Below are 110696 nucleotides of genomic sequence, written 5' to 3'. Positions count from 1 at the left end.
CGCGGCGGACCCGTGAACGTGAACGTCGCCGCGGCAGCCGAGCGCGGGATCGCCGTCGCGTCCACACCAGGACGCAACGCGGTCGCCGCCGCCGAGCACACGGTCGCGTTGATGATGGGTGCCCTGCGCAACCTTCCGCGGCTGCAGCGCACGCTCGAGCAGGGCGAGTGGCGCTCCGACCTCTACGCGTACGACGAATGCGGTGGCGAGCTGGACGGCTCGACCGTCGGCCTGGTCGGGTACGGGGCGATCGGCCAACGGGTCGCCCGCGTACTGCTCGCCTTCGGTGCGCAGGTTCTGGTCGCGGACCCGTACGTCGACCAGGCGCCGGACGGCATCGAGTTGGTCGATCTACACGAGTTGCTGCGGCGCTCGGACGTCGTCAGCCTGCACGCACGGCTGACCGACCAGACGCGCGGCATGATCGGCGCCGACCAGATCGCGTCGATGCCACGCGGCGCCGTACTGGTGAACACAGCCCGCGGCGGTCTGCTCGACTACGACGCGACCGTGGACGCGCTGGAGTCCGGGCAGCTGGGCGCCGCGGCGTTCGACGTGTTCCCGTCGGAGCCGCTGCCCGAGGGCTCCCGGTTGCTGACCGCACCGAACATCGTGATGACGCCGCACCTGGCCGGCGCCACCCGGCAGACCGCGCACCGCGCCGGCTCGATCGCCGCCGAGGCCGTCGCCGCGTTCCTGGCCGGAAAGGACCCGGTGGGACTGGTCCGCCGTTGATTGATCACGATGTGATTTCACTGCGAAAATCACAGACTTTCCCTATACGTAACCATTGAACGGTGATAATTTCACCGGCATGCCCACCGCCCCGTATCTCGTTGACCTCCGCGACCTGGCCGTCCGGCTGGCGATCGCGGCGGGCGCGGAACTGCTCGTCCGCCAGCAGGAGTTGTCGATCGACGCGGCCGGTGTCGAGACCAAGAGTTCGGCCAGCGACCCGGTCAGCGCGGCCGACCGCGCCGCCGAGAAGCTGATCGTCGACGGGTTCACCGCGGTCCGCCCGGGCGACGGAGTGCTCGGTGAGGAAGGCGCTTCACGGCCGTCGACGACCGGCCTGACCTGGGTGATCGACCCGCTCGACGGCACGGTCAACTACCTGTACGGCCGCGCCGACTGGTGCGTCTCGATCGCCGTCGAGGACACCGACGGCGCGATCGTTGGTGTGGTCCATCAACCCCGCACCGGCACGACCTGGTTCGCAACCCGCGCCGGCGGCGCTCACCGTACCGACCCGAGCCCGACCGTGCCGGCCGACTCGCCGGCCGGCTGGTTCGCCGACCCGGTGCCTGGCTGGGGGCCGGCGCAGCGGGCGCGGCGCCTGGGCCCGCCGCGGGAGCGGCGGTTGGAGACCGCCTTGGTGAGTACGGGATTCTCGTATCTCCCCGAACGTCGCGCCGAGCAGGCCGCGACACTCCAGGACCTGCTGCCCGCCGTCCGCGACATCCGTCGCGGCGGATCGGCCGCCCTCGATCTGTGCTCGGTCGCGGACGGTACGGCGGACGCGTATTACGAGCACGTCATCCAGCCGTGGGACGTAGCCGCCGGGGCGTTGATTGCCCGCGAGGCCGGCGCGACCGTCGTACGGCCTTTCCCGCAAGGCATCCTGGCCGCCGCCCCCTCGGTGGCCGAACCGCTGATCGAGCTACTCACCAGGAGGTCGGTGTGACGGTAACGGACCTACCGGCCCGGACGCATCCGGACGAGCGAACGATTGCTAACGGCAACGACCAGCAGAAACGACGAAGACGCCGGGAGTACGGCCTTTTCGCGTTGCTGGTCGCGCCGAACCTGCTGGTCATCGCGGTCTTCGCGTACTGGCCGATTATCTACAACGCGTTCCTCAGCCTGACCGACTGGAACATGATCGCCGCCCGCCCGAAGTTCGTCGGGCTGGTGAACTACGGCCGTACGCTCACCGATCCGGCGTTCCACAAAACGCTGTGGGTCACGGTCGTGTTCACCGGGCTGATCGTGGCCGGCAGTCTGGTGATCGGGCTCGCGCTGGCGTTCCTGTTCAACCTGCCGCTGAAGGGCCGCGGCGCGGTCCGGACGATCGCGTTCGCGCCGCACATCCTGTCCGGTGCGGCGGTCGCGACCATCTGGGCGTTCATCTTCGACCCCGGGTACGGCCTGATGCGCGCGCTGATCGAACCGTTCGGCGCCGAACCACCTGACTGGATGAACAACTCGGACTGGGCGCTGCCCGGCCTGGTCATCGTCTACCTGTGGAAGAACGTCGGCTTCGCCGCCCTGATCTACCTGGCCGGCCTGCAAGGTCTGCCGAAGGACCTGGACGAGGCGGCCGCGATCGACGGCGCGTCCACCTGGACCCGGTTCCGCGCGATCAAGCTGCCGTTGCTTGCCCCGATCACCTTCTTCCTGCTGATCACCACCGTGATCGGCACGTTCCAGGCGTTCGACGTGATCGCAGTCATGACCGGTGGTGGTCCTGGTGATGCCACCACCACGCTGAGCTGGTCGATCTACAACGAGGGCTTCCAGGCGTTCAACGCAGGCCGCGCGGCGACCCTGTCGATCATCATGTTCGTCATCTTGCTGCTCGTCACGACCGTGCAGGCCCGGGTGATGGAGAGGCGGGTGCACTACCGATGAAGACACGCGCGATCCACTACGTCGTACTGGTCGGTGTGGCGGCCGTGTTCCTCGGACCGCTGTATTGGTTGGTGTCCACGGCGTTCAAGGACCCGGCCCAGATCTACCAGTGGCCGCCGGCCTGGTGGCCGCACCTGACCTGGGAGAACTTCAGCCTGGCGTGGGCGGCCGCGCCGTTCGACCGGTTCTTCTTGAACTCCACGATCATCACCGTCGCCGGTACGGCGCTGAAGGTGGTGAACGCTGTACTGACGGCGTACGCCTTCGCCTACCTGCGCTTCCCGGGCAAGAAGATCCTGTTCCTCGCGGTCCTCGGGGCAATGATGGTGCCCGGTCACGTGACCTTGCTGCCGAACTACCTGACGGTCGCGTCGCTCGGCTGGATCAACACGTACGCCGGGCTGATCATCCCCGGCATCGGGTCCGCGTTCGCGACATTCCTGATGCGCCAGCACTTCCTCACGCTGCCGACCGAAGTGACGGACGCGGCGGCAGTCGACGGCGCGGGACACCTACGGACGTTGTGGCGCGTCGTACTGCCGATGTCGCAGCCGATGCTGATCACTGTCGTGGTGATCACCGCTGTCGAGGAGTGGAACAACTTCGTCTGGCCGCTGATCGTCACCAACACCGCCTCGATGCGGACGTTGCCGGTCGGGCTGCTGATCCTCAAGGACGAGGAGGGTCTCGCGGCCTGGGGCACGATCATGGCCGGCACGCTGCTGGTACTCGCGCCGATGCTGTTGATCTTCCTGATCGCCCAGCGGTACATCGTCGGCGGGATCACGGCCGGAGCGCTGAAAGGATGAGCATGAGACGTCGTACCTTCCTCGGCGCCGGCGCGGCGCTCGGGCTGGCGGGTTGTGGTTATCGTTCGGTCGACGCGGTGTACTCGCAACCGGCCGGAACGGTGCCGTCGAAGTACGCCAACCGCACGCGGGTCGTGTTCTGGACGCCGTACGGCGGCGTGAACGGCAAGGCGGTCGACAAGCTCGTTGCCAAGTTCAACGATTCGCAGGACGGCGTGTACGTCGAAGTGCAGTTCCAGGGCAGCTACGACGACGTGGCGCAGAAGGTCGCCGCCGCGCTGGTCGCGAAACAGGCGCCGGACCTCGCCGTACTCTCGGATGTCACCTGGGAACGGTTCTTCCTGAACGATGCACTTGAACCGCTGAACGGGTACTTCACCGACGGCTTCGGTCCGGGTGTGTATCAGGAGAAGCTGTTCGGCGAGTACGTGGTGAAGGGGCAGAGCTGGGCGGTGCCGTTCGCCCGCAGTACGCCGATCATGTACTACAACCGCGACGCCTTCGAGAAGGCCGGGCTGCCGGACCGGGCGCCGCGGACGTGGAGCGAGCTGCGGTCGTGGGTTCCGCAGTTGGCGAAGGTGCAGTCCGGTGGGCGGTCGATGCGGACGATCGCGTTCGCGAAGATCGACGGCGACTGGCAGTTCCAGGGGAATGTGTGGCAGTTCGGTGGCGCGTACTCGCACGGTCTGGACGTGACGATCGACCAGGCCGGTGCGGTCGCGGCCGGTGAGTGGCAGCGTTCGATGGTGCACGACCTCGGCGCGGCGTACATGGCGAGCAGCCCGAGTACGGACTTCGCAAACGGGTTGGTCGGCGTGATCCAGGAGTCGACCGGTGCGATGAAGACCATCGGCAGCAAGGCGAAGTTCAAGGTCGGCGCCGGGTTCATCCCGTCCGAGGTGGCGTCCGGGCTCGCGACAGGTGGTGGCGGGATCGGGATGCTGCGCAACATCTCCCCGGAGCGCAAGCAAGCGGCGGCGACGTTCCTGCAGTTCCTCGCGCTGCCGGAGAACTCGGCGTGGTGGACCACGCAGACCGGGTACCTTCCGGTGGTGAACAAGGCGCGCGACAACGCCGACCTGAAGAAGCTGATCGCCGAGCAGCCGAACTACGGTGTCGCGATCGCGCAGCTGCAGAACGCGCGGCAGCAGGACGCGATCCGGCTGTACGGGCGGAACGCGAACGTACAGATCTACACCGGACTGCAGCAGATCTACGCGGACAACGCGAAGCCGCAGAAGGTGTTCGGCTCGGTCGCGAAGCGGCTCGGGTCGATCGGCGAAGAGGTCAGACGGCAGTACGAGGAGAAGGTGCTGTGATCGTCACCGGCCACCGGGGCGCGCTCGGGACCGAACCGGAGAACACGCTGCGCTCGTTCCGCCGGGGGGTCGCGGACGGCTGCGACGAGATCGAACTCGACCTGCGGGTGAGCGCCGACGGCGAGCTCGTGATCATGCACGACGCCGCCGTGGACCGGACCACCTCCGGGTCGGGCGAGGTCGCGTCGCTGATGCTCGCGGAGCTCCGGGCGCTGGACGCCGGCCTCGGCGAGCAGATCCCGACCTGGTCGGAGACGGTCGCTGCCGTCGGCCTCCGGATCCAGGCCGAGATCAAGGCCGAGGCCGCCGTACCGCTGCTCGCCCAGTCGCTGAAGTCCTCGCCGGCGCTCGCGGCCCGCACCCTGGTCACGTCGTTCCATCCGGAGATCCTGCTGGCGATCCGCGAACTCTTCCCGGACGTGACCACGGGCCACATCTTCGGGAGCACCCCTGAGATCCCCGAGGTCATCGCCCGCACCCGGGCCGCCGGCGCAACCTGGTCTCTGTGCGGCATCGCCGGCCTCACCCCGTCCGGCGTCACCGAAATCCACACCGCCGGCCTCTCCGTCACCGCCTGGCCCGTCCCCGACCGCGACACCCTCGCGCAAGCCGTCGCCCTGGGCGTCGACGGCATCACCACCGACAACCCACACCTGCTGAACGTGTCCTGAGTCACACAATTCAACGTGCGAATTTGTTCTTCCGTGGAACATAAATGTGTGATTGCCTTGGCTGTATGGGAATCAGCATCGGTGTGGTCGGAGCAGGCCAGTTCGCCCCCTCGTTCCTGCGGTTGTGGTCGGCGCACCCGGACGTGTCCGAGGTGCGGCTGACCGACGTCATCCCGGAACGGGCCGCGGAGATGGCAGCCAAGCAGGGCATCGCGGTGACGCACGCGTCGTTCGAGGAGATGCTCGAGTCGGACCTGGACGCGGTCGCGATCTTCACGCAGCGCTGGCTGCACGGGGAGATGGCGATCAAGGCGCTCGAGGCCGGGAAGCACGTGTACTCGACGGTCCCGATGGCGATCGAGGCCGACCAGATCGCCCGCATCATCGAGCTGGTCAAGGAGACCGGGCTCACCTACATGATGGGCGAGACCAGCTTCTACTACCCGTCGTCGGTGTACTGCCGGCAGAAGCTCGCCGAGGGTGCGTTCGGCCGGGTGTTCTACTCCGAGGGTGACTACGTCCACGACATGGACCTCGGGTTCTACGCCGCGTACCAGTACTCCGGCGGCGACGACTGGAAGAAGACCGCGTCGTTCCCGCCGCTGCTGTACCCGACGCATGCCGTCGGCAACGTTCTGTCGGTGACCGGCCAGCACGCCACCCACGTGTCGGCGATCGGCGTCAAGGACGACCGCGGCGACGGCGTCTTCGACAAGGACGTCAGCCAGTTCGACAACGACTTCTCGAACGCGACCGCGTTGTTCAAGCTCGCCGACGGCGGCATCATGCGGACCAACGAGATGCGCCGGGTGGGGTACCCGTCGCACATCCGCGAGTCCCGGCTGCGCGTGTTCGGTACCGAGGGCAGCTTCGAGCAGCTCGCCACCACGACGCTCTGGCAGAACAAGCAAGGCGTCGAGGACGTCAGCCACCTGATGGAGACCAGGCCGACCGGTGACGACGCCGACCTGGCGAACGTCGACCCGGCGCTGCGCGACGCGTTCCGGTCCGGACTGTCCCCGGTCCACGACCGCTCCCGCCTGCCGAAGGAGTTCGACGGCCTGCACAACGGCCACGAAGGCTCCCACCACTTCCTCGCCGACGACTTCGTCCGCGCGGTCGCCGACAAGACCCTCCCCCCGATCAACGCCTGGGTCTCCGCGCGCTACACCCTCCCCGGCATCTTCGCCCACCAGTCCGCCCTCCAAGGCGGCGTCCAGCTGGAGATCCCGGACCACGGCGACGCCCCTGCGTGACCTAAGGACAGGAGGTGGTCCCCTCGGCCACGATCCGCCACGCGTGATCGCTCGGCGAGTTCGCCGCCGAGGCGGACCACCTCCTGTCGTTCGGTACCGTTCAGCTACGAGACGCCTGGTCCGGGTTGCGATGTACTCGGGGTGAACGTAGGAACGTCCTATGACCCTGCGACGCCTGGGCCTGTCCGCCCTCTGCTTGTCCCTGACCATCGGTGGTACGACCGCGGTCGCCACCCCGCCGGCCGAGCATCTCCCGCTCGGCCCGGCGAACCTCGCCGAAACCCGTGACACCCGCACATTGCAGCCGGGCGTCACCCTCACGACCATCGTCCGCGGCCAGACCGACCCGTCCGCAGGCTGGACTGTCGAGATCGCGATCCCGTCCTCGTCGCCCGACCCGGACGCGCCCGCCGCCGCGCTCTCCGACCAGACCGGCGCCGACAAGGCCGCCGCCAAGCTTCGCGACGCAGGTCTCGACCCGCGCGTCGAAGACGTACCGACGCCGAAGCTCGCCGACGCCGGCGGAAACAGCCTCGGGTACCGCGTCCGCGTCGGCCTCTTCGGTACGAAGGCCGAGGCCGATGCCCTGCGTACGAAGGTGATCGCGGCCGGCCTGAACGGGTCCAGCCTCTACACCGGTTGGGACGGCGAACCGGACGACCTCGCCGGCTCGACCGGACCGTGGCACGTCCAGGTGCTGACGATCGACCCGAAGAGGTTCCGCGGCAAGCTCGACGCGACGTACGGCCCGGACCTCGAACGGCGCGAAACCACCAGCGCGCTCGCGACCCTCACCGGCGCCACCGCCGCGGTGAACGCGGGCTTCTTCGTCCTCGACCCGAAGTCCGGCGCACCGGGCGATCCCGCGGGCATCGGCGTGTACGACGGACGCCTGGTCAGCGAACCGACCAACGGCCGCCCGGCACTCGTCCTCGGCCCTCGCGGTACGTCGGTCTCCCGCTTCACCTGGCGTGGTTTCGCCGGCAAGCTTCCGCTGGACGGGCTGAACCGGTACCCGGGACTGATCCGCAACTGCGGCGGTACGGCGGACGACCTGCCGACGTCGAAGCCGATGCACGACACGACGTGTACCGACCCGGACGAGCTGATCGCCTTCGACCCGTCGTACGGTCCGTCGACCCCGACCGGGCCCGGCGCGGAGGTCGTACTGGACCGTCGCGGCATCGTCACCGAGATCCGGTCGGCTCGCGGAGGTGCGATTCCGGCCCGCGGCCGTACGGTGCAGGCGACCGGCAACCTGGTCGGCCCGCTGCTCGCCGCCGCTCAGGTCGGGAGGCCGTTGCCGATCCGCTCGACGCTGCTGGACGAGCGCGGCCGGCCGGTTCCGCTGACCCGCCGTACGACGATCGTCAACGGCGGACCGGAACTGGTCCGCGACGGCCGGATCCACGTCACAGCCGCCGCCGACGGCATGGTCCAGGCAACCCCGAGCTTCTACTACGGCTGGGTTCACAAACGAAACCCGCGCACGATTGCAGGCGTAGACGACCAAGGCCGCACAGTCCTCATCACCGCCGACGGCCGCAACGTCAACAGCCTCGGCCTGTCCATCGCCGAAGCCGCCGCAGTAGCCAAGTCCTTCCACCTACGCGAAGCCATCAACCTCGACGGCGGCGGCTCCACCACCATGATCGCCGACAACACCATCCTCAACACCCCCTCCGACACAACTGGCGAACGCCCCATCGGCGACGCCCTGATCATCACCAAGTAGCTGGCTACTCGTGTGCGTCCAGGGGCTGGCGGAGGTCGGCGGCCAGGGTGCGGTTGTACTGGGCGTGGTAGGTGGTCGGGTTGGCCGCGACTTCGTGCGGGGTGACCTGGAAGGGGCGTCCGTCGTACGCCCAGAACGGGAGGTCCAGGTGATGGGCCAGGTCTGCGACGGGCAGGTGTACGACGGGAAGATCGAGCGCGTGCAGGCGATCCAGGTCCCACTGGAAGTCGAGGATGTACGCCGTCAGCTCCGGCGGAATCGGCAACGGGAACGGGCGCCGGGTCACTCGTAGATTCTGCGCAGCCGCAGTGTCATCGAGTTTTCGATGTGTTGGGTCATCGCTGCCTCGGCCGCGGCGGGGTCGCCGGCGGTGATGGCTTCGACCAGCATCCGGTGTTCGGTGAGGACCTCCGGGCCGATGTCGCGGTCGTAGTGGAGGCGGAAGATGTGCAGGTGGCAGTGGGTCCGTTCGAAGGCCAACCGGACCTGGTCGCTCCCGGACAGCGACGCGATCAGCGAGTGGAACCGGTTGTCGTGGACAGTCAGCGACTTGTAGCCGGCGTAGTCGATCGACGTCGGCTCGACCGCATTCGCCAGCTCGGTGCGCAGCTGCGCGATCCCGTCGGGCGAGATCAGCTCGGCCGCCCGCCGCGCCGCCCAGGGCTCGAGCAGGAGGCGGAACCGGTACAGGTCGTCGAACTCCTCGAGCGAGAGCAGCGGAGTCGCGCGGTACCCCTTCAGCGGCTCCTTCACCGCCAGCCCCTCCGACTCCAGCCGCGCCAGCGCCTCGCGGACCGGCGTCGACGACACCTGGAACTCGCGGGCCAGTCCGTCGATCGAGATCCGCGCTCCGGGCCGGATGACGTGGTCCATCAGCATCGTCTTGATGGCCTCGTACACGTCGTCGGCGAGCATCTGCCGCCGGAGCAGCCGCCGGTCCACCGGCGCCACTGACTCGCTCATCAACTGTCTCCGCATCCGGTCGCGGCCTTGACCCCACCGGTCAGGTTTCGGCAGGGTAACACTGGTAATCATGCATCATGCACGATTTCGGCCGGAGCTAGCTATGGGGAGTCGCGAACGATGGTGAGGTTCGAAGAGATCGGCGTGCTGCCCGAGCCCGGCGACAACGTCGCGATCGCCTCGCAACAGCTGGCGGCCGGCACCGAGGTCGAGCTCGACGGTACGCCGGTTACGCTGCCACACACCGTGCTCGAAGGGCACCGTTTCGTGGTCAAGCCGGTCGCGACCGGTGCTGCACTGACCTCCTGGAACACAGCTTTCGCCCGCGCGTCCCGCGATCTCGAACCGGGCGACTACGTCTGTACGCCGACCAGCCTCGCCGCGGTCGCCGCTCGCGGCGTGGAGGGACTGCCGAGCGAGCCGTCCGCGACGAACGAGCCGCTCGACCCGTTCGAGCTGGACGAGTCCGCGCTGAACTTCGGCGCCCAGGTGACCAGTGTCGAGCAGCCCGGTACGTTCCTCGGCTACCCGCGCGAGCAAGGCCCGGCCGGTACGCGGAACCACGTCGTACTGCTGGCGACAAGCTCCCGCAGCAGCGGGTTCGTCACCGAGCTCGCGCGGCGCTTCGACGGGGCCGCCGCGGGCGACGGTGTCGTACCGGTCGCGCACACCGAAGGCGGCGAGGACGACGTACCGAACAACCTGCACTTCCTGCTCGCCACCCTCGGCGGCTTCACGCTGAACCCGAACGTCGGCGCCGTGCTGATCGTCGACACCGAAGGCGACGTCGTCTCGGGCGAGGCAATCAAGAACTTCCTTGCCGAGAACAACTACCCGTCGATCAAGGTGCCGCACGCGTACTTCACCCGCAGCGCCGGCTTCGAGCACGACCTGACCGCGGCGGGCGCACTGATCGAACCGTGGCTGCCGATCGTGGACGCCCAGCCGCGGGTCGAGGTCCCGCTGGCCGACCTGAAGATCGCCTTGCAGTGCGGTGGAAGTGACGCGTTCTCCGGAATTTCCGCCAACCCGCTCGCCGGTCAGGTCAGCGCGGAAGTCATTCGCCACGGCGGTACGGCGGTCCTCGCGGAAACCGACGAGCTGATCGGCGCCGAGCCGTACGTACTGAAGAACGTCCGCGATCTCGCCACCGCACAACGTTTCCTGGCCACGATCAAGTCGTTCAAGGAACGCGTCGGCTGGCACGGTCATACCGCCGAGGGCAACCCGTCCGGCGGCAACGTGTACCGCGGGCTGTACAACATCGTGCTCAAGTCGATCGGGGCCGCGCGGAAACTTCCGCGCGAGGTCCGGCTCGACCACGTGATCGACTACGGCGAACCACTGCCCGGCAACGGCTACATCTTCATGGACAGCCCTGGCAACGACCTCGAGTCGGTGGCGGGCCAGATCGGCAGCGGCTGCAACCTGATCTTCTTCACCACCGGCAACGGGTCGATCACCAACTTCCCGTTCGTCCCGACGCTCAAGTTCGTCACCACCAGCGCCCGGTACGAACGGTTGCACGCCGAAATGGACGTCGACGCAGGCAAGTACCTGACCGGTACGCCGATGGCCGACCTGACCGCGGAAACGTTCGACCTGGTCGTCCGCGTCGCGTCGGGGGAGAAGAGCGCAGGCGAACGCGCCGGGCACAGCCAGGTGTCGATCTGGCGGAACTGGAAACAGACCGGTCCGCGCGAAGGCATCTCGATCACCACCGACGGCCGGATGGCTCGCAAGCTCGCCGACCTGCCGGCCGAGGACCGCGACGCCCCGCTCGACGGCCTGCCGCACCCTGGCCTGACCTCCGACGGCCGCACGATCGCCGGTCTGTTGACCGTCGACGATCGCCTGGTTCCGGAGGCGGTCGGTCTGATCCTGCCGACCAGTTTGTGCTCCGGGCAGATCGCGCTGCGCCTCGCGGCCCAGGCCGAGCTGGAGAAATGGGCCGGCGACGCGGTCACCCGGATGGTCGCGCTCCCGCATACCGAAGGCTGCGGCAGCAGCGGCGGCGCCTCGGAGGAGACGTTCGCGCGGATCATGCTCGGGTACCTCCTGCACCCGAACACCCGGATGGCGCTGCTCCTGGAACACGGCTGCGAGAAGACGCACAACGACTACTTCCGCTCGCGGCTGGTCGAGGCCGGCGCGGACCCGTCCCGGTTCGGCTGGGCGAGCATCCAGGCCGACGGCGGTCTCGAAGCGGTCGGCGGCAAGGTCAAGGACTGGTTCAGCAGCTTCGACCTCCCGGCTCCCGTCGAGCAGCCGGGTGACCTCGGCGCGCTCACGATCGGCCTGGAGGCGCGCGGTCCGCTCTCCGACCAGACCGCCGAGGCGCTGGCGCTGATCGGGCAGGAAATCGTCGGCGCCGGCGGTTCCGTCGTACTGTCGTCGCGTGGAGCGCTGCTTGCGAACGATGGCTTCCGTACGGCCGCGTTCGGGACCGCGGACGCGGTCGGGCCGACCGTCGCGCATGGGCAGCGGATCGCGGCGCCGGGGTGGCACGTGATGCGCATGCCGGGGACGGACTGGATGGAAACCGCTACCGGGTTCGGGGCGACCGGCGTGCAGCAGGTCCTCGCGCATGTTGCCGGTGGCACCTTGTCCGCGCAGCGGTTCGTACCCGTCGTCGAGTTCAGCAACGACCCGGAGACGGTGGCGTCGTACGGCGACGACCTCGACGCGGTGGCCACCGGTGCCGCGGCCGAGCAGGCGCGGATCGGGCTCGACACCATCGCGGCGGTCGCGAGCCGGCGGCTCGTCCCGAAGGCGGTTGCCTCCGGCAACATAGGTTTCCAGATCACTCGTGGACTGCTCGGGACGTCGATGTGAAAGGCGCGTCAATGCACTTGGTCCGTTATCTCTCCCCGGTCGACGGTCGCCCGGTCCCCGGTGTGCGCACCGGTGCGGCGGTCGCTCCGCTGGAGGGTGTGAACAGCTTCGCGGAGTTGCTTCGGCTGCCGCTCGACGACCTGCAGGCCGCGGTCGCCAAGGTCGGCGCGGAGTTGCCAGCCGACGGGCTGAAGTTCCTGCCGCCGCTCGACGGCCGCGGTGAGGTGTGGTGCGCGGGAGTGACGTACGAACGGTCGCGTGGTGCGCGGATGGAGGAGAGCAGCGAGCAGTCGGTCTACGACAAGGTCTACACCGCCGACCGGCCTGAGCTGTTCCAGAAAGCGCCGGCCTGGCGGGTCGTCGTCGACGGCGAACCGGTCGGGATCCGCTCCGACTCCGGCCACGACGTGCCCGAGCCGGAGCTCGCGGTCGTTGCCAACAGCCGCGGTGAGATCGTTGGCTTCACCATCTGTAACGACATGAGCTCGCGGTCGATCGAGGGCGTGAACCCGCTGTACGTACCGCAGGCGAAGTTGTTCGCGGGCGGCTGCGCGCTGGCGTCCGGGATCCGCCCGGTGTGGGAGGTCGCCGACCCGAAGGCGCTCGGTATCACGTTGTCGATCCGGCGTGGTGACGCGGAGGTGTTCAGCGGTACGACGTCGACCGAGAAGCTGGTCCGCGACCTCCAGGACCTGATCGACGTACTGTTCCTGCCGAACGACTTCCCCGACGGCGTGATCCTTGCCACCGGCACCGGAATCGTCCCCGAACTCGACTTCACCCTGGCCGAGGGCGACGTCATCACGATCACGATCGACGACCTCGGCACCCTCACCAACCCGGTGGCCACCGGCCGCGAGCCGTTCGCATTCCTCGCCACCGACAACCTGGAAGGACTCCGATGACGCAGCACCCGGGCACGCCCACCGACACCCCAGCCGCCAGCGCCGGAACGGGCGCTGCGCCCGCTGTCGGCGGCGCTTCGGCGGCCGGTGCGAGCACCGGTGGCGGAGGAGCCGCGGGCGACACGTCCCCCGCTCAGCTGGAGGCGGCGCTTGCGGCTGCGGCAGCGGCCGCACCTGCCTTCGGCTCGTCGGAGCCTGCCGTGCGAGCCGGCTGGATCCGCGCGGTCGCGGACGCGCTCGACGCCGCCGCCGGGGAGTTGGTGCCGATCGCCATGCGGGAGTCGTCTCTCCCGGAGGCTCGGCTGACCGGTGAGGTTGCCCGCAGCACCGGGCAGCTGCGGATGTTTGCGGACGCGCTCGAAGAGGGCTCGCTGCTCGAAGTCACGATCGACACGAAGGACCCGCAGGCAAAGCCCGTTCCGCGCCCCGACCTGCGCCGCGTCCTCGTACCGCTCGGTCCCGTCCTGGTGTTTGCTGCCAGCAACTTCCCGTTCGCGTTCAGCGTCTGCGGCGGCGACACCGCGTCCGCGCTCGCGGCCGGCTGCCCTGTGATCGTCAAGGCCCACCCGGGCCACCCGGAGCTCTCCGCCCGCACCGCCGAGGTGATGATCGAGGCGCTCAACAAGGCCGGTGCACCGGAGGGTACGTTCGGCCTGATCGCGGGCTTCGACGTCGGCGTCACCGCGCTCAAGGACCCCCGCATCACCGCGGCCGGCTTCACCGGTTCGGTGTCGGCCGGGAAAGCGCTGCACGAGATCGCCGTCACCCGCCCCGAGCCGATCCCGTTCTACGGCGAGCTCGGCAGCCTCAACCCGGTGTTCGTCACCCAGGCCGCGGTCGATGCCCGCGGCAAGGACATCGCCACCGGGTACGTCGGCTCGTTCACGCTCGGCGTCGGCCAGTTCTGCACCAAGCCCGGCCTGCTCTTCCTCCCGGCCGGCCACGGCCTGCAGGAGGACCTGACGGCTGCGGCCGGCGGAGTCGCCGAGGCGCCGATGCTGAACGACCGGATCAAGGACGGATTCACCTCCGGCCTCGATCGCCTGGAGAAGGTCGACGGCGTACGTGTCTGGGCGTCCGGCGGCGCAACGTTGCTCCAGACAACGGTTGCCGAGCTGCTCGCCCGCCGCGACGAGATCCTCGAAGAATGCTTCGGCCCGGTCTCGATCGTCGTCGAGTACGACGGAACCGAACAGTTGACGCAAGCTCTGGAGGCATTCGAAGGAAACCTCACCGCGACCCTGCACGCGGAGGACTCGGACGCCGACCTGGCCCGCGAACTCCTGCCGAAGCTGACCGCCAGAGCAGGACGAGTTCTGTGGAACGGCTGGCCGACCGGGGTCGCGGTCTCCTGGGCCCAGCACCACGGCGGTCCGTTCCCGTCCACGGTCGGGTCGATCCACACCAGTGTCGGCGTCACCGCGGCACGCCGGTTCCAGCGCCCGGTCGCGTACCAGGACGCGCCGGACACGGTGCTGCCGGACGTACTCAAGGACTCCAACCCGGCCGGGATCACCCGGCGGGTGAACGGAACCGTGACCACAGACGAGGTGACGCGATGACGGACGAACCGACCGTTGACGAACCGGACGAGCCGATCGGCCTGCGCAGCTTCGACCACTGGTTCGGCGAGAAGGGCCGGAACGGGTTCATCCACCGGTCCTGGATGAAGTCGCAAGGCTTCACCGAGGAGGTGTTCGACGGCCGGCCGGTGATCGGGATCTGCAACACCTGGTCCGAACTGACACCGTGCAACGCGCACCTGCGCCGGCTCGCCGAGTCCGTGAAGCGCGGCGTCTGGCAGGCCGGAGGTTTCCCGCTGGAGTTCCCGGTGATGTCGCTCGGGGAGACCCTGCTGCGGCCGACCGCGATGCTGTTCCGGAACCTGCTCAGCATGGACGTCGAGGAGTCGCTGCGCGGCAACCCGCTGGACGGCGTCGTACTGCTGACCGGCTGCGACAAGACCACGCCCGGTTCGATCATGGGCGCGGCGAGCGTCGACCTGCCGACTGTCGTGGTCACCGGCGGACCGATGCTGAACGGCAAGTTCCGGGGCTGCGACATCGGTTCCGGAACGGCGGTGTGGCGGTTCACGCAGGACCTGAACGCCGGCCGGATGTCGGCCGAGGACTTCGCCGCGGCCGAGGCCGGGCAGTCCCGCAGCAACGGGCACTGCATGACGATGGGTACGGCCTCCACGATGGCGTGCATGGCCGAGGCGCTCGGCCTGCAGTTGACCGGGTCCGCGGCGATCCCCGCGGTCGACTCGCGCCGGTACGTCGTCGCGCAGAAGTCGGGGCAGCGGATCGTCGAGATGGTTCGCGAGGACCTCAAGATCAGTGACGTCCTGACCCGGGACGCGTTCGCGAACGCGGTCCGCGCGAACGCCGCGATCGGTGGTTCGACCAACTTCGTCATCCACCTGCTCGCGATCGCCGGCCGGGTCGGCGTCGACGTGACGCTGGACGACATCGACGAGTGGGCGCGCGGCGTGCCGTGGCTGGTCGACCTGCAGCCGTCGGGCAAGTACCTGATGGAGGACTTCTACTATGCCGGCGGCCTGCCCGCGGTGATGAAGGAGATCCTGCCGCTGCTGAAGACCGACGCGATCACGGTGACCGGTAGGACCATCGGGGAGAACGTCGCGAACGCGGAGCGGATCGAGGCGACGTACCCGGGCGCGCCCGCGGGGAGCGAGACGTACGCGGTGATTCGTCCGGTCGGTGATCCGCTGGGCAGCGGCGCGGGAACCGCCGTCCTGAAGGGGAATCTCGCGCCGGACGGTGCCGTCATCAAGCAGTCCGCGGCGTCCGAGCGGCTGTCGCGGCACCGGGGGAAGGCGCTGGTGTTCAGCAGCATCGAGGAGTACGACAAGGCGGTCGAGGACCCGGACCTCGATGTCGACGAGGACACCGTGCTGGTACTGCAGAACGCCGGCCCGCGCGGGTACCCGGGGATGCCGGAGGTCGGCAACATGACGATCCCGCGGAAACTCGCGGAGATCGGTGTCGACGACATGGTGCGGATCTCGGACGCGCGGATGAGTGGTACGGCGTACGGCACTGTCGTACTGCACGTCACTCCCGAGGCGGCCGTCGGTGGGCCGCTCGCGCTGGTACGCACCGGCGACTGGATCGAACTGGACGTACCGGCCCGCCGCCTGCACCTGGACGTGTCCGACGAAGAACTGGAGAAGCGCCGCGCCGACTGGCAACCACCGACTCCACCTACCGACCGAGGCTGGGCGCGCCTCTATGTCGACCACGTGACCCAGGCGAACAAGGGCTGCGACCTCGACTTCCTGGTAGGCCGCACCGGCTCAGCCGTAGCCCGCCAGAGCCACTGATGAACTGGGGCCCGTTCGAGGCGATCCGGGGGCTGCGGCCCACCGGAACGCTTCCTCAGGTGACGCCGATCCGGCGGATCCTCACCGATCTGCCGGTGTCGGCCGACCCGTACGCCGACGCACTCGCAGCGCTTGCGCCGTTGCGGGAACGGATCCGCCCGGGCGCGCGGATCGCCGTGACCGCAGGAAGCCGGGGGATCCGCGACCTGGTACCCGTCGTCAAGGCAGCCGTTGACTGGTTGCGGGACGCGGGCGCCGAGCCGTTCGTGACGCCCGCGATGGGATCGCACGGGGGTGCGACAGCCGACGGCCAGCGGGAAATGCTCGAAGGCCTCGGCATCACCCCGGAAACCGTTGGCTGTCCCATCGAGGCGACGATGGAAACCGTCGTGGTCGGGACCTTGGCCGACGGTACCGAGGTGCACCACGACGCGATCGCCGCGAAGGCCGACGGTGTCCTGCTCGTCAACCGGATCAAACCGCACACCGATTTCCGCGGCCCGATCGAGAGCGGGATCGCGAAGATCCTCGCAATCGGCCTCGGCAACCACCGCGGCGCCGCCTCCCTGCATGCCGGCGGCATCCCGTCGCTCGGCGGCAACATCGAGGCCGCGGCCCGCATGATCGTTGCGCAGGGCAAGATCCTTGGCGGCCTGGCGATCCTGGAGAACGCCGAGGACCGCACCGCAGCGGTCGAGCTTCTCGAAGCATCCGGCATCGCGGAAGCGCCGGAAACCTCCTTACTACAAAGAGCGTCCAGTCTCTTAGGGCGTCTCCCGTTCGACAGCCTAGACGTCCTAGTGGTCGACGAACTCGGCAAGGACAAGTCCGGCGCCGGCATGGACACCAACGTGATCGGCCGTTGCTGGGTGCACGGCATCCCGGAGTTCGAATCGCCGGACATCGCTGCGATCAGCGTCCACTCGCTGTCGCCGGCCTCGCACGGAAACGCGTCCGGTCTCGGTCTGGCCGACGTGATCCCGGCGCGTCTACTCGAGCAGATCGACCTGCAGGCGAGCTACGTGAACGCGCTCACCTCCGGCGCCGGCGGTGCGCGCCGCTCGCGGCTGCCGATGGTGATGGAGGACGACGAGGCCGCCGTACTCGCGGCCGTGACCATGTGCGGGCGGCGGCACTGGTCGGAGCTCCGGCTGGCCCGGATCAAGGACACGCTGTCGCCGAACGAGTTGATGGTGACGCCGGCCCTGCTGACCGAGGCGGCCGAACGGTTCGACCTGGAGATCACCGGTACGGCGCGCGATCTGGCGCCCGGCGGGCGTCTCGGACCTTGGAGCGACAGATGAACCTCCGCGAAGCACGTGCGCTGCTGGCCGACCGCGGCTTCCGGCCCGGGGAAACGTCGGCGAGGACGTTTTCCGACGGGTCGCCGTACAGGATCGAGATCCCCTCCTGCGAAGGGCCGCGGGTGATGACCGCGGTACTCGAGGAGGCCAAGGAACGCGGGATCACGATCGACCGGGTCTCGCAGGGCAGCGGCGTGATGATGCTGACCGACGGCGAGGTCGAGGAGATGCTGTCGCTCGGCGCCGCGGCGGGCGTCGAGGTGTGCCTGTTCCTCGGGCCGCGCGGCGCCTGGGACATCGGTGGTCAGGCCAAGGTTTCGGCCGCGGTCGGCGGTGTTGCGCGCGGCAACGACCAGGTCGCGGCGTCGTTGTGTGACGCCTTCCGCGCGGTCGAGCTCGGCGTACGGAGCCTGCTGGTCGGCGACATCGGCGTACTGGAGATCCTCGGCCAGCTGAAGCTCGAGGGCGAGCTGCCCGCCGACCTGGTGCTGAAGACGTCCGTACTGATGCCGTTGCCCAACGCACCGACCGCGCGGCTGTACGAGCGGCTCGGCGCGACCAGCCTGAACGTGTCGACCGACCTGCCGGTGCCGGTACTCGCGGAGATCCGGTCGGTGACAACCGTACCGATCGACATGTACATCGAGGTCCCCGACGACCAGGGCGGCCACGTGCGCTTCTACGACGTACCCGAGGTCGTCCGGGTCGCCGCACCGGTGTACCTGAAGATGGGGCTGCGGAACGCGCCGAACATCTACCCGGTCGGTGCTCATCTTTCCGGTACAGCTGAAGCTCTCGGACGTGAGCGCGTCCGCCGGGCCGAGCTGATCCTGCGACTGCTCGCGGAACAAGATGAGGGATGAGTTCGTCGACCGGCTGCGGTCGGTCCTCGGTGACGTCGTCGACGATCCGGACATCCTGGACAGTCATCGCAACGATCACGCCACGTTCTGCACGGCCGGTATGCCGCGGGCGTTGGTGCGGCCAACGAGTACGGCCGAGGTACAGGAGGTGATGCGGCTCGCGTCCGAGTTCCGCGTACCGGTGGTCACGCAAGGCGCCCGCACCGGGCTGTCCGGTGCGGCGAACGCGGTTGACGGTTGCCTGTTGCTGTCGACCGCACGGCTGAACCAGATCCTCGAGATCTCGGTCGAGGACCAGGTCGCCGTCGTACAACCAGGCGTGGTCAATGCCTCCTTGTCCCGGGCCGTCCTGGAGCAGGGCCTGTTCTATCCGCCGGATCCGTCGTCGTGGGAGATGTCCACGATCGGCGGCAACATCGCCACGAACGCGGGCGGGCTGTGTTGCGTGAAGTACGGCGTGACGTCGGACTTCATCCGCGGTCTCGAAGTCGTACTGGCGTCGGGCGAGGTCGTCCGCACCGGCCGGCGGCCCGCGAAGGGCGTCGCCGGGTACGACCTGACCCGCCTGATCGTCGGCTCCGAAGGCACCCTGGGCATCGTCACCGAGGCAACCCTCGCGCTCCGCCCCGCCCCCGAAGCCGCCCTCACCGCCGCCGCCACTTTCCGCACCATCGAAGACGGCATCGCCGCGGCCGCCGCCGTGATGGCCGCCGGCCTGAGCCCCTCGCTGCTGGAGTTCCTCGATCAACCAACCCTGCGGGCAATCCAGGGCTATCGGGACATGGGCCTACCTGGAGATGTCGGTTCGATGCTCCTGGCGCAATCCGACCGCGGAGCGCGGGCAGCTGACGACGTGTCGCGGATCGCCCAGATCTGCACGTCTTATGGTGCCATCGACGTAGCCGAAGCCTCCGACGCCGAGGAATCGGCCATGCTCCTCGAGGCCCGAAGGCTGGTCAACCCCGCGCTGGAGCGGCTCGGTATCACGCTGATCGACGACGTCTCCGTACCGCGCTCGCAACTCGTCACCCTGCTGCGCGGCATCGCCGACATCGGTGCGCAGTACGACGTACTGATCTTCTGCCCCGGCCACGTCGGCGACGGGAACATGCACCCGACCGTGGTGTTCGACCGGAACGACGCCGCCGCCGAGGCGCGGGCGCTGGAGGCGTTCGGCGCGGTGATGGAGCTGGGACTGCGGCTCGGCGGGACGATCACCGGCGAACACGGGATCGGCACGTTGAAGGCGCAGTGGCTGGAGACCGAACTCGGTCCGGTCGGGCTCGAACTGCATCGGCGGATCAAGGCCGCCTTCGATCCGTCGAACCTGTTGAACCCCGGGAAGGTGCTGCTGTGATGGATGCTTCGGCCGTACGTCCGTCGGCGCGGCAGGTCGCGTGGCAGCGGCAGGAGCTGACGGCCTTCGTGCACTTCGGCCCGAACACCTTCACCGATCTCGAGTGGGGGACCGGCCTTGACGATCCCGCGGCGTTCGCTCCGACGGCGTTGGACTGCTCGCAGTGGACGCGGACGTTGGCCGGCGCCGGGTTCAAGAGCGTGATCCTGACGGCGAAGCACCACGACGGCTTTTGCTTGTGGCCGAGCAAGTTCCTCGATCACTCAGTTGCTACTGGGGGAGACGTGGTGGGGGCGCTGTCGGTTGCGTGCCAGGTCGCGGGGCTCGGTTTCGGCGTCTACCTCTCGCCGGCGGACCTCTACCAGGAGAAGGCGCCCGGCGGGTACTACGGGAACGGCAGCCCGGCGGTACCGTCGCGGATCGGCGAGCTCGAGTACGTCGTCGACGACTACAACCGGTTCTACCTGAACCAGCTACACGAGTTGCTGACGTCGTACGGGCCGATCGCCGAGGTGTGGCTGGACGGGGCGAACCCGACCAGCAGTGCGCAGACGTACGCGTTCGACGCCTGGTTCGACCTGATCCGGCGGCTGGCGCCGGATGCGACGATCGCGGTCGGCGGGCCGGACGTACGGTGGGTCGGCAACGAGGACGGCTTCGCCCGGGAGACGGAGTGGAGCGTCGTACCGTTCGCCGACGGTGCGATGGTTGCCGAGCAGACGGCGCGTTCTGTGGCCGGGCCCGACGAGTTGGCGCAGGCCGATGAGCTGCGCTGGTACCCGGCGGAGGTCGACGTGTCGATCCGGCCCGGCTGGTTCTACCACGCGGCCGAGGACACGGCGGTGAAACAGGTGCCGGAACTCCTGGACATCTATCGCAAGTCGGTCGGGCGGAACGCCGTACTACTCCTCAACATCCCACCGGACCGCCGCGGCCTGTTCGCCGACCCCGACGTCGAGGCCCTGACCGCCTTCGGCGCCGCGATCCGCGAGTACTACGACACTGCGGTGAAGCTTCCCGGCCGAGTGAACGTACTCGACCTCCGGGAAGACATCGAGCAGGGGCAACAGATCGAGTCCTTCGCGGTAGACGCATTCACCGAAGGCTCGTGGCAGGAGATCGCCACCGGCACCACGATCGGCCACCGTCGTCTACTACCGCTGGACAAGCCTCTGCAGCTGGACGACGTACGCCTGCGAATCCTCTCCACCCGAGCCGAAACCGAAGTACACCTCTCGACCCACTACGACCCGACGATCAGCTAGTCCCCCTGCCCGGAGTCGAACCAGGAACCGAGCCTTCGGAGGGCCCGGCGAGATTCCGTCACCAGAGGGTCTGCGTACCGAAGAACGGGTAGTGCACCGGCGAGACGCTGTACAGGCACCCCGTGCACCCTCAACAGCCCGACCACTACCCGTCCTTACGCACGCGTTACTCCTGCACGGACACGACTCGCGTCCAGTCGGAGCATTCGGCCTCGCACCACACGTGATCCCCACGGTGCGCGATCCGATCACGCTGCACATGCCCGCACGCGAGCAGCACCCGCCGCATCGAGTGCCCTTGCTTGACCGGAGCACCGGTCCTGCCACCAGGCACCCGCTTCCTGTTCCTGAGGTCGGCCACGGCCGGTCCTCCTCTCTTGTCCTATCTGGAATGGCAGGGTGGCTGGTCCTTCCCAGCCACCCAGCGGTGAGAGCGAGATTCGAACTCGCGAGCCGGCACGTCAACCGACAACGGTTCAGCAAACCGCAGCCCCTACCAACAGGCGGACCTCACCCAGCAGGTTCCTGCCATGTCCCCTGCGCACGGCAGGAACCTGTTTCAGCCCTTGACGCAGATGACCTGCTTGAGGTGGGCTACTACCTCGACCAGGTCCGACTGGGCGGCGATCACCGAGTCGATGTCCTTGTAGGCGGCGGGGATCTCGTCGATGACGCCGGCGTCCTTGCGGGACTCGACGCCTTCGGTCTGCGACACCAGGTCCGCGACGGTGAAGCGGCGCTTGGCCTCGTTGCGGCTCATCCGGCGACCTGCCCCGTGCGAGGCCGAGTAGAACGAGCGCTCCGAGCCGAGCCCGCGAACGACGTACGACCCAGTGCCCATCGACCCGGGGATCAGCCCGAGATCGCCCCGCCCGGCCCGGATCGCCCCCTTCCGGGTGACGAGCAGGTCGAGCCCGTCGAGCTGCTCCTCGGCCACGTAGTTGTGGTGGCACGAGATCGGCTGCTCGAACCGTACGCCGACCTCGAACGACTCCCGCACCGCCTGCATCACGAGCGCCAGCATCACCGCCCGGTTCCGCGCGGCGTACTCCTGCGCCCAGGTGAGGTCCCGGCGGTACGCGTCCATCTCCGGCGTACCGGACAGGAACACCGCGAGGTCACGGTCCGGGAGGTCCGCGTTGTGCGGCAGGTCCCGCGCGATCCGCATGTGCCGCTCCGCGAGCTCCTTGCCGATGTTGCGGCTACCCGAGTGCAGCATCAGCCACACGCGGTCCTCGTCGTCGAGGCACACCTCGATGAAGTGGTTGCCGCCACCCAGCGACCCCATCTGCTGCTTCGCCTTCCGCTCCCGGTCCTGCACCCCGTCGTGCAGACTCGAGAACGCGCCCCACAGCTTGTCCCACGGACGCGGGTCGAGACCGAGCCGGCGTACCCCGACCGCATCCTCGTGCGCCCGGAAGCCCACGGGTACGGCGGCCTCGATCCGGGACCGGATCGCCGACAGGTCATCCGGCAGGTCCGCGGCCGTCAGCGACGTCAGTACACCCTCCATGCCGCACCCGATGTCGACCCCGACCGCGGCCGGCGACACGGCCTGGTACATCGCGATCACGGACCCGACCGTCGCACCCTTGCCGAGGTGTACGTCGGGCATCACCCGGACGCCGTGCACCCACGGCAGCGCGGCGATGTTCCGCAGCTGCTGCAGCGCCTTCGCGTCCACGTCGTACTCCTGCGCCCACATGAGCGTGGAGCTCTTGGCCCCACTCAGCTCAACCGGAAGCTCCACGATTCCCTCCTTGTTCGTCTGCATGCGGCGGAAGCAGGTCTCGAACCTGCACGCCCACTGAAGGGCCGACCGTTTTCGAAACGGTTGCCGATAGGCCGAAACTCGGCTTATTCCGCCATCGCTGCCAGGGCAGGGCTCGAACCTGCGGGGCCTCGGGTCAGAACCGAGGGTGGGTCACCGTCGCCCACCTGGCATCGCGCTCCGCCGCGACACCTGGTGGGTCGGGGTCAGAGCGCTAACTCGGCACGGGAAGGGATCCACGGCTGCCACAACAGCGGCATGCCGGCCTCTTCCGGGGTGCGCGAGCCTTTCTTCTCGTTGCATGTCGCGTGCGCGGCGACGGCATTCAGCCACTCGCCACGCCCACCTCTCGAGCGTGGGATCACGTGGTCCATGGTGGTGGCGCCAAGCTTGCCGCAGTACGCACAGGTGTACTTGTCACGCTTGAGTACGCCGGCCCGCGTGTACTGCAGCCGGCCACCGGCGTACCGCCACTTCATCACGACGTACCGGACCAGCCGGAGCACGCGGGGGAGGGGGAACGGGCCGATGCTGGCGCCGTCGTGCGCTTCCTCGACGACGGCGACCTCCCGGACGAGCATCCGGATGGCGTGCGGGATCGACACGACGTGCAGCTGCTCGTACGAGGCGTTCAGGACGATCACACCGCTCATGTGGTTCCTCCTCCTCTCCAGTGTGCCCGACCGGCGGTCAGCAGGTCGGGGAATCTCGGTGTCGGTCGGTTCGTGCGGCCCCAGGGATTCGAACCCTGAACCTCCTGGTCCTAAGCCAGGCGCCTCTTCCAGTTGGGCCAGAGCCGCGGGGGTACTCCACGTGAGTGGCTGGTACCGCAGGGTGTCCGGCGGGGCTCGAACCCGCTTCCTCCGGGGCCACGTCCCGGCGCATCGCCCACTTCCGCTTCGGACACAGCACGCCCGGCAGGACTCGAACCTGCACCCTCCTGCTTCGTAGGCAGGCGCTCTCTCCAGTTGAGCCACGGGCGTTCGGTGCCCTGTGCCGGATGTGGTGCGGATTTCCGGCACAGGGCAGCTCGTGGCGCCCGCTCGGCCGGTAGCAAGCATTCCGCGGGCGCCTGGTCCAGCTGGGAGGACTCGAACCTCCGTTCTCCTCAACCCAAATGAGGCGGCCTGGCCACTGGCCTACAGCTGGTAATTGCGACAAATGTCCAGTTGTCATTGTTCATGCCGATATCCGTGAATACCGGAGAATGATAAATCCCGCGAATGCGGGCAAAAGAAAAGAGCCGCCTGCTGCCGGTGCCCGGCTCAGACGGCTCCTGGAGATCTCCCCAGTTCAGGGATCATCCAGACGAACCGCCCACGCTCAGGCTGAGCCGGTGGGTCTGGTAGGCCTCGCCGCCCACGGATCGCAGGCACGCCGACAAAGCCATGCGGCCCAACCGCCAGGCTTCGTTCAGAATGTCCGACCCGTACACGATCTCTCCTCAGGTTTTCTCAGCTTGCGGGAAATAGTCTCACCCAACACCCACACCCAAGTCAACGCATTTCCCACCCCAATTGTTCAGCCCCCCTTTTCCCGCCCCTACGACGCACAAATCCCCACCCCAGGTTCCCCCACCGACCCCACGACTCCCCCACCGCCTCCGACCGCCCGTCAAGCCACACACGCCCACCGCCCGGCCGCCCGGCCGCCCGACCGCCCGACCGCCCGACAGGACGTATACACCTACCGCCCGGCACCCCCATCACCCACCCAGCGCGAGGCCGGCTGCAGTACACGACACACATCCTGTCGAACCGCCCCAGCCCGTCGGACGACCAAGCACCAACGTCGAAGACCCACACGCCAACTCGAGCGCCACACGCCGAACCCCGAGCACCCTGCTCGCTGACCCTGGAGAACCGCGCGCCGCCGGAGGACCCTCGCCCCAGGAGAGTGATCCCAAACACACCGACCCACCCGGCCGTACCACCCAGGAGGAACCGATTCGGAATCCTCCCCCTCCTCCCGCTACACTCTTGCCGCAGCACCCGCCGCCTTAGCTCAGTCGGCAGAGCGTCTCACTCGTAATGAGAAGGTCGTCGGTTCGATTCCGACAGGCGGCTCCACCCAAACCCCCAGGTCAGAGACCACTCTCCGACGCTGGGGGTTCTTCGTTCCCGCCCTCGATCGCCTTCGGTGCCCCGTGGTGCCCCGTGGTGCCCCCGAGCCGCTTGGCCGCGCCCCCCAGGTTCTGGTCGATCAGACGCCCACAGAGGTCCATCGTCATGGCCGCCGACTGCCCCGGGATGCGCTGAACCACCTTCGGGTCAGCGCCGGATCCGAGCCAGACCGACGCAGCCGTGTGGCGAAGGTCGTGAACCCGAAGCTAGGGAGCACCGATCGCCGTGATCGCGGTAGACCACCGCAGATCTTCCGCCGCGTCCAGGACGCCGTCCTCGCCGGAGCCCAGAAGCAGACGCTTCCCCACCCACGCAATCCAACTGGCACGAGCCGACGTACTAGCGTCTGGCGGTGGCGGTTACCCCGTCCCCCCGGCCGCTCGATCGTACGGCCACCACGACACGCATCAAGAGCGCCTACGGCGTCCCTACGGGATCGGCAAGCCGACTCTTGACATGCGCCGCGCTGACCTTGGGTGGCAGCTATCAGGGGACGGGGCAGGTGTGGTCGCCCGTGCGCTGCGACAATTCCGCGCATGAGTCCGTGCGAAGAGCCCGACGAGCGGACTTGGAGAGTCAGTCTCGCCGGGCGCATCGGATCGGGTGTTGTGCTGCTTGGTCTTCCGGTAGTTGCGACCGTCGACACAATCGTCGAGCATCTCCCCCCTGCAGATCTGGTGCCGCTCACCATCGTCCTCACGGCTATCTGGTGGCTCGGGGCGATGCATCCCGACGTCAGGCTCAGAGGCGAGCAACTCGTCATACGGAATCCGTTCTGGACTCGACGGCTCAACAGGTCGGACGTGCTGTCCGCGCGGCCCGGCTACTTCGGGCTCGTGATTCGGAGGCGATCAGGACGTCCATGCATTGCGTGGGCAGTGCAGAAGTCGAACGCGGCCGAGTGGGCTGGATCGAAGACCCGGGCTGATGATGCGGCAGGTTGCATCACTGCCTGGGCGACCGTGCGCGATTAACGAGCGAGTACGAGGGGTCGGCCAGGCCGATTGAGGTCACTGGGCGGACATCGGTTCAGGTTCAGGACCAGTCACTGAGCGTGGCGTCGGCCGATCTTCCACTGGCTACCTGCGCGGGAGCGGTGCGCCCGACGTGCCCCGGATTGCCCTCAACAGCCGTCAGCGACCCGTGATCGACGAGCATGTTCGACGCTCTGGATCACGGGTCGCCCGGCATTACTTGTGGGTGATGACGGACTCGTAATTCCGACAGGCGGCTCCACCCGTATACCGAGGAACCTCAGGTCATGGGCTGAGTGACCTGAGGTTCTGTTTGTCTGGAGGTGGCGGGGTCAGCCGGCGAAGGTGATTGTGTTGCCGTCTGGGTCGCGGAGGGTGAAGTCGGTGCCGCCCCAGGGTTGTTTGGTTAGTTTTTGGATGATCTTGGCGTCAGTGGTCAGGTATTCCGCGTAGAGCTCGTGTACGTTCGGTGTGTCGATGAAGGCCATGATGAGGCCTTCTCGTTCCGCGGCGGCGGGTGCGAATACCGGCTCGTCTACGTGTTTCAGGTGCAAGGTGGCGCCGTTGCGTGACACCGAGCCGTAGAACGGCGGGTTGCCGTGTAGGAAGTCGATGCGGAAGCCGAGTTGGTCGCGGTAGAACGTGGCCGAGGCGTTGACGTTGGCGACGTACAGCACTGGTTTGGCGCTCGCGGCTGCCGTGTGATGAGTCTGTTCGTTGGTGGGCGGGGCTGCTTCCGTGTTCGCCTTGAGTTCGGCCCAGTTGGCGTAGCCGGCTTCGAGGGCGATGATCTCTTGGGCCTCGCTGAGCGGAAACTTCAGCGCGAGGGCTTCACGGTCGGACAACGTGCGATAGCGCGCGAGTTGTCGGATGCGGCCGCCGATCGAGAAGTTTCCTTCGCGGTGCCAGCGGACGAGTAGTTTCGCCTGCTTCTTGTACGTTTCGAGCTTGGGCATGGCGCTCCCTCTTCGGTCTTGAAGTAGGTGGGCCTCGCCCTTTCGGCTTGGAATGCCGTTGCGCCCTACGACCGGGTTCGAACCCGCGCCTGCGACGCCGAGATTACCACAGCGTTTACAGGCCGAGAGCTTTCTCGACGGCCGGCCAGGTGATTGCGGCTTCCTGGGTTTGGCCGGTGATGTTGTGGTGCATCCAGTCCGGCGCGAAGTTCTCCAGTTTGTCCTTGTAAGCCTCGCGCGCCCCGCCGTCGGTGTGGCACTGCGGGTACTTCGCGCACACGCGCGCCTGCTCGGCCTCGTACGCCTCGGTGATCGCGGTGAGGGTCTTGAAATGCGATGGCACCAGCGCGCCGGTGACGTCGTAGAAGGAACAGATGCCGGAACCGGTGACGGTGTACTTCGCGTTCGGGTCGTGGGCAACGATCGCCCGCGCGAGCGCGGGGTCGGGGCGTCCCATCTGACCTACGACCAGGATCCGCGAGTCCGGGGACTTCTTCGTGATGGTGTCCAAAGCGGCACTGACGTCCTGACCGAACTCGGGGATGTGCTGGTCGTCGGTACCGTCGCACCGGATGTCGTTGCCGATGATCGAGATGATGACCAAGGCGGGTGCAGACACCTGCTGCAGCGCCAGCTCCGCCTCGCCGTCCAGTGACGATGCGGTCGCGCCGTCGACGGCTGTGTTCGCGACGTGACCCTTGTCCTGCGGCCGCAACTTCACCAGGCGCAGGTAGATGCTGTTCACGTTGGGACTCGTCCCGGTTGCCCACGAGTACTGGAGCGCATCCTCCTCGGGATGAGCCGTCCCCCGGCCGGTCAGTCCCGAATGGCCGATGGCTATCAATCCGACCGGCTTGGTCACAGGGCCCGAGGGCGCCGGTGTGCCGCAGTCCGCGAGCGCCGTCAGTACGGCGACCACGACGACCACGACGGCAGCGCGGCGCATCCTGCTACGTCGAGGCACCCAAGACATCGTTCCCCCTCGGCCACCGCGTCAGCGGCGACCCCCCAAGCCAGACTCCGCCTTCAAGGGGAGCCAGACAAGCCCTAGTCGCGGTGGCCTTTGCGGCGGCGGTTGAGGGCTCGTTCGGTTTCTCGGGTGGCTTCTCGTTCGGCCAGGGCTTGGCGTTTGTCCCAGGACTTCTTGCCGCGGGCCAGGGCTATCTCTACCTTGGCGCGGCCTTCCTTGAAGTAGAGGGTGATCGGGACGATCGTCAGCCCGGCCTCGTTGACCTTGCGTTCGATCTTGTCGATCTGGGCGCGGTGCAGGAGGAGTTTGCGCTTGCGCCGGGAGCCGCCCTCGAACCAGCGGGACTGGGAGTACTGCGGGATGTGGACGCCGTGCAGCCAGATCTCGCGGTCCTCGACCATCGCGAACCCGCCGATCAAGGACGCCCGCCCGGCCCGGAGCGCCTTCACCTCCGGGCCTTGCAGCACGATCCCCGCCTCCCAGGACTCGCCGAGCTGGTAGTCGTGGGCGGCCTTGCGGTTCCGGGCCACCACGGGGTCGGTCTGCGGCTTCTTCACACGCCGATTCTCCCAGGTCAGGACGCCTGTGCCCTGGGGTTTTTCCTCCTGAAGGCGTGCCACCCGGTCTCGGGCAGCTCCGGCGCGTCGGGGAGCAGTCGCCGTACGACGGTCGCGTCCGGAGCCCACGCGGCGTCGGGCAGCTCGCCCATCACCTCGTCGTACACCGACCGGATGACCTCGGCTTGCGCGGCCCACGAGAACCGGTGCAGCAGGTCCGGGTCGGACGCGATCCGCTTGGCGATCCGGTCGCGGTCGGCCAGTACCGTACGGACCGCTCGTACGAGTCCGTCCACGTCGCCGGCCGGGTAGACCGCGCCGAGGTCGAGCTCGTTCACCAGGTCGGCCTGCGCCGGGGTGTCGCTGGTGACGATCGGCAGGCCCGCGGCGATGTACTCGCAGAACTTGTTCGTCACGGCGATGTCGTGGTTCGGGGCGTGCAGGAGCGGGCTGAGTCCGATGCTGGCGGAGCGCAGGTACAGCGGTACGACCTCGGCGTTCACGAACGGCGCCAGGTGTACGCGGTCGCCCACGCCCAGCTCGGCCGCCCGCGCGAGCAGCTCCGTGGTGACAGGGTTCTCCCGCGCGACGATCGCGAGGTGTACGTCGGGCAGCTGCGGCAACGCCTCGACGACCGTACCGACGCCGCGCGCCCGGTTCACCCCGCCGCCGTACACAAGCAGCGGTACGTCCTGGTGCAACCGCAAGAGCGAGCGCAGATCCTTGACCTCGGCATCCTTCGGCGGTTCCACGGGCGCGTTGAGGACCACGTCGGGAAGTTCGGCCAGCTTGTGGTCGCGCTGCAGCCACTGCGCCAGGGGCTCGGACACCGTGATGACACGGTCGGCGTCGCCGATGAACTCTCGTTCCAGATCCGTGTACGCCGCGACGCGCCGCGGAGCCACGACCGGTACGCCGGGGATGTACTCGTGGGCGTCGTAGATGATCTTGATCGTCCGCCCGTCGAGGGCTGCCCGGTGCGCGGCGCGGGCGGCGATGCCGAGCATGAACACGTCGTGGACGTGGATCACCTCGATCAGCAGACGGTCGAGCAGCGGGCCGAGCGTCAGCTCCTGGTCGACCAGCTCCGGCATCACCCGCCGCCAGCGGCCAGCCGGCAGGTGCCGGTACAGGGCAAGTATCCGTTCGCGGCGTTTCCCGATCCCCAGGTCGGCGTTCTCCGTCCGCTTGGCGCGGCGCGCGAAGTACGCGCGGGAGTTGAGGACCGCGCGGTGCAGTCGTAGGGAGCGCCAACGTATTGCGCGTTGCGTCCGCTCACGGAGCGAACGTTTCGTGGTGCCGGTGCGCTCCCGGTCGCGGCGGTCGCGGCCGCGTTCGGCGCGGAGTTCGCGGCTCGCGTACTGCCAGCGGCCGTAGGCGAGCATGTACTCGGCCTCGGTCCGGAACAACGGATTCAGGTTGTTCTTCACGTTCGCCAGCCGCTTGCGCCACCCCGTGACCAGCACCTTCGACGGGATCGTCGGGCACAGAACTTGTACCTTGCCGAACTGGCGGACGCCCCGCATCCGGCGGCCGGGGATACCGATGCAGGTGACGTCGAGGTCCCAGTTCGCCACCGTCTGCGCGTACTTGAGGACCCGGGCGTCGCTGACGATGTCGTTGCCGGCCATCATCACGACCTTCGGGCGGATCCACGCCGGCTTCCAGTTCGCGCGTACCGGCCTCGGCTGCTCGACGAACGTGGCCAGCGCGTCGGCCGACCAGCGGCCGTCGTGGACCTTCTCGACGTACGCCGGTCCGCGCGCGGCGAGCTCGCGGCCGCGTTCCCGGTTCGCGATCAGGTCTCGTACGACCTGCTCGACGGTGTCCGGGGTCGCGTCGACGATCGGCAGTTCGAGGCCCGTGTCGGCGGCGACGCGGTCGCGGACGTGCTGCGCGATGTGGCCGACCACGATCCGGCCTGCCGCCATCGCCTCGCAGGCGGCGACGCCGTAGCTGCCGATCCGGAACTGGTCGAGCACGATGTCGGCGTCGCGGTACACGGCCGGCATGTCCGCGGGATCGACGCCCTCGACCCGGCGGTACGTGATCAGGCCCTGCTCGGCCAGGCGCCGCATGATCGGGTCGATCAGCTCCGAGCCCTTCATCGCGGACTTGCTCGGCGCGTGCGCGACGACGGGCTTGTCGTGTTCGAGAACCGGAGCATCGCTGCGCCAGGTGCCGACGTCGACGATCACCGGGCACCAGGTCGCGTTCGGTACGTAGTCGAGCAGGTCCGGAGTGGATACGTATACATTGCCCGGGTACGACGTGAACAGCTCGACGGCGCGGGTCGCGTTCCGCTCGAGTAGCTCGACGGTCTCGTCCTCGAGGTCCGGGAACGGCGACCACGGCTCGCTCTCCGCGTGCCGGCTTGGGACGCGTACGTCGGATCCGTGCGCGATCAGGCCGACCTGCAATCCCTTGGTGAGCAGATGCGGGATCTCGAAGGACCCGTCCGGGCCGTGCAGCGGCCCGAAGATCGGGCGCGCCGCCTCGAGCAGGACGTGCGTGTAGTTCCGTACGACGTGGTTGTAGAAGTTCAGGCGCCACCGGTGGTTCCGCCGGTACGTCCGCGCCGGTACGCCGTAGTCGACCGGGTAGTCGAGAACGCCCCGGAAGAACGCGAACGAGGTCGCCTTCGCGGTCGGTACGCGCTGCTCGAACGCCCGCGCCCACCGCGTCCCCTGCCCGGCGAAGTTGGCCGGACCGACCAGCAGCCGCACCTCCGCGTCCAGTCGCGCAGGCATCCCGTCCCGATTGGCGCTGTTCCCATCCACAGTGCTCGTTCCCCCACAAAATTCAGGCTTGACACATAAGGACTAGACCGGTATTGGGACAGACCTCCCCCAAGGTCCGTTCCCTACCCCTGTTGTGTCCGGCAGTCCCGCGAAGGTTCCACCGGTCTCAACGTATAGACGCCGCGAGACTCTCAGTTTGTTGTCAGAATTGTCCATTCGTTACCAAGAATCTCCTTAAGATAAAGAGAGTCCTCAGTCCGGATCTGGTTGAGTAGCGCCCCGTGAGCCAGGCACCCGAGCGATTCAGGATCGTCCCGGACGACTACCACGTGCCGTACGCCGGCACCGCGGAGGACGGTCGCAGGTTCTTCCTCAGTGATGAACTGTTCACCTTCGAGGCGGGGTACGTCGGGTTGTACCTGTGGAAGCCGGACGGCACGTTCGACGAGGTGCGGGTCGACGAGGTCCGGCGAGTGACGGGAGTTCCGCCTGGGCAGGCGGTGGCGGCTGGTGCGGATGAGTTGGTTGCGGCGCAGCTGGCCGTCGCTCATGACGCCTGGGGCGGTGTCCAGAGGCCGAGCCATTGGGTCGCGCCCCAAGCTGCGTACTGTGCGGCTTCGGTGAAGCCCAGGTTTTGGGCGAGGGTGAGCGAGCGGGTGTTGGCGGTTTGGGTCACGAGGACCACTGGCTCGCCGGGGCGCGCGCTGGCGAACCACCCGAGGGCGGCGGTGCAGGCTTCGGTGGCGTAGCCGTGGCCCCAGGAGGACGGGAGAAAGAGATAGCCGAGTTCGACCTGCGCCAGGCCGGGTCGCACCTCGGCCTCCGGGTCCCGTTGGTCGAGGGTGATGGTGCCGATCAGCTCTCCGTCGAGTTCGACGACGAACACGCCGGTACGCCGCCCCGGTACTTCCGGCAGGTTCCGCTCGAGTGCGTCCCGCGATTGCGCACCGCCGATGTACGTCCCGACCTCCGGCGACGCGAGCAGCTCGATCAGCGCCGTACGGTCCCGCGCCTCGGACTCACGCAGTACGAGCCGTTCGGTCTTGATCGGGTCCGGCGGCCAGGCGACGTCCGCGAGCTCGCTCTTCATGGTCGGCAACAGTAGCCCGCGCCGCGGCTACCATCCGGCGGATGGACTGGAATGCCGAGGTAGTCGAACAGATCGAGACCCACTGGCGTACCCGGCTCCGGCCGCGGCTCGACGGGCTGACCGACGACGAGTACTTCTGGGAGCCGGTCGAGGGCTGCTGGACGGTCAGCCGCCGCGGGCAGAGTTCGGCGCAGCGGTCGTTCGGGCAGGGCGAGTTCACCTGGGACTACGGCGACAACCACGATCCGGAGCCGGTCACGACCATCGCCTGGCGGCTCGGCCACCTGGCCTCCGGTCTCGCCCAGAGCGTGTCACGCCGGTTCGGCGGTCCGGAGGTCGACCTGGACACCTTCGAGTACGCCGGCACCGCCGACCAGGCGCTCCGGCAACTCGACGACAACTTCGCCGCCTGGATCGACGCCGTACGCCGCGAGGGCGAGGCCGGCCTGCTCCGCCCGCAAGGCTGGCCGCCCGCCTTCGCCGACGCCCCGATGGCCCGCCTCGTCCTCTACTCGAACGTGGAGCTGGTCCACCACGGCGCCGAGAGATCTGCCTCCTCCGGGACCTCTACCTACGCCTGGGCCGCGGCTGATCTACTCGTGTAGATCATTCGATCAGGTCGGGGTCGTGCAGGAACTTGCGGACGTCCTGCGGGCAGCGGCAGGCGGCGGCGATCTTGCCGGCCCAGAAGAACGCGTCCTCGCGGGTCGGTACGTCGACGACCAGGACGCCGCCGATGAGCTCCTTGCTCTCCGGGTACGGCCCGTCGATCACCATCCCGTCGGTGCCGACGACAGCGTGCTCGACGTCGCCGTCGTCGTACCGGAAACCGCCGGCGAAGCGGAACACCCCGGCGTCCTTCGCCTCCTGGCAGACCGCGTGCGCGGCCTTGCCGACCTCGGGGAAGTCCTCCTCGGGGATGTGGTCCATCGCGGCGTTGCCGAACGAGATCAGGTACCGCGGCATCTCATCACTCCCTTGTCCCGGCGGCGCTCGTCAGGCCGCCATTCACCCCTGCAACGAACGCCGTACCCCGGATCCGACAGCTCACCCGGAGAAATCTTCAGCCCGATTGTGTCCTGGTCGCGTGCTTGAATGCGCGAATGGCGCTGGTTACACGTGTAGCTGATCACGCTCGGTGGGACGACCTGCTCGAACTGTTCGGCGCGAGCGGCGGTACCCGCGGCTGCTGGTGCATGGCGCGGCGCCTGCCCGCGGCGACCGTCGCCGCGAACGGAAACGCGGAGAACCGTGCGGCGTTGGGGGAATTCCTCCGGGCGGGTGAACCGGTCGGCGTGATCGGGTACGTCGGGGACCGCCCGGCGGCGTGGTGCGCCGTCGCGCCGAGGCCGTCGTACTACGCGATCGTCCACTCGCGAACACTCCCGATCGACGAGCCGGACGACCCGTCGGTCTGGGCTATCAACTGCCTGTTCGTGAAGCGGGGGTATCGCGGGCAGGGCCTGACGCTCCCGATGATCGAGGCCGCCGTCGAGTACGCCCGAACCGCCGGCGCGCGCCTCGTCGAGGCGTACCCGGTGAAGACGCTGCCCGGCGATCCCGGGCGCGGCGTACTCAGCACGTTCCTGACAGCAGGCTTCACGCCATACGCCGAGCACTGCACCTCCGCCAAGCGCAACATCGTCGTCCGGCGCCCCCTGTGAACAGACGCGAGGAGGCACACGAGATCCTCCGCGACCTGAACCTACTGGACCGCTGGAGCCCCCACGGCGAAGTAACGCTCGTCGGCTCCGTCGCCACCGACCTGGTCGTTGCCCCCGACATCGATCTAGAAATCCACTCCCCGGCACCACGTTCAACAGACGGCTTCGCCGCCCTGGCACCCCTCGCCGAGCACCCCAAGGTACGCCGAATCACATACCTCGACGCCCGCGACCGCCACGAGCAGGGTCAGTACTGGAAACTCGAATACGAAACCCCGGCCGTCACCTGGACCGTGGACATGTGGCTCTTCGGACCCGGCGTGCCAGGCGCCGCCCCACTAACCGCAGCCCTGCAAGCCGCCCTGACCCCAGAAACCCGCGGCACGATCCTGGCCATCAAGGAGCAGGCCGCCGCTCGAGGTGAACGTGCCCCCGGCTACTGGCTGTACCCAGGCTGTGCTGGATCACGGCGTCTGCAGCTACTCCGATTCCAGGCCTGGTTGGGGTCTCGCGATATTTACGCTCGGACCGGGTGGTTGCCTACCAGGTCCAGTGTCCTGCGGTCTGAGTGAAGGTCCAGTCGCGACCGGCGTCGCCTGTTGTCAGGTAGTGCACCGCGGGAACGGAGATCGGCGGGTACGGCACCTGCGCGAGAGCCCGTACCGCGTCCTCCGGGCCGAACCACCGCACCTCCATCACCGACCCATCCGGATCGTCGACGGCGAAGGCCGGATCCTCGACGTCCACAAGGTAGTTCCACGATCGCGAGGTCGCCCGTCCGTCGACAACGGTCCGGGTTGTCCACACAAGCCCGAGTTCTGCCGCACGAGCCAGTAGCCCCATCTCCTCGCGCAGTTCACGGACCGCACCGTCAGCCGGTGTCTCACCGTCTTCTACGGCGCCGCTCGGGAGATTCCAGTACGGACCGTTCCAGGCCTCGTACTGCTCCCACACCAACGCGATCTTCCCGCCGTACTGCGCAACCACACCTGCATACCCCTGCATCCCCGGACCCTACTCAGGCAGGTGGGGCAGTACGTCCTCGTGGGGCCAGGGTTTGGTGAGTACGTCGGACAGTTGGGGATCGGGTGATGCAGTGATGTACGGGGTTTGGTCCGGGTCGCGGACCGTCGCGATTGCACGCGTGGGGAAGAGGCCCCAGGGTTCGATTCGGTTGGCGAGTACGCCGTCCAGGCGGAGGTCGGCGTACTCGGGCTCCCACCAGACCGCGAACGTCTGGGGCAACTGGTCGGGGTGGATGCCTAGCCATACGCCGAACGTGACCTGGTAGCCGCCGTCGAGGTGGACCGGGAGGAGCACGCGGACGAAGGCGCCGGCGCCGGGGACCTGCAGCATGACGGACTCACGGGGAGTCTGGTGGCTCATCCAGGTGCCTGGGGTTTGGTCGCGTTCCGGGAGGTCCAAGACCGGCGTCGGGAGGGTGAAGCGGATGTGACGGTTGTGGGCGTCGAGCGTTCGGCCGCAGGTCGGGCAATCGGGCATGCGGTGAGTATGACGTTCCGGAAGGGGAGTGTCCGGAATGGGGTTTACGGTGCGGGGTATGAGTGATGATGAGTGGGTTTCTCCGTGGTGGGAGCCGCCGGTGGCGGGGGATGAGGTCGGGCATCTGGTGGGGGCGCTCGACCGGTTGCGGACCACGTTCCGGTACAAGGTGGACGGGCTGGATGCGGACGGGTTGAACACCCGGATCGGGGCCTCGTCGATCACGCTCGGTGGGTTGCTGAAGCATCTGGCGGCGAACGAGGACTACCTGTTCGACGTGAAGTTCCGCGGGAAGCCGATGGGTGGGCCGTGGGTACAGAACGGCTGGCGGGACGACAACGACTGGGAGTTCAACTCGGCGGTCGACAACACGCCGGAGGAGTTGTACGCGCTGTGGGACGGCGCGGTCGCCCGGTCCCGCGAGACTCTCGCCGCGGCGATCGCGGACGGTGGACTGGATCAGCCGGCCGATATCGCGTGGCCCGACGGGCGGCATGCGAGTCTGCGCCGGCTGGTGTGCGACCTGATCGAGGAATACGGCCGCCACACCGGCCACGCCGACCTGATCCGCGAGGCGGTCGACGGCCGAGTAGGCGAAGACCCACCCCGCGACTGGAAACCCACCACCCCGAAATCCACCTGACCACCCGCCCCCGAGCCGTACCCAGGCGAGCGCGACGCAGGGGGAGGTGGGACGCGAGCGGGGCGCGCACCGGAGGGGCAGTACCCCGGGTAGGTGTCGTCTGAGAAGCTGCCGATCGGGCGGCACGGAGCGCCGGCACGGAGCGGCGGCACGGAGCACGGCCTGGAGCGGCGGCACGGAGCACGGCCCGAGGCGGCGGTGTGGCGGCGGTGTGCGCGCGTGCCGTGCGCGTAGCGGTCGTGCGGGTGGTCGCCTGTGGGCGGTGCGAGGTGGGTGCCCATCGGGCGGGCCGGGACGGGCACCGAGGCCCGTGCGAGGCGGTGCGGGTGCGTGCGGGCTGTGGGGTGTCGTGCGGACGGGTGTTGTGCGGCGTATTTGGGTGGGGCCCGGCCGTTCGAGCATGTGCGGCGGCGGCGGGGGCGGGCGAGTTGGGAGGGTGGGGCGGATCGCCAGCACTGTGTATTGGGCGTTTTGTGGGGTGGTTTGCGCTCAGGGTGGGCGGTTGGTGGGTGGTTGTGTAGTGCTGGCGGTCCGCTTCGGGGTTACTTGGTTCGTTGGAGGGTTCCGTCGGGGGCGATGGTGATTGCGGTTGTTACGCCGTCGACCTTCAGGGTGAGGAGCATCTGGGAGCCCTGCCAGGACGTGGTGTACGAGACGGCGGCGTTGGTTCGCGTCGGGGCGATCACCGAGAGGATCTTCGCCTCCTGGCCCGAGCGGTTGAACTTGACCACCGGTGCGGCCTTCTTGTCGTTGATCGTGCGGTAGTGCCACCCCTGGATCGGGTTCTGCTGCCCGCTCGTCACCTCGATCGGCGTCGGCTGCTGCCCGAAAGGTATCTGCAGCAGCGTCGTCTTCACTGTGTCGCCAGGCTTCGCAGCCACCGCCCGGTCGTTGCCGCTGACAACCACCTGCTGGTCCGCCGGCAGATGCCACAGCGCCGAGTAGTCCTGGTCGGCAACGGAGGTACCGCGATCCAGCACCACCATCAGGTCCGGATCCTTCAGCACCAGCACGTCCCGCGTCCGGTCGATCCCCGGCCCCGGCTCGTCGTGCAGCTCGTAGAACTCCGACGTCGGCTTGATCGCCGACCGCACCAGCTTCGTCTCCGGGTGCCCGGTCGCCGACTGGACGACCATCTCGTTGTGCGCGAACTGGCTCCTCGCCCAGAACCGCCAGTCGTCGACCTTGTACCCGGCGTGCCCGCCGTCGATCAGGATGTCCCGCCCGCGCGAGGTGTACGTGACGGACGTGTGGTCGTTGTGCCCGTGCAGCTTCTGTGACGGCCCGAACCGGATGCTGTACGTCGACTCCTGGGTGAACGGCCGCGTCTCGCCCCACCCGGTCCGCCCGAAGATGTACCCGGCGTCGAAGATCCCGATCCGCTGCGTCGGCCGGATCCCGCGCGCGCCGAGCGTACCGGCGTACTCGAGCACCGTCCCGGGCACGGACACCGTCTTGATCACCTCGGAGTCGCCGAGCTGCGGGAGATTCCCGAGCGAGTTGGTAGCCAGCGCGAGCCACTTCGCGAGTTCCCGCCGGCGCGCGGTGATCGTCGTACCGGGATCGGCTCCGCACTTGCGCAGTACGTCGATCGCCCGGCCCCAGAGCGCGTAGTTGAACTGCGCGTACCCGGTCGACTGCTCGTTGGTCGACCCCTGGGTGTCGATGGAGGTCTTGATCGCGCTGGTCAGCCGGTCGCTGGCGATCTTCTTCAGGTCGGGCCGCATCAGTGTGCAGCCGATGCCGAACAGCGCGAGGCTCTCGTCGGTACCGTGGTTCCAGTCGCCGCTGTAGTTCTTCTGCAGGAACCACGCGTGGTCGAGCAGCGCCTTGTCGAGCCAGGCGTACGTGAGCGGCAACTGCCCGACGTGCAGCCCGGACAGGACGGCCTGCCGCAGGCAGATCAGTACGTTGGTGCGGTGCATCGTCGACTCGTAGGCGCCGACGTCGGACTTCCACGAGTACGGGTTGTCGTTGACCCAGTCGCGCGCGATCGTGCTGACCCGTTGTAGCGCGGCCTTGTCGCCCCGGCCGCCGGCGGCGATTCCTTGCCCGAGCCAACGAAGCGAGTGCAGCCACATGTACCAGCTGGGGTTGTTGTCCGGATTCACCCGCCAGTTGATGTCACCCTTGCCGTCCCCGACCTTGGTCGGCGGCGTCGTACCCCAGGTGTAGGTGTCCTTGTAGAGGTTGCTGAGCGGGTTGTCCCGGTCGATCCCGCTGTACGCCGGACACGTGTAGATGTCGCGCCGCGCGGGTGTCGGCGCGGGGGTGGGTGGCTCGGGTGTCTGGCTCACGGTCGGGTCGGGCGCGGCCTCCGGCTCGGATCCGCCCCAGGGGACGACCAGGACCACGGCCAGTACGGCGGCACTCGCGAGCATGGCGATCGTGAGTCGTACGGTCGTCCTGGTACTGCGCAGATGTCTCGCGGGCATCGTCTTCCCCTACCATTCTGGCCTATACCTGAATTAGCTCAGCATGGTTCCCGGGCAGCATCAGGTGGTTGGCGGTGTTACTCGGACCGCGTGGCGCTGAATGTTGCTCTCGGCATCGAGTTCGCCGAGGCGCCTGCGGTTCCCCCCGAGATCGGATTGGTGCTTCTGCCTAATAGATGTCGCGAACGGCCGAAAAGGTTGCTTCGGATCCCGGACTCCGGTTCCGGCTGCCCGTTCGGGCAGACCTCAGCCGCGCCGGATCGCCTGCAGAATCAGGGCGTTCCGCGCATCCTGGCCGGCCGGGACGGTGGTGTGCCGGCCGTCGCGGAGATCGGTGGACAGCCGCTCCGGATGCGCCGCGAGGAACTCGGCCCAGTGCACGACACGCAGATTCGGGTGCTGCAGTTGCGCCTGTTCGAGTTGCAGGTTGATCCACTCGCTGTTGCGCTGATCCGCGACCTGGACCGCCGGCGGTTGGTCGGTCCGGGACACCTGGACGTCGACCCAGAAAACGGTTCGATCCGGTCCGGCGATCCGGAGCGCCCGCTCGACCTGGGCGGCGAACGCGGGCGGATCGAAAATGTCGTTCGAGCCGACCGCCATCACGATCCGCCGTGGCAGGCCGTACGTCGCGGCCCAGGCGGCGAGCTCGTCCACCGCGGCCGACGTCGGCTGGCCGGCCCAGCTGTACTGCGCGAACGACCTACCCAACTCCCGGCCGAGCGCGGCGCCGTCCTGGACGGCGATGCTGTCGCCGAACAGCAGCACGCCGTCGGACGCGACCACGTGGCGTACCTCCGTACTGCTGGAGATCACGTGGTTGTCGCCCTGCCACGAACCGAGCGTGCCGGAGCCGTAGCTGCCCGTACTGACGACCGCCTTCGCGTGCGCGGGCGGGGTCTCGAAGTGCACGAGCGTGAGGAGCGACCCGGTCAGTACGGCGATGATCGCGGCCGAGATCGACCAGTGCCTGATTGCCATTTCTCACTCCCGCGCGTCGTACCGGCGTCTGTTACACGCGTAGATCGGCGCGGCGGTTGGCAGGTTAGCGACCCTGGAGGGCGTCGGCGATCAGTTCGTTGCGGGCGGAGCTGCCGAGCGGCTCGGAGGTGTGTACGCCGTCGCGCAGGTACTGTGCCGGGCCGTCCGGCTGCCCGGTGAGGAACTCCGACCACCCGATGATCTTCAGGTTCGGGTGCTGGAGCGCGGCCTCGTAGAGCTGCTGATTGATCCAGGAGCTGTTCGCGAGGTCGGCGTCGCGGACGGCGGCCGGCTGCTTGGTGCGACTCGCGTAGACGTCCACCCAGTACACGGTCCGGTTCGGGCCGGCGATCCGCATCGCCCGTTCCACCTGCGCCGCGAACGCGGGCGGGTCGAAGATGTCGTTCGTACCGACGGCCATCACGATCCGCTGCGGCAGACCGTAGCTGCGCGACCACTCCGCGAGCGCGTCGACGGCCGCCGACGCCGGTTGCCCGGACCAGTCGTGCACCGCGATCGAGTCGCCGGTCCGGTCCGCGATCAGCCGTTCGAGTCCGGGGTTGTCCTGGACGGCGATGCTGTCGCCGAACATGAACACGCCGTCGAACGTGAGTACGTCGCGGATCTGGTCCTCGGAGGAGATCCGGTGCATCAGGTTCTGCCAGGGGCCGAGCGTGCCGGATCCGTACAGGCCCGCGCCGGTGGTCGGCACGCTGTAGGCGCTGCCGCCGACGAGGGCGTCGGCGCTCGTCGTCCGCGGCTCGAGTACGACGAAGACGCCGCCGAGACCGCCGAGGATCAGCAGCGTGACGACGATGGCGAGCAGCGACCCGAAGAACGCGCGCACGGGCGACACCTGCGTCGTCCCGCCCTGCCGCACCACTGCAGCGCTCCCCACCCTCCGTCGATTTCGTCCACCGGCATGCAGCGATGCCCCCGCGTTCCGCATGTCCACCCCCATGAACCGGACGTCAACCACTGCGGCACCGTTGCCGTCCGGCGCTCAGTGTTTCAGCGTGTACCCCTGACTGATCAGCTGGGCCCGGAGATCCTTGACCTCGTCCCGCCGCGGACCCCGCCGCCGAGGTTCCCCCTCCTCAGCAGCGCGCTTCTTCCTCCACCACCACCATTTCACCCCTCCAGGATCCACGAGGAATCAAGCGATGGGTAGGTTTTCGGCCATGCCGCAATCAACCCTCCAAAACCTCGAGGTGCGGTGGTCGCAGGCGACGGAGGTTCAGTGAGGTCGGCCTGTTGAGTGCCGGCGACGGTGTGTGGGGGTTTGGCCACGGCGGGTGGGTGGTTGGAGCGGGAGGGGTCAGCTGTCGATTTCGGTTTGGCTGCGTTCTACGCAGAACTCGTTGCCTTCGGGGTCCTTCAGGGTGACCCAGCCGCGGCCGTCGGGGCGGCGGTGGTCCTCGTGGATCGTGGCGCCGAGTGACAGGATCCGCTCGACCTCCGCGTCCCGCGTACGTTCGGTCGGGCCCCAGTCGAGGTGTACCCGGTTCTTGACCGCCTTGCCCTCCGGTACGGCGATGAACAGCAGCCCGGGCACCGGCGCCGGGGCCTGCACGAGTACCTCGTCGTCGCCCGGCTCGTCGCCCTCCCCGAGCGGCCAGCCGGTCACGGTACTCCAGAACTGGCCCAACTCGTACGGGTTCGCGGCATCGATCGTGATGTGTCGCAGGATCATGCGCAGACCTTAACCAGTTGGTCGCCAGCGGGATCTCGCGGACTGTCGGCGGCCGGGTCTACTGTGCGGAACATGGGCGCCGGACCACAGGGCTCGGCCAGTTTGGGGGAAGGACAAATTCGATGGCATCCCGGCTCAATCCGTACATCCAGTTCCAGAAGGAAGCCCGTGCGGCGATGGAGTTCTACCAGGGGGTCTTCGGCGGCGAGCTCTCGTCCAACACGTTCAAGGAGTTCGGCTCGGGCCACGGCCCGGAGGACGACGAGCTGCTGATGCACAGCCAGCTCGAGACGCCGAGCGGGTTCACGCTGATGGCCGCCGACACGCCGCAGGGCATGCCGTACAACCCGGGTGAGAACATCGCGATCAGCCTCAGCGGCGACGGCGAGGAACTCCGGGGGTACTACGAGAAGCTGTCCGACGGCGGCAAGGTCACGGTCCCGCTGGAGAAGCAGATGTGGGGCGACGAGTTCGGCATGGTGACGGACAAGTTCGGCATCAACTGGATGGTCAACATCGCGGGCTGACGGCGTACCTCCCCGGGGAAATCCGGTGTCCCCGGGGAGCCGCTCGCGGCAAGCTTGACCGGTATGGGCCTCAACGACCTGCTCTTCGACCCCATCCGGCACAACAACTGGGCGACCGGCAGCCTGATCGAGTTCTGCCGCGCCCAGAACCTGACCGCCGAGCAACTCGACGTCACCGGCGTCGGTACGTACGGCGGCATCCTGGCGACCCTCGACCACATCGTCCGCTGCGACGGCAGCTACCTGCGCCGGATCGCCGACCGGCCGCTGCCGTACGTCGACAGCGAGCCGGCGACCGACCTGGAGACCCTGGCCGGCTGGAACGCCGAGGCCGGCACCCTCTGGGAGTACTTCCTGACCCAGCCGATCGACACCGAACGCGTGATCGTCGTCGACAACGACACCCGCGGCACCCGCGTCGGCATCTTCGTCGCGCAGGCGATCAACCACGCCAACCACCACCGAGAACAGGTCTGCGCGATCCTCACCGGCCTCGGCATCGAGCCCCCGGACATCCAGGCCTGGGAGTACGCCTGGACGTCCGAACGCATCTGGGACCTCTAGCTGCTGACGACGGCCGCCATCAGGCCCGGCTCGTACGAGCCGCCGAGCTGGTTGAGCGTCACCGCCATCCGGTTGGTGGCGTTGATCATCGCGATCAGCGTCACCAGCGCGATCAGTTGGTCCTCGTCGTAGTACTTCGCGGCGCGCGCCCAGGTCTCGTCGGAGACGCCCTCGGACGCGTCGGCGAGCCGGGTCGCCTCCTCGGTGAGCGCCAGGGCGGCCTGTTCCTCCTCGGTGAAGACCGTCGAGTGCCGCCAGCCCGCGACCAGGTTCAGCCGCGTGGCCGTCTCGCCCTCGGCGGCCGCCTCCTTCGAATGGATGTCGATACAGTTCCCGCAGCCGTTGATCTGGCTGGCGCGCAGCATCACCAGGTTCTGGGTCGAGTGCGGCAGCGCAGGCTGGACCAGCGCGTGTACGGCGAACAGCCGCTTCGCCAGCTTGGTGCCGAACTCGTTCCGCATCAGGTCGATCCGGGGTTCCATCGTCGTCGTCCTCACTCGTGGGATCTACTGGACGAACACGAGATGCCTGTCGGTCGCCGCGTGTGACGTGATGAGCGCAATACCCTGCTGGTTGTCACAGGATTGGCGCGGCCGGCATCTGGTGGGTGACACACGCGTACTGAGGAGCAGCCGCATGACCGATCGAGCCACCGAGGCCTTTGTTGCCCATCGCAACCTCCTGTTCACGGTCGCGTACGAGCTGCTCGGCTCGGCCGCGGACGCCGAGGACGTATTGCAGGAGACGTGGCTGCGCTGGGTCGGCGTCGACCTCGACACGGTGCTGGACCAGCGCGCGTACCTGGTCCGGATCGCCAGCCGGCAAGCCCTCCAACGCCTCCGCACCCTCGGCCGCCGCAAGGAGTCGTACGTCGGCCCGTGGCTGCCCGAACCGCTCCTCACCGCACCCGACGTGGCCGAGGACGTGGAGCTGGCCGACAGTGTCTCGATGGCGATGCTGCTCGTGCTGGAAACGCTCAAGCCGACCGAACGGGCGGTGTTCGTACTGCGCGAGGTCTTCGGGTTCGACTACGACGAGATCGCCGAAGCTGTCGGCAAGAAGCCGGACGCCGTTCGCCAGATCGCCCACCGAGCCCGCTCCCACGTCGCCGCGCGCCGTCCGCGCGGTCCCGTCTCCCAGGACGAGACCCGGGACGCGATCGAGGCGTTCAAACGAGCGGTCAACACCGGTGACGTTCAAGGTCTCGTCGACATCCTCGCTCCTGATGTCGTCTTCCTGGGTGACGGTGGTGGCGTGGTCCAGGCACTCCCGCACCCGGTCGTCGGCGCCGAAAAGGTCGCCCGCATCCTCGCCCTGGCCGTGGACCGGCTGGCCGAAGGCACGCTCCAGGAAACCCAGATCAACGGCCAACCGGCCCTTGTCCTCCGCTTCACCGACGAGGTCGACACCGTCACTGTCCTGCACGTCGAAGCCGGCAAGATCACCGCCCTCTACGCCATCCGCAACCCCGCAAAACTCTCCCACCTGACCGAGGAAAACCCCCTGACCCTCAGAGGATGACGAGCTCCAGCGGTTCCGAGAGGTAGAAGCCGGCTTCGGTCTGCAAGCTGACCTGCAACCCCCACCGCCCCGGCGGCACCGCATACCCGAGCTCCGGAACCACCGAGGCCGTGCCGATGAGAACTGGAACTTGACGCGACTGGTGCGGATCGATCGGGAACTCGACCCGCGGGAGGTTGTGCGGCCCGACATACCGGCCGACTGTCTGGCCGCTCTCGTCGACGACTTCTGACCTGAGGTCGCCGGCGGTGAGGAGAACCTGCTCGCGCCTTGCGTGGTTTGTCACCAGGACGTCCTGCATGGCGTGGTAGCCAGAACGAATCGTCAACGGTGCAAGCGGGGTCACGGTCAGGCCCACGGATTGCGCAGGCTCACCGGGTAGCTGCAGACGGCGCACGTCCCAGGCCGGTTGCTTCGCTGGAAAGGTCAACGCCCCGACCTGCAGCTCCACGAGCTCGCCGTACTTCCTCTGCAGGTCGCCCGCGATGTCGACGGCCCACGCGGCGAGCTTGATCTGGAACCGCGTTTCGTACCGCCGCTCGGTGTGCGGACTCGGGCCGACGACGAGAGCGCCCGGTGCCTCCTTGCCGTACCGCAGCAGATCGACCCGCAAGTGTTCCCAATCGGTCATCGCACCCCCTCGACCATCTGAGGTAATCGCGTGGCGGGTTGATGTGCAACGGGTGAGGATGGTCGGATGCCTGAACAACACTCACGCCCCGTGCCGGGCGGGCGCGCCTTCTACCTGACCGAGAGGCTGTGGAAGCTCGCGGAAGGACTTCCGACCGAGGTGGTGCGGATCGACGACATCCGTGAGTTCGACGAGGACTGCTGGTTCGGCGGTCGCCCGGTCACCTGCCGGATGGTCGCCGAGCACGCCGACCGTATCCAGAAGGCCGACCTCAGCTACCCGGTCATCCTCTCCGCAGACGGCGGCTTGATGGACGGCGGCCACCGAATCTCCAAGGCCTGGCTGTCCGGCGCGACCACCATCAACGCAGTCCGCTTCACGATCGACCCCGAACCTGACTACATCCGACCCGATGGGCTACTCGAGTAGGTGGGTGGATTCGGGGACCGGGGTCAGCGGAGTGCCTTTCGTCAGGTAGTGGGTGAGGTTCGCTACTACGAGGCTGGCCATGGCGGTTCGGGTGGGTTGGGTGGCGCTGCCTACGTGGGGGAGGAGGACGGTGTTGGGGAGGGTCAGCAGGTCGGGGTGGACCTTGGGTTCGTGTTCGAAGACGTCCAGGCCGGCGGCCTGGATCGTGTGGCTGCGGAGCGCGTCCACCAGAGCCTGTTCGTCGACGACTGTGCCGCGGGCCACGTTGACGAGGATCCCGTCTGGGCCGAGCGCCTTGAGGACTTCGGCGTCGACCAGGTGGCGCGTGCTGGAACCGCCGGGGATGACGACCATCAGGGTGTCGACGTCGGCGGCCATTTCCAGCAGGGTCGGGTAGTACCGGTACGGGACGTCCTTCTGCGTACGGTTGTGGTAGGCAACGGTAATGCCGAACGGCTCGACCCGGTCGGCGATCGCCTGGCCGATGCGGCCGAGGCCGAGAATGCCCAGGCGGCGACCGTGCATGGTTGCGCGGGTCAACGGGTACGGCGTACCGCCGGCCCACTTGCCGTCGCGCAGATACCGTTCGGCCTGACCCAGTTCGCGGACCGTCATCAGCAGCAGACCGAGCGCGGTGTCGGCGACCTCGTCGTCGAGCACACCCGGCGTATTCGTCACGATGACACCACGTTCGGCAGCGGCCGTCGCATCGATGCGGTCGTACCCGACGCCGAAGCTCGCGACGAGACGTACGTTCGGGAACTGGTCGAGCCAGGGCCCGTCGATCGTCGAACCGCCCGCGGCGACGGCAACGATCTCGTCCCGGCGGGCCGTGAGCACCGCGTCGGGGTCTGGTTCCTCCCACAACCGGATCAGCTCGCAGTGACCGTCCAACCCGGCGGCGACGGCTGCGTTCATCGGTCTCGGCATCAGCACGACTGGTAGTTCCATACCTTCATCCTTGTCGACTCGTCCGAACCAGACCAGGAATCTCACCGGCACTTCTCAGGAACTGGACCGGAATCGAAGTTCACCCTGGCTTTCCCGGCCGGACCCTGTTGCCGTACCGGCCGGAAAGACGACGATCAGGAGAGGAGGTCACCATGATCATCGACTGCGCTTACTACCGGGACGGACGCCGCCAGCACGTCGAGGCGATGTCGGTCGGCGACGCCGCCGCGAGCTGCAAGGCCGGCGGGTTCGTCTGGCTGGGCATGTACGAGCCCACGGCCGAGGAACTCACCGAGGTCAGAGAGAGCTTCGGGCTGCACGAACTGGCCGTCGAGGACGCGCAGACGTTCCATCTCCGCCCCAAGGTCGAGCCGTACGAGGGCGACATCCGCCTGGTCATCCTGCGCACCTCCCGGTACGACGACGAGCGCGAGGAGGTCGACTTCGGCGAGGTCAGCGTGTTCGTCGGGCCGTCGTTCGTGATCACCGTCCGGCAGGGAGTCGCGAGCGACCTGCACGGCGCCCGAATCCGGCTCGAGCAGCGTCCCGAGCTGCTCGAATGCGGTACCAGTTCCGTCCTCTGGGCGATCCTCGACCAGGTCGTGGACGGGTACGGTCCGGTCGTCGCGGAGCTCGAGCGGGACATCGAGGAGGTCGAGCGGACCGTGTTCGCCGGCTCGGTCGCCCCGACGGAGCGGATCTACTTCCTGCGCCGCGAGGTCACCGACTTCTACCGTGCCGTACACCCGCTGCTCGCCGTACTCGCCACCCTGGAGCGCGACGCCCGCAACACCGCGCTGCTGCCGTACTTCCGCGACGTCCACGACCACCTGGTCCTGGTGAACGAGGAGGTCGCGGCGCAACGCGACCTGCTCGCCACGGTGCTCGAGGCGAACATGGCGGTGATCGGTGTCGAGCAGACCAAGGTCAGCGTTCGGCAGAACGCGACGATCGAGCAGCTGACGATCCTCGCGACGGTGTTCCTCCCACTGACCTTCGTGACCGGGTTCTTCGGGCAGAACTTCACCTGGCTGACCGAACGAATCGGGCAGGAGTGGGACTTCTTCGTACTCGGCATCGGCGGCCTCGTCGTACCGTGCATCGCCCTCCTGATCTGGTTCCGCCGCCAACGCTCAGCCCGAGACGCCGGCTGAACCGACCGATCCGTTGTGTACAGTCCCGTCACGTGACGCCGCAGCTGATAGTTGTCCGGGGCAACTCTGGGTCCGGCAAGAGTTCTGTGGTGGAAGCGATCCGGGCGCACTACGGGCGTGGGATCGCCTACATCGAGCAGGACTACGTGCGGCGAATCGTGTTCCAGGAGCTCGACGAGCTCGACGGCGCGAACATCGAGCTGATCGGGCAGATGGCCAGGCATGCTTTGAGCCGTGGATTTCACGCTGTAGTAGAAGGGATTCTGCCGACCGTCCGGTACGGCGGGATGCTCGCGCAACTGCATCGCGAGTACGGCGGTTACTTCTACTACCTGGACGTTCCGTTCGAGGAGACCGTGCGGCGGCACGCGAGCCGGGACAAGGCGAGTGCGTTCTCGGCGGACGACATGGCGGCCTGGTACCGCTCGAAGGATCTGCTGGACGAGCCGCGTGAGACGGTCATCGACGAGACGAGCGCGCTGGATTCGACCGTCCAGCAGATCCTCAGCGAGACAGGGCTAAACGGTGGTCCAACCGCCCAGCTCGAGGTCAGCGACGACGACAGGCTGACCGGTAGCTAGCGACTGGTTCGCGGCGATTCCGACCGCGACCGCACGCACCCCGTCGTGGACGTCGGCGGCCCTGCCCAGCGGATCGTTGCCCGCGCCAACGAACAGGTCGTCGTACAGCAGCTTGTCGCCACCGCCGTGGCCGCCGTCGCCGCGCGGGATCTCGACCTCGACAGCGGTGGCCCAGTGCTTCTGCAGTACGAGCCGCTCACCGTCGGTACGGACGTCGCCGGCGATCACCCGGTCCGACGGGTAGCTCGGGTCGATCCGGTCGTCGACGACCGCAGCCCGCTCCACCACCTCGAGCTCGGCGCGACCGAGCGTCCCGTTGACCGATACGCGATACCCCTCCCACGGCGAGTGCGCGTTCAGCGAGTAGCTCAGCCGGGCGCCGTTCGCGTACTCCGCGATCACCGACATGTTGTCCTCGATCGTGATGCCCGGCGCGAACACGTCCTGGTCGCGCAGGTACCCGTCGTACTTCTCGGCCTCGTAGTACAGCCGGCGGTTGGTCTCGTCGGTGCGCAGGTCGAGCAACCACGGGTCGTTGGCCGACCCATCGATCGTGCCGCGCGCCGGGCGCTCGCCCATGCCCCGGGCGGCCGCGTTCTCGGAGCCGTAGAACGACAGGCCGCCGGAGGCGAAGACCCGCGTCGGCTGCGAGGCGATCCACCAGTTCACCAGGTCGAAGTGGTGGGACGCCTTGTGGATCAGCAGGCCGCCGGAGTTCTTCTTCTCGCGGTGCCAGCGGCGGAAGTAGTCCGCGCCGTGCCGGGTGTCGAGCACCCACTGGAACTCGACGCTGGTGACCTGGCCGATCTCGCCGTCCTGGATCACCTGGCGGAGCGCGCTGTTCCGCGGCGAGTACCGGTAGTTGAACGTGACGACGACGGACTTGCCGGACTCGTTCATCGCGTCGACGATCTGCCGGGTGCCGGCGGCGTCGATGGTCAACGGCTTCTCGACGATCACGTCCGCGCCGGCCCGCAGCAGCCGGGAGACGACCGCGGCGTGGGTGTAGTCGGGGCTGGTCACGACGACGCGGTCGACGGACTGCTCCTTGACCATCCGCTCGAGGTCGTCGGCGCCGTACCGCGGGAGCTCCGGGCCGCCGAGCTCGGTCAGCTTGGCCTGGTGGAACGCGAGGCGTCCCGGGTTCGAGTCGAGCAGGGCGACGAGTTCTGCCTCTTCGGGGTGCTTGGTGACGATGGCTCGGATGTACGACTGCGCGCGCGATCCGGTTCCGGCGACTGCGTAGCGTCTGGGCACGGCGGACTCCTTCTACTCGTGTAGATCGATACGCTAGCAATCGCTTTCCAACCCGGTCAACCGTCGTACCATGCCTGCATGCCGAAGGAACCGGTCACCCGGAACGACGTCGCCGAGTACGCCGGCGTGAGTACCGCCGTGGTCAGCTACGTCGTGAACGAGGGCCCGCGGAAGGTCGCGCCGGAGACCCGGGAGAAGGTGCTGGAGGCGATCCGCGCGCTCGGCTACCGGCCGAACGCGACCGCCCGCGCGCTCCGGACCGGGACCACCCGGACGTTCGGGCTGATCACCCCGGACGGCGGCAACCCGCTGTTCGCGGAGCTCGCGAAGGCGATCGATCGGGAGGCCGCGGCCCGCGGGTACGTCGTACTCCAGACCAGCGCGGGCGGCGACCCGGAGACCGAGAACGCGAAGATCACCGAACTGCTGCGCCGCCAGGTCAGCGGCCTGATCCTGGTTGCGCCGACCGACGACCCTGCGCTCGACGACGTCGAGGTGCCGGTGATCGCGGTCAACCGCCTGCTGCCGGAGGTCAGCTCGGTCCGTCCGGCATACCGCGAAGGTGCTCGGCTCGGCGTGGAGCACCTCATCTCGCACGGCCACCGGCGGATCGGCCTGGTCATCGGCGGCGCCGGCGCGCCAGAACGCGAGCGCGGCTGGCGGGAGGCCCTGGCGCTGGCCGCGCTGCCGGAAGGGCCGGTCGTCCGCGTGGAGTTCTCCCGAGAAGGCGGGTACCGAGCCGGGCAGGCGATGCTCCACCACGAGCCGACCGCGATCTTCGTCAGCTCCGACCTGCAGGCCATCGGCGTACTGCGCGCCTTGCACGAGGCCGACGTCGACGTTCCCGGCGAGATCGCGGTCGTGGCCTTCGACGGTACGCCCGAGACGGAGTACACCTGGCCGCCGTTGACTGTCGTACGGCAGCCGGTCGAGGGCCTGGCCGAGGAGGCTGTGCGCCGGTTGATCGAAGGTGAGGACGCGGTGGAGGCGCTGACGATCCCGACGGAGCTGATCCGCCGTCGATCCTGCGGCTGCTAGGACCCGCCTCCCGACCCCACGCCTACTGCGCGGCACTCGGCGGGCACCTCGCCGCACCGGCGCGAAGGGCACGATGAAACCACATCGAACCCTCCGCGCCGGCGCGCCGAGGCACTCCGCCGAGCACCTGCTCGCGACGGCGTGGGGCCGGGAGGCGCGCCCTAGAGCGTCCCGACGTCCTCGAAGATCAGTGCGGTGCGGGTCGCGAGGACCTCTGGGATCGCCTGGAGTTTCTCCAGCACCAGGCGGCGCAGCCCCTCGTTGTCGGCCGCGCGGACCAGCAGGATCGCGTCGAAGTCGCCGCCGACCAGCGCCATGTGCTTGATCTCCGGGATCGCCTGGAGCTGCTTGCGGAGCGTCCGCCACGAGCTCTGCCGCAGACTCAGGGTGACGTACGCCGACGTGCCGAGGCCGAGCTTGAGCGGGTCGACGGTGACGGTGAAACCGGTGATCACGCCGGTGTTCGTGAGCCGCTCGACCCGGGCGTAGGCGTTCGCGCGGGAGATGTGCACGGTGTCGGCGAGGGCCCGGATCGACAGCCGTCCGTCGCGGCCGAGCGCCTCGATGATCAGCCGATCGATCTCGTCGAGCGCCGGGGCCACGACAATCTGTCCAGGACCGGCCCGGTGGACGATCACCTCGTCAGACATTCGTAGAACCTCCAAGGCGCGCGATCTGGCCAAACGTCTCTCAATAATTCCAGGTCTAGAACAACTTGGCCAGGAGGGACGACGATGTGGCTACCGTCCGTCTCCTGCGCTGGAGGGTCCATGACTGCCGTCGAGGAGCGTTTGCTCCCCTCCGCGGAACCCGTCTGTCTGATCGATCAGTACGGCGTACCGCACGAAAACCCGTCGTACGAGCTGCCTGCCCGCGAAACCCTGCTCGACGGCTACACACAGTTGATCAAGGGCCGCCGCTTCAACGAGCAGGCGAGCGCCCTGGTCCGGCAGGGCCGGCTCGCGGTCTACCCGTCGTCGTTCGGGCAGGAGGCATGCCAGCTCGCCGCGACGATGGTGCTGCGCGAAGACGACTGGCTGTTCCCGACGTACCGCGACTCGGTCTCGATCATGAGCCGCGGTGTCGACCCGATCGAGACGCTGACGCTGCTCCGTGGCGACTGGCATTCCGGGTACGACCCGTACGAGCACAAGGTCGCGCCGCAGGCCACCCCGCTCGCGACCCAGCTCCCGCACGCGGTCGGCGTCGCGCACGCGGCCAGGCTGAAGGGCGAGGACACGGTCGTGATGGCGCTGGTCGGCGACGGCGGCACCAGCGAAGGCGACTTCCACGAGGCGCTCAACTTCGCGGCGGTCTTCCAGGCGCCGGTGGTGTTCTTCATCCAGAACAACGAGTACGCGATTTCGGTTCCGCTGGCCAGGCAGAGCGCCGCGCCTTCCCTTGCCCACAAGGGCATCGGGTACGGCGTACCAGGTGAACGGGCCGACGGCAACGATCTGGCCGGCCTGCTCGCCGTACTCGGACGGGCCGTCGAGAAGGCCCGCAACGGCGAAGGCCCGCAGCTGATCGAGGCGCACACGTACCGCGTGCAGGCGCATACGAACGCCGACGACGCGACCCGGTACCGCGAGGACGCTGAGGTGGCGCCGTGGCTCGACCGCGATCCGATCGACAGGCTGGTGAAGTACCTGACGGTGAACGGTGGCCTGGACGACGCGGTACGGCAGCGTGCGGAAGAAGGATCTACACGAGTAGCCGAGCAGTTGCGGGCCGGACTGATGCCCGAGCCCGAGGTGGAGCCGGCCGAGATGTTCGCGTACCTCTACGCCGAGCAGACGCAGCAGCTCCGTGAGCAGGCCGCGTTCCTGCGCGACGAGCTGTCCCGAGAGGAGGCCTGACGATGGCGCACACGAAGATCTCGATGGCGCAGGCGCTCAACCAGGCGCTCCGCGACGCGATGACGGCCGACGAGTCGGTGGTGATGTTCGGCGAGGACGTCGGTGCGCTGGGTGGCGTGTTCCGGATCACCGACGGGCTGACCGCGGAGTTCGGCGAGAAGCGTTGCTTCGACACGCCGCTGGCCGAGGCGGGCATCGTCGGCATGGCGGTCGGGATGGCGATGAACGGGATGCGTCCCGTGGTGGAGATGCAGTTCGACGCGTTCGGGTACCCGGCGTTCGAGCAGGTCGTCTCGCATGTCGCGAAGATGCGGAACCGGACCCGGGGGCGGGTCCAGCTGCCGATGGTGATCAGGATTCCGTACGGTGGCGGTATCGGCGGGGTCGAACACCACAGCGACTCGTCGGAGAGCTACTTCGCGCATACCCCGGGTCTGACCGTGGTGACGCCGGCGACCGTCGAGGACGCCTACGGGTTGTTGCGTAAGGCAATCGAGTTTCCGGATCCGGTCGTGTTCATGGAGCCGAAGAAGCTCTACTGGGCGAAGGAAGAGGTCGACCTCGGCGAGTCGGTGCCGGAGATCGGGCGGGCCGTCGTACGGCGCGAAGGCGCGGACGCGACGTTGATCGCGTACGGTCCTGCGGTGCCGGTCGCGCTGGAGGCGGCCGAGGTTGCCGCGGCCGAGGGGCGGCAGCTGACCGTGGTGGATCTGCGGTCGGTGGTGCCGTTCGACGACGAAACGGTTTGTGCGGCGGTACGGCGTACCGGGCGGGCTGTGGTGGTCGCGGAGGCCAGCGGGTTCGCGAGTGTTTCGTCGGAGATCGTTGCCCGGGTCACCGAGAAGTGTTTCCACTCGCTGGCGGCGCCGGTGCGCCGGGTGACCGCGTTCGACATTCCGTTCCCGCCGCCGAAGCTGGAGAAATACCAGTTGCCGAGTGTGGACCGGATCCTCGACGCGGTCGACGATCTGCAGTGGGAGGACTCGTGAACACGTTTCTCCTGCCCGACCTCGGTGAGGGTCTGACCGAGGCGGAGATCGTTCGGTGGTTGGTCGAGGTCGGTGACGTGGTCGCCGTCGACACTCCGATCGCGGAGGTGGAGACGGCGAAGTCGATCGTCGAACTTCCTTGTCCGTATGCGGGCGTGATCGAGGAACTACACGGCGAGCCGGGTACTACGGTGCCGGTCGGCAAGCCCCTGATCACGGTAGGCGATCCCGCGGGCGCCCCGGGCGCCGCGGGTGTGGCGGGTGCCGCGGGTGCCGCGGGTGCGGCGGGTGCCGCGAGTGCGGCGGGTGCGGCGGGTGCGGCCTACCGGGCGGAGGAGCGGGCCGGGTCGGGGAACGTTCTGGTCGGCTACGGGACGGTCGAGTCGTCCGGAGCCGGACGTCGGCGGAAACCTCGGGTCTTCGGAACAAATTCGGCACCAGTTGCCGAAAAGGTTCCGGAAAGGCGCGTGCCGTTGGTGATCTCGCCGCTGGTGCGGCGGTTGGCGCGCGACGGCGGCGTCGATCTACACGAGCTGACCGGCTCCGGCCCCGACGGCCTGATCCTCCGCCGCGACGTCGAACAAGCCATCACCTCCCAAACCAAGCCGACCCTCACCGCGGCCCCTGCCCCCGCAGCTCAGCCGTCGGCGGGGACGGTTGAGGGGCGGACCGGTCTACACGAGTTGCGGCGTACGCCGATGAGTGGGTTCCGGAAGGCGGTTGTGGCGACGCTGAGTCGGAGCCGGTCGGAGATCCCGGAGGCGACGACCTGGGTGGACGTGGATGCGACCGCGCTGGTCGAGCTCCGGGCGTCGTTGCGATCGGCGACCGACCCGGGACCGGGGCTGCTCGCGTTGATGGCCCGGTTCGTGATCGCCGGTCTGCTCAAGTACCCGGAGCTCAACGGGTACGTCGACACCGCGCGCGAGGAGCTCGTCCAGTACGACGGGGTGAACCTCGGGCTCGCGGCGCAGACCGACCGCGGTCTCGTCGTACCGGCCGTCGGCAACGCGCACAGGTTGACGACCCGCGGCCTCGACGCCGAGATCCGCCGGCTGACCGCGTCGGCGCGCGACGGCCGGCTGACCCAGCACGAGCTGACCTCGGGGACGTTCACGCTGAACAACTACGGCAGCTTCGGCGTGGACGGCAGCGCGGCGATCATCAACCACCCGCAGGTCGCGATCCTCGGCGTCGGCCGGATCATCGACCGGCCCTGGGTGGTCGAAGGTGCGATCGCGGTCCGCAAGCTCACCCAGTTGTCGCTCGTCTTCGACCACCGGGTCTGCGACGGCGGCACCGCGGCCGCGTTCCTCCGCTTCGTCGCCGACGCCTTCGAGAACCCGGCATCCGCGTTCGCGGATCTCTAGAAGACCGCGGATCTAGAAGATCTGCCGCGGCCGGAGGCCGACGAGGATCACCCGCAGCCCGGAGGCGAAACGAGCCTCCGGGCCGGCGGTGCTCTCGCGGCTCAGGTACGCGGCCAGGTGCGCGGCGTCGACGCCCATCCGGTCCGCCGACTTCGACGCCCAGCGCAGTTCGTTCAAGCCGCTGCGTCGTACGACCGCTAGCCACGCCGAGTCCGCGACCGCCGAACCGATCAGGTAGTGAATGACCGCGGACACCGCCGAATCCAAGTGCATGCCCTTGAAACCGGCTGCGGCCAGGATGCTCTGCACCCGGTCCGTCAGCGCCTGGTAGTTCGGGCCGAGCCCGGCGTGGCTCGGGAGGAGTTGCGCGGCCCAAGGGTGTTCCCACAGCGCTTGGTAGGCGGCCATCAGCACGTCGGTCACCTGGTCACGCCAGTCACCGTCCGTCTCGACCAACGCGTCGGCAAGTACGGCATCGACGATCAACTCGAGTAGATCGTCCTTGGTCGCGATCCGCCAGTACAGCGCGGACGTCGCCGCGGTGCCGAGCTCGGCCGCCATCACCCGCATCGAGAACGCGTCCAGCCCGTCCCGGTCCAGCACCCGGATCGCGGCCGCGACGATGTCGTCGCGGCTCAGCCGGTTCCGCGTCGGCTCCGGTTCATCCCGCAACCATACCGATCCGAGCGCCGTACGGCGGTCTGCTTCGCGCACTGAAACAGTGTGTCACATCCGAGAACACCGTTTCACGACCAAAGTCGGGCGGCCGGCGACCTCGGTACGACGACGTGCCCGGCGGACCGGCGAAGACTCGGAGCCATGACGATCAACCGCTCCCAGTTCCTTACCCTCGGCGCAGCCACGGCTGCGGCCGCACTCACCAACCCCCCCAACCGCATCCGGCGCCGGGGTCCCGGGGCGGCTGGCGCTGAAGGGTGTCGCGTACGACACCGGCGGAGGGCCCGACGACAGCCGGGCGCGCTGGCGGCGCAGCATCATGCGCGGCGAGCTCCACGCGATCCGGCACCGGCTGCACGCGAACTGGGTCAGCATCTACGGCAGCGCCGTACGCCGGCTGATCGACACCGCGACCGTCGCGCTCGAGGCCGGGCTGACCGTGTCGATCCAGCCGCGCTCGTTCGACGAACCGCAGGCGGCGGAGCTGGAGAAGCTGCGGCAGGTCGCGATCGAGGCGGAACGGCTGCGGAAGCGGTACGACCGCGAGGTGATCCTCGTGGTCGGCTGCGAGTTCATGCTGTTCACCCCGGGCATCGTGCCGGGCGCGAGCTTCTTCGAGCGGGTCGAGTACCTGACCAAGGGCGGGTTCGACATGGCCGTACTGCAGCGACGGTTCCGCGCGTTCACCGCCCGCATGGTGAAGGTTGCCCGCAGCAACTTCCGAGGTCGGATCACGTACGGCGCGGCGTCGGACCTCGAACGGGTGGACTGGTCGATCTTCGACATCGTCGGGCTGGACTACTACTCGTACCACGCCCGCGCCGCGGACCACGCGAAGGAGCTCGCACCGTTCCGTCGCTGGCAGAAGCCGATCTTGATCCTCGAGTTCGGCTGCTGCACGTTCACCGGCGCCGCGAAGCTCGGCGGGATGGGCTGGGACATCGTCGACTACAGCGGAGACGTCCCGGTCATCCCACCGCAGTACGTCCGGAACGAGCAGGAGCAGGCGGACCACCTGACACACATGCTGCGGGTCTTCGCGGACCAGGGCTTCCTCGGTGCGTCGCCGTACACGTTCATCTCACCGGACGCACCACACCGCCCCCACGACCGCCCTCACGACGAGGACATGGCCGCCTTCAGCCTGTGCAAAGTCCTCCGCTACGACGACACCAATCCGTCGTCGCCGTACCACTGGCTACCGAAGAAGTCCTTCCACGCCGTGTCACGCGCCTATGCGAATTCCTAGGGCAAGCCGCTCCTGAAACCACGGGTGGAAGCCCGGCCGATCCACCCTAGTCAGGCGACGTTGAATGTGTCTGGGTCGGGGCCTGTGCGTTCGCCGCGGTCCAGCGTGCTGAGGGCGGTCATGTCGTCTGCGGTGAGGGTGAAGTCGAAGACGTTCAGGTTCTCGCGGATGCGGGTAGGGGTGACGGACTTCGGGATGACGATGTTGCCCAGCTGCAGGTGCCAGCGGAGTACGACCTGGGCCGGTGTGCGGTCGTACTGCTTCGCCAACGCCGCTACGACCGGCTCGGTCAACAGGGTGCCGCCCTTGGCGAGCGGGCTCCACGCTTCGGTGCGGATGCCGAAGTCCGCGTCGTACGCGCGTACGTCGGCCTGCTGCAGGTACGGGTGCAGCTCGACCTGGTTCACCGCGGGCGTCACGCCCTCGAGACGGTCCAGGTGCTCCGGCTGGAAGTTGGAGACACCGATGGCGCGCACACGCCCCTCGGAGTACAGCTGCTGCAGCGCACGCCAGGTCTCGACGTAGAGATCACGTGCCGGCGTCGGCCAGTGGATCAGATACAGGTCGAGGTACTCCAGACCCAGCAACGACAGGCTCTGGTCAAACGCCTTCAGTGTCGAGTCGTACCCCTGGTCCGCGTTCCACAGCTTCGTGGTGATGAACAGGTCGCTCCGGTCGATGCCGGACACCGCAAGGGCCTGCCCGACACCCGCCTCGTTCTGGTACGCCGCAGCAGTGTCGATACTGCGGTACCCGGCTTCGAGCGCATGTGCCACGGCAGTAGCGGTCTCGTCGTTCGGCACCTGGAAGACGCCGTAGCCAAGCTGGGGCATCTCGACGCCGTTGTTGAGCTTCACGGTGGGGATCACGAGTGGCTTCCTTCAAGAACGAGTGCGGAGGCGTGACTGGTGCGCCGGTCGAGCACGCCAGAGAAAAGTGCGACGACCAGACCGGCAACGGCGAGCGCAGCGCCGACCCAGTTAGGTGCGGTGTACCCAAGACCGCGCTCGATAGTCAGTCCACCGAGGTACGCGCCCACAGCATTGCCCAGGTTGAACGCAGCGATGTTCGCGGCGGACGCCAGCGCCGGAGCGCCGTGGGCCTTGTCCATAACGCGCTTCTGCAGCGGTGCGACCGTGGCGAAGCCCGCAGCACCGAACAGCGCGATCGTGACGGCAGAGGGGACCTTGGCGTGCGCTGTGAAGACAAAGACGACCAGTACGGCCGCCAGCAACGTCAAGATCAAGTACAGGCTCGGCATCAGCGACCGATCCGCAGCCTTACCGCCTAGCAGATTGCCCACCACGAGCCCACCGCCGAAGAGAACGAGCAGCCAGGTCACAGCTCCAGCAGAGAAGCCGGCGACCTCCGTCATCATCGGTGCGATGTAGGTGAACGACGCGAACACGCCGGCGAATCCCAGTGCGGTCATGGCCAGTGCCAGCCACACCTGCAGGCTCTTGAACACCGCCAGCTCGCTGCGCAGACCAGGGCCTTCCGCAGAAGCCTGCCGCGGTACCAGGAACACAATGCCGAGCAGACCGATCACCCCGAGCGCTGTGACCGCCCAGAACGTCGACCGCCACCCGAAGTGCTGGCCGAGCGCAGTACCACCCGGAACGCCGAGCACGTTGGCGATCGTCAGACCGGTGAACATCAGTGCGATCGCGCTTGCCTGCTTCGCCTTCGGTACCAGCGATGCCGCGACGACGGACCCGACACCGAAGAACGCTCCGTGCGACAGCGCCGCCACGATCCGCCCGGTCATCAGTACGCCGTACGTCGGAGCCACAGCGGAAAGCAGGTTGCCCACGATGAAGACGCCCATCAGTGCGATCAGCACGGTCTTGCGAGAGACCTTGGAGCCGATCGCGGTGAGCAGCGGGGCGCCGACCACGACGCCCAGCGCGTAGCCGGAGATGAGCAGGCCGGCGGACGGGATGCTGACGCCGAAGTCGGTCGCGACCTCGGGCAGCAGCCCCATGATGACGAACTCGGTGGTGCCGATCCCAAAAGCGCCGATAGCGAGCGCGAGCAGGGCCGCGGGCATGGGTTGTTCTCTCCCTCGAATGTAGTCTTATGACTGTTACCGGCGTGCGCGATAGTTGCACACGCGGGCTATTGCACAAGCGCTATGATTGCGCATGCAATCGTGAAGATCAAGTGGAGGTGCCGTGGGACTACCGGATGACGCCGCGGAGGCGCGGGCGCAGGGGTGGCGAACCCTGGCGGCGCTGCATGCCCGGATCGAGGACGAGCTGGAGCGCGCGCTGCAGAAGCAGCACGGTCTGTCCGTGAGTGAGTACAGCGTGCTGGACGTGCTGGCGCGGCAGGACGACTACCACCTGCGCATGAACCAGCTCTCGAACGCCGTGGTCCTCAGCCAGTCGGCTACTACTCGTCTGGTGAACCGCCTAGAGGACCGCAAGCTGCTCCAGCGTTACCTGTGCCCGACAGACCGGCGTGGCATCTACACGGAAGTCACTGAGGCCGGCCGCGAGCTGCTGGACCAGGCCCAGCCAACACACGACGCCGTACTGACGTCCGCACTGTCGACTGCCGCAGAGCTCCCCGAGCTGTCCCCTCTGGTCCGCGCACTGGGGAAGCTTCCGCTGACGGTGTGACCATGGCCCGTAAGTACGACAACCGGAAGCTGTACCTACTGCTGATGGGCACGTGCGCAACGCTCATCATCATGGCGTGGTTCGTCGTCCGGCTGTTCTCCATCCCGGCGGCCATCGCCATGAGCGCGGTAGCCGCCGTACTACCCCCGGCCGCGGCCATTGTCGCCAACTGGGGTCACGACAAGCGCTGACGAGGGTCGCCGGGCGTCGGGTCGAGGTACAGGTGCCGGATGCTCGGGTGCTCCTGGCGTACCTTGACGTCGATCTGCTCGGCGAGCTGCTCGATCGCGGCGCCGGTCGTGCCGGAGTCGACCAGGTCCACGGTCGCGACGACCAGCACCTGGTCCGGAGCCAGCTGCAGACTGAGCAGGTCGAGGACGTCGACGATCCCGGGTTCACCGGCGATGATCGCGCGGATCTCACGCTGCACGTCGGTCGGTAGGGCGCGCCCGATCAGCATCGCCTTGTTGTCGCGGCCGAGCGTGAACGCGACGACGATCAGCAGTACGCCGATCGCGATCGAGGCTGCGCCGTCCCAGACGTGCTCGCCGGTGACGACCGCCAGCGTCACGCCGACGGCCGCGATCAGCAGGCCGACCAGGGCCGCCGAGTCCTCGAAGGCCACTGTTTTGACCGCCGGCTCGGCAGTGCGCAGGTGCTGCCGGAGCGGTACGCCGGCTGCCCGCGCTTCCCGTCGCAGCTGGAGCATCGCCCGCAGCCAGGAACTGCCCTCGAACACGAAGGAGATCGCGAGGACCGGATAGATCACCGCGAGCGCGGCGATCGGCGAGGGCGCGAAGATGGACCGCAGTCCCTCGGTGATCGAGAAGCCGGCGCCGAGGACGAGGATCCCGACTGCGGCGAGCAGCGACCAGAAGTACCGCTCCATCCCGTAACCGAACGGATGTCGCACGTCGGCCGGCTTCCGGCTGCGATGCAGCGCGGTCAGCAGGAACGCCTGGTTGAGCGTGTCCGCGACCGAGTGCGCCGCCTCCGCGAGCAGCGCCGTCGATCCGGACAGCAGGCCGGCGACGACCTTGGCGATCGCGATCACCAGGTTCGCAGCACCGGCCAGCAGGACTGTGCCGTCCGACTCTTCCTCAGCCATCACCTTCGCGTGCCCGTAGACCCGCGGACTGAAACAGCACATCCATGAACGCTGATGCCAACGGGTCAGGGGTGCTGCGGGTGTACGCGGTCAGCGTGCGGCAGACGGGTGGTTCCGGGTGCAGGACGTGGCCGTCGAAGTCCTTCGGGAGGATGTTGTCAGGCACCAGGGCGGGACCGAGGCCTGCTGCGGCGAGTGCGGGCGCTGCCGCTGTCTGCTCCGTGCGTACGGCTAGGCGTGGTTCAAAACCGGCTTGCGCACAGGCGTTGTCCAGAACATCGGCCAGGCCGTGGCCTGGTGCGTAGTGGACCCATGCGCGGTCCTTGAGGTCGTGGAGCTTCACGGTGTCGCCTGTCGCGGCAGGGTCATCGGCTGCGACGACAACGACGAGCTCCTCGGTGCCTAGCGCGCGGATGAAGCCAGGCCAGTTCGCCGGCTCCGGACCGACGGCAAGGTCGGCCTGTCCGGCGTTCATGGCGTCGACGAGCTCGTCCGTGTGGCGGTGCTCGAAGAGGCGGATGCCTACGTTCGGCCGGGTCTGCCGCCAGCGTCCCAGCGCCGCGGGCAGTACGCCCAGGGTGATCGAGTAGAGCGTCGCGATCTGCAGCTCGCCGACCTCGAGCCCGGCGGCCTGCCTGGCGGCGCACTGCGCTCGTTCGGCATCGGCCAGCGTGGCACGGGCATGCGGGAGCATCGCCCGTCCGGTCGGGGTGAGGCGGACGGTACGAGGGAGGCGCTCGAGCAGTGGGCCGCCGGCGGAGCGTTCGAGCGCCCGGATCTGGTGGGAGAGGGCCGGCTGGGTGACGTGCAGGAGCTCGGCGGCCTTCGTGAACGAACCTTCGCCGACGACGGTGACGAAGTACTCGAGCTGCCTGAGGGTTGCCATGAGCACAGCTTATGGCTTTGGTGAAAACAATGCCTTGGTTTTATCTCCGCAGGTCAGCAAGGCTGTTCGGTATGCAGAACGTTGCCTTGGTGGTCGGTGCCCGCGGAGTGATCGGGACGAATCTGGTCGAACATCTGATGTCGCTGCCGGACTGGCGGGTGATCGGCCTGTCGCGGCGCGGCGGGACCGACGTACCCGGCCGGGTACGGCAGCTCGCGGTGGATCTGCTCGATCCGGACGACACCCGCGCGAAGCTTTCGGAGTTGACCGACGTGACGCACGTGTTCTACGTCGCGTACCAGGACCGGCCCACCTGGGCCGAGCTCGTACCGCCGAACCTCGCGATGCTGGTGAACGTCGTCGACGCGATCGAGCCGGTCGCGCGCGGCCTGCGGCACGTCAGCCTGATGCAGGGCTACAAGGTGTACGGCGCGCATCTGGGTCCGTTCAAGACGCCGGCCCGCGAGGACGATCCGCCGCACCTGCCGCCCGAGTTCAACGTCGACCAGCAGCGCTTCCTGGAGGAACGGCAGCACGGCAAGACGTGGACCTGGTCGGCGCTGCGCCCTTCTGTGGTTGGCGGTTCGGCCCTCGGCAACCCAATGAACCTCGCGGTCGCGATCGCCGTCTACGCCTCGCTCTCGAAGGAGCTCGGCGTACCACTGCGCTTCCCCGGCAAGCCCGGGGCGTACCACTCGCTGCTGGAGCTGACCGACGCCGGATTGTTGGCCAAGGCAACGGTATGGGCGGCGACGGCGCCGGCCGCGGCGAACCAGGCGTTCAACATCACGAACGGCGACCTGTTCCGCTGGAGCGAGCTGTGGCCGAAGCTCGGCGCATGGTTCGGCCTTGACGTGGCGCCGCCGCTGCAGATGTCGTTGCAGGACGTGATGGCCGACAAGGAACCGGAGTGGAAGCAGCTGCAGGCCTCCCACAACCTGGTCGGTACGTCGTTCGCCGAGGTGTCGTCGTGGCCGTTCGCGGACTTCGTCTTCGGGTGGGACTACGACTTCTTCGCGGACGCCTCGAAGTCGCGCCGGGCAGGCTTCCACGAGTACGCCGACACCGAGCAGATGTTCTACCGGATCTTCGCCGAGCTGCGTCGCCGGCGGATCATCCCCTGATGCCGGGTGTGGCATGCTCCCCGGTGTGACGGTGATGGGTGCGGGAAAGCTGCTCGGGACGAACCTGCGGGCGCGACGGGACCAGCAGGGCATCTCGCTGTCGGAGCTGGCCCGGCGGTCCGGGATCGCGAAGGGCACGCTGTCCCAGCTGGAGTCCGGCGCGGGCAACCCGACGATCGAAACAGTGTTCAGTTTGTCGAACGCTCTCGGGGTGCCGGTGTCCGCGCTGCTGGCCGAGTCGCCGGCCTCCGACGTGGTCCTCGTCCGGTCCGCGGAGGTCGACGTACTGTCCGGTGACGCGATCGACCTGCGGATGCTGCGGCGGCTCGAGCACCCGGGCGGGCTGTTCGAGATCTACAACCAGGAGATCCGGCCGGACGCCGTCCAGCAGTCCGACGGGCATCCGGGGACCGAGCACCACATCGTCCTGTCCGGGCGCCTGCGCATCAATGCCCACGGGCAGAACGCGGATCTGGGCCCGGGCGACTACCTGGCGTTCCGGGCGGCCGGACCGCACTCGTACGAGGCCGTGGGCGGGCCGGTGCGGTCGGTGCTGCTGCTCGAGTACCCGCCGGACGTGTATCCGGCGGCGGCCGGCGGACCGCATCTGCAGGGATAGTTCCGGAAAAGGTCCGGGACAGGTCCGGTTGGGTGCATTGACCGGTCGTCGGGGGCACGCGTAATCTCGGAGTCGTTCATTTTAGCGAACGTCTTGCCCGAGGAGGCCGTCATGCACCGGTCCGCGACACCCGACGTGGTGGTGGTCGGCGCGGGCATGGTCGGGGCCGCGTGCGCCGAGGCGCTGTCCGCCGCCGGGGTGCGGGTGCTGGTGATCGACCGCGACGGCCCGGCCGCGGGGACGACGGCTTCCGGCGAGGGCAACGTGCTGGTCTCGGACAAGGAGCCGGGGCCGGAGCTGGAGCTCGCGGTCGCGTCCCGCGCCGAGTGGGACGTGGTTCGCGGACGGTTGCCGGAGCGGGTCGCGGACGTGGAGTGGGAGGCGAAGGGCGGCGTCGTGGTGGCGACCGGCGACCCGGAGCCGCTGACCGCCTTCGCCGCGAAGCAGCGGGAGGCCGGCGTTGACGCACGGGTGATCACGCCTGCGGAGGTGTTCGAGCTCGAGCCACTGCTCACGCCACGGGTGACGATCGGCGTGCACTACCCCGACGACGCGCAGGTGCAGCCGGTGCTGGCCGCGACCGCGCTACTGGCGGCGGTTCGCGAGCGCGGCGGTGACGTGCGATCGGGGGTCACCGCGCTCGGGATCAGGCAGTCACGTGGCCGGGTGGTCGGAGTGGACACGTCGGAGGGCGACATCGCGTGTGGTGCGGTGCTGAATGCGTGCGGTCCGTGGGCCGGTGCGTTCGCCGCGGCGGCCGGCGCACGGATCGAGGTGCTGCCGCGGCGCGGGATGATTCTCGTCACGGCACCACTGCCGGAGTGCGTGCGGCACAAGGTGTACGACGCGGACTACGTGGGGGCTGTCGGTAGCGGGGACGCGGAGCTGCAGACGTCCACTGTGGTGGAGTCGACGCGGGCCGGGACCGTGCTGATCGGGTCGAGCCGCGAGCGGATCGGCTTCGACGAACGCCTGAAGGTGCGGGTGTTGCAGGAGTTGGCGCGCAAGGCAGTCGGGCTGTTCCCGTTCCTGGGCGATGTCGCGGTGATGCGGACGTACGGTGGCTTCCGCCCGTATGCGCCGGATCATCTACCGGTGATCGGTCCGGATCCACGGGCGCACGGGCTATGGCACGCGACCGGTCACGAGGGCGCCGGCATCGGTCTGGCACCGGCGACGGGCCGGCTGATCACGGAGCAGTTCCTAGGTTTGGCGCCGCATCTCGATCCGGCGCCGTTCCGCGTCGACCGCCCAGCGGTGATCGCCGCATGACCGCGTACCAGCGCCCGCGTCCGGGCGATCCCGCCGTCATCGAGCTGGCACCGGCGACCGGCCGACTGCTCAGGGAGCAGTTCCTGGGTTTGGCGCCGCATCTCGATCCGGCGCCGTTCCGCGTCGACCGCCCAGCGGTGATCGCCGCATGACCACGTACCAGCGCCCGCGTCCGGGCGATCCAGCTGGCGTCGACCGGCCGCCGACTGTGCCGGTCACGGTCGACGGGCACCCTGTCACGGCGCACGCCGGCCAGACGGTCGCCGCCGTACTACTCGCGAACGGCCGCGACACCTGGCGTACGACTCGGTTCTTCGGTCGCCCACGCGGCACCTTCTGCGGCATCGGCGCCTGCTACGACTGCCTCGTCACGGTGAACGGCCTGCCCGACACCCGCGCCTGCCAACGCACAATCGCACCCAACGACGCCATCACCACCCAACAAGGAGCGGTCCTACCCACAACCCCCGAAGCCCCACACGAGCAAGCACCTCCCTCCCGGAGCGCGCGTGGTGGTGGGGCACTTGCAGCTGGGGTCGGGAGTGTGGATGTTGTTGTGGTTGGGGGTGGGCCGGCGGGGATTGCTGCGGCGATTGCGGCTGCTGAGGTCGGTGCCGAGGTGCTGTTGGTGGACAACGGGCGGGCGGTCGGTGGGCAGTTCAACCGGCAGTTGCCGGTCGAGTTCGCGGCGCGTCGGCCCGATCGGTTGCAGCACGGGTGGAAGAACTTCGCGGCGCAGCGGGACCGGATCGCAGAGTCACCGCGGATCACCCACCTGACCGAGACCTCCGTATGGGCAATCGAGAGGCCCCGCGAGCCAATCGGAGACACCACGCAAGTCGACGCCCAGACAGGACACCCTGCGCGGGTTGACGCCCAGGCGGGAGATGCTGCGCAGGTTGGTGTCCAGGCGGGAGATGCTGCGCGGGGTGGCGTTCGGGCGGGGGATGCTGCGCGGGGTGGCGCCCAGGCCGAGGCGGTGGGGCGCGGGGTGTTCGCGGTGGTGGGGCGGCGGGTTGCGGCGAGGTATCGGGTTTGGGTGCAGCGGGGGCCTGCTGATGCGGCTGGGCGGACGCCGTTCTCGGTAGATGCGAAGGCTGTCGTGCTGGCGACCGGGGCGTACGACCGGGTGCTGCCGTTTCCGGGATGGGACTTGCCCGGCGTTTACACGGCGGGCGCCGCGCAGGCGTTGGCGAAGGGGCAGCGGATCTCGGTCGGCCGTCGCGTCCTGGTCGCCGGTACGGGTCCGTTCCTGCTGCCGGTTGCTGAGTCCTTGGTCGGAGTGGGCGCGGAGGTCGTCGCGCTGCTCGAGGCCAACTCGCTCCGGACGGTCCGCAAGGGCTGGTCGTCCGACCCAACGGTTGCCGCTGGCAAACTTCGGGAAGGCGCGGGGTACGGCGCGGTGCTCGCCCGGCACCGGATACCGCTGCGGCACGGCTGGACCGTCGTCGCTGCCCACGGCACCGATCACGTCGAGGCCGTCACGATCGCGCGCCTCGACGCGAGCTGGCGCCCGGTTCCCGGAAGCGAGCGCCGGGTCGAGGTCGACGCCGTCTGCCTCGGCTTCGGCTTCACTGCCAATGTGGAACTTGCTGTCGCCAGCGGTTGTGAACTCACCACCGCTCCGGACGGCGGCCCCGCAGTCGCCGTCGACGCCAACCAGCAGACAACGGCGCCAGGCGTGTTCGCCGCCGGCGAGCTGACGGGAGTCGCCGGCGCCGCTCCGTCGGCTGCCGAAGGCGAAGTGGCCGGTGCCGCCGCCGCGCAGTACGCCCTCGGTGCGCCGCCGAACGGGAAAGCGGTACCGGGCGGGGACGCGGTACCGGGCGGGGACGCGGTACCGGGCGGGGAAGTGGCGCCAGGCGGGGAAGTGGCGCCGGGTGGGAAAGCGACGCCCGACGGGAAAACGACGCCCGACGGGAAAGCGACGCCCGACGGGAAAGCGGCACCGAGGGGGGAAGGGACGCCGGAGGGGAAAGCGGCACCGGGCGGGGAAGTGACGTCGCGCGGGGAAGTAACGCCGGGCGGGGACGCGGTACCGGGTGGGGAAGTGACGTCGCGCGGGGAAGTGGCGCTGGGTGGGGAAGTGACGCGGGGCGGGGAAGCTCGGGGGGCCGTGGGCAGGGGCAAGAGGCTGGCGGAGGTGCTTGCTCGGGCTTATCCGGTGCGGGACGGGTGGAAGGGCTGGAGTACGGCGGAGACGCTGGTGTGTCGCTGCGAAGAAGTCACCCGCGGCGAACTGGAAGACGCGGCCGCGGATCGCGGACTGGGCGACGGCCGGGCAATGAAGCTCAGCAGTCGCGCGGGCCTCGGGATGTGTCAGGGACGGGTTTGTTCGCGGAACGTCGCCGCCCTGCTGGCCGAGCCCGGTGCGGTACCGAAGCCAAGCATGAAACGACCGATCGCCGTACCCGTGAGGCTGCGGGATCTGGCCAGAGCGCAGGAGGAACAACCATGAGCGAGAAGTTGGAAGGCGTGATCGTCGCGACCGCGCTGCCGTACGCCGAGGACGCGTCGGCGCCGGCGGGGTTGCGGCCGGACCTGGACAAGTACGCCGAGCACTGCCGGTGGCTGGTCGAGAACGGCTGCCGCGGCGTCGGGCCGAACGGGTCCCTGGGCGAGTACTCGTCGCTCACCGACGACGAACGGCGTGCCGTCGCGAGGACCGCGATCGAGGCTGTCGGCGACGAAGGTGTCGTGGTGGTCGGCGTGCACGGTGTCGGTTCCCACCAGGCGCGTGCTTGGGCGGAGAAGGCGGCCGAGGACGGTGCGGACGGCGTGCTCTGCCTGCCGCCGACGATGTACCGGGCGAACCGCGGCGAGGTGATCGCGCACTTCACCGAGGTCGCGAAGGCCGGTCTGCCGGTGATGGTCTACAACAACCCGCTCGACACCAAGGTCGACCTGACGCCGGACCTGCTGGCCGAGATCGCCCAGATCGAGAACGTGGTCGCGGTGAAGGAGTTCTCCGGTGACGTCCGGCGGATCCTCGAGATCCGCGAGCTGGCGCCGGACCTGGCCGTGATCGCGGGCGCCGACGACCTGACCCTCGAGGCGTTGCTGATGGGCGCGACCGGCTGGTTCGCCGGGTTCCCGAACGTGTTCCCGAAGGAATCGGTCCGGTTGTACGACCTTGCCCTCCAAGGCAAGCTGGAAGAGGCCCGGGCGCTGTACGAGCCGCTGGTCGCCGCGTTCCGGTGGGACTCGCGGACCGAGTTCGTGCAGGCGATCAAGTACGGCATGGACTACGTCGGCCGGTTCGGCGGACCGTGCCGCCCGCCGCGCGGGCCGCTCGTCCCCGAACACGTCGCGCAGCTGGAGCTGGACATGAAGAAGGCAGTGGAGTCACTGGTATGAGGTCTGTCCGGACGATCAGTGCGATCGACTCGCACACCGAGGGCATGCCGACCCGCGTCGTGACCGGCGGCGTCGGCGTGGTCCCGGGTGCGACGATGGCCGAGCGCCGTGAGTACTTCGTGAAGCACCTGGACGACCTGAGGTTGTTCCTCGTGAACGAGCCGCGCGGTCATGCCGCGATGAGCGGCGCGATCCTGCAACCGCCGACCAGGTCCGACGCGGACTGGGGCGTGCTGTACATCGAGGTCTCCGGCTGTCTGCCCATGTGTGGCCACGGCACGATCGGCGTGGCCACCGTGCTGGTCGAGTCCGGCATGGTCGAGGTGACCGAACCGATCACGAAGGTCCGGCTGGACACACCCGCCGGGCTCGTCGTCGTGGACGTTGCCGTGAGCAACGGCCGGGCGGAACGGGTGACATTGCGGAACGTCCCGTCGTACTCGCATGCGCTGGACGCTTCGGTGGAGGTGGCCGGACTGGGGAAGGTCACCTATGACATGGCGTACGGCGGAAACTTCTACGCGATCCTGCCGCTGGAGCAGTTGGGCATCCCGTTCGACCGGGCGGAGAAGGACCGGATCCTGAAGGCCGGCCTCGACATCATGGACGCGATCAACGCCACCGATCGTCCGGTGCACCCGCTCGACCCGGGGATCAACGGCTGCAAGCACGTACAGTTCACCGCTCCGGGCGAGGACGGTGCCGACTCCCGCAACGCGATGGCGATCCACCCCGGCTGGTTCGACCGTTCGCCCTGCGGGACCGGTACGTCGGCCCGCATGGCGCAACTTCACGCGCGCGGTGAGCTCGCGCTGGACACGGACTTCGTCAACGAGTCGTTCATCGGCACCCGCTTCACCGGCCGCCTCGTCGAGGAAACCACGGTCGGCCCGCACGTCGGCGTAGTACCAACAGTCACCGGCCGAGCCTGGATCACCGGCACAGCCAACTACCTACTGGACCCCGACGACCCGTTCCCCACCGGATTCGTGCTGTAGCAGTCGCCGCCGAGCACCAGCTAATTCACCGCCTTGTCGTCGCGGGCCGTCCGTTTGCCCACTTGTATAGTCCGGCGCGTGGATTTCTCTGAGGTGCTTCGGCGGCGCCGGACGGTTTCGGGAGTTCGCGGATCGGCCGATTGCGCCGGAGGTCGTCGAGCGCATTCTCGCCAGCGGGCAGCGTGGTCCGTCGGCGGGATTCATTCAGGGATTCGCATTCCTGGTCCTCACGGATCCGGATGATCGCAAGCGATTCTGGCCGTTCGCACCGAATCAGACGCGGCACAAGCCGCGCGTGATGAATGCGCCGTTGGTGATCGTGCCGTTGGCCGGTCGGGCGACGTACCTGGAGCGACGGCCCGAGTCGAGGTGGCCGGCGCCGTACTGGCAGATCGACACCGGGATGGCGGCGATGCTGATGCTGCTCGCGGCGGTCGACGAAGGGCTCGACGGGTTTCTGTTCTGGCTCATGCCCGATGCCGAGACCGACTTTCCGGACTCGCAGATTCCGGTGCACATCCAGCGTTTTCGTGACGAGTTCGGGGTTCCCCGACGGTTACGACCCCATCGGTGCCATCGCCGTCGGCCATCGGGCTGCCGACCTGCCCCCGCAGCCACCGCACGTCACAGCCGAACGCCGCGAATTCGAGACGTTCGTTCGCCGTGGACGTTGGTAGTTCAGCGGTGCAGTTGGTTCTGCCAGTCGGTGGGGACGTTGCCGCCGGGGACGGATTGGGTTTCGGGGCGGGAGGCCGGCGGGGCCAGGTCCGGGCCGTCGTAGTACTGCGACTCGCCGTAGTGCCAGAACCAGTCCTCGCCCGGCTCGAAGCTGCGGACGATCTGGTGGCCGGTGTTCGCGGCGTGCGCGGAGGCGTGCTGGGCAGGGGACGAGTCGCAGCAGCCGATGTGACCGCACTGCGCGCAGCGGCGGAGGTGGAACCACCATCCGTCGACGGCCAGACACTCGACGCATCCGGTACCGCTCGGAGGGACGGTGCTGTCGATACCAGGCGTTCCAGAAGTCATACCGGACATCCTGTCCCGTCCACCCGCCACCCACAAGCAACGCGTCAATAGGACACATCCCGTCCGCTACCTGCGGAAGGCTGAGGGCATGACGATTCAAGGGAAGTCGACCGTTACTCCGTACGTCGTGGTCAAGGGCGCGGACAAGTTCCTGGAGTTCGTGGAGAAGACGTTCGAGGTACGCACCTCCGGGCGGTTCCCGAACGAGGACGGGACGGTCGGGCACGCGGAGATCACCGTCGGCGAGTCGGTGGTGATGACGTTCGACGCGGCGCCCGAGTGGCCGGACACGCCGGCGTTCCTGAGCGTGTACGTCGACGACGTCGAGCGTACGTACCAGCGAGCGCTCGACGCGGGCGCGACCGTCGTGACCGAGCTGCTGTACTCCGGGATCACCGGCGACCGCGGCGGCCGGGTGAAGGATCCGCTGGGCAACATCTGGTGGCTGCAGACGCACGTCGAGGACGTCGACATGAGCAAGGTCCACGAGCGGTTCGCGGACCCCGCCGAGCTTGCGGTCATGCGTCGCGCGCAGGAGTCGTTCCAGGACGAGATGCGCAGCCGTACTACGCGCTGATCAGCCGGACCGATTGGCCCGGTCGGACCTGGGCGCAGGCGTCGAGGTCCGCCGCGGCGACGTACGCGATGACCGGGTAGCCGCCGGTGACGGGGTGGTCGGCGAGGAAGATGACCGGGGTGCCGGACGGGGGAATCTGGATCGCGCCGCGGGCCATGCCTTCGCTGGCCAGTTCACCGGTGCGCGCACGTTCCAGCGGCGCTCCGTCGAGGCGGACGCCGACGCGGTTGCTGTTCGTACTCACTTCATAAACCTGTGAGGTGAGTACGGCCCAGCCGGCGTCGGTGAACCAGTCGCGGCGCGGGCCGGGGGTTACTCGTAGTACGACCTGGCCGGGGGCGGGGTCACGTACCGGAGCCAGGTCTACTCCGGGCATCGGATGCACAGGTGAGCCGACCTGCAGGGTTTGCCCGGCGGTGAGTGGCGGAGGGCCGAGGCCCGACAGTAGGTCGGTGGAGCGGGAGCCCAGGACGGGCGGGACGGCGATGCCGCCGCGGACGGCCACGTACGTGCGTAGGCCGCTGGCAGGCGGACCTAGATGTAGGACTGAGCCCGATCTCAACACAGTGGGAGCGTTCAGGGGTACGCCGGTGCAGGGGGCGCCGGTGATGGCGACGAGAAGGTCGCCATCCGCGTGGATGGTCAGGCCGCCGTACGTCACCTCCAGGGCGGCCGCGCCGACGGGGTTGCCGACCAGGCGGTTCGCGAGCGCGTACGAGGAGCGGTCGCAGGCGCCGGAGGACGGTACGCCGAGGGCCGCCTGGCCGGCCCGCCCGCGGTCCTGGATTGTTGCTAACGGCCCCGTTTCGAGGACGGTCAGGCTGCTCATCCACGACCCGCGTCGACGAACCGGACCCGGCGCCCGGGGTGGAACAGCGCGGCAGGTTCGCGGGTGGCGTCGAAGATCCGTACCGGCGTACGGCCGATCAGCTGCCATCCGCCCGGGGACTCGCGCGGGTAGACCCCGCTGAACTCGCCGCCCAGCGCGACCGCACCGGCCGGCACCTTCGTCCGCGGCGACTCGCGCCGTGGGATGTTCCACGAGCCGGCCGAGGTCAGGTAACCGAACCCCGGGGCGAACCCGGAGAAGGCGACGGTCCACTCGTCGGCGGTGTGCCGGGCGATCACTTCCTCGCGGTCGCAGCCCAGGAGGCCGGCGACGTCATCCAGGTCCGCGCCGTCGTAGACGACCGGGATCTCGATCAGATCACCGCTCCGGCGGCGGTCCCGGACCGGCGTGACGTCGTTCAGCGTAAGGGACAAGGTGGCGAGGTCGCCGGTCGTGGTGACGAGGATCGTACGAGCGGCCGGAACGATGTCGACGACGCCCGCGGGCGGATCGGCGGCCAGCGCGGCGTAGTACCCGAGTACCTCGTCGAGGTCGTCCAGCTCCACGAGCAGGGCCTCGTCGCCGGACGGCAGGATCCGCATCAGCCCGTGAACGGGCGCAACGGCACGCCCGCTCCCTCCAGCGCGCCCCGCACCCGTCGCGCGATCTCCACCGCCCCAGGGGTGTCGCCGTGCACGCAGATCGAGGCCGCGTCCACGACCAGCGAGCCTCCGTCGACATCGGCGATCGACTGCCCGGTGGCCATCGCCGTACAACGCGAGGCGATCTCGTCGGCGTCGTGCAGTACCGACCCAGGCAGACGTCGTGACACCAACGTGCCTTCAGGGGTGTACGCGCGGTCTGCGAAAGCCTCGTGTACCACGGTCAGCCCGGCCTCGGCCGCGAGCCGGAGCCACGCCGACCCCGGGAGACCAAGCACCGGCAGCGTCTTGTCGTACGAGGCGACCGCGGTCACCACTGCGGTCGCCTGCTCGACGTGGTGGCCGATCGTGTTGTACAGCGCGCCGTGCGGCTTCACGTACCGGACCCGGTCGCCCGCGATCCGTGCGAACGCGTCCAGCGCACCGAGTTGGTACACGACCTCGTCGCGCAGGACCGCCGGCTCCACGTCCAGGAAGCGCCGACCGAACCCGGCCTTGTCGGCGTACCCGACGTGGGCGCCGATCGCGACGCCGCGCTCGACCGCCTCCGCCGTCACCCGGCGCATGATCGACGCGTCGCCGGCGTGGAAGCCGCAGGCGACGTTCGCGCTGGTGACGACGTCGAGCAGCGCCGAGTCGTCACCCATCGACCAGGAACCGTAGCCCTCGCCCAGGTCCGCGTTGAGGTCCATGCGCCCGAGCGTAGGGATTGTTGAACAATCCTGCAAGAGGCTTGTTCCACTTTTCCCGGCCAGCTGGGATGATGAGGAGATGACTGAGACCGGCCGCCAGGCCTGGCTGCGGACCGTCGCGGCCGACGTCGCGCGGCTGGACCGGAGCAGCTCGGCCGAGCGCGCCGCGGACATCCTCCGGCGCAGTATCACCGAAGGCGCGCTGCCGCCCGGCGCACAGTTGTCCGAGGTCGAGCTGACCGAAGTACTGGAGGTCAGCCGGAACACGCTCCGCGAGGCGTTCCGGCTGCTCACCCACGAAGGTCTGCTCGTCTACAAGCTGCATCGCGGGGTGTTCGTCCCGGAACTCGGCGAGCAGGACGTGATCGACCTGTACCGGCTGCGCCGCGTCCTCGAGGTGGATGTGGTCCGCGGCCTGGCCGACCGCGACCCGGAGCTCCCGGCGGAGCGGCTCGAGCCGTTGCACGACGACGTCGAAGCGGCCGAGGCAGCGGCCCGGGCGGACCACTGGCCCGCCGTCGGTACTGCGAACATGCGGTTCCACCAGCATCTGATCGGTCTGGCCGACAGTTCGCGGATGGACGCGATGACCGGGCGGCTGCTGGCCGAACTGCGGCTGCTGTTCCACGTGATCGCGGCCCCGCGCGAGCTGCACGAGCCGTACATCGAGCGGAACCGCGGGCTGCTCGAGCTGCTCGAGGCCCGCAAGTACGAGCAGGCCGCGGCGGACCTGCATCAGTACCTGCTCGACTCCGAGGAAGGCATCCTGGCCGCCTTCCGGGATAAGGGCTTGCAAACCCCGCCGACAACCTGAGTTGATGAGCTGACACCGTCAGCAGCAAAGGGGAGCACAGGTCATGACCGACGACGCCCGGACCGAAGAGACGCCGAAGTCCTACCGCCCGATCGACGCAGCAGGATTCCGGGACTTCGTTTCCCGCGGGTGGGGGCCGGTCGACCGGTCCGTGACGGTGCCGGAGGGGCTCGCCGAGGCGGCCGCCGAGCATCGGCGCAAGCTCGCCGCCGCGCTGCCGGGCCGCCGGATCGCGCTCGCGGCCGGCCGCGCGCCGGTCCGCTCGAACGACACCGACTACCAGTTCCGCGCGGACAGCGACTTCGTCTGGCTGACCGGTTGCCAGGCCGAGGGCGCCGTCCTGGTCATCTCCGGTGACGGCGACGCGACGCTGTACCTGCGCGAGACGGCCGGCCCGGACGAGGCGGACTTCTTCGCGAACGCCCGCGACGGTGAGCTGTGGATCGGCCCGGTGCCAGGCCTGAAGGACTGGTCGGACGCGCTGCAGATCGCCTGCCGCCCGATCGAGGAACTGCCCGCGGCGGTGCGCGGCGCCGTACCGTTCATGCTCTCGGTGCCCGGCGTGGAGCCGATGCTCGACGCGCTCGTCCGTACTTCGCCGACCGACGGCAACGCGCTCCGCCAGACGCTCGCCGAGCTGCGCCGGATCAAGGACGAGTGGGAACTCGACCAACTGCGCGAGGCGGTCGCGGCCAGCGTGCAGGCATTCGGCGATGTCGCGAGCGAGCTGCCGGAGGCGATCCGTGGCGGCGGCGAGCGCTGGCTGCAGGGCACCTTCGACCGGCGCGCGCGGACCGCGGGCAACGGCGTCGGCTACGCGTCGATCGTTGCTGCGGGCAACCACGCGCCGGTGCTGCACTGGGTCCGCAACGACGGCCCGGTGAACGAGGGCGACGTGATCCTGCTGGACGCCGGCGTCGAGACCCGGACGCTCTACACCGCCGACGTGACCCGGACCTTCCCGGCCACCGGCGAGTACACCGCGGCGCAGCGGCAGGTGCACGACCTGGTGCACAAGGCGCAGCTCGCGTCGCTCGAGGCCGTCAAGGTCGGTGCGCCGTACCGCGCGTTCCAGTACGAGGCGCTCCGCGTCCTGGCCGAGGGGCTGCGCGATTGGGGCCTGCTGGACGTGTCCATGGACGAACTGCTCGGCCCGGACGGGCAGCAGCACCGCCGGTACATCGTCTGCGGCACCGGCCACTACATCGGCCTCGACGTCCACGACTGCGACGCGTCCCGGCCGGAGGCGTACTTCGCCGGCACCATCGAGGCCGGGATGGCGCTCGCGGTCGAGCCCGGTCTGTACTTCCACCCGAACGACGAGACCGTACCGCCGGAGCTGCGCGGGATCGGCATCCGGATCGAGGACAACGTCGTCGTGCACGACGACCGGCTGGAGATCCTCACCGAGGCGCTGCCGATCACCACCGACGGCCTGGAGCAGTGGACCCGCTCGCACCTCGGGAAGTAATCAAAATTACCGGTCACAAACAGTAACGTTCGCCGGTGGGGCGCGATGTACTGGATGGGGGAGGGCTGATCTCGGCTCGGCGCGTGGCAGTGGGGGGCCGCGGACCACGCGCCCAGCCGAGGCGGCCTCGACCGGGGCCAGGGGGACCCGGCATCCCTGGGTACGGGGAGTAGTCATCATGAACCTACGGGTGCGCGTAATGAACTGCGGCGACCGGCACTGGTACGCCGACATCGACGACGCCGACGATCCGCAACCGGACGATCCGTTCTGGTACGTCGACAACTGCCGGAGCCAGGCGCAGGCGCTGGAGTCCGCCTGCACGGAGCTCCGGCTGATGTCCGGCCGGCTGGTCCGCGGCGACGAGCTGGACCGGGTGCTCGAGATCACCGGCGTCCCGGTCTGACCGATCACCCCAGGGTACGGCGGCCCAAGTGCCGCCGCGCTGAGGCACGGCGCGGCCCCTGGCTTGGGGCCGTTGTTAGGGTCGGTCGTTGATGAGTATCAAACATGCGCAGTGGTTCCGGGCGGTGGCGATCGCCGAGGCGATCTCGTGGACCGGGCTGCTGATCGGGATGTTGTTCAAGTACGTGCTGTCCGACAACGAGCTCGGAGTGCAGATCTTCGGCCCGATCCACGGCGGGATCTTCATCGCGTACGTGGTCACGGTGCTCGCCGTCCGCGGCCCGCTGCGCTGGTCGTGGCCGGTCACGCTGGCGGCGCTGGCAGCCAGCGTTCCGCCACTGTTCACCTGGTTCTTCGAGATCTGGGCGGTCCGGACAGGCCGGATTGACGGCGCCCGGCAGACCGCCGTACCGTCCACAACGTCAGTCAATTCAACAGCCGCATGAACCCGTGCGGGAGAGACCCGGGCCGGAGCTGATCTCCGCGAACCGGGCGCCGTAGGAGCAACTCTCCCCAAGAATCTCTCAGGCACCTTCACCGCGCGGGCGAGGCACCTCTGGAGGGCAGTCCGCCCAACAGAGCGGGGAGGACACCAAACGGTCAACGACGACCGGAAGGAACCTCCACACGATGGCGATCAGTGTCTTCGACCTGTTCAGTATCGGGATCGGCCCGTCGAGCTCCCACACCGTGGGCCCGATGCGCGCCGCCCGTACGTTCGCACTCGGCCTCGCCGCCGACGGCCTGCTGGCCGCGACGACGACCGTCGAGGCGCAGTTGTTCGGATCGCTCGGGGCCACCGGCCACGGGCACGGCAGCAACAAGGCGGTGCTGCTCGGGCTCGAGGGCGCCGACCCGGAGACCGTGGTCACGCACTCGGTCGACGCGCGCGCCGAGACGATCCGCGAGCGCGGCCGGCTCCTGCTGGCCGGTACCCACGAGATCGCGTTCGACGAGAACACCGACCTGGTGATGCACCGGCGCAAGGCGCTGCCGTACCACCCGAACGGGATGGTCTTCGTCGCCCGGGACGCGGACCAGGCCGTACTGCGCGAACGTACGTACTACTCGGTCGGCGGCGGCTTCGTCGTCGACGAGACCGCGGCCGCGGGCGACCGGATCGTGCCGGACACCACGCAACTGAAGTACCCGTTCACCACCGGCGCCGAGCTGCTCGACCGGTGCCGCGAGTCGCAGCTGTCGATCAGCGAGGTGATGCTCGCGAACGAGCTCGCCTGGCGGACCGAGGCGGAGATCCGCGCCGGGCTGCTGCACATCTGGCAGGTGATGCAGGACTGCGTCCGTGAGGGCTGCGAGACCGAGGGCATCCTGCCCGGCGGCCTGAAGGTCCCGCGCCGCGCGCACGCGCTGCACAAGAAGCTCAGCCAGGACCCGTGGTCGGTCGACCCGCTCAAGGTGATGGACTGGGTGAACCTGTTCGCGCTCGCGGTGAACGAGCAGAACGCGTCCGGCGGCCGGATCGTCACCGCGCCGACGAACGGTGCCGCGGGCATCATCCCGGCCGTACTGCACTACTACCGGCGGTTCGTGCCCGGCGCGACCGAGGACGGCGCGGTCCGGTTCCTGCTCGCGGCCGGCGCGATCGGCGTGCTGTACAAGGAGAACGCGTCGATCTCCGGCGCCGAGGTCGGCTGCCAGGGCGAGGTCGGCTCGGCCTGCTCGATGGCCGCCGCCGGTCTCTGCGAGGTGCTCGGTGGTACGCCGCAACAGGTCGAGAACGCCGCGGAGATCGCGATGGAGCACAACCTCGGACTGACCTGCGACCCGGTCGGCGGGCTGGTGCAGATCCCCTGCATCGAGCGGAACGCGATGGCGTCGGTGAAGGCGATCAACGCGGCCCGGATGGCGATGCACGGCGACGGCGTGCACGTGGTCACGCTCGACAAGGTGATCAAGACGATGCGCGAGACCGGCGCCGACATGAAGATCAAGTACAAGGAGACGTCCCGCGGCGGCCTCGCCGTCAACGTCATCGAGTGCTGACCAGGTAACAGCAGTACCAGGCTGTCGCCGGTCGCGCGGGTGATACTGGAGTACATGAGCGAGCTCGGGAAGACGCTGCACGCCTGGCGGGACCGGGTGGCGCCTTCGGAGGTCGGGCTGCCGGTCGGCGGGAAGCGGCGCGCGCCCGGGCTGCGCCGGGAGGAGCTCGCCTTGCTCGCGGGGCTATCGGTCGACTACATCGTGCGGCTCGAGCAGGGGCGGTCGGACTCGCCGTCGGTACAGGTGCTGACCGCGCTGGCCCGGGCGCTCCGGTTGTCCGATGCCGAGCGCAACCATCTGTTCGCGCTGGCCGGTGAGGTGGAGCCGTCACCGGGGCGGATCTCGGCGTACATCCCGCCGGGGGTGCAGCGGATCGTCGACCAATTGGACGGAGCGCCGTTGTGCGTGTGCGACGCGGCCTGGACGATCATCAGCTGGAACCCGTTGTTCGCCGCGCTGGCCGGTGACCCGTCGTCCTGGCACGGGCGGCACCGGAACATCATCTACCTGAACTTCGCCAGACCCGGCAGCCGCTTCGAGCAGACCCCCGAGCAGGCGCACGCCTTCCGGGTCGCGATGGTCACCGACCTGCGTGCGTCGCTCGCCCGTTACCCGGCCGACCCGGACCTGCGCGCGATGATCGACGACCTGCGCAGCGGGTACCCCGAGTTCGCCCGGCTGTGGGACGAACGAGTGGTCGGGTTCCATCAGTCGGAGCGGAAGACGATCCGGCATCCGGTGGTCGGTGCCTTCGACATCGACTGCGACATCCTCGCCGTACCGGGCAGCGATCTGCGGATGGTCGTCTACACCGCCGCGCCGAACTCCGAGGCCGCCGAGAAGCTCCGGTTGTTGTCGGTGGTCGGATTGCAGGCGTTGACCTGAGCAATCAGTTAACGCACCGCATTGCTACGGCTGCGTAAATGGTCATTCATTACTAGACTTTCAAGTCCTGGTGTAGAAATTCTTCCAAGGGCTGTTTGAAACGCCGGGTGAACCGATACCCTGCGGGACTTGTGAATCCGATGTCTGCCAGGGCTTCCCGGCGTCGCCGTCAGGTCGCCACGGGCGTGAGCATCGTGGTCGGCGGCTACCTGGTACTGGTACTGATTGCCCTCCTCGGCGGTCCGCGGATCGGCGCGTCGTTCCTGCCGCTGCCAGGCGCGGGGCCTGAACCGGCCAGCCCGGTCGCCGCTCCCCAGCCCGCTCAGCCGGGCGAGAACATCGCGATCCCGCACAGCACCACCGCGACCCCCGGTGCTCCGTCGACCGTGAACACCCCGTTGCCGACGGCAACCACCCCCGCCGAGGTGGACATCCCCGCCGGCGTCACCACAACCCCAGACCCGACCGCGACACCCACCCCACAGATCGTCGAGACCGCAGTCCCCACCACCGCCCCAGCCACCCGCCTCCCGCCCACCACGGTCCCGACAACACAAGCAACCGACCGCCCCACCCTGGACCCCACAGTCCCACCAACCACCACCCCACCCACACCATCCCCCACCCCAACAGCCACCCCCACCCCCAACAACCCAGGCGGCCTAGGCGGAGCCTTAAGCCGCCTACTCCACAAACTCGGCCTCTAACTCATCGGAGATGTCCTACGGTTGATGTATGTCGACGGAGCGCATCGAGGTGGACGCCGATTCGGAGGATCTGGAGCTGATAGCCGAGGCTTCTCGGCGGCGTGGTATCCCCGAAGGAGACATCATCCGGGAAGGTATCCACCTAGCGGCGATGCCTAACCGGGTGTGGGACGAGCCGCTCGACTGGCCGACGCGTGGTGAGCCGATGACGGATGGCTGGGCGCCCGGCGAAGGCGCCCGGTCTACCGAGTTGTGACCCTCATGTCACCTGCGGCTCCGACCGTTATCAGTCGGTATGCGGACCTCGATCTTGATCTTGCTGATGCGGTTTCCGTTGCGCTGGCAGCCGACGACCGCACCGACGCGGTTCTGACGCTCGACCGGCGCGATTTCCGGGCGCTGCGTCCGCTGACTCCACACAAAGCGTTCCGGGTGTATCCGGACGATCTTTAGTACGCCTCGACTTCGGTGGTGTCGGCGTTGCCGCCTGGGCGGGGTTGGAGGTTTACCTGCCAGCCCTGGTTCTTGGTGAAGGTCTGGTCGAACTTCTTGAACGAGCAGCCGGCGCGGAACTTGCGGTGGGTGGCGTCCCAGTCGGAGCCGGACTTGAAGTACAGGCGGTAGGCGCCGCCGATCTCGTTCACGGTCGTGCTCCTGGTGGCCTGGATGTAGACCATGATCATCGGACTGCCCGGTGGCTGTCCGTCGGCGACGATCGAGATCGCGACGTCCTTCGCCGTACCGTTCGTGATCTTCAGCCGCCCCATCCCGTCCGCGCCGCGCCGGACGAGCACCTCGCCGCTCGCCGGCCGCTCGTCCTTCGGGGCCGGGCCCGGATCGGGCAGGGTCTTGCCGAACGTCAGCTTCAGCCGTCCCAGTTGGTCGAGCGCCGTACCCAGATCGGCGCGCACCTGACGCTGAACCTTCTGCGACGTGTACGGAGCGCCGCCGCAGCGCGCGTCGTCCTCGGTCTGGCCGGCCGAGCTCGACAACCGGGTCGCGGCGACACCGACCCGTTCCTGCAGGAGTTCGTGTGCCGCGCTCAACCGGGGCGTCACCGTCAGCGCCGCCAGCCGGACCCCGATCGTGTTCAGGGACTGCGCGAGCGCGAGCATCGCCGCGCTCAGCCCTTCGGCGGTCCGTACCCGGGTCAGCCGCTGCGCCGTGGTCGCCAGCACCTGGTCGATCCGGGTCAGCTCGGCCTGGTACGCCGCCGTACTCAACGGGCCTGCCGGCGTCACCGTCGACGCCGGTGCCGACACCGCACTACTCCCTACCGATGCCACCGGAGTCGGCGAGGCTTCCGGATCCCCGCCACAGCCCGACAGCAAACCCACCCCTACACAGAGCGCAAGCCAGCGCCTCATCCCCACCCCCAGGTCCCCACCCGTGCTCAGTAAGGGTAAGGCATCAGTCCCGGGCAGCGGGACGGACGAACGGGAACGCCAACGTGCTGCGGATGTTCTGGCCGGTCAGCATCATCATCACCCGGTCGACGCCGATCCCGAGACCGCCGGTCGGGGGCATCGCGTACTCGAGTGCGGACAGGAAGTCCTCGTCCAGCGACATCGCTTCCGGGTCGCCGGCCGCGGCCTTCAGCGACTGCGCGGTGAGGCGCCGGCGCTGCTCGACCGGGTCGACGAGTTCGGAGTACGCCGTACCGATCTCGGCGCCGAACGCGACCAGGTCCCAGCGCTCGGCGAGCCGGGGTTCGGTGCGATGGTTCCGGGTGAGCGGGGAAGTCTCGAGCGGGAAGTCGGTGTAGAACGTCGGCAGTGTGGTGTTCGGTTCGACGAGTTCGTCGTACAGCTCCAGCACCAGCTCGCCCGCGGTCATATCGAAGGTGGTGTGTACGCCGTGCTCCGCGCACAGCTCACGCAGCCGCTCGACCGGCGTGTCCGGGTCGATCGGCGTACCGGCGGCCTGACCGACCGCATCGTGCACGGTGACCACTGGCCAGTCGCCGGAGATGTCGAGCTCCTCGCCGTCGCGCCGTACGACCGGCTTGCCGTACACCGCGGTCGCCGCCTCGATCAGCAGCTCCCGGGTCAGCTCGCGCATCACCACGTAGTCGGCGTACGGCTGGTAGGCCTCGACCGAGGTGAACTCCGGGTTGTGCGTCGCGTCGGCGCCCTCGTTGCGGAAGTTCCGGTTCAGCTCGAAGATCTTGCCCATCCCGCCGACACTCAGCCGCTTCAGGAACAGCTCGGGCGCGATCCGCAGGAACAGGTCGGTGTCGTAGGCGTTGATGTGGGTGACGAACGGGCGTGCGTTCGCGCCGCCGTGCACCGCCTGCAGCATCGGCGTCTCCACCTCGATGAAGCCGCGGGTCTCGAAACCGTTGCGCAGGGCGCGTACCGCGGCACTGCGCTGCTGCATCATCCGCAGCGAGTCCGGGTTCATCACCAGGTCGATGTGCCGCTGCCGGACCCGTGCCTCGGGATCGGTGAAACCCTTCCGCTTGTCCGGCAACGGGTGCAGGCACTTGGCCGCCATCGTCCACGCGGTCGCCGCGATCGACAGCTCGCCGCGGCGGCTGGTGACGATCTCGCCGGTGATGCTGACGTGGTCGCCGATGTCGACGAGCCGCCGCCACAGGTCCAGCGGTACGTCGCCGCACGCGTCGGCGGTCAGCATCACCTGCAGCTGGGTCAGCCCGTCCTGCAGCAGCGCGAACGACAGGCCGCCGTGGTCCCGCATCCGCAGCACCCGGCCGGTCACCGACACGGTGTGGCCGGTGTGGTGGTCGGGCGGCAGGTTCGGGTACAGCTCACGGACCCGTTCCAGCGTCTCGGTCCGCGGTACGCCGACCGGGTACGGGTCGATGCCTGCGGCAACGAGCTCGGCCAGCTTGATCCGCCGGATCCGTTCCTGCTCGGTGAGTTTGCGGGTCGGCAAGGCCGGCCGCAGCAGTTCCTCTTCCTGTTCGCGTACGGCGGTTGTGAACGCGCGGCCGTCCGCTGCCATGATCGCGTGCCGCTCGGCCGCCTCGACGCTGTCCACCCGGGTCCACGGCCGCGGCGCGGGCAGGAAGCCCTCCGCGGTGCCGGCGGCGAGGACGACCTGCGCGAGCGACGCGCCACGCGAGTAGCACATCAGTCGTGGCGACCAGCGGGGCAGGTACTTCTCGTTCGACTGGTAGAGACTCTCCAGCTGCCAGAAGCGGGATGCCGCGGTCAGCAGCGCGTTCGTGAGGCGCAGGACCGGGCCGGCACCGACACGTTCGGCGTCGCTGAAGATCTCGCGGAACATCGCGAAGTTCAGCGAGATCCGGTGGATCCCGAGATCGTTGCCCGCCTCGATCAGCGACGTGACCATGAACTCCATCAGACCGTTCGCGGACTCCGGGTCGCGCCGCATCACGTCCAGCGACACACCCCGGACGCCCCACGGCACGAACGACAGCAGCCCGCGGACGACGCCGTCGGTGTCCCGCGCGATCACCATCACGCAGCGGGCGTCGGCCGGGTCGCCGAGCCGGCCGAGCGCCATCGAGAACCCGCGCTCGGTCCGCGCGCCACGCCACTTCTCGGTGAGGTGGACGTACTCCGCGAGCGCCTCGGGGGAGAGGTCTCCGTGCCGGACGACCTCCGCGTGGTACCCGGCCCGCTGCACGCGCGTCACTGCCTGCCGTACCGGCCGCATCGTCCGGCCCTCGAGGGTGAAGTCCGCGACGTCGATGATCGCCTCGTCGCCCATCGACAACGCGCGCAGCCCGGCGTCGACGTACGCCTGCGCGGCCTCCTCGCTCGCCGACAGCACCGCCGGCGACCAGCCGTACCGGCGGGCCTCGGCCAGCCACTGCTGGATCGCGGCCGGCCAGGCGAGTGGATCGCCGAGCGGATCGCCGCTGGCCAGGCTGACGCCGTTCACCACCCGGTACGCGATCGCGGCGTCGTTGCCCGGGGCGAACACCACCGCCTTGTCCCGGCGGGTCGCGAAGTACCCGAGCGAGTCGCGTTCGCCGTGCAGCAGGAGCAGGCGCCGTACCTCGAGCTCCTCGGGCTGGGTGAGATACCGGACCCGCTGGACGGAGCGGAGGAAGATCCAGAACGCGACCACCAGCGAGGCGGCCGAGATCGCGCCGACGGTCAGGCCGATCCAGCCGTGGCCCTCGTGGCCGCCCATCTTGCTGCGGGACTGGCCGAGCGCGGCGATCACGGCCCAGCCGATCTTCTGCCGCTGACCGGCCAGCGTGCGCGGGAACAACTGGGTGAGCGTGATGCTGACCGCGATCGAGATCAGCATGCCGAAGACCAGCGCACCGATCGCCAGTCGCCGGCTCCCGGGGGCCAGCCGGGCCGGGAAGGCCCCGCGGATCTTCCACAGCAGCACGACGATGGCGGCGATCACGACCGCCTGGACGATGCCCCACTCCAGGTCCTGGACGCTGGCCGGGCCGAAGTCGCGGAGCAGTTCGGCGTCGGTCGGGTTGGCCAGCCGGACGCTGGTGAACGCGATCCCGGCGATCTGGGCCAGGAACCAGAGCGCCTCGAAGACCCACAGCACCCAGAGCAGCGCGGCGCGCTTGCCGCGCAGCAGGGCACTGCCGACGACCGCGAGGTAGACCGCGGAGAAGATCGTGTGCCCGGCCGGGATGCCGACGAAGTCGAACGCGATGTCGACGTGCTTGACGAACCTCGGGGCCGTGACATGCAACGGGATTGCAATAAACGACCAGACTGAGGCCAGCACGACAACGCGGCCCACCCAGACCGCGGCCCGGTGTTGCCACACCGGTACTACTGCTGTTTGCTCCGACCGCACCAGCCGATCATCCCATTAGTTTGCTGAGACTTCGGTCGACCTAGGTCTACCCAGACAGTACAGCTGACGCCACAGCCAATACTTTGGTTGACATGCAACGGTGTTGACATGGTCTACGTGCCCTACCGCCTGATCCGTAACCTCATGCTTGCCGCTGCGGTGCTCTACTGCAGTCTGCTGCTGGAAGCCGCCGCGGGCTTCCCGCTGGACGTCCACCACTCGTTCTTGAGCGAGCTGGGTGCGTTGGACCAGCCGACGAGCCTCCTGGCGCGGGCAATGGACCTGTCGACCGGGGTGCTGCTCCTGCTCGCCGTACAGCTCTCCCGGCCGGCTGTGCGTGGGCAGCGGGAGCTGGCCGGTCTGCTGATCAGTACGGCCGCCTTTGGGCTCGGTACGTTGTTCGACTCGTTGTCGCCGATGGACTGTGCGCCCTCGGCCAGTGCTGCCTGCCGGGCGGCGGAGGCCAATGGGCAGACCGGCGTCGATCTGGTGCTGCATGAGGTGACGTCGACGATCGCGGGCCTCGGCAGCATCGCCATGGGCGTCTTTGCGGTGCTCGTACTCCGGAAGGCGGGCTGGGGCGGCGCTTGGAGCAAGGTGGTCGCACTGCTGGCTGCTGCGGTCGCGGTGTCGCAGACGTGGCTGGGGCTCCAGACGGGCCGCGATGTGCTTGCGGGTGACGACCTGGACGCACCCGGTATCTTGCAGCGGGTCTCGGTACTCCTCGTTTGCCTAATGCTGGGGACATTGTTACCAGCCCTGAGGCACGCTTGTACCAATGACCGTGACCTGGATCGTGGTGCCCGGCCTGGCCGAAACTCCGGAGGAGTTCGCCCGGGTCGTCGAGTTGCTGCCTGATGACGACGTACGTGTCATCGATCCGTGGCGTACGCCGATCACCTCCGACGTGGACACGCTGCGCGCCGCCGCCGGCGTACCGCCCGGCGCGGAGCTCGGACTGGTCGGCCATTCGATCGGCGGGCTCGCCGTACTCCGCTGGGCGCTCACGCGTCCGGACGAGGTGACACGGCTCGTACTGGTCGACAGCAGCCTCACGTCGGAGACCGGGTGGCGCCCGTTCTATCCGGGGCAGCCTGGTGACCGAGCGGTGCGGGCACTGGCGCGCTTCCTCGGGAGAGTCGGCGTACCGCAGCGTCTTGGACCCGCCGTACGGCGGCTGATCGTGCGGCTCGGGAGCATGTCCAACCACGACCTGCTTTCCCGAGCGACCGCTCAGAGCAGGTACGGCGGGCGCGACTCGTGGCTGCTGTTCTGGGACGAGCTCGCGGGCAGTTGGGAGCTGGCTGCCGAGGTAGGCAAGCTCGTCGCCGCGCCGATCGACAGCGTCGCGCCCACCTCGCTCCTGGTCGCGACAGGCGGCACCTCCCGCTTCACCGCCAAAGGCTGGCTGGCAGGTCAGCAGCGCTTGGCGGCTGCCTTGAACGGGACGGTGGAAGTCCTGCCCGACTCGGCGCACCTCGTGCACCTGGATCGTCCGGACGCGATCGCTGCCACCGTCAAGAAGCCGCTACCGGCCAGCGGCCAGCACTGCCGCTAGGCCTTCGCGCAGGTCGTCGACGAAGTACTCGGGGACCTCCAGCGAAGGGAAGTGTCCGCCGGTGGCGGGTGACTTCCAGCGGACGATCTGCCGGTAGCGCTGTGCTGACCACGGGCGCGGGTACTTCTCGATGTCGGCGGGATAGATGGTGACGGCCGCCGGAACGTCGACCTTGAGCTCGGGGTCGAGCGAGTTGTGGCTCTCGTAGTAGATGCGGGCGGCCGAGGCCCCGGTCCGCGTCAGCCAGTACAGGGTGACGTCGTCGAGGATGCGGTCCTTGGAGATCCGCTCGAACGGGCTGTCCGCGGTGTCCGACCAGTCGGCGAACTTGTCGAGGATCCAGGCGAGCAGCCCGACCGGTGAGTCGACCAGCGAGTAGCCGATCGTCTGCGGCCGGGTCGCCTGCTGCTTCGCGTACGCCGCGCGGTGGTGCCAGAAGTCGTACGTCTCCTCCGTCCACCTGCGCTCGTCGTCCGTCAGCCCGTCGGTCGTCAGCCCGGGCGGTCCCTGCGCGAACGTCGTGTGGATGCCGAGCACCTGCTCCGGGAACCGGCCGCCGAGAACCGTGGTGATGTTGCCGCCCCAGTCGCCACCGTGGGCGACGAACCTGTCGTAGCCGAGCCGTGCCATCAGTTCGACCCAGGCGGCCGCGATCTTCTCAGTACCCCAACCGGTGGTGGCCGGCTTGTCGCTGTAGCCAAAGCCTGGGAGCGACGGGACGACGACGTGGAACGCAGGCCCGTCCTTCGGCTCTGCCAGCTCGTCCACGATGTCGACGAACTCCGCGATGCTGCCCGGCCAGCCGTGCGTCAGGAGAAGGGGCGTGGCATCCGCGCGAGCGGAGCGGCGGTGCAGGAAGTGGATCCCGAGGCCGTCGATGGTCGTACGGAACTGGCCGAGCTGGTTGAGGCGCTCCTCGAACCGGCGCCAGTTGTAGTCGGTGTGCCAGTAGTTCACGACGTCGACGAGGTCGGCCAGCGGGACGCCCTGGTCCCACCGGCGCGGGTCGGGCGCAGGGCGGTAGACCGTCTCGGCCTCCGGGAGCCGGGCGGCGGCCAAGCGTTTCTTCAGCTCCTCGAGGTCGGCGTCGGTTGCGTGGGCTTCGAATGCTTGCACGTCGTTCATCGGATCCTCCGGGTTGTTGGAACCGGCTAAGACGGTTCTAACAGGTTCTCCGGCCGGATCGCAACCGGCTAAGGTGGTTCCATGCCTGCCGGTTTCCCTGATTTCCGTCTCGGTACGGTGCTGGCGACGAGCTTCACCGGGACCCTGTCCGAGCGTCGCGGCGAGCCGGTCGAGCGGATTCCGACGCCGGAGCGGTTCGTCGACTGGCTGGCTGTCTACGGCCTGGCCGTGGACTCGTGCACGGCCGCTGAACTCGACCTCGCGCGGGAACTGCGCGAGTCGATCCACGCGGCCGCGACCGCCGCCGCGCTCCAGGACTCCCTCCCCGCGGCCGCCGTCCAGGTCATCAACGACCGTAGCGCCCAGGGTCGAGCCGCGGCCGTCCTGACCCCCGAGGGCCGGCGGGAATGGCGGATCGGCTCAGTGGACGACGCCCTGAGCGTGATCGCCGCCGACGCGATCGCGATCATCGCCGGCGAACGCGACGGGCGGCTGGCGCTCTGCGCCTCCCCGACCTGCCAGGCGGCCTTCTTCGACACCAGCCAGAGCCGCACCCGCCGCTGGTGCGACATGAACACCTGCGGCAACCGCCAGAAAAAAGCCCGCTTCAACGCCAAACACTGACCTGCCTTCCGCCAGGTCCGCCAGCGAAGGTCGTGGAAGGCCTAGGTAGTGCTGGTCATGGCGGGCGTGGGGAGTTTGCGCTGCCATACCTCGTCCAGGGCCATGCGCATTGCGCCGGTTACGACGGCGTCCTCGGCCAGGGCGGAGAGTTCCAGTTTCGGGTGGTTGAGGGTGAGGAGCCGCAGCTGGTCCGCGATGGCGTCCAGCAGTACGGCGCCTGCGCGCGCGACACCGCCGCCGATGACGACGGCAGTCGGGTCCAGCACGAGTACGGACGGGGCCAGTGCGCGGGCGAACGTACGGGCGACCTGCTGTACGACGGCCTGCGCGACCGGGTCACGGTCCGCCGCGGCGGCGAACACGTCCGCGGTGTCGAGCTGCTCTCCGCCGAGTTCGGCCAGCCGCGACTGCGGGTTGTCCAGCGCCGCCTGACGGCCGAGCGCGGCGATCGCTTCCGAACCGACCGCCCGCTCCAGCGGCCCACGGCTGTCGTCGGGGTTGATCACGTCGTCGGTGTCCGTGGCGATGAACCCGATCTCACCGGCAGCCCCGGTACCCCGGTGCAGCCGTCCGTCGATGACGATGCCCGCACCGAGCCGCTCGCCCCACTGAACCGCCAGCAGCGTGCCCGTACCACCACGGGCCGCAGCGATTGCCAGCGCGGCCAGGTTGGCGTCGTTGTCCAGCATGACCGGGCAGTCGAGCAGACCGCGGACGTGCTTGATCAGGTCGACCGCAGACCAGCCCGGAACGCTCGGGACCAGCTGCACGCGGCCCGTGTGCTCGTCGACGATGCCAGGGCTCGCGGCGACCGCGGCGGCGACGTCCTCAGCCGGTACGTCGGCCTCGGCGAGCGCCTCGGTGATGACCTCGCCGATGACGCCGAGCAGCTCCTGGGCGGTCCAGCCCGGTCCGGAGCGCCGTACCAGCGAGAGCTTGCGGCCGGCCAGGTCGGAGACGCCGACGGTCACCCGGTGCGGGCCGACGTCCAGCCCGAGCACCGGCGCGGCGCGGCCGCGGAGTGACACGCGGATGGCCGGGCGGCCGAGCGAGCGGTCCGCGGAGTCGGGGCCGTGCTGCTGCAGCCAGCCGGCGTCGAGCAGCTCGTCGACGGCCTGGGCGACCGTCGGCCGGGCCAGCCCGGTGCGTTCGACCAGTTCGGCGACGCGCAGCGGTGCGGGTGCGGACCGGCGGACCGCATCCAGGACCGCGGCGACATTGATCCGCCGCAGCATCGTCGTACCGCCGCCGCCGACCGTTCCCTTGCCCATGTCCGACCCCTTGCCTGCCACTCGCACAGTATAGAGAGCGAGCGTTCGTAAATACTGTCCATTCGGCGCTTCGGCTGGCGGATGCCGGTGCGTGAGTCGACAACTACCACTCCGGGGCGGCCGGATGCTCCAGTACACGCACCCTGCCCGGAATCGGGACTGTTCAGTCCTGAAGAACGGTCCGGGCGAAACTGCTCAGTGCCTCCCGATCCGGTTGCTGGGTCTTGGTCATCAGGCTCGCCACGTGTTTCTCGACGGTCCGGGGCGAGATGTGCAGCCGGGACGCGATCGACTTGTTCCCGATCCGGTCCACCAGCAACCGGCAGACCTCGTACTCCCGGGTGGTGATCCCGAGCTGGCGCAGGTACGCCGGAACCTGGTCGGACCCGGTCCGCCGCTGGGAGACGGTCGCTCCGAGCTGCCGCATCAGCCCGCGGCACGCACTCGCCACCGTCGCGATGCCCGCGGTGTGGAAGTAGTCCTCGGCCAGCCGCAACCACGCGACCGGCTCGCCCCAGCCGTCCGCCGCGGCCGGCTCGGCCACCAACCGCAGACCGAGATGCCGCGCCATCGGGAACAGCGAGGCGGTCTCGATCGCCTCCCGCACCTTGGCGTTCGCCGCTTCGACCTGGCCGTCGCGGCCGAGCAGTACGGCGTGGGCCAGCTGCACGAACTGCCTGTTCCACCGCATCCCGCTCGCCGCGGTCGCGGTGACTGCCTCGAAGTGCGCCCAGCTGTTGCGTCCGGAGAGCACGCCGAGCAGCAGCGCCAGACCGTTCTTGCCAGAGGTATGAAATGTGGTCGGGTTCTGAGCGTCGTACGCGAGCGCCTGCGCCAGCTCGGAGTCGGCGAGTTCGCGATTCTCCTCCAGCAGCGCGCAGAAGGTCCGGCCCAGACCGTAGGAGTACGGCAGCTCGTACGACGCACGCTCGCCGCCCCAGTTCGCGGCTTCGGCCAGCGTCGCCTCCATGGCGGACCGGTGGCCCTGGTGTGCCTCCAGGATCGCCTTGGTTGCCAGGAAGAACGTCGCCGAACGGCCCAGCCGGAGCCGGCGGGTGACCTCGAGGCATTCGTCGATGATCGCTCCGGCTCGCGCGTACTCGGCCCGCAGGATCAGCTGCTGGCCGAGCATGCCGTCCACGTCGTAGACCAGGGTGATCGCGCCGATCCGGAGCGCCTGCTGCCGGGACCGTTCCAACTCGTCGATGCTGCCGTCCGCGAGGTAGACGCTGACCGCCTGGAGCATGTGCGAGACGACCCGCTGGAGAGTCATCTGGTGGTCCTCGGCGATCTGCCGGGCCCGGTGGAAGTAGTCGATCGAGAGGTCGAGGTCGTCCTCGCGGGCCAGGATGCCCAGCAGTTGCAGGGCTTCGCAGGCAACCTCGGGCAGGTCGGCGCGTTCGGCCGCCGCCGCGGCGCGGGTCGCCAGCTCGGCGGTGGTCTTCAGCCGGCCGGGGTTGGTGCGGGCGAACTCCAGATTTGCGGCGACCACGTCGACCGGCGCGAGGTCGGCGTCGCCGGCGTCGCTGCCGAGCAGGGACCGGGCGGTCGCGACGTGCTGGAGCGCGGCCGCCCAGCGGCCGGCCACCATCTCCGCGTTCGCGAGCTGGACATGCAGCGCGGCGACCTTGCGGCTGTCCAGGTTGCGGTCGGCCAGTTCGTCGACGGTCGCGGCGTGCACGGCCAGCCGCTCGAAGCCCCCGGTCGCGCTGAGGGAGAGCAGCAGGGCGCCGAGCACGTCGGCCCGGTGCCCGATGTCGGGATCCGCGGCCAGCAAGGTGTTCGCGCGGTCCAGCAGATTGGCCGCCGACCCGGTCGAGCCGTCGTCGAACGACCGTCGCCCGGCCGTGGCGAACAACCTGCCGGCGCGCACGGTGTCGCCGCCGGTCTCGGCGAGCTCGGCGACCATCGGGCACCACTCGCCCGGCAGGCCCGGATGCAGTTGCTCGACCGCGTCCGCGCAGCGCCGGGCCAATGCTGATCGTTCGGTCGGCGTCAGCCCGGCGAGCAGCGACTCCGCCGTCAGTGGGTGCCGGAACGCGTACCAGTCCGGGGCCGGCTCGTCCGGCCCGACCAGCTGGGCGGCGACGCCGGCCCGGAGTGTTGCCAACAGCAAACGCTCGTCGGTGCCCGTGGCGGCGCGGACGACGCTCAGCGGGAACCGGTGCCCGATCACGGCGGCCAGCACGAGGATGTCCCGTGACTGCGGGCCGAGCTGAGCGGTCCGGCTGCTGATACTGCGTACGACTGCGGGTGGGACGTTCGTGTGCAGGTCGTCGACGACCTGCACGCTGCCGTCCGGACCGGCCACCAGTTGTCCGCTGCGGTTCGCCTCCTGCAGCAGTTCCTCAACGATGAAAGGGATTCCGGCGCTGTCGTCCCACAGTTGCCCGGCCAACTGCGTCGGCACGCTGTCGACCGGAACCTCCAGACAACCGGCCGCGAGTTCAGCGACCTCACTGCGCTGCAACGGCTGCAGTTCGACCAGTTCGGCGGCGCCACGTTGCGCCGACAACCTGGCCAGTTCGTAGGCCGCGCACGTCTCGGACCGTAGCGTCGCCACGAGCGTGATCGGCTGGTCCTCCAGGTTGTCGAGCAGGTACTCGATCACGGCCAGCGTCTCCGGGTCGGAGCCGTGCAGGTCCTCGAGCACCAGCAGGCAGCCGCGGTCGCGGCCCACCAGTGCGAGGAGCCGCAGCACTGCCTCTCCGAGTACGACCGGTGACGCAGCGGTGTCGTGCGCAGTGCCGTCGTCCCAGTCCGGAACGAGTCGGCCGAGCACCTGCCGGTACGGCCCGAGGCCTTCCGTCGAGGGCATCTCGCCGCGCCGGATCAACGCGAGGAGTGCCTCGGTGAACGGGCGGAAAGCAACCATCGTGCCGATCGCGCCGACCCGTCCACGCAGCATGGCCATGCCGGTGTCGAGAGCCTGAGTGGTGGCCGTCGCGGCCAGCCTGGTCTTGCCGATCCCGGGCTCGCCCACCAGGAAGATCGCACCACCGTGGCCGCTGCGCGCTCCGGCCAGTAGGCGCTGAAGGGTCTCGATCTCCCGGTCTCTGCCTACCACGGTGGGCGAACGGGTCTGCATGGTTGCCAACCTTAACGAGGAATTGCTGTCACCGCAGACAGCTTGACCGAGGGCCGGCCCCCGCCGGCCCTCGGTCAAACGTTCGCTGGTGTCAGCCGGCTCAGCCGCTGACGGTCCAGGGCAGGCCGTTGGGAGCCATCACTGCAACGGCCATCGTGCTGATGCCGACTACCCCGGCGAGGGCCATCGCCCGGGCTCCGACCTTGTTGCGCTTCGGCAACAGGATCGGTCCGAGCGGATCGGTGCGGTCCGGTGCCGCGTTCTGCTCGGCTGCCGGAGTTTCGTGCTGTACATCGTGGTGCTGGGCGGTCATGCCGTTCCCCTTGTCACACAGTGGGTCCGGTGCTGTACCTCACCTCGACCCGGCGGATGGTTGCAGCAGCAGCACGGACGGAACCCGTTCGGGGAACGCAAGACGGAGCAGTCCGTGGCCGATTCCAGCCAGACCGGTCAGCAGGCCTGGAGACGGCACGGCGTTGGGTGTTCCGCACTGCGGTCCGTACTGCTCTAGTACCGCGAGCACCAGCCCTGCCCGACGTCGTCGGGCCGCCTCTGCGGCTGGGTACTCACGTCCGGCGAGCCACACCAGTGGCTCCACCGCGCCGAGCTCGCCATGGCACAGACTCAGGTCGGCGAGCACCGGCCGTTCGGTTGCGGACCTCAGGTAGGCGTCGAGGTCCGCGGGTACTCCCGCGGTGGCCCGCGCCAGGGTGGTGCCGGCATCACCCGAACACCACCCATGGCCGGCTGGACCGTTCCGGCGGTCCAGATCAGTTGCCGCGCGTGCAGCGTCGAGGTACCGGTCGCCTGGTACGCCGTACTGCCCGAGCGCCCACGCGATCCCCTGATAGCCACGAGCGAAGCCGTGGTCCGCTGCTACTCGGCCACGGAGGCCGCTCTCGACAGTGGCTACCAGGTGGTCCGCGTAGCGCTCGGCCAGCCGGCCGGCGGCCGGAAAGCCTGCTATTGCTTGCATTGCGGCCAGTCCACCCGCCGCACCTTCGGCGTACGACGGGAAGTCAGCGGGGTCGGCGACGAGGCGTTCGCTGAGCTCCAGCGATGCCTCGAGCCAGGTGTTGAGGTCAGGGTCGGCCAAGAGCTCGGCCAGCCGGTGGAGGCCGTAGCTGATCCCACCCAGACCGTGATAGCCAGGTCCGATCAGCTGCGCGGACTCCGGGTCTCCGGCAAGGGCCTCCAGCAGCCGTGGGATCGGACGGATCGCATCACGTGCCAGCTCGCTGTACAGGCTTGCCCCGGTCAGTGCGCCGACCTCTGCGAGGAAGAGCGCCGTACCGGTGTAACCGTTGGAAAGGCCCGCACCCATGGAGTTCACGGTCCAGTGGTGGTCGTCCAGTAGTTCGAGGCCGAGCCAGTTGGCGGCGCCGTCGGGTTCGCTGATCACCTGGGCGACGACCTCGTCGGCGAGGTTCGTGGCGGCTGCGAGGAGACGGTCAGGGTCTGCTTCGTCGGTACCCACGTGGGGTCGGGTCACCGTGCTCACGTGGCGGATCGGCTCCGGACGAGTGGCCAGCGAGGCGGAGATCAGCCACGTCTGCCGGTGCTCGTCGACGTCGCCGAGGTTCTTGATCTTGTCCTCGACGGCTGACAGACCGTTGGTCGCCAGTACGTCGGCGACGCGCGTGCCGTCGGACGACCACACGTCGCGGCTGTTCGGGTGGACGGTGAACAGCGGTACGTCGCCTGCCCACAGGTCGGCGAGCTCGAACGGGACGATGGCGTGCAGTGACTCGTCCGCATCCCACAGCAGGTCGAGCAGCTGGCTGCGGCCGGCTGCGTCGCGCAGTGCGTCCGGGTGCGTCGACTCGTCGAGCAGACTCGTGTAGAGGCGCGTACTGCGCGGCACGAAGCGGACCTGGTCCGTGGCGCACTGCCCGAGCAGCCCGTCCGGTCCGAGGAACTCGTCCTGGTGCCTGGCGATCGCCTCGTACGCGCTCCGGAACCCTGTGAGTACAGCGATCTCGTGCTCCCGCGGCTCCGTCAGCTGCCCGTCGAGCAGCGGCCGGTTCGCGGCGCGGGGCGTCTGCCCGGGACGCCGGACGAGGTGCATCGAGTCCAGCCCGGCGTCGGCCCAGTCGACCTCGCTCATCGATGCCGACGACCCTGCGTCACCGCCGAGCCCGGAGATGTCCGCGACGCCGTGTTCGCTCGACACCAGCAGCGGCAGCAGGGCGGTGCGGTACACCGAGGCCAGCAGCGATCGCTGCGCCGGGTCGTTGCCCAAGGCATTCGACGGGACGTAGCTGGGGTGGAACAGCGTCTCGACGTCCACCAGCACCGGCTGGTCGCCCGCGGCGATCAGGTTCTCGAAGTGCATGTCCGTGCCGTCGAGCACGTACAGCAGCGCCAGCAACGCGCCCTGGCGGTGGTAGAACCGCCGTACGCCGGCAGCGTCCTCGCAGGGCTCGTGTACCACGTACTCGAGCCAGCCGTACCCGTCACGAGGCAGCAGGCGAACCGTACGGATACCCAGCGCCGTCTTGACGTTCAGCCAGTCCACGAACGCGTTGAAGTGCCCGTGCAGCTCGAGCGGCCGGGGCTTGTACACCAGCCGCTGCCCGTCCTCGAAGGTCAGGATCGCGGTGCAGCGCCCGCCGCGGTGCGGGTCACCGCCGGGCTCGATCGCGGTCAGTGCGCCGGGGTCCCTGCCGTTCAGCAGCCCGGTGACGAGTGACTCACGGTCCTCGGCGAGCCGTGCCAGCAGCTCGAGGTGACCCTCGACACCCTGACGGCACGACTCGCCCAGGACCCGGGCCAGCACCGGGTAGGTGGCCAGGAACTCCGCCAGCTCACTCCCTCCGACGAGCCGGTGGGTGAAGTCCAGGAAGCGTTCGGCGGGCGTGTCACCGGCCAGCTCGCCGCGGTCCCGGGCCCGGGCGAGCTCCAGGACCAGCGTGCGCGCGGCGAGCTTCACCAGCCGCAGGCCGAGCCGTTGCAGGAACGCCTCGGCCAGTACGCCGCTGTGGCCCGCCGCGGCCAGGTCCTGGCGGGCGGAGTCCAGCAGCGGCTCCAGGCAACGCATGAGCGCCTGCCGCCAGTCCGTGCCGGACCCATCCGTTGCCGCGGCCGCCCCACCTGACGTGTGGCCGCCGGTGACACCGGTCCCTGCAGGGTCTCGACCGGCGGCAGGCGCGCTCGGTGGGAGAGAGGTGCTGCGTTCCACGTACGCCGCCCAGGCAGGGGCGGTCAGTGCGTGGGTCAGCTCCTGCGGCCGCAGCCCGGCGGACCACCAGGTGTCCGTCCGGTCGGTGCGGGTCGCGGAGTCGATCACGCGCTCAGGCTGTCATCGCACCCCGGGCCGGGGCATGGGTGATCGGCACCCATATTTGCGCCGCACACGGGGCGTTACGGGCGGTGTCTGCCGCGGGGTGACGACTGGGGGTTGAACACCCCGCGACAGCAGCCCGGCCGGTCGGCTCTTGGTGGAAAGCCGGCGGCACGAGCGGAACGATGCCCGCGTGCGGCCTGTCTCGGCAAGGGCCGCGACCACCCATATTCGGACCGACCGGAAGGCCCACGAACTGGGGGCTCGGCGGCCGGAAGATGGGGGTTCAGTCCCCATGCGGCGGATAGGCCCGCGCTGCGACGGTGAACCAGTGCTCACCCCTGTCGCTCCCGGATTGCCTGTCTCGGCCCATTCGGTCCTGGACGTCGTTCCGCAGCTGCCCGGTCAGTCGGCTGCGGCCGCGCTCAGGGAAACCGCAGAGGTGGCATTGGCCGCCGACGACCTCGGATATCGCCGGTTCTGGGTAGGCGAACAGCACGGTGTCCGAGGTGTCGGCGGCGCTGCGCCGGCCGTTCTCGCCGCAATACTGGCCGCAAGGACGGACCGCATCCGGCTAGGTGCCGGTGGCCTGCTGCTCACTAACCACCAGCCCTTGGTCGTGGCTGAACAGTTCGCTGCGCTCGCCGCTGCGTACCCGAGCCGGATCGACCTCGCGGTCGCGGAGCAGCGCAGCATCGCCGCTAGTACTGCCGCCGCTCTCGCCGGGGGTGCTCGCGGTACGTTCGCGCAGCGGCTGGATGAGCTGTGCGGGTTCCTGCGTGACGGTACGCCCGGCCGCGTGCCGATAGGCGACGTACGACTGTCGCTGGCCGGCCTGCCACCGCCCGTCTTCGTGGTGGCCGATCAACCCGCTACCGCGGTCACAGCCGCCGTACGAGGGCTGCCGGTGTTCTTGTCGAAACGGTTGCCTGAAGCGGCCGCGGCCTACCGCGAGTGTTTCCAGGCCACAGGGCCGAAGGTACTTCCGTACGTTGCCGTCACAGTCGGGGTGGTCGCGGCTGACTCCGACGAGGAGGCCGTGGTCCGTTTCACCGAGTACGTCCGGGTGAAGTCGCGGTTGGCAGCTGCCGGACCACGGGCATCGTCAGGTGAGCTCATGGCGTTGCTGGAGCCACCTGCGACCGGCCGCGAGCGTGGTCGCGCGGAGCGGCTACTGGAAGACCCCGGCCACATCGTCGGCTCCCGTACGACCGTGGCGGCCGAGCTGGGAGAGCTGGTCCGGGAGACGACAGCGGACGAGGTCATGCTCGTCCCACTGGCCTTCGACGGCCTGGTCCGTTCGTCGATCCTGCGTACCGTCGCGGCCGGTCTGACCCGCAACGTCCGCACCGTCCCGAGGTTCGCAAGGCCGCTGATAGCCACCGCCTAGTCTGGGTACTGCCGAATAGTCGAAAGGCAGGCTCATGTCACGAGAGCGGGAAGTTGTCGAGGCTTGTCCGACCGAGTTGTTCATCGGCGGCAAGTGGATCGCGGCCGGGAAGACGTTCGCCGTCGAGGACCCGGCTACCGGTACGACGCTGTGCGACGTGGCCGATGCGAGCCCGGCCGACGGCAAGGCCGCCCTGGACGCGGCGGTCGCCGCGCAGGCGGACTGGGCCGCGACACCGCCACGCGAACGGGGCGAGATCCTCCGCCGGACGTACGAGCTGATGACCGAGCGGGCCGACGACCTGGCGTTGCTGATGACGCTGGAGATGGGCAAACCGGTCGCCGAGTCGAAGGGCGAGATCGCCTATGCGGCCGACTTCTTCCGCTGGTTCGCGGAGGAGGCGGTGCGGATCGACGGCGGCTACCAGATCGCGCCGAACGGTGCGAGCCGCTTCCTGGTGATGCGCCAGCCGGTCGGCCCGTGCCTGCTGATCACGCCGTGGAACTTCCCGGCCGCGATGGGCGCCCGCAAGATCGGCCCGGCGGTCGCGGCCGGTTGCACGATGGTGATCAAGCCCGCCGCGCAGACGCCGTTGTCGATGCTGAAGCTGGCCGAGCTGATGACCGAGGCAGGTCTGCCTGCCGGTGTGCTCAACGTGGTCACGACGCAGGACGCCGGCGGCGTGATGGAGCCGCTGATCCGCGACGGCCGCGCGCGCAAACTGTCCTTCACCGGCTCCACCCCGGTCGGCCGCAAGCTGCTCGAACAGGCCTCTGGTCAGGTGCTGCGGACCAGCATGGAGCTCGGCGGCAACGCGCCGCTGCTGGTGTTCGCCGACGCCGACCTGGACAAGGCGGTCGACGGCGCGATGCTGGCCAAGATGCGCAACGGCGGCGAGGCCTGTACGGCGGCCAACCGGATCTACGTGCACTCGTCGGTGATGGACGCGTTCGCGGCGAAGCTGACCGCGCGGATGGCCGCGCTGAAGGTCGGCCGCGGCACCGAGCCGGGCGTCGACGTCGGGCCGCTGATCGACGCCACCCAGCGGGACAAGGTGGCCGACCTGGTCGCCGACGCGATCGCGCGGGGCGCCCGGCCGCTGACCGGCGGAACGGTTGCTGACGGCAACGGGTACTTCTATCCGCCGACGGTGCTGGCCGACGTACCGGAGAGTGCGCGGTTGCAGCGGGAGGAGATTTTCGGGCCGGTCGCCCCGCTGACCGCGTTCGAGACCGAGGACGACGCGGTCCGGATGGCAAACGCGACGGAGTTCGGGCTGGTCTCCTACCTGTTCACCAACGACCTTAGCCGCGCCCTGCGCGTCTCCGAACGCCTCGAGGCCGGCATGATCGGGCTCAACCAAGGCATCGTCTCCAACCCCGCAGCGCCCTTCGGCGGCGTAAAACAATCCGGCCTCGGCCGCGAAGGCGGCAGCGTAGGCATCGACGAGTACCTGGAAATCAAGTACGTCGCGATCAACGTCGGCTGACGAGTTGGGTCACTGTCACCAGGTGGTAGCCGCGGGCGCGGAGTTCGCGGACGATGGGGGCGATGGCTTGGGCGGTGTAGGGGGCGTTGTCGCCGCCGTGCATGTGGAGGACGACTATTGAGCCGTTCTGTACGTGGTCCAGGACCTGCTTGATGATGGGCTGTGCGGACTTGGTGAACCCGTCTCCGCCGGGTACGTCTCCGCCGACCGCGGTGACGCCGGCCGGTGCCAGTTCATGCAGGGCGGTCGCGTCGTAGCAGTCACCGGGGAAGCGGAACCACCTGGTCGCGTGTGGATCCGCGTGGTCCAGCTCCACGATGGCCCGCTGTACGTCGGACAGCATCTGGCTGGGTGGCACTGTCCCCAGGCCGTAGCAGTTCTTGGTGAAACCGCGGTGATCGTACGTGTGCGTGCCAAGCTCAAAGAGCGGGTCTGCTGCCAGCTCCTTGGTCACCTGCGGGTACTGCTCCATCCACATCCCGGTGAGGAACAGCGTCGCCGGGACCTTCAACGTGCGGAGCTCCTGGATCAGGGCGGCGTTGTAGTACGACTTGACCTTGCCGGAAATCAGGCGCCGCCGCATGAGGGCCGTGAGGTCGGCGTCGAACGTCAACGCGATCTCCTTCTTGTCCCGCGGCCCGTGGACGAGCACGGGCATCACCCTGGCGTTGACCGACGTACCAGGGCGTACCTGTACCGGCGCCAGCGTCGGCCGCACCGGCTTACCGGTATGGACAGGCTCGACCGGTGCACGGGTCTGCGGAGCGACACCGGCGGTCTGCTTGGTGTCGCTGCACGCGACAAGCGTCAGTAGCAGGGCACCGACTGCAACACGTTTCCCCCAAGTCACCCGTTCACTCTACGGTGAGGGTCAGACGCTGGATCCCCCAGTTGTCCGCATCGGGTCCTGGCGGGAACCAGACATCCACGATGTCGTCCTTGATCCAGCTGCCGATGTCGGCCGCGTAGCAGTGCCCGTAGCCGGGCACGTAGAGCCGTGTACCCCACGGGATGTTCCGTGCGTCCACTGCACAGATCCCGGTGCCGGCGTTGTAGCCAAGAGCGGTCTGCGCGACGTCGTTGTACGCCGAAACGCGGTAGTTCAGCGTCGTACCCACGGGCAGCCGGTACGCCGCCAGCCGGTTCGAGGAGTCCAAGCGGTACGACGTACTGATCTGGCCGATCGACGACGCCGCAGTGTCCTCCGAGGACATCGCGTACACCTGGTAGTGCGCGCCGTTGCACGGACTCGCGTCCGTGACCTGCAGTGTGGGCTGACCCCAGTCACTGATCCACTGCAGTGCCTGGCCGTTCCGGAACGCACGGTACGCCTTCGCGCCCGGCACACGGTTGAACGTGAACGTCACCTTGCCGTCACTGCCGAGGCCGCCGGTGATCCCACCCGGCGCGGGCAGCCGGCTGCTGACGTCGTACGGCGGCGCGGTCGTCCCGTTGCCGTGACCGCCGGAGACGGGCCGGTCGGGGATCGGGCCGGTGTAGAAGTGCTGACAAGCCGGCAGGGAAGCAGCGGGAGCTGTGAGAAACGAGGCGAGACTCAGCAGGGCAACGGCGAGAGTGCGCATGACGGCAAGACCTCCGAGGTGGGGCGGGACCAAGGGGTTTCACCCTCAAGTAGCGGTCCCGCCGCACCTTTAGTCAAGGTCTCGACGTAAATCAGTTCAGCAGGTCGTTGACCGACCGCAGCACCGGTACGCCGACCTGCTCCGGAGCGCTCGCGCCGGTGACATGGAACGTGTGCGTCTCGCCCGCGGACAAGGTCACGAGGCACGAGTCGACCCGGGCCGCCGCGTCGAGCCGGTCCGGGAACAGCGCCAGGTCCTTTGCCAGCGCGGTCGCCGTCACGGTCACGTCGTACCCGGCGTCGGTGGCCGAGACCGTCGCCGTGTAGGCGTCGCCCGCCAGTTGCAGGGCGGTGTCCTCGACGAAGTACCAGTACGCCGTCTCGCCGTCGCCGGCCCGCACCTCGAGGTATTCCTCCGCAGGCTTGGCGGCGACGGCGACAGACTCCGGAAGATCGTTCACCACGGCCGAGCGGGGCGCGATCTGAATCGCGAACGTCTCCTGGGCCAGATCGCCCGCTTGAAGGGTCGATCGTCGGGTAACAGTCACCTCGGTCGTCCACGGCGAGTCGGTGTCGTTGTGTGCGGCAACGACCAGCCCCTCCTCGCGCGGCTGCACCGTCAGCAGCCGGTCCGCGTACACGCGCTTCAACGCGTACCACAACGGCTTGCGGATCCCGTGCCCGTCGACGGCTGCCCAGGACACCACCGGCCAGTTGTCGTTCAGCTGCCACACGACCGCGCCGGTGTTCAACGGGAACAGCGACCGGAAGTGTTCGATGCCGTAGGCAACCGCCCGCGCCTGGTTCAGCTGCGTCGTCCAATGCCAGTCATTGATGTCCTTCCACATCGGCAAGTGCTCGCCGAGCCCACGCTCGAGCTTCAGGTTTCCCTCAAAGGCCTTCTGATGTACGAGCATCTGCGAGCCATAAGGATCGAGCGGTACGTCGTGCACCACAGACGTCAGCGTCGACCAAGCCGGCGGCCCCTGGAAGCCGAATTCGGAAACGAACCGCGGCCGGTACTTCCGGTACGTCGTGTAGTCCACCTGGTTCCACACGTCCCAGATGTGCATCGTGCCGTGCCGGTCGTCGTTCGGGTGGATGAACTGGTCGAACGAGTACGGGCTGCCGGCCGAGTACGGCGTCCGCGGATCGAGCTCCGCCACGACGCGCGGCAGCAGGTCGAGGTAGTACCCCGCGCCCCACGGCCGGCCGGCCAGCGGGACCCGCCAGCCCCACTCGACGTACCCCCAGATGTTCTCGTTGTTGCCGTTCCACACCGCGAGGCTCGCGTGCCGGCTCAGCCGCGTGACCGCCTCGCGCGCCTCGGCCTCGACCTCGCTCCACAGCGGCTCGTCCTCGGAATACGCCGCACACGCGAACAGGAAGTCCTGCCAGACCAGGATGCCGAGCTCGTCGCAGACGTCGTAGAACAGCTCGCTCTCGTAGATCCCGCCGCCCCAGACGCGCAGCAGGTTCATGCCCGCATCCACCGCATCCTGGATCGAGGTCCGGTACATCGAAGCGTTCAGCTGGGTCACGAAAGCGTTGTCCGGAATCCAGTTCGCGCCGCGGACGTAGACCGGCTTCCCGTTCACCGACAGCACGAACGGGGTCCCGTCGTTGTCCGGGGCAACGTTCACGGTGATGTCCCGGAACCCGACTCGGCTGTGCCAGTCGTCCTCGTTCACCGTCACGGTCACGTCGTACAGCGGCTGCTCGCCGTACCCACGCGGCCACCACAATTCCACCGCGGGAACGGTGTTCACCAGTTCGACGGTCTCGGTGCCGGGCTTGACCGTCGCCGACTCCTGCGTGCCTCCGACCTCCACGGCGACAGTTGCGTCGGCCGCACCGTCCGCCCAGTCCAACTCGACGAAAGTCCTGAGAACGCCGTCAGCGCCGGCGAGCGGGCGGACCGACGAGATCCGGACACCGGACCAGGACTCGATCCGGATCGGCCGCCAGATACCCGCGGTCGCGACGTCCGGTCCCCAGTCCCAGCCGAAGTTCGAGGCCATCTTGCGCAGCTCGTTGTACGGGTGCAGGTTGGTGTGCGGCCAGCTGCCGCGCTTCTCCCGCTCCGCCTCGGCCGCGGTCACCGGACCCTCGAACTCGATCGTCAGCTCGTTGTCTCCGGCAACCAGTACGCCGGTGACGTCGAAGCGGTACGACCGGTGCTGGTTCGCGGTCCGGCCCAGCTCCTGCCCGTTCAGCGTGACGGTCGCGACCGTGTCCAGCCCCTCGGCAACCAACTCCTGGCGGTCGTTGCCGTCGGCGACCCAGCTGAAGCTACTCGTGTAGCTCCAGCGGGTCCGCCCGATCCAGTGCAGCTTGGCCTCGTTGTCGCCGTCGAACGGGTCCGGGATCTCGCCGGCCGCGAGCAGGTCGGTGTGTACCTCACCGGGTACGGTCGCGGCGATCGCGCGGCCGATCAGGCCGTCGGGGGCCGGACCCTCGACGGCTCGCACGGTCCAGGCAGCACCGCCGTCGGTGGTCAGGTCGAAGGTCTTGAGTGATGTCACAGTGAGGCTCCAGGGGATGAACCGGTTTAGTGAAACTGCGCTGCTCCCGCTCAGAAAGGGGAAGAAGGCTCAGTCGAGGACGTACTGGCGCCACAGGTCGGCGAGGGCACGGTGGCCCGCGGCCGACGGGTGTACGCCATCGCCTGCCAACGCGGCAGGTCCGACCGCCGCCGCCTGCTTGGTCAGCTCGACGTCGGTCGGCACCAGGATCGCGCCGTACTCGACGGCGAGCTTGCGGACCACCTCGAGCTTCGGGTCGAGGTCCTCGCGCCACTCCTGCTGCCCGTCCTTCACCGGCAACAGGAACGGCTCCATCAGCACGACCGGGCAGGACAGCGCGTCGAGCAGCGACCGGTACGACGCCTCGAAGGACTCCGCCGTCGTCGGGTCGTTCTCGTCGTACCGCCGCCAGGTGTCGTTGATCCCGATCAGGATCGACACCAGCGCCGGGTCGTGCGCCAGCACGTCGGTGGCCCACCGGGCGGCCAGATCGACCGCCCGGTTGCCACTGATGCCGGCGTTGACGATCGGCGGCCGGTTGGCGCCGAGATCGTCGTAGAGATTGCGGACGTAGCCGTCACCGAGTCCGGAAGGATCGGTACGGCGGCCGCAGTCGGTGACCGAGTCCCCGGCGAACACCACGGTCCGCCGGGGATCCAGAACGATACTCACAGGGTGGCCGCCGTGACGTCCCAGTCGTCCGGCAGGATCGGTGCGACCTCGACGGTGCTCTGTACGTCGACGAACGCGCCGGTGTCGATCGAGTCGGTGACGGACGCCATCACGTCGACGATGTGGAACGCCAGCGCGCCGGTCGCCCGGTGCGGCCGGCCGGCCCGGATGGCGCGAGCCATCTCCAGCACGCCCGTACCGCGCTGTGCGACCGCCTTGGTCTCCGCGACCGTCTCCCAGTCCTCCGCGCCGCGCCGGCGGATCTTGATCGCGCCGTCGAACCCGTTCGGGTCCGGTACGGCGAGCGTCGCGTCCGTGCCGGTGATCTCGACGAACCCGGACCGCGACAGCGGCGAGTCGAAGCTGAAGATGCTCTGCGACGACTGCCCCGACTCGAACTTCGCGATCGCGCTGACATGCGTCGGCACGGTCACGTCGAAGTCGGTCCCCGCCAGCGGACCGGAGCCGATCGTGCGCTTCTCCCGCGACTTCGACCCGATGCCCGCCACCGCGGCGACCGGCCCGAACAGCTGCACCAGCGTGGTCAGGTAGTACGGGCCGATGTCCCACAGCGGGCCCGCGCCCTCCTGGAACAGGAACGCCGGGTTCGGGTGCCAGGACTCCGGACCGGGGGACTGCATCAGCGTCAGCGCGGTCAGCGGCGTACCGATGTCACCGCGCTCGATGATCCGCCGGGACTCCTGCAGCCCCGGGCCGAGGATGGTGTCCGGTGCGCAACCCAGCCGGACGCCCGCGTCCTGGGCCGTGGCGAGCAGCTTCAGGCCGCTCTCCTGGTCCAGCGAGAACGGCTTCTCGCTCCACACATGCTTGCCGGCGGCAACGGCTGCGAGCGCGACCTCGACGTGCGCGACCGGGATGGTCAGGTTGACCACGATCTCGACGTCCGGGTTGCTCAGCACCACCTCGGGACCCCCGTGGGTCTCGATGCCGTACTCCTCGGCCTTGGCCGCGGCCGCCTCCGGCCGGAGGTCGCCGATCGCGACGACCTTCAGGTCCGGGAAGCTCTGCATGCTCTTGATGTAGGCGTCGGAGATCACCCCGGCGCCGATCACACCTACGCCAACAGAGCTCATTCCGGTGCGCCCTCTCCGGTGAGGAACTTGTACGAGCCCTCGACCGCGTCGAAGATCTCGCCGGAGAAGTCGTCGAGCTCGACCACGCGCAGCGCCTGCGGTGCCGCGGCCAGGATGTCCCGGACCGCGATGCTGCCGTCGCCGACCGCGACCTGCGCCTTGTTGTCCAGCGTCCCGTCGCCGTCCTTGACGTGGATCGCGGTGACCCGCTCGCCGAACTTCTTCAGCAGCGCCGGTACGTCCGCGCCGCCGACCGCGGCCCAGTACGTGTCGACCTCGAGGATCACCTGGTCGGACAGGTTGTCGACCAGGATCTCGAGCGCGTGCACGCCGTCGATCTTCGACTCGAGCTCGAAGTGGTGGTTGTGGTATCCAACCGTGATGCCCTGGTCGGCGGCCTCCGCGGCGGCCTTGTTCAGGCCATCGGCGATCACCTTGATCTCGTCCGCCGACTGCCAGCGGGCCGGATCGGTGTGCGGGTCGATCACCGTCGTGATGCCGAGCCGCTTCGCGGCGGCGTAGATCGGAGCGCTGTCCTCGCGGAGCAGGCCGGCGTGGGTGGTCGGGGCCGACAGTCCGTGCTTGGGCAGCGCGTCGGCGAGGCGGTCCGCGAAGGCGGTCACACCGAAGGGCTCGACCTTGGTGTAGCCGAGCTCCGCGATGCGGGCCAGGGTGCCGTCGAAGTCTTCTTCGAGTTTGCCCCGGACCGTGTACAGCTGGAGGGACAGGTGGTCCTTTGCGACCATGGTTTCTCCTTGTCGGCGGCGCGTCACCCGCTGCCCTGGGGTTTGCGCCGACTGGTGAGCCGAACCGGTTAAGTAACGAGGGAAACCGTATCCCACCGCGGCCCGTCCACACCACCCTCCGCCCAACGACTGGGCGGTCACCTGAGATTTCTGAGTTTGATCAAATACTCACCGCTCGTGTTCAAGTGATGACAGAGAGTTCGGGCTGCGGGACACTGAATGGTCCGGACCCGCCCGTCCGGACGCCCGGTGAGGAGGGTGTCGTGTCTCGTGTGACCATCAAGGAGATCGCCAGGCGTTGCGGGGTCTCGTCAGGTGCCGTTTCGTACGCGCTGAACAACCGCCCAGGTGTCTCGGCCGCGACCCGCGCGCGGGTGCTCCGGGTCGCCGCCGAACTGGAGTGGGTGCCGAACACGGCGGCTCGCCAGTTGTCGGCGGCGCGCAGCGAGACGTTCGGGCTGGTGCTCGCCCGGGCTCCGGAGACGTTGATCGAGGAGCCGTACTTCATGGGCTTCGTCGGCGGCGTCCAGTCGGTGCTCGCGGAGCGCTCGTACGCGCTGTCCCTGCAGGTGGTGGCCGATCTCGGCGCGGAGCTCGCGACGTACCGGAAGTGGGCCGCGGAGCGCCGTGTCGACGGGGTGATCGTGGTCGACCTGCGGGTCGGCGATCCGCGGATCCCGGTGCTGCGCAAACTCGGGCTGCCTGCCGTCCTGGTGGGGGATCCGGCGCTGGCCGAGGGGATGCCGTGTGTGTGGACGGACAGTACGGCGGCGATGAACGCGGCGCTCGACCACGTCGCGTCGCTCGGCCACAAGGTGATCGCGCGGATCGCCGGGCCGCCCGAGTTCGGTGACGTGTGGATCCGCGACCAGGCCTTCGACACGGCCGTACGGCGGCTCGGGCTGACCGCGACCACGCGGCACACCGACTACTCCGCCGCACAGGGCGCCGCGGCCACCCGGGACGCACTGGCGGGCGGTCCGACCGCGATCGTCTACGACAACGACCTGATGGCCGTCGCCGGACTGGCTGTCGTACAGGCGCTCGGGCTACGCATCCCGGATGACCTGACGCTGGTCGCGTGGGACGACTCGGCGCTCTGCCGGATCACGCACCCGACGCTGACGGCGCTCAGTCACAACATCGTCGGGTACGGCGCCGAGGTCAGCCGGCGCCTGTTCGATCTGCTCGCGGGTGCGCAGCCACAGTCGCACCTGTACTCGACGCCGCTGCTGATCATCCGGGAGAGCTCGGCGCGGTACACGCCTCGACGGTGACCGGTACGCCGTTCACTGCCGCCGTCCCGGCGGTGGGATCGGTGAGGGCCGCGTCGGTGATGTCGTTGACGCTCGGGCCCTGGACCTGGCTCGCGACCGAGAGCTGGGACCCGTTGCGGTTGTGGCCGAAGCCGTGCGGCAGGCTGACCACACCCGGCATGATGTCGTTGCTGGAGGCAACCTCCACCTGGACGGACCCGGCCGCGGAGGTGATCGTGACGAGCTGGCCGTCGGCGAGGTCGCGGGTGGCCAGGTCGTCGGGATGCATCAGCAGCTGATGCCGCGGCCGGCCCTTCACCAGCCGCGCGGAGTTGTGCATCCACGAGTTGTTGTTGCGCAGGTGCCGTCGTCCGATCAGCAGCAACTCGCCTACGTCGAGCGTCGGCAACGCGTCGAGCCGGGGGAGGTCGTCGAGGATCATCCGTTGGGCAAGATCGATCCGCTTGGACTTCTTGTGCAGGGCTCCGGGCAGCGCGGGCTGCAGCGGTCCGAGGTCGATCCCGCCGGGCGATCGGCGCAGCTTGCCGACCGACAGCCGGTACGGCCCGATCCGGAGCCCGGCGTCGACGATCCGGCGCGGCGACAACCGCAGCCGCGCGGTCACCTCGGCGCGCCGCCGGCTCCAGGGAGTACGCCGTACCAGCGCCAGACCCAGGTCGCGGAAGATCTCCCAGTCGTGCCGGGCCGCGGCGGGCTTGGGGAGTACGGCGTCGTTCCAGCGGGCCGTGTTCCGGACCGCGAGCTGGTGGAAGACGATGTCGTAGTGTTCCCGCTCCAGCGGCGGTGCGGGCGGCAGGATCACGTCGGCGTGCCGGGTCGTCTCGTTGATGTACGGATCGATCGCGACCATGAAGTCCAGCGACTCCAGCGCCTCGTCCAGCCGGCGTCCGTCCGGGGTGGACAGCACCGGATTGCCGGCGATCGTCACCATCGCGCGGATCCGGCCGTCGCCCGGCGTCAGGATCTCCTCGGCCATCGTCGACACCGGCAGCTCACCACCGAACTCGGGCAGTCCGCGGACCCGGCTCTTCCAGACACCGACATGGCCGCGGCCGAGGCCGAGCAACGGATTCACCGCCGGCCGCGGGAACATCGTGCCGCCGGGCCGGTCGAGGTTTCCGGTGATGATGTTCAGCACCTGGATCGCCCACTGGCAGATCGCGCCGAACTGCTGCGTCGACACCCCGACCCGGCCGTAGCAGGCCGCCCGTTCCGACGCTCCGAACTCGCGCGCAACCCGTTCGATCACGTCCGCCGGGATGCCGGTGATCGCGGCCGCCCGCTCCGGGGTCCATTTCTCCACCACGGCCTCGACCTCGGCGAGACCGTCGACGTATTCCGCCGGCCGCGCGAATCCCTGCGCGATCACCTCGTGGATCAACGCCAGCAGGAATGCGGCGTCCGTTCCCGGCCGGACGAAATGATGTTCGTCGGAAACTGCCGCCGTTTCGGTCCGGCGCGGATCGACGACGACGACTTTTCCGCCGCGTTTCCGCAAATCCTTCAGGCGTTTCCCGAATCCCGGCGCGGTCATCATGCTGCCGTTCGACGCGAGCGGATTCGCGCCGAGCATCAGCAGGTACGAGGTCCGGTCGATGTCCGGTACCGCGACCATCAACTGGTGCCCGTACAGCAGGTACGACGAGAGCATCTGCGGCAGCTGGTCGATCGAGGTCGCGCTGAACTTGTTCCGGGTACGCAACTGCCGGACCATCGTCGGCATGTGCGTGAGCGCGCCGAGGCTGTGCACGTTCGGGTTGCCGAGGTACACGCCGACCGCGTTCCGGCCGTGCTCGCGCTGGACCGCGGTCAGCCTCTCGACGACCAGTTCGTACGCCGCGTCCCACTCGATCGGCTGCCAGCCGTCGGGCGTCCGTCGTACCGGCGTGCTCAGCCGGTCCGGGTCCTCCTGCAGGTCGCGGAGTGCGACCGCCTTCGGGCAGATGTGACCGCGGGACAACGGGTCCGACTCGTCACCGCGGATGTCGGTGACCCGTCCCTCCTCGACGGTGACGAGCACACCGCAGATCGCTTCGCACAGGTTGCAGGACGTCCGCCGTACGGTCATCCATCAAAACTACCCCCGGGTAGCTCCGACCGCTACGAGTCGAAGCGCGCCTCGTCGAGCCGGCCGAGGATCGCGTCCACGGTCTCGCCGACCGAGAGGTCCGAGTTGTCGAGCCATAGGCCGCGCCGCGGACTGAACGCATGCAGCTCGTAATCGAGCTCGTCGACCAGATGGTGCGCGCCGCCGAGGCGGTCCGAGATCACCTCCGGCCGCGGCGTCAGGACGACGAGGTAGCGCGGCCGGGTGCGGATCCCGTCCAGGAACTCGCGCAGCAACTCACCGATCACCACGTCCTGCAGGACCACGGTGAAACCGGCCCGTGCGTACTCGTCGGCGGCCAGGCACGCGAGCCGGTAGCGCAGTTGTAACTGGCGCTGCGCCGCGATCACGTCGTCGGCCATCGAGGCCTGTCCACTCACGATCATCCGCCGGAAAACGTCCCCCCGCAGATGCACGCCGTACTGGAATCTCTCGGCGAGCATCTGGGACACCGACGACTTCCCCGCCGCCATGATTCCACTGACGACGATCACCCCCTCGGACTCCATGCGGTGATCGTGCCACGTGCCGCGACGGTTTTGGGCGGGTGACGGCGATTCTTGTCGAAAACCCTAGTTTGTAAGAGGTTTTCAGGTGAGCAGTGACTCGACGTGGTGCCGCATCAACTGGCGGGCACGAGTGGGTGTGGTGCGTTGCGGCTGGATGGCTGCGTGCAGTGCGAGACCGTCGAGCAGTGCGTGCAGACGTTCCACCTCGCGACGTACCTCGAGATCGTCTTTCAAGAGCCCGGCTTCGGACAGTGCGCGGATGAGGGACTCGCACAATTCCCGCAGTCCGTCGTGGACCGCGTCGACGTGAGTGTGCAAGGTGCCGGCGCCGGTCTCGGCCTGGGCCTGCGCCATGAACGCCAGCCAGATGTCGAACTCCGCGCGCCGTTCGGCGTCCAGCGGAAGCACCTCGTCGAGGTACCGCAGGACGATCGCCGGCACGCTGCCTTTCGCCTCGATCGCGCCGATCCGCTCGGTCACCCGCCGCGACACCAGGTCCATCGCGAAGCTGAGCAGGCCGTCCTGGTCGGGGAAGTAGTAGCGCACCGCGCCCGCGGACCAGCCCGCCTCGGCCGCGATCGTCCGCACCGAGGCCGCCCGGATCCCGTCCCGGCGGACCACCCGCCAGAGCGCCTCGGCGATCTCCTCGCGGCGGGTGGCGTGGTCGACGATCTTCGGCATACGCCCTTTTTAGCACGGCTGTGTTAGCCTCGTTTTACGACACAGTCGTATTGAAAAACCGGTGAGGGGGAAGACTGTGCTGCTCGCTGTGATCGCCGCCTGTGAGATCGGCTTCTGGGTGCTGCTCGCCGCGGGCCTCGTGACGCGGTACCTGCTCCGCATGCCCAAGGCCGGCCTGGTGCTGCTCGCCGCCGTGCCGCTGGTCGACGTGGTGCTGCTGGTCACGAGCGTCGTGGACATCCACCGCGGCGCCGCGCCGTCGTTCAAGCACTCGCTGGCCGCGATCTTCATCGGCGTCAGCGTCGGGTTCGGCCACCAGTCGCTGAAGTGGGCGGACAAGTGGGCCGCGCACTTCATGGCCGGCGCACCGCGTCCGGTGAAACCGCCGAGGAAGGGTCCGGAGCGGGCGCGGCTCGAGCGCGCCGGCTGGTTCCGGCACCTGCTCGCGTACGTGGTCGGCGTCGGCATCATGATCGGCCTCGGCCTGCTCTCCGGCCGTGGGTACAACGCGGTGCTCGGCCCGGCGTGGACCTGGACGCTCGTACTGGTGATCGATGCGATCGTCTCGTTCAGCTACTCGTTCGGCCGGGCCGAGGCGCAGCCCCGCGAAAAGCAGTCGGTCTGACCTCCGCGATCCGCCCGGTCACTCGTCGTACATTTCCATCATGACGACGATCGGGCGGGTCTGGGCCGCGGTGACGGCGGCGGTCGTGGCGTGCGGGATCGTCGTGCAGCTGTTCGTGACCGCGAACGGGCACGAAGGGTTCTTCCCGGACAATCCGGAGCGGGTCTTCAACGTCTTCGCGTACTTCACCGTCCAGTCGAACCTGCTGCTCGGTGGAACGGCATTGATGCTCGCCCTGTCGCCGGCCCGGTCGGGTGGTGACCTGTTCCGGACGCTCCGGCTGAACGGCGTGCTGTGCATCGCGGTGACCGGGATCGTCTATCACGCGGTGCTGGCGCAGACGGCCGACTTCCACGGCTGGGCGTGGGTCGCGGACTTCCTGCTGCACACGGTGGCGCCGGTCGTCGGCGTACTCGGCTGGCTGTTGTTCGGGCCGCGCGGCGAGACCGACTGGCGGATCGTCGGCTGGTCGATCGTGTATCCGGTGCTCTGGCTGGTGTTCACGCTGGTCCGGGGCGCGTTCGTCGGGTTCTACCCGTACCCGTTCGTGAACGTCGATGAGCACGGGTACGGACGGGTGTTGCTGAACTGTCTGCTCGTGGCGGTACTGTTCCTGGCTCTGGCGGCCGGAGCGACGACGCTCGACCGCCGCCTGAAGCGGAAGGCAACCGTCGAAAGGTAAGACCCGTGCTGGTGACCTCGCGCTCGTACGCCGAGTACGAAGCGATGTTCGACCTGAAGGAACTCCCCGACTCCGTCCTCGACTGCTGCGCCGGAGGTGCCGGCTTCACCGCCGAGGCCGCGGCCCGCGGCGTGGACGCGATCGCCGCCGACCCGGCGTACGAGCTCGACCATCCCGAACTCGTGGACAGCGTCCGCAAGAGCCTGCCTGCCACGTCGGGGATTGTCGACGAGCACCACGGGAGCTTCGTCTGGCACTGGTACGGATCGCCGGAGCGGAAGGACCAGTACCGGATCGAGGCGGCCGACCGGTTCCTGCAGGACGTTGCGGCCGCGCCGGAGCGGTACGTGGCCGCCGGTCTGCCCGACCTGCCGTTCGGTGACCGCCGGTTCGAGCTGGTGCTGTGCTCGCACCTGCTGTTCACCTGGGCCGACAAGTACGACCGGGACTGGCATGCGGCCGCACTGCGCGAGCTGATCCGGGTCGGCAACCACGAGGTACGGACCTTCCCGCTGGTGCTGCAGGGCGACGGCGAGAAGATCCCGTGGCTGCCCGAACTGCTCGGGTCGCTCGAAGGCGTGACCTGCGAGATCCGCAAGGTGCCCTACGAGTTCCAGGTGGGTGCCGACGAGATGCTGGTGATTACGCGGAACTGAAACCCGATCCGGACGGACGGGGGGAGGACGGTCGACCGCCGTCCGTCCGGATCGGGATGTGTCAGCGGAGGAAGCGGCCGCAGACCGGCCACGGGGAGGCGCCGCGCTGCGCGTACAGCTTCTTCGCGCGCATCAACTGCTCGGCCGCCGAGGCGTTGATCGGGTTGCCGGAGCCGCCGACGCTGCGCCAGGTCTGCAGGTCGAACTGGAACAGGCCGTAGTAGCCGGCGCCGTTCACGGCCCGCGGGTTGCCGCTGGACTCGCAGTTCGCGACCTTCGCCCAGGCGCCGCTCAGGCTCGCCTTGCTCGACGACGGGCGGTCCTCGGAGCGGCTGCTCCGGGTCCTGCGCTCGGACTTCTCGGACTTCTTGGCGTCCGCCTTGCGCGTCTCGGCCTTCTTGATCACGCGCGGCTTCTGGTCGCGGTCGGCGGTCGTCTTCACACCGTCCAGCGTCAGCGTCTGCCCGATCAGGATGAGATTCGGGTCCTTGAGGTGGTTGATCCGGGCCAGTTCGTGCCAGTCGGCACCGTTGGCCTGGGCGATCTCGGAGAGGGTGTCACCGGACTTGACCGTGTAGTCGGTCGCGAACGCCGAGGCGGCGCCGGCTGCGGTGATGCCGGCTCCCAGACCGGCGATGGAGATGGTTCGGGCCACCCGGCGAGTACTTCGCCGGGCGCGCGCATGTCGAGCCTTGGACATCTGAAAAGCGCTCCTTGAAAGCTGGGC

106 protein-coding genes, 8 tRNA genes and 1 riboswitch (1 of these 115 only partly in view) are annotated in these 110696 nt (G+C 68.7%); of the genes, 60 read left to right on the top strand and 54 right to left on the bottom strand.

Features of this window, described 5'->3' with window-relative positions:
• The 8 genes from ACFYRU_RS08315 to ACFYRU_RS08280 all read left to right on the top strand — a co-directional run.
• Positions 1-735, top strand: partial view of a 2-hydroxyacid dehydrogenase gene (locus ACFYRU_RS08315; protein WP_387654596.1) — the 3' portion only. Its footprint begins 285 nt before the window's first position; 735 of the gene's 1020 nt are visible here — the last part of the coding sequence; its start codon lies beyond the left edge, outside the window; the stop codon is at positions 733-735.
• Positions 736-814: 79 nt separating this feature from the next.
• The gene (locus tag ACFYRU_RS08310) at positions 815-1684 is read left to right on the top strand and encodes an inositol monophosphatase family protein (RefSeq protein WP_387654593.1); all 870 of its coding nucleotides are present in this window, start codon (positions 815-817) and stop codon (positions 1682-1684) included.
• On the top strand, positions 1681-2631 hold the full coding sequence (locus ACFYRU_RS08305; protein ID WP_387654590.1) for a carbohydrate ABC transporter permease: 951 nt from the start codon (positions 1681-1683) through the stop codon (positions 2629-2631). The genes ACFYRU_RS08310 and ACFYRU_RS08305 overlap by 4 nt, the downstream gene beginning before the upstream one ends.
• On the top strand, positions 2628-3440 hold the full coding sequence (locus tag ACFYRU_RS08300) for a carbohydrate ABC transporter permease (protein WP_387654588.1): 813 nt from the start codon (positions 2628-2630) through the stop codon (positions 3438-3440). Before ACFYRU_RS08305 ends, ACFYRU_RS08300 begins: the two co-directional genes overlap by 4 nt.
• Positions 3441-3442: 2 nt before the next feature.
• Entirely contained in the window at positions 3443-4759 is a 1317-nt protein-coding gene (locus tag ACFYRU_RS08295; protein WP_387654585.1) for an ABC transporter substrate-binding protein, read from the top strand.
• Positions 4756-5430, top strand: a complete 675-nt coding sequence (locus ACFYRU_RS08290; protein ID WP_387654583.1) for a glycerophosphodiester phosphodiesterase — start codon at positions 4756-4758, stop codon at positions 5428-5430. Before ACFYRU_RS08295 ends, ACFYRU_RS08290 begins: the two co-directional genes overlap by 4 nt.
• Before the next feature lie 65 nt (positions 5431-5495).
• Positions 5496-6686 carry a Gfo/Idh/MocA family protein gene (locus ACFYRU_RS08285; protein ID WP_387654580.1) on the top strand — a complete coding sequence of 397 codons (1191 nt, stop codon included), beginning with the start codon at positions 5496-5498 and terminating at the stop codon, positions 6684-6686.
• Positions 6687-6846: 160 nt separating this feature from the next.
• On the top strand, positions 6847-8421 hold the full coding sequence (locus ACFYRU_RS08280) for a phosphodiester glycosidase family protein (protein ID WP_387654579.1): 1575 nt from the start codon (positions 6847-6849) through the stop codon (positions 8419-8421).
• A 4-nt stretch (positions 8422-8425) separates the two neighbouring features.
• On the opposite strand, the gene ACFYRU_RS08275 is transcribed toward ACFYRU_RS08280, so the two are convergent.
• On the bottom strand, positions 8426-8707 hold the full coding sequence (locus tag ACFYRU_RS08275; protein ID WP_387654577.1) for a hypothetical protein: 282 nt from the start codon (positions 8705-8707) through the stop codon (positions 8426-8428).
• On the bottom strand, positions 8704-9384 hold the full coding sequence (locus ACFYRU_RS08270; protein WP_387654574.1) for a GntR family transcriptional regulator: 681 nt from the start codon (positions 9382-9384) through the stop codon (positions 8704-8706). The genes ACFYRU_RS08275 and ACFYRU_RS08270 overlap by 4 nt, the downstream gene beginning before the upstream one ends.
• Before the next feature lie 120 nt (positions 9385-9504).
• On the opposite strand from ACFYRU_RS08270, the gene ACFYRU_RS08265 reads away from it, so the two are divergent.
• Genes ACFYRU_RS08265 through ACFYRU_RS08230 form a run of 8 tightly spaced genes read left to right on the top strand, consistent with a single transcriptional unit; the run spans position 9505 to position 21259 of the window.
• Positions 9505-12219 (top strand): UxaA family hydrolase, encoded by a 2715-nt coding sequence (locus tag ACFYRU_RS08265; protein WP_387654571.1) that lies wholly within the window; start codon positions 9505-9507, stop codon positions 12217-12219.
• Positions 12220-12230: 11 nt separating this feature from the next.
• A complete protein-coding gene (locus ACFYRU_RS08260; RefSeq protein WP_387654568.1) occupies positions 12231-13124 on the top strand; it encodes a fumarylacetoacetate hydrolase family protein in 894 nt (297 codons plus the stop codon).
• Positions 13121-14686, top strand: a complete 1566-nt coding sequence (locus ACFYRU_RS08255) for an aldehyde dehydrogenase (NADP(+)) (protein ID WP_387654566.1) — start codon at positions 13121-13123, stop codon at positions 14684-14686. The genes ACFYRU_RS08260 and ACFYRU_RS08255 overlap by 4 nt, the downstream gene beginning before the upstream one ends.
• Positions 14683-16470 (top strand): IlvD/Edd family dehydratase, encoded by a 1788-nt coding sequence (locus tag ACFYRU_RS08250; RefSeq protein ID WP_387654563.1) that lies wholly within the window; start codon positions 14683-14685, stop codon positions 16468-16470. The genes ACFYRU_RS08255 and ACFYRU_RS08250 overlap by 4 nt, the downstream gene beginning before the upstream one ends.
• The gene (locus ACFYRU_RS08245) at positions 16470-17774 is read left to right on the top strand and encodes a DUF2088 domain-containing protein (RefSeq protein WP_387654561.1); all 1305 of its coding nucleotides are present in this window, start codon (positions 16470-16472) and stop codon (positions 17772-17774) included. Before ACFYRU_RS08250 ends, ACFYRU_RS08245 begins: the two co-directional genes overlap by 1 nt.
• Positions 17771-18637 carry a U32 family peptidase gene (locus ACFYRU_RS08240; RefSeq protein WP_387654560.1) on the top strand — a complete coding sequence of 289 codons (867 nt, stop codon included), beginning with the start codon at positions 17771-17773 and terminating at the stop codon, positions 18635-18637. The genes ACFYRU_RS08245 and ACFYRU_RS08240 overlap by 4 nt, the downstream gene beginning before the upstream one ends.
• Entirely contained in the window at positions 18627-19994 is a 1368-nt protein-coding gene (locus ACFYRU_RS08235; protein ID WP_387654559.1) for an FAD-binding oxidoreductase, read from the top strand. Before ACFYRU_RS08240 ends, ACFYRU_RS08235 begins: the two co-directional genes overlap by 11 nt.
• Positions 19994-21259 carry an alpha-L-fucosidase gene (locus ACFYRU_RS08230; protein WP_387658058.1) on the top strand — a complete coding sequence of 422 codons (1266 nt, stop codon included), beginning with the start codon at positions 19994-19996 and terminating at the stop codon, positions 21257-21259. Before ACFYRU_RS08235 ends, ACFYRU_RS08230 begins: the two co-directional genes overlap by 1 nt.
• Positions 21260-21684: 425 nt before the next feature.
• On the opposite strand, the gene ACFYRU_RS08225 is transcribed toward ACFYRU_RS08230, so the two are convergent.
• The 9 genes from ACFYRU_RS08225 to ACFYRU_RS08185 all read right to left on the bottom strand — a co-directional run bounded on the left by ACFYRU_RS08225 (position 21685) and on the right by ACFYRU_RS08185 (position 24179).
• Positions 21685-21774, bottom strand: a tRNA-Ser gene (locus ACFYRU_RS08225).
• A gap of 44 nt (positions 21775-21818) precedes the next feature.
• The gene (locus ACFYRU_RS08220) at positions 21819-22964 is read right to left on the bottom strand and encodes an RtcB family protein (protein WP_387658055.1); all 1146 of its coding nucleotides are present in this window, start codon (positions 22962-22964) and stop codon (positions 21819-21821) included.
• A 70-nt stretch (positions 22965-23034) separates the two neighbouring features.
• Positions 23035-23126 (bottom strand) — tRNA-Ser (locus ACFYRU_RS08215).
• Positions 23127-23130: 4 nt separating this feature from the next.
• A tRNA-Gln gene (locus ACFYRU_RS08210) sits at positions 23131-23203 on the bottom strand.
• A 33-nt stretch (positions 23204-23236) separates the two neighbouring features.
• Positions 23237-23683 (bottom strand): HNH endonuclease, encoded by a 447-nt coding sequence (locus ACFYRU_RS08205; protein WP_387654556.1) that lies wholly within the window; start codon positions 23681-23683, stop codon positions 23237-23239.
• A 73-nt stretch (positions 23684-23756) separates the two neighbouring features.
• Positions 23757-23830 (bottom strand) — tRNA-Leu (locus ACFYRU_RS08200).
• A 33-nt stretch (positions 23831-23863) separates the two neighbouring features.
• Positions 23864-23937 (bottom strand) — tRNA-His (locus ACFYRU_RS08195).
• Between the two features lie 2 nt (positions 23938-23939).
• A tRNA-Arg gene (locus ACFYRU_RS08190) sits at positions 23940-24013 on the bottom strand.
• Positions 24014-24103: 90 nt separating this feature from the next.
• A tRNA-Pro gene (locus ACFYRU_RS08185) sits at positions 24104-24179 on the bottom strand.
• An 844-nt stretch (positions 24180-25023) separates the two neighbouring features.
• On the opposite strand from ACFYRU_RS08185, the gene ACFYRU_RS08180 reads away from it, so the two are divergent.
• A tRNA-Thr gene (locus tag ACFYRU_RS08180) sits at positions 25024-25099 on the top strand.
• Positions 25100-26459: 1360 nt separating this feature from the next.
• Here ACFYRU_RS08180 and ACFYRU_RS08175 read toward each other — a convergent pair.
• The 5 genes from ACFYRU_RS08175 to ACFYRU_RS08155 form a co-directional block, all read right to left on the bottom strand.
• Entirely contained in the window at positions 26460-27083 is a 624-nt protein-coding gene (locus tag ACFYRU_RS08175; RefSeq protein WP_387654554.1) for a glyoxalase superfamily protein, read from the bottom strand.
• A 115-nt stretch (positions 27084-27198) separates the two neighbouring features.
• Positions 27199-28047: a hypothetical protein gene (locus ACFYRU_RS08170; RefSeq protein ID WP_387654552.1), complete on the bottom strand. Its 849-nt coding sequence runs from the start codon at positions 28045-28047 to the stop codon at positions 27199-27201.
• 83 nt (positions 28048-28130) lie between these two features.
• On the bottom strand, positions 28131-28610 hold the full coding sequence (gene smpB / locus ACFYRU_RS08165) for an SsrA-binding protein SmpB (RefSeq protein ID WP_387654550.1): 480 nt from the start codon (positions 28608-28610) through the stop codon (positions 28131-28133).
• A 17-nt stretch (positions 28611-28627) separates the two neighbouring features.
• Positions 28628-31360: a glycosyltransferase gene (locus ACFYRU_RS08160; RefSeq protein WP_387654548.1), complete on the bottom strand. Its 2733-nt coding sequence runs from the start codon at positions 31358-31360 to the stop codon at positions 28628-28630.
• Positions 31361-31898: 538 nt separating this feature from the next.
• Positions 31899-32441 (bottom strand): GNAT family N-acetyltransferase, encoded by a 543-nt coding sequence (locus ACFYRU_RS08155; protein ID WP_387654547.1) that lies wholly within the window; start codon positions 32439-32441, stop codon positions 31899-31901.
• Between the two features lie 41 nt (positions 32442-32482).
• On the opposite strand from ACFYRU_RS08155, the gene ACFYRU_RS08150 reads away from it, so the two are divergent.
• Positions 32483-33046, top strand: coding sequence for a DinB family protein (locus ACFYRU_RS08150; protein WP_387654544.1), 564 nt, complete (start codon positions 32483-32485; stop codon positions 33044-33046).
• Between the two features lies 1 nt (position 33047).
• Here the strand turns inward: ACFYRU_RS08150 and ACFYRU_RS08145 are convergent, their stop codons facing one another.
• Positions 33048-33407, bottom strand: a complete 360-nt coding sequence (locus ACFYRU_RS08145; RefSeq protein ID WP_387654541.1) for a YciI family protein — start codon at positions 33405-33407, stop codon at positions 33048-33050.
• 137 nt (positions 33408-33544) lie between these two features.
• Between ACFYRU_RS08145 and ACFYRU_RS08140 the strand changes: the two genes are divergently transcribed.
• Complete coding sequence (locus ACFYRU_RS08140) at positions 33545-34105, top strand: GNAT family N-acetyltransferase (RefSeq protein ID WP_387654538.1); 561 nt, start codon at positions 33545-33547, stop codon at positions 34103-34105.
• A gap of 540 nt (positions 34106-34645) precedes the next feature.
• Here ACFYRU_RS08140 and ACFYRU_RS08135 read toward each other — a convergent pair.
• Together ACFYRU_RS08135 and ACFYRU_RS08130 are read right to left on the bottom strand one after the other, a co-directional pair.
• Positions 34646-35110: an NUDIX hydrolase gene (locus ACFYRU_RS08135; RefSeq protein ID WP_387654537.1), complete on the bottom strand. Its 465-nt coding sequence runs from the start codon at positions 35108-35110 to the stop codon at positions 34646-34648.
• A gap of 9 nt (positions 35111-35119) precedes the next feature.
• On the bottom strand, positions 35120-35608 hold the full coding sequence (locus tag ACFYRU_RS08130) for a hypothetical protein (protein ID WP_387654534.1): 489 nt from the start codon (positions 35606-35608) through the stop codon (positions 35120-35122).
• A 58-nt stretch (positions 35609-35666) separates the two neighbouring features.
• On the opposite strand from ACFYRU_RS08130, the gene ACFYRU_RS08125 reads away from it, so the two are divergent.
• A complete protein-coding gene (locus ACFYRU_RS08125) occupies positions 35667-36251 on the top strand; it encodes a DUF664 domain-containing protein (RefSeq protein ID WP_387654531.1) in 585 nt (194 codons plus the stop codon).
• Between the two features lie 542 nt (positions 36252-36793).
• On the opposite strand, the gene ACFYRU_RS08120 is transcribed toward ACFYRU_RS08125, so the two are convergent.
• The 4 genes from ACFYRU_RS08120 to ACFYRU_RS08105 all read right to left on the bottom strand — a co-directional run bounded on the left by ACFYRU_RS08120 (position 36794) and on the right by ACFYRU_RS08105 (position 41360).
• Positions 36794-38686 carry a heparinase II/III family protein gene (locus ACFYRU_RS08120; RefSeq protein WP_387654529.1) on the bottom strand — a complete coding sequence of 631 codons (1893 nt, stop codon included), beginning with the start codon at positions 38684-38686 and terminating at the stop codon, positions 36794-36796.
• 246 nt (positions 38687-38932) lie between these two features.
• A complete protein-coding gene (locus tag ACFYRU_RS08115) occupies positions 38933-39667 on the bottom strand; it encodes a hypothetical protein (RefSeq protein ID WP_387654526.1) in 735 nt (244 codons plus the stop codon).
• Between the two features lie 64 nt (positions 39668-39731).
• The gene (locus ACFYRU_RS08110) at positions 39732-40565 is read right to left on the bottom strand and encodes a hypothetical protein (RefSeq protein WP_387654524.1); all 834 of its coding nucleotides are present in this window, start codon (positions 40563-40565) and stop codon (positions 39732-39734) included.
• Between the two features lie 420 nt (positions 40566-40985).
• A complete protein-coding gene (locus tag ACFYRU_RS08105) occupies positions 40986-41360 on the bottom strand; it encodes a VOC family protein (protein WP_387654521.1) in 375 nt (124 codons plus the stop codon).
• 122 nt (positions 41361-41482) lie between these two features.
• Here ACFYRU_RS08105 and ACFYRU_RS08100 point away from each other — a divergent pair, with 122 nt between their 5' ends.
• Positions 41483-41887 (top strand): VOC family protein, encoded by a 405-nt coding sequence (locus ACFYRU_RS08100; protein WP_387654518.1) that lies wholly within the window; start codon positions 41483-41485, stop codon positions 41885-41887.
• 63 nt (positions 41888-41950) lie between these two features.
• Positions 41951-42451 carry a DinB family protein gene (locus ACFYRU_RS08095; protein WP_387654515.1) on the top strand — a complete coding sequence of 167 codons (501 nt, stop codon included), beginning with the start codon at positions 41951-41953 and terminating at the stop codon, positions 42449-42451.
• On the opposite strand, the gene ACFYRU_RS08090 is transcribed toward ACFYRU_RS08095, so the two are convergent.
• Positions 42448-42933: a carboxymuconolactone decarboxylase family protein gene (locus tag ACFYRU_RS08090; protein WP_387654513.1), complete on the bottom strand. Its 486-nt coding sequence runs from the start codon at positions 42931-42933 to the stop codon at positions 42448-42450. The two genes, ACFYRU_RS08095 and ACFYRU_RS08090, sit on opposite strands and share 4 nt — an antisense overlap.
• A gap of 154 nt (positions 42934-43087) precedes the next feature.
• Between ACFYRU_RS08090 and ACFYRU_RS08085 the strand changes: the two genes are divergently transcribed.
• A complete protein-coding gene (locus ACFYRU_RS08085; protein WP_387654511.1) occupies positions 43088-43972 on the top strand; it encodes an RNA polymerase sigma-70 factor in 885 nt (294 codons plus the stop codon).
• Here the strand turns inward: ACFYRU_RS08085 and ACFYRU_RS08080 are convergent.
• Positions 43962-44603, bottom strand: a complete 642-nt coding sequence (locus ACFYRU_RS08080) for a hypothetical protein (protein WP_387654508.1) — start codon at positions 44601-44603, stop codon at positions 43962-43964. The genes ACFYRU_RS08085 and ACFYRU_RS08080 overlap by 11 nt on opposite strands.
• 66 nt (positions 44604-44669) lie before the next feature.
• Between ACFYRU_RS08080 and ACFYRU_RS08075 the strand changes: the two genes are divergently transcribed.
• Positions 44670-45032 (top strand): hypothetical protein, encoded by a 363-nt coding sequence (locus tag ACFYRU_RS08075; protein WP_387654505.1) that lies wholly within the window; start codon positions 44670-44672, stop codon positions 45030-45032.
• Here the strand turns inward: ACFYRU_RS08075 and ACFYRU_RS08070 are convergent.
• Positions 45021-45983 (bottom strand): 2-hydroxyacid dehydrogenase, encoded by a 963-nt coding sequence (locus ACFYRU_RS08070; RefSeq protein ID WP_387654502.1) that lies wholly within the window; start codon positions 45981-45983, stop codon positions 45021-45023. The genes ACFYRU_RS08075 and ACFYRU_RS08070 overlap by 12 nt on opposite strands.
• A gap of 152 nt (positions 45984-46135) precedes the next feature.
• On the opposite strand from ACFYRU_RS08070, the gene ACFYRU_RS08065 reads away from it, so the two are divergent.
• Both ACFYRU_RS08065 and ACFYRU_RS08060 read left to right on the top strand, forming a co-directional pair.
• The gene (locus tag ACFYRU_RS08065; RefSeq protein ID WP_387654499.1) at positions 46136-47137 is read left to right on the top strand and encodes a magnesium and cobalt transport protein CorA; all 1002 of its coding nucleotides are present in this window, start codon (positions 46136-46138) and stop codon (positions 47135-47137) included.
• Positions 47138-47169: 32 nt separating this feature from the next.
• The gene (locus ACFYRU_RS08060; protein ID WP_387654497.1) at positions 47170-47718 is read left to right on the top strand and encodes an AAA family ATPase; all 549 of its coding nucleotides are present in this window, start codon (positions 47170-47172) and stop codon (positions 47716-47718) included.
• Here the strand turns inward: ACFYRU_RS08060 and ACFYRU_RS08055 are convergent.
• The gene (locus ACFYRU_RS08055) at positions 47656-48975 is read right to left on the bottom strand and encodes a Gfo/Idh/MocA family protein (RefSeq protein WP_387654494.1); all 1320 of its coding nucleotides are present in this window, start codon (positions 48973-48975) and stop codon (positions 47656-47658) included. The genes ACFYRU_RS08060 and ACFYRU_RS08055 overlap by 63 nt on opposite strands.
• Before the next feature lie 78 nt (positions 48976-49053).
• Between ACFYRU_RS08055 and ACFYRU_RS08050 the strand changes: the two genes are divergently transcribed.
• Positions 49054-50013, top strand: coding sequence for a LacI family DNA-binding transcriptional regulator (locus ACFYRU_RS08050; protein ID WP_387654492.1), 960 nt, complete (start codon positions 49054-49056; stop codon positions 50011-50013).
• A 161-nt stretch (positions 50014-50174) separates the two neighbouring features.
• Here the strand turns inward: ACFYRU_RS08050 and ACFYRU_RS08045 are convergent, their stop codons facing one another.
• Positions 50175-50663, bottom strand: coding sequence for an Lrp/AsnC family transcriptional regulator (locus ACFYRU_RS08045; protein ID WP_387654490.1), 489 nt, complete (start codon positions 50661-50663; stop codon positions 50175-50177).
• Between the two features lie 120 nt (positions 50664-50783).
• Between ACFYRU_RS08045 and ACFYRU_RS08040 the strand changes: the two genes are divergently transcribed.
• The 3 genes from ACFYRU_RS08040 to ACFYRU_RS08030 are packed head-to-tail and all read left to right on the top strand — an operon-like array spanning position 50784 to position 54231.
• Positions 50784-51872, top strand: a complete 1089-nt coding sequence (locus tag ACFYRU_RS08040) for a thiamine pyrophosphate-dependent enzyme (RefSeq protein WP_387654488.1) — start codon at positions 50784-50786, stop codon at positions 51870-51872.
• Positions 51873-51874: 2 nt separating this feature from the next.
• Positions 51875-52861, top strand: a complete 987-nt coding sequence (locus tag ACFYRU_RS08035) for an alpha-ketoacid dehydrogenase subunit beta (protein WP_387654485.1) — start codon at positions 51875-51877, stop codon at positions 52859-52861.
• Entirely contained in the window at positions 52858-54231 is a 1374-nt protein-coding gene (locus tag ACFYRU_RS08030) for a dihydrolipoamide acetyltransferase family protein (protein ID WP_387654482.1), read from the top strand. Before ACFYRU_RS08035 ends, ACFYRU_RS08030 begins: the two co-directional genes overlap by 4 nt.
• 12 nt (positions 54232-54243) lie before the next feature.
• On the opposite strand, the gene ACFYRU_RS08025 is transcribed toward ACFYRU_RS08030, so the two are convergent.
• The gene (locus ACFYRU_RS08025) at positions 54244-54945 is read right to left on the bottom strand and encodes a TetR/AcrR family transcriptional regulator (RefSeq protein WP_387654480.1); all 702 of its coding nucleotides are present in this window, start codon (positions 54943-54945) and stop codon (positions 54244-54246) included.
• Positions 54946-55228: 283 nt separating this feature from the next.
• Here ACFYRU_RS08025 and ACFYRU_RS08020 point away from each other — a divergent pair, with 283 nt between their 5' ends.
• On the top strand, positions 55229-56158 hold the full coding sequence (locus ACFYRU_RS08020; protein WP_387654477.1) for a hypothetical protein: 930 nt from the start codon (positions 55229-55231) through the stop codon (positions 56156-56158).
• 50 nt (positions 56159-56208) lie between these two features.
• On the opposite strand, the gene ACFYRU_RS08015 is transcribed toward ACFYRU_RS08020, so the two are convergent.
• Together ACFYRU_RS08015 and ACFYRU_RS08010 are read right to left on the bottom strand one after the other, a co-directional pair.
• Positions 56209-56991, bottom strand: a complete 783-nt coding sequence (locus ACFYRU_RS08015; RefSeq protein WP_387658052.1) for an aldo/keto reductase — start codon at positions 56989-56991, stop codon at positions 56209-56211.
• A gap of 32 nt (positions 56992-57023) precedes the next feature.
• Positions 57024-58208 carry an MFS transporter gene (locus ACFYRU_RS08010; RefSeq protein ID WP_387654474.1) on the bottom strand — a complete coding sequence of 395 codons (1185 nt, stop codon included), beginning with the start codon at positions 58206-58208 and terminating at the stop codon, positions 57024-57026.
• 124 nt (positions 58209-58332) lie between these two features.
• Between ACFYRU_RS08010 and ACFYRU_RS08005 the strand changes: the two genes are divergently transcribed.
• Positions 58333-58782 carry a MarR family winged helix-turn-helix transcriptional regulator gene (locus ACFYRU_RS08005; RefSeq protein ID WP_387654471.1) on the top strand — a complete coding sequence of 150 codons (450 nt, stop codon included), beginning with the start codon at positions 58333-58335 and terminating at the stop codon, positions 58780-58782.
• Positions 58783-58784: 2 nt separating this feature from the next.
• Positions 58785-58973 carry a hypothetical protein gene (locus ACFYRU_RS08000; RefSeq protein ID WP_387654468.1) on the top strand — a complete coding sequence of 63 codons (189 nt, stop codon included), beginning with the start codon at positions 58785-58787 and terminating at the stop codon, positions 58971-58973.
• Here ACFYRU_RS08000 and ACFYRU_RS07995 read toward each other — a convergent pair.
• Together ACFYRU_RS07995 and ACFYRU_RS07990 are read right to left on the bottom strand one after the other, a co-directional pair.
• The gene (locus tag ACFYRU_RS07995) at positions 58958-59890 is read right to left on the bottom strand and encodes a cation diffusion facilitator family transporter (RefSeq protein WP_387654466.1); all 933 of its coding nucleotides are present in this window, start codon (positions 59888-59890) and stop codon (positions 58958-58960) included. The genes ACFYRU_RS08000 and ACFYRU_RS07995 overlap by 16 nt on opposite strands.
• Entirely contained in the window at positions 59883-60776 is an 894-nt protein-coding gene (locus tag ACFYRU_RS07990; protein WP_387654463.1) for a LysR family transcriptional regulator, read from the bottom strand. Before ACFYRU_RS07990 ends, ACFYRU_RS07995 begins: the two co-directional genes overlap by 8 nt.
• Before the next feature lie 71 nt (positions 60777-60847).
• Between ACFYRU_RS07990 and ACFYRU_RS07985 the strand changes: the two genes are divergently transcribed.
• From ACFYRU_RS07985 to ACFYRU_RS07950, 8 genes are all read left to right on the top strand, one after another.
• Positions 60848-61900, top strand: coding sequence for an SDR family oxidoreductase (locus ACFYRU_RS07985; protein ID WP_387654460.1), 1053 nt, complete (start codon positions 60848-60850; stop codon positions 61898-61900).
• Positions 61901-61934: 34 nt separating this feature from the next.
• Positions 61935-62519, top strand: a complete 585-nt coding sequence (locus tag ACFYRU_RS07980) for a helix-turn-helix domain-containing protein (RefSeq protein ID WP_387658049.1) — start codon at positions 61935-61937, stop codon at positions 62517-62519.
• 111 nt (positions 62520-62630) lie between these two features.
• Complete coding sequence (locus tag ACFYRU_RS07975; RefSeq protein ID WP_387654458.1) at positions 62631-63791, top strand: NAD(P)/FAD-dependent oxidoreductase; 1161 nt, start codon at positions 62631-62633, stop codon at positions 63789-63791.
• Positions 63788-63943, top strand: coding sequence for a hypothetical protein (locus tag ACFYRU_RS07970; protein WP_387654456.1), 156 nt, complete (start codon positions 63788-63790; stop codon positions 63941-63943). Before ACFYRU_RS07975 ends, ACFYRU_RS07970 begins: the two co-directional genes overlap by 4 nt.
• The gene (locus ACFYRU_RS07965) at positions 63940-66249 is read left to right on the top strand and encodes an FAD-dependent oxidoreductase (protein WP_387654454.1); all 2310 of its coding nucleotides are present in this window, start codon (positions 63940-63942) and stop codon (positions 66247-66249) included. The genes ACFYRU_RS07970 and ACFYRU_RS07965 overlap by 4 nt, the downstream gene beginning before the upstream one ends.
• Complete coding sequence (locus ACFYRU_RS07960) at positions 66246-67148, top strand: dihydrodipicolinate synthase family protein (protein WP_387654452.1); 903 nt, start codon at positions 66246-66248, stop codon at positions 67146-67148. Before ACFYRU_RS07965 ends, ACFYRU_RS07960 begins: the two co-directional genes overlap by 4 nt.
• Positions 67145-68146: a proline racemase family protein gene (locus ACFYRU_RS07955; RefSeq protein WP_387654449.1), complete on the top strand. Its 1002-nt coding sequence runs from the start codon at positions 67145-67147 to the stop codon at positions 68144-68146. The genes ACFYRU_RS07960 and ACFYRU_RS07955 overlap by 4 nt, the downstream gene beginning before the upstream one ends.
• 82 nt (positions 68147-68228) lie before the next feature.
• Positions 68229-68927, top strand: a complete 699-nt coding sequence (locus ACFYRU_RS07950) for a nitroreductase family protein (protein ID WP_387658046.1) — start codon at positions 68229-68231, stop codon at positions 68925-68927.
• Here the strand turns inward: ACFYRU_RS07950 and ACFYRU_RS07945 are convergent.
• Positions 68825-69172: a UBP-type zinc finger domain-containing protein gene (locus ACFYRU_RS07945; protein ID WP_387654446.1), complete on the bottom strand. Its 348-nt coding sequence runs from the start codon at positions 69170-69172 to the stop codon at positions 68825-68827. The genes ACFYRU_RS07950 and ACFYRU_RS07945 overlap by 103 nt on opposite strands.
• An 88-nt stretch (positions 69173-69260) precedes the next feature.
• Here ACFYRU_RS07945 and ACFYRU_RS07940 point away from each other — a divergent pair, with 88 nt between their 5' ends.
• Positions 69261-69749, top strand: a complete 489-nt coding sequence (locus tag ACFYRU_RS07940) for a VOC family protein (protein ID WP_387654443.1) — start codon at positions 69261-69263, stop codon at positions 69747-69749.
• On the opposite strand, the gene ACFYRU_RS07935 is transcribed toward ACFYRU_RS07940, so the two are convergent.
• Genes ACFYRU_RS07935 through ACFYRU_RS07925 form a run of 3 tightly spaced genes read right to left on the bottom strand, consistent with a single transcriptional unit; the run spans position 69739 to position 71932 of the window.
• Positions 69739-70578: a biotin-dependent carboxyltransferase family protein gene (locus tag ACFYRU_RS07935; protein WP_387654440.1), complete on the bottom strand. Its 840-nt coding sequence runs from the start codon at positions 70576-70578 to the stop codon at positions 69739-69741. The genes ACFYRU_RS07940 and ACFYRU_RS07935 overlap by 11 nt on opposite strands.
• On the bottom strand, positions 70575-71180 hold the full coding sequence (locus tag ACFYRU_RS07930) for an allophanate hydrolase subunit 1 (RefSeq protein WP_387654437.1): 606 nt from the start codon (positions 71178-71180) through the stop codon (positions 70575-70577). The genes ACFYRU_RS07935 and ACFYRU_RS07930 overlap by 4 nt, the downstream gene beginning before the upstream one ends.
• Positions 71180-71932, bottom strand: coding sequence for a LamB/YcsF family protein (locus ACFYRU_RS07925; RefSeq protein WP_387654434.1), 753 nt, complete (start codon positions 71930-71932; stop codon positions 71180-71182). Before ACFYRU_RS07925 ends, ACFYRU_RS07930 begins: the two co-directional genes overlap by 1 nt.
• Before the next feature lie 79 nt (positions 71933-72011).
• Here ACFYRU_RS07925 and ACFYRU_RS07920 point away from each other — a divergent pair, with 79 nt between their 5' ends.
• The 9 genes from ACFYRU_RS07920 (at position 72012) to ACFYRU_RS07880 (ending at position 78671) form a co-directional block, all read left to right on the top strand.
• A complete protein-coding gene (locus ACFYRU_RS07920) occupies positions 72012-72746 on the top strand; it encodes a GntR family transcriptional regulator (RefSeq protein WP_387654431.1) in 735 nt (244 codons plus the stop codon).
• Between the two features lie 43 nt (positions 72747-72789).
• Complete coding sequence (locus ACFYRU_RS07915; RefSeq protein WP_387654428.1) at positions 72790-74217, top strand: aminopeptidase P family protein; 1428 nt, start codon at positions 72790-72792, stop codon at positions 74215-74217.
• Positions 74218-74395: 178 nt separating this feature from the next.
• Entirely contained in the window at positions 74396-74623 is a 228-nt protein-coding gene (locus ACFYRU_RS07910; RefSeq protein ID WP_387654427.1) for a hypothetical protein, read from the top strand.
• A gap of 91 nt (positions 74624-74714) precedes the next feature.
• Positions 74715-75068, top strand: a complete 354-nt coding sequence (locus ACFYRU_RS07905; RefSeq protein ID WP_387654424.1) for a DUF3817 domain-containing protein — start codon at positions 74715-74717, stop codon at positions 75066-75068.
• Positions 75066-75172, top strand: a riboswitch (glycine riboswitch). Its footprint overlaps the gene before it by 3 nt.
• An 80-nt stretch (positions 75173-75252) precedes the next feature.
• Entirely contained in the window at positions 75253-76626 is a 1374-nt protein-coding gene (locus ACFYRU_RS07900; protein ID WP_387654421.1) for an L-serine ammonia-lyase, read from the top strand.
• 54 nt (positions 76627-76680) lie between these two features.
• Positions 76681-77511, top strand: a complete 831-nt coding sequence (locus ACFYRU_RS07895) for a helix-turn-helix transcriptional regulator (protein ID WP_387654420.1) — start codon at positions 76681-76683, stop codon at positions 77509-77511.
• A gap of 185 nt (positions 77512-77696) precedes the next feature.
• On the top strand, positions 77697-78218 hold the full coding sequence (locus ACFYRU_RS07890; RefSeq protein WP_387654417.1) for a hypothetical protein: 522 nt from the start codon (positions 77697-77699) through the stop codon (positions 78216-78218).
• A gap of 28 nt (positions 78219-78246) precedes the next feature.
• The gene (locus tag ACFYRU_RS07885) at positions 78247-78474 is read left to right on the top strand and encodes a CopG family transcriptional regulator (RefSeq protein ID WP_387654415.1); all 228 of its coding nucleotides are present in this window, start codon (positions 78247-78249) and stop codon (positions 78472-78474) included.
• Between the two features lie 5 nt (positions 78475-78479).
• Complete coding sequence (locus ACFYRU_RS07880; protein WP_387654412.1) at positions 78480-78671, top strand: hypothetical protein; 192 nt, start codon at positions 78480-78482, stop codon at positions 78669-78671.
• On the opposite strand, the gene ACFYRU_RS07875 is transcribed toward ACFYRU_RS07880, so the two are convergent.
• Together ACFYRU_RS07875 and lysX are read right to left on the bottom strand one after the other, a co-directional pair.
• A complete protein-coding gene (locus tag ACFYRU_RS07875) occupies positions 78668-79480 on the bottom strand; it encodes a hypothetical protein (RefSeq protein WP_387654410.1) in 813 nt (270 codons plus the stop codon). The genes ACFYRU_RS07880 and ACFYRU_RS07875 overlap by 4 nt on opposite strands.
• Before the next feature lie 148 nt (positions 79481-79628).
• A complete protein-coding gene (lysX, locus tag ACFYRU_RS07870; RefSeq protein ID WP_387654407.1) occupies positions 79629-82985 on the bottom strand; it encodes a bifunctional lysylphosphatidylglycerol synthetase/lysine--tRNA ligase LysX in 3357 nt (1118 codons plus the stop codon).
• 108 nt (positions 82986-83093) lie between these two features.
• Here lysX and ACFYRU_RS07865 point away from each other — a divergent pair, with 108 nt between their 5' ends.
• Complete coding sequence (locus ACFYRU_RS07865; protein WP_387654404.1) at positions 83094-83843, top strand: DUF998 domain-containing protein; 750 nt, start codon at positions 83094-83096, stop codon at positions 83841-83843.
• Positions 83764-84543 (top strand): alpha/beta fold hydrolase, encoded by a 780-nt coding sequence (locus ACFYRU_RS07860; protein ID WP_387654401.1) that lies wholly within the window; start codon positions 83764-83766, stop codon positions 84541-84543. The genes ACFYRU_RS07865 and ACFYRU_RS07860 overlap by 80 nt, the downstream gene beginning before the upstream one ends.
• Here the strand turns inward: ACFYRU_RS07860 and ACFYRU_RS07855 are convergent.
• The gene (locus tag ACFYRU_RS07855; protein WP_387654398.1) at positions 84514-85668 is read right to left on the bottom strand and encodes an epoxide hydrolase family protein; all 1155 of its coding nucleotides are present in this window, start codon (positions 85666-85668) and stop codon (positions 84514-84516) included. The two genes, ACFYRU_RS07860 and ACFYRU_RS07855, sit on opposite strands and share 30 nt — an antisense overlap.
• An 81-nt stretch (positions 85669-85749) precedes the next feature.
• On the opposite strand from ACFYRU_RS07855, the gene ACFYRU_RS07850 reads away from it, so the two are divergent.
• A complete protein-coding gene (locus ACFYRU_RS07850; RefSeq protein ID WP_387654395.1) occupies positions 85750-86292 on the top strand; it encodes a CGNR zinc finger domain-containing protein in 543 nt (180 codons plus the stop codon).
• Between the two features lie 41 nt (positions 86293-86333).
• Here ACFYRU_RS07850 and ACFYRU_RS07845 read toward each other — a convergent pair whose 3' ends face one another.
• From ACFYRU_RS07845 to ACFYRU_RS07830, 4 genes are all read right to left on the bottom strand, one after another.
• Positions 86334-87584 (bottom strand): ROK family protein, encoded by a 1251-nt coding sequence (locus tag ACFYRU_RS07845; protein WP_387654392.1) that lies wholly within the window; start codon positions 87582-87584, stop codon positions 86334-86336.
• A gap of 142 nt (positions 87585-87726) precedes the next feature.
• A complete protein-coding gene (locus ACFYRU_RS07840; protein ID WP_387654389.1) occupies positions 87727-90651 on the bottom strand; it encodes a helix-turn-helix transcriptional regulator in 2925 nt (974 codons plus the stop codon).
• A 100-nt stretch (positions 90652-90751) separates the two neighbouring features.
• On the bottom strand, positions 90752-90964 hold the full coding sequence (locus ACFYRU_RS07835; RefSeq protein ID WP_387654387.1) for a hypothetical protein: 213 nt from the start codon (positions 90962-90964) through the stop codon (positions 90752-90754).
• 39 nt (positions 90965-91003) lie between these two features.
• Positions 91004-93940 (bottom strand): type 2 lanthipeptide synthetase LanM family protein, encoded by a 2937-nt coding sequence (locus ACFYRU_RS07830; protein WP_387654384.1) that lies wholly within the window; start codon positions 93938-93940, stop codon positions 91004-91006.
• Positions 93941-94229: 289 nt separating this feature from the next.
• Here ACFYRU_RS07830 and ACFYRU_RS07825 point away from each other — a divergent pair, with 289 nt between their 5' ends.
• On the top strand, positions 94230-95324 hold the full coding sequence (locus ACFYRU_RS07825; protein ID WP_387654381.1) for an MsnO8 family LLM class oxidoreductase: 1095 nt from the start codon (positions 94230-94232) through the stop codon (positions 95322-95324).
• Between the two features lie 34 nt (positions 95325-95358).
• A complete protein-coding gene (locus ACFYRU_RS07820) occupies positions 95359-96813 on the top strand; it encodes an NAD-dependent succinate-semialdehyde dehydrogenase (protein WP_387654379.1) in 1455 nt (484 codons plus the stop codon).
• Here ACFYRU_RS07820 and ACFYRU_RS07815 read toward each other — a convergent pair.
• The 6 genes from ACFYRU_RS07815 to ACFYRU_RS07790 all read right to left on the bottom strand — a co-directional run bounded on the left by ACFYRU_RS07815 (position 96800) and on the right by ACFYRU_RS07790 (position 103432).
• Positions 96800-97663 (bottom strand): polysaccharide deacetylase family protein, encoded by an 864-nt coding sequence (locus ACFYRU_RS07815; protein WP_387654376.1) that lies wholly within the window; start codon positions 97661-97663, stop codon positions 96800-96802. The genes ACFYRU_RS07820 and ACFYRU_RS07815 overlap by 14 nt on opposite strands.
• Positions 97664-97667: 4 nt before the next feature.
• Positions 97668-98396, bottom strand: a complete 729-nt coding sequence (locus tag ACFYRU_RS07810; protein ID WP_387654373.1) for a 3D domain-containing protein — start codon at positions 98394-98396, stop codon at positions 97668-97670.
• A 91-nt stretch (positions 98397-98487) separates the two neighbouring features.
• On the bottom strand, positions 98488-100920 hold the full coding sequence (locus tag ACFYRU_RS07805) for a glycoside hydrolase family 2 protein (protein WP_387654371.1): 2433 nt from the start codon (positions 100918-100920) through the stop codon (positions 98488-98490).
• Positions 100921-100989: 69 nt separating this feature from the next.
• Positions 100990-101592, bottom strand: a complete 603-nt coding sequence (locus tag ACFYRU_RS07800) for an SGNH/GDSL hydrolase family protein (RefSeq protein ID WP_387654369.1) — start codon at positions 101590-101592, stop codon at positions 100990-100992.
• Complete coding sequence (locus ACFYRU_RS07795) at positions 101589-102686, bottom strand: Gfo/Idh/MocA family protein (RefSeq protein ID WP_387654367.1); 1098 nt, start codon at positions 102684-102686, stop codon at positions 101589-101591. Before ACFYRU_RS07795 ends, ACFYRU_RS07800 begins: the two co-directional genes overlap by 4 nt.
• A complete protein-coding gene (locus ACFYRU_RS07790; RefSeq protein WP_387654364.1) occupies positions 102683-103432 on the bottom strand; it encodes a sugar phosphate isomerase/epimerase family protein in 750 nt (249 codons plus the stop codon). The genes ACFYRU_RS07795 and ACFYRU_RS07790 overlap by 4 nt, the downstream gene beginning before the upstream one ends.
• Before the next feature lie 263 nt (positions 103433-103695).
• Between ACFYRU_RS07790 and ACFYRU_RS07785 the strand changes: the two genes are divergently transcribed.
• Positions 103696-104709, top strand: coding sequence for a LacI family DNA-binding transcriptional regulator (locus ACFYRU_RS07785; RefSeq protein WP_387654361.1), 1014 nt, complete (start codon positions 103696-103698; stop codon positions 104707-104709).
• Here ACFYRU_RS07785 and ACFYRU_RS07780 read toward each other — a convergent pair.
• The 3 genes from ACFYRU_RS07780 to ACFYRU_RS07770 form a co-directional block, all read right to left on the bottom strand.
• Positions 104669-106777: a molybdopterin-dependent oxidoreductase gene (locus tag ACFYRU_RS07780; protein ID WP_387654358.1), complete on the bottom strand. Its 2109-nt coding sequence runs from the start codon at positions 106775-106777 to the stop codon at positions 104669-104671. The genes ACFYRU_RS07785 and ACFYRU_RS07780 overlap by 41 nt on opposite strands.
• Before the next feature lie 32 nt (positions 106778-106809).
• A complete protein-coding gene (locus tag ACFYRU_RS07775) occupies positions 106810-107325 on the bottom strand; it encodes an AAA family ATPase (RefSeq protein WP_387654355.1) in 516 nt (171 codons plus the stop codon).
• 81 nt (positions 107326-107406) lie between these two features.
• Complete coding sequence (locus ACFYRU_RS07770; protein ID WP_387654354.1) at positions 107407-108006, bottom strand: TetR/AcrR family transcriptional regulator; 600 nt, start codon at positions 108004-108006, stop codon at positions 107407-107409.
• 61 nt (positions 108007-108067) lie between these two features.
• On the opposite strand from ACFYRU_RS07770, the gene ACFYRU_RS07765 reads away from it, so the two are divergent.
• From ACFYRU_RS07765 to ACFYRU_RS07755, 3 genes are read left to right on the top strand one after another with little or no spacing between them, the layout of a single operon-like run.
• Positions 108068-108631: a 2TM domain-containing protein gene (locus ACFYRU_RS07765; protein WP_387654351.1), complete on the top strand. Its 564-nt coding sequence runs from the start codon at positions 108068-108070 to the stop codon at positions 108629-108631.
• A 40-nt stretch (positions 108632-108671) separates the two neighbouring features.
• Entirely contained in the window at positions 108672-109313 is a 642-nt protein-coding gene (locus tag ACFYRU_RS07760; protein ID WP_387654349.1) for a Pr6Pr family membrane protein, read from the top strand.
• 5 nt (positions 109314-109318) lie between these two features.
• Positions 109319-109969 carry a hypothetical protein gene (locus ACFYRU_RS07755; protein WP_387654347.1) on the top strand — a complete coding sequence of 217 codons (651 nt, stop codon included), beginning with the start codon at positions 109319-109321 and terminating at the stop codon, positions 109967-109969.
• Positions 109970-110030: 61 nt separating this feature from the next.
• On the opposite strand, the gene ACFYRU_RS07750 is transcribed toward ACFYRU_RS07755, so the two are convergent.
• Positions 110031-110669 carry a transglycosylase family protein gene (locus tag ACFYRU_RS07750; protein ID WP_387654344.1) on the bottom strand — a complete coding sequence of 213 codons (639 nt, stop codon included), beginning with the start codon at positions 110667-110669 and terminating at the stop codon, positions 110031-110033.
• Between the last annotated feature and the right edge of the window lie 27 nt (positions 110670-110696).

This window comes from Kribbella sp. NPDC004536 (assembly GCF_042873835.1).
Lineage (GTDB): Bacteria > Actinomycetota > Actinomycetes > Propionibacteriales > Kribbellaceae > Kribbella.
This window is presented reverse-complemented; position numbering and strand designations above follow the sequence as displayed.

Excerpts from the sequence above, each read along its gene's own strand:
- ACFYRU_RS08240 (WP_387654560.1), top strand. The coding sequence starts at position 17,771 with ATGAACCTCCGCGAAGCACGTGCGCTGCTGGCCGACCGCGGCTTCCGG.
- ACFYRU_RS08105 (WP_387654521.1), bottom strand. The coding sequence starts at position 41,360 with ATGATCCTGCGACACATCACGATCGATGCCGCGAACCCGTACGAGTTG.
- ACFYRU_RS07820 (WP_387654379.1), top strand. The coding sequence starts at position 95,359 with ATGTCACGAGAGCGGGAAGTTGTCGAGGCTTGTCCGACCGAGTTGTTC.
- ACFYRU_RS07760 (WP_387654349.1), top strand. The coding sequence starts at position 108,672 with ATGACGACGATCGGGCGGGTCTGGGCCGCGGTGACGGCGGCGGTCGTG.
- ACFYRU_RS08020 (WP_387654477.1), top strand. The coding sequence starts at position 55,229 with ATGCGCGGCGAGCTCCACGCGATCCGGCACCGGCTGCACGCGAACTGG.
- ACFYRU_RS07750 (WP_387654344.1), bottom strand. The coding sequence starts at position 110,669 with ATGTCCAAGGCTCGACATGCGCGCGCCCGGCGAAGTACTCGCCGGGTG.
- ACFYRU_RS08260 (WP_387654568.1), top strand. The coding sequence starts at position 12,231 with ATGCACTTGGTCCGTTATCTCTCCCCGGTCGACGGTCGCCCGGTCCCC.
- ACFYRU_RS08175 (WP_387654554.1), bottom strand. The coding sequence starts at position 27,083 with ATGCCCAAGCTCGAAACGTACAAGAAGCAGGCGAAACTACTCGTCCGC.
- ACFYRU_RS07795 (WP_387654367.1), bottom strand. The coding sequence starts at position 102,686 with ATGAGCTCTGTTGGCGTAGGTGTGATCGGCGCCGGGGTGATCTCCGAC.
- ACFYRU_RS08040 (WP_387654488.1), top strand. The coding sequence starts at position 50,784 with ATGACTGCCGTCGAGGAGCGTTTGCTCCCCTCCGCGGAACCCGTCTGT.
- ACFYRU_RS08285 (WP_387654580.1), top strand. The coding sequence starts at position 5,496 with ATGGGAATCAGCATCGGTGTGGTCGGAGCAGGCCAGTTCGCCCCCTCG.
- ACFYRU_RS08000 (WP_387654468.1), top strand. The coding sequence starts at position 58,785 with ATGGCCCGTAAGTACGACAACCGGAAGCTGTACCTACTGCTGATGGGC.
- ACFYRU_RS08085 (WP_387654511.1), top strand. The coding sequence starts at position 43,088 with ATGACCGATCGAGCCACCGAGGCCTTTGTTGCCCATCGCAACCTCCTG.
- ACFYRU_RS08065 (WP_387654499.1), top strand. The coding sequence starts at position 46,136 with ATGATCATCGACTGCGCTTACTACCGGGACGGACGCCGCCAGCACGTC.
- ACFYRU_RS08075 (WP_387654505.1), top strand. The coding sequence starts at position 44,670 with ATGCCTGAACAACACTCACGCCCCGTGCCGGGCGGGCGCGCCTTCTAC.
- ACFYRU_RS08045 (WP_387654490.1), bottom strand. The coding sequence starts at position 50,663 with ATGTCTGACGAGGTGATCGTCCACCGGGCCGGTCCTGGACAGATTGTC.
- ACFYRU_RS08265 (WP_387654571.1), top strand. The coding sequence starts at position 9,505 with ATGGTGAGGTTCGAAGAGATCGGCGTGCTGCCCGAGCCCGGCGACAAC.
- ACFYRU_RS07900 (WP_387654421.1), top strand. The coding sequence starts at position 75,253 with ATGGCGATCAGTGTCTTCGACCTGTTCAGTATCGGGATCGGCCCGTCG.
- ACFYRU_RS07930 (WP_387654437.1), bottom strand. The coding sequence starts at position 71,180 with ATGCGGATCCTGCCGTCCGGCGACGAGGCCCTGCTCGTGGAGCTGGAC.
- ACFYRU_RS08035 (WP_387654485.1), top strand. The coding sequence starts at position 51,875 with ATGGCGCACACGAAGATCTCGATGGCGCAGGCGCTCAACCAGGCGCTC.
- ACFYRU_RS07840 (WP_387654389.1), bottom strand. The coding sequence starts at position 90,651 with ATGCAGACCCGTTCGCCCACCGTGGTAGGCAGAGACCGGGAGATCGAG.
- ACFYRU_RS08050 (WP_387654492.1), top strand. The coding sequence starts at position 49,054 with ATGCCGAAGGAACCGGTCACCCGGAACGACGTCGCCGAGTACGCCGGC.
- ACFYRU_RS07865 (WP_387654404.1), top strand. The coding sequence starts at position 83,094 with ATGGTCTACGTGCCCTACCGCCTGATCCGTAACCTCATGCTTGCCGCT.
- ACFYRU_RS08280 (WP_387654579.1), top strand. The coding sequence starts at position 6,847 with ATGACCCTGCGACGCCTGGGCCTGTCCGCCCTCTGCTTGTCCCTGACC.
- ACFYRU_RS08155 (WP_387654547.1), bottom strand. The coding sequence starts at position 32,441 with ATGAAGAGCGAGCTCGCGGACGTCGCCTGGCCGCCGGACCCGATCAAG.
- ACFYRU_RS07825 (WP_387654381.1), top strand. The coding sequence starts at position 94,230 with ATGCGGCGGATAGGCCCGCGCTGCGACGGTGAACCAGTGCTCACCCCT.
- ACFYRU_RS07770 (WP_387654354.1), bottom strand. The coding sequence starts at position 108,006 with ATGCCGAAGATCGTCGACCACGCCACCCGCCGCGAGGAGATCGCCGAG.
- ACFYRU_RS08255 (WP_387654566.1), top strand. The coding sequence starts at position 13,121 with ATGACGCAGCACCCGGGCACGCCCACCGACACCCCAGCCGCCAGCGCC.
- ACFYRU_RS08010 (WP_387654474.1), bottom strand. The coding sequence starts at position 58,208 with ATGCCCGCGGCCCTGCTCGCGCTCGCTATCGGCGCTTTTGGGATCGGC.
- ACFYRU_RS07960 (WP_387654452.1), top strand. The coding sequence starts at position 66,246 with ATGAGCGAGAAGTTGGAAGGCGTGATCGTCGCGACCGCGCTGCCGTAC.
- ACFYRU_RS08300 (WP_387654588.1), top strand. The coding sequence starts at position 2,628 with ATGAAGACACGCGCGATCCACTACGTCGTACTGGTCGGTGTGGCGGCC.
- ACFYRU_RS08250 (WP_387654563.1), top strand. The coding sequence starts at position 14,683 with ATGACGGACGAACCGACCGTTGACGAACCGGACGAGCCGATCGGCCTG.
- ACFYRU_RS07790 (WP_387654364.1), bottom strand. The coding sequence starts at position 103,432 with ATGGTCGCAAAGGACCACCTGTCCCTCCAGCTGTACACGGTCCGGGGC.
- ACFYRU_RS07920 (WP_387654431.1), top strand. The coding sequence starts at position 72,012 with ATGACTGAGACCGGCCGCCAGGCCTGGCTGCGGACCGTCGCGGCCGAC.
- ACFYRU_RS07880 (WP_387654412.1), top strand. The coding sequence starts at position 78,480 with ATGTCACCTGCGGCTCCGACCGTTATCAGTCGGTATGCGGACCTCGAT.
- ACFYRU_RS07910 (WP_387654427.1), top strand. The coding sequence starts at position 74,396 with ATGAACCTACGGGTGCGCGTAATGAACTGCGGCGACCGGCACTGGTAC.
- ACFYRU_RS08100 (WP_387654518.1), top strand. The coding sequence starts at position 41,483 with ATGGCATCCCGGCTCAATCCGTACATCCAGTTCCAGAAGGAAGCCCGT.
- ACFYRU_RS07860 (WP_387654401.1), top strand. The coding sequence starts at position 83,764 with ATGACCGTGACCTGGATCGTGGTGCCCGGCCTGGCCGAAACTCCGGAG.
- ACFYRU_RS07970 (WP_387654456.1), top strand. The coding sequence starts at position 63,788 with ATGACCGCGTACCAGCGCCCGCGTCCGGGCGATCCCGCCGTCATCGAG.
- ACFYRU_RS08270 (WP_387654574.1), bottom strand. The coding sequence starts at position 9,384 with ATGAGCGAGTCAGTGGCGCCGGTGGACCGGCGGCTGCTCCGGCGGCAG.
- ACFYRU_RS07935 (WP_387654440.1), bottom strand. The coding sequence starts at position 70,578 with ATGAGCAGCCTGACCGTCCTCGAAACGGGGCCGTTAGCAACAATCCAG.
- ACFYRU_RS08090 (WP_387654513.1), bottom strand. The coding sequence starts at position 42,933 with ATGGAACCCCGGATCGACCTGATGCGGAACGAGTTCGGCACCAAGCTG.
- ACFYRU_RS08205 (WP_387654556.1), bottom strand. The coding sequence starts at position 23,683 with ATGAGCGGTGTGATCGTCCTGAACGCCTCGTACGAGCAGCTGCACGTC.
- ACFYRU_RS07810 (WP_387654373.1), bottom strand. The coding sequence starts at position 98,396 with ATGCGCACTCTCGCCGTTGCCCTGCTGAGTCTCGCCTCGTTTCTCACA.
- ACFYRU_RS07955 (WP_387654449.1), top strand. The coding sequence starts at position 67,145 with ATGAGGTCTGTCCGGACGATCAGTGCGATCGACTCGCACACCGAGGGC.
- ACFYRU_RS08070 (WP_387654502.1), bottom strand. The coding sequence starts at position 45,983 with ATGGAACTACCAGTCGTGCTGATGCCGAGACCGATGAACGCAGCCGTC.
- ACFYRU_RS07855 (WP_387654398.1), bottom strand. The coding sequence starts at position 85,668 with ATGAACGACGTGCAAGCATTCGAAGCCCACGCAACCGACGCCGACCTC.
- ACFYRU_RS07780 (WP_387654358.1), bottom strand. The coding sequence starts at position 106,777 with ATGACCGTACGGCGGACGTCCTGCAACCTGTGCGAAGCGATCTGCGGT.
- ACFYRU_RS08015 (WP_387658052.1), bottom strand. The coding sequence starts at position 56,991 with ATGCCCCAGCTTGGCTACGGCGTCTTCCAGGTGCCGAACGACGAGACC.
- ACFYRU_RS08135 (WP_387654537.1), bottom strand. The coding sequence starts at position 35,110 with ATGCAGGGGTATGCAGGTGTGGTTGCGCAGTACGGCGGGAAGATCGCG.
- ACFYRU_RS07980 (WP_387658049.1), top strand. The coding sequence starts at position 61,935 with ATGGGTGCGGGAAAGCTGCTCGGGACGAACCTGCGGGCGCGACGGGAC.
- ACFYRU_RS07940 (WP_387654443.1), top strand. The coding sequence starts at position 69,261 with ATGACGATTCAAGGGAAGTCGACCGTTACTCCGTACGTCGTGGTCAAG.
- ACFYRU_RS07925 (WP_387654434.1), bottom strand. The coding sequence starts at position 71,932 with ATGGACCTCAACGCGGACCTGGGCGAGGGCTACGGTTCCTGGTCGATG.
- ACFYRU_RS08130 (WP_387654534.1), bottom strand. The coding sequence starts at position 35,608 with ATGCCCGATTGCCCGACCTGCGGCCGAACGCTCGACGCCCACAACCGT.
- ACFYRU_RS08120 (WP_387654529.1), bottom strand. The coding sequence starts at position 38,686 with ATGCCCGCGAGACATCTGCGCAGTACCAGGACGACCGTACGACTCACG.
- ACFYRU_RS07990 (WP_387654463.1), bottom strand. The coding sequence starts at position 60,776 with ATGGCAACCCTCAGGCAGCTCGAGTACTTCGTCACCGTCGTCGGCGAA.
- ACFYRU_RS08235 (WP_387654559.1), top strand. The coding sequence starts at position 18,627 with ATGAGGGATGAGTTCGTCGACCGGCTGCGGTCGGTCCTCGGTGACGTC.
- ACFYRU_RS08150 (WP_387654544.1), top strand. The coding sequence starts at position 32,483 with ATGGACTGGAATGCCGAGGTAGTCGAACAGATCGAGACCCACTGGCGT.
- ACFYRU_RS07850 (WP_387654395.1), top strand. The coding sequence starts at position 85,750 with ATGCCTGCCGGTTTCCCTGATTTCCGTCTCGGTACGGTGCTGGCGACG.
- ACFYRU_RS08230 (WP_387658058.1), top strand. The coding sequence starts at position 19,994 with ATGGATGCTTCGGCCGTACGTCCGTCGGCGCGGCAGGTCGCGTGGCAG.
- ACFYRU_RS07965 (WP_387654454.1), top strand. The coding sequence starts at position 63,940 with ATGACCACGTACCAGCGCCCGCGTCCGGGCGATCCAGCTGGCGTCGAC.
- ACFYRU_RS08295 (WP_387654585.1), top strand. The coding sequence starts at position 3,443 with ATGAGACGTCGTACCTTCCTCGGCGCCGGCGCGGCGCTCGGGCTGGCG.
- ACFYRU_RS08160 (WP_387654548.1), bottom strand. The coding sequence starts at position 31,360 with ATGCCTGCGCGACTGGACGCGGAGGTGCGGCTGCTGGTCGGTCCGGCC.
- ACFYRU_RS08125 (WP_387654531.1), top strand. The coding sequence starts at position 35,667 with ATGAGTGATGATGAGTGGGTTTCTCCGTGGTGGGAGCCGCCGGTGGCG.
- ACFYRU_RS07915 (WP_387654428.1), top strand. The coding sequence starts at position 72,790 with ATGACCGACGACGCCCGGACCGAAGAGACGCCGAAGTCCTACCGCCCG.
- ACFYRU_RS07835 (WP_387654387.1), bottom strand. The coding sequence starts at position 90,964 with ATGACCGCCCAGCACCACGATGTACAGCACGAAACTCCGGCAGCCGAG.
- ACFYRU_RS07995 (WP_387654466.1), bottom strand. The coding sequence starts at position 59,890 with ATGGCTGAGGAAGAGTCGGACGGCACAGTCCTGCTGGCCGGTGCTGCG.
- ACFYRU_RS08145 (WP_387654541.1), bottom strand. The coding sequence starts at position 33,407 with ATGCCGCGGTACCTGATCTCGTTCGGCAACGCCGCGATGGACCACATC.
- ACFYRU_RS08220 (WP_387658055.1), bottom strand. The coding sequence starts at position 22,964 with ATGTGGGCGCAGGAGTACGACGTGGACGCGAAGGCGCTGCAGCAGCTG.
- ACFYRU_RS07775 (WP_387654355.1), bottom strand. The coding sequence starts at position 107,325 with ATGGAGTCCGAGGGGGTGATCGTCGTCAGTGGAATCATGGCGGCGGGG.
- ACFYRU_RS07945 (WP_387654446.1), bottom strand. The coding sequence starts at position 69,172 with ATGACTTCTGGAACGCCTGGTATCGACAGCACCGTCCCTCCGAGCGGT.
- ACFYRU_RS07895 (WP_387654420.1), top strand. The coding sequence starts at position 76,681 with ATGAGCGAGCTCGGGAAGACGCTGCACGCCTGGCGGGACCGGGTGGCG.
- ACFYRU_RS08140 (WP_387654538.1), top strand. The coding sequence starts at position 33,545 with ATGGCGCTGGTTACACGTGTAGCTGATCACGCTCGGTGGGACGACCTG.
- ACFYRU_RS08080 (WP_387654508.1), bottom strand. The coding sequence starts at position 44,603 with ATGACCGATTGGGAACACTTGCGGGTCGATCTGCTGCGGTACGGCAAG.
- ACFYRU_RS07985 (WP_387654460.1), top strand. The coding sequence starts at position 60,848 with ATGCAGAACGTTGCCTTGGTGGTCGGTGCCCGCGGAGTGATCGGGACG.
- ACFYRU_RS08245 (WP_387654561.1), top strand. The coding sequence starts at position 16,470 with ATGAACTGGGGCCCGTTCGAGGCGATCCGGGGGCTGCGGCCCACCGGA.
- ACFYRU_RS07975 (WP_387654458.1), top strand. The coding sequence starts at position 62,631 with ATGCACCGGTCCGCGACACCCGACGTGGTGGTGGTCGGCGCGGGCATG.
- ACFYRU_RS07905 (WP_387654424.1), top strand. The coding sequence starts at position 74,715 with ATGAGTATCAAACATGCGCAGTGGTTCCGGGCGGTGGCGATCGCCGAG.
- ACFYRU_RS08310 (WP_387654593.1), top strand. The coding sequence starts at position 815 with ATGCCCACCGCCCCGTATCTCGTTGACCTCCGCGACCTGGCCGTCCGG.
- ACFYRU_RS08095 (WP_387654515.1), top strand. The coding sequence starts at position 41,951 with ATGGGCCTCAACGACCTGCTCTTCGACCCCATCCGGCACAACAACTGG.
- ACFYRU_RS07885 (WP_387654415.1), top strand. The coding sequence starts at position 78,247 with ATGTCGACGGAGCGCATCGAGGTGGACGCCGATTCGGAGGATCTGGAG.
- ACFYRU_RS08115 (WP_387654526.1), bottom strand. The coding sequence starts at position 39,667 with ATGGCAATCAGGCACTGGTCGATCTCGGCCGCGATCATCGCCGTACTG.